Origin of the sequence: Eubacterium sp. An3, assembly GCF_002159465.1 — a bacterium.
Classification (GTDB): Bacteria; Bacillota; Clostridia; order Lachnospirales; family Lachnospiraceae; genus Anaerobutyricum; species Anaerobutyricum stercoris.
On sequence record NZ_NFIR01000002.1, the window covers coordinates 288,357 to 403,699 of the forward strand.

At 47.3% G+C, this 115,343-nt stretch carries 121 protein-coding genes and 1 other RNA gene (2 of these 122 cut by a window edge); 63 read left to right on the forward strand and 59 right to left on the reverse strand.

What is annotated here, in order from left to right:
* The 16 genes from B5F87_RS03660 to B5F87_RS03735 all read right to left on the reverse strand — a co-directional run.
* Positions 1-1,856, reverse strand: partial view of a serine/threonine-protein kinase gene (locus B5F87_RS03660; protein WP_087276922.1) — the 5' portion only. It extends 205 nt beyond the left edge of the window; the window shows 1,856 of its 2,061 coding nt (coding positions 1-1,856); it begins with the start codon at positions 1,854-1,856; its stop codon lies off the left edge, out of view.
* 46 nt (positions 1,857-1,902) lie between these two features.
* On the reverse strand, positions 1,903-2,802 hold the full coding sequence (locus B5F87_RS03665) for an FHA domain-containing protein (RefSeq protein WP_087276925.1): 900 nt from the start codon (positions 2,800-2,802) through the stop codon (positions 1,903-1,905).
* Between the two features lie 85 nt (positions 2,803-2,887).
* Positions 2,888-3,766, reverse strand: a complete 879-nt coding sequence (locus tag B5F87_RS03670; protein WP_087276928.1) for a protein phosphatase 2C domain-containing protein — start codon at positions 3,764-3,766, stop codon at positions 2,888-2,890.
* A complete protein-coding gene (locus tag B5F87_RS03675; protein ID WP_087276931.1) occupies positions 3,759-5,132 on the reverse strand; it encodes an FHA domain-containing serine/threonine-protein kinase in 1,374 nt (457 codons plus the stop codon). Before B5F87_RS03675 ends, B5F87_RS03670 begins: the two co-directional genes overlap by 8 nt.
* A 5-nt stretch (positions 5,133-5,137) precedes the next feature.
* Complete coding sequence (locus tag B5F87_RS03680) at positions 5,138-6,880, reverse strand: FHA domain-containing protein (RefSeq protein ID WP_087276934.1); 1,743 nt, start codon at positions 6,878-6,880, stop codon at positions 5,138-5,140.
* The gene (locus B5F87_RS03685; protein WP_087276937.1) at positions 6,865-7,548 is read right to left on the reverse strand and encodes an FHA domain-containing protein; all 684 of its coding nucleotides are present in this window, start codon (positions 7,546-7,548) and stop codon (positions 6,865-6,867) included. The genes B5F87_RS03680 and B5F87_RS03685 overlap by 16 nt, the downstream gene beginning before the upstream one ends.
* A gap of 9 nt (positions 7,549-7,557) precedes the next feature.
* Positions 7,558-8,289: a protein phosphatase 2C domain-containing protein gene (locus B5F87_RS03690; protein ID WP_158096939.1), complete on the reverse strand. Its 732-nt coding sequence runs from the start codon at positions 8,287-8,289 to the stop codon at positions 7,558-7,560.
* 24 nt (positions 8,290-8,313) lie between these two features.
* Complete coding sequence (locus tag B5F87_RS03695) at positions 8,314-10,650, reverse strand: FHA domain-containing protein (protein WP_087276943.1); 2,337 nt, start codon at positions 10,648-10,650, stop codon at positions 8,314-8,316.
* Positions 10,651-10,724: 74 nt separating this feature from the next.
* A complete protein-coding gene (locus tag B5F87_RS03700) occupies positions 10,725-11,918 on the reverse strand; it encodes an FHA domain-containing protein (RefSeq protein ID WP_087276946.1) in 1,194 nt (397 codons plus the stop codon).
* A 15-nt stretch (positions 11,919-11,933) separates the two neighbouring features.
* The gene (locus B5F87_RS03705; protein ID WP_087276949.1) at positions 11,934-13,961 is read right to left on the reverse strand and encodes a serine/threonine-protein kinase; all 2,028 of its coding nucleotides are present in this window, start codon (positions 13,959-13,961) and stop codon (positions 11,934-11,936) included.
* An 18-nt stretch (positions 13,962-13,979) separates the two neighbouring features.
* Positions 13,980-15,038 carry a DUF4234 domain-containing protein gene (locus B5F87_RS03710; RefSeq protein WP_087276952.1) on the reverse strand — a complete coding sequence of 353 codons (1,059 nt, stop codon included), beginning with the start codon at positions 15,036-15,038 and terminating at the stop codon, positions 13,980-13,982.
* 66 nt (positions 15,039-15,104) lie between these two features.
* The gene (locus B5F87_RS03715) at positions 15,105-17,168 is read right to left on the reverse strand and encodes a leucine-rich repeat domain-containing protein (protein ID WP_158096940.1); all 2,064 of its coding nucleotides are present in this window, start codon (positions 17,166-17,168) and stop codon (positions 15,105-15,107) included.
* A gap of 22 nt (positions 17,169-17,190) precedes the next feature.
* On the reverse strand, positions 17,191-19,545 hold the full coding sequence (locus tag B5F87_RS03720; protein ID WP_087276958.1) for a PASTA domain-containing protein: 2,355 nt from the start codon (positions 19,543-19,545) through the stop codon (positions 17,191-17,193).
* Positions 19,546-19,566: 21 nt separating this feature from the next.
* On the reverse strand, positions 19,567-21,837 hold the full coding sequence (locus B5F87_RS03725; RefSeq protein ID WP_087276961.1) for an InlB B-repeat-containing protein: 2,271 nt from the start codon (positions 21,835-21,837) through the stop codon (positions 19,567-19,569).
* Between the two features lie 19 nt (positions 21,838-21,856).
* Positions 21,857-24,067: a Stk1 family PASTA domain-containing Ser/Thr kinase gene (locus tag B5F87_RS03730; RefSeq protein WP_087276964.1), complete on the reverse strand. Its 2,211-nt coding sequence runs from the start codon at positions 24,065-24,067 to the stop codon at positions 21,857-21,859.
* 40 nt (positions 24,068-24,107) lie between these two features.
* The gene (locus B5F87_RS03735; protein ID WP_158096941.1) at positions 24,108-26,054 is read right to left on the reverse strand and encodes a WG repeat-containing protein; all 1,947 of its coding nucleotides are present in this window, start codon (positions 26,052-26,054) and stop codon (positions 24,108-24,110) included.
* Positions 26,055-26,372: 318 nt separating this feature from the next.
* On the opposite strand from B5F87_RS03735, the gene B5F87_RS03740 reads away from it, so the two are divergent.
* Complete coding sequence (locus B5F87_RS03740; protein WP_343215724.1) at positions 26,373-26,579, forward strand: helix-turn-helix transcriptional regulator; 207 nt, start codon at positions 26,373-26,375, stop codon at positions 26,577-26,579.
* A gap of 38 nt (positions 26,580-26,617) precedes the next feature.
* Here the strand turns inward: B5F87_RS03740 and B5F87_RS03745 are convergent, their stop codons facing one another.
* From B5F87_RS03745 to B5F87_RS03815, 16 genes are all read right to left on the reverse strand, one after another.
* Entirely contained in the window at positions 26,618-26,845 is a 228-nt protein-coding gene (locus tag B5F87_RS03745; protein ID WP_087276970.1) for a hypothetical protein, read from the reverse strand.
* 187 nt (positions 26,846-27,032) lie between these two features.
* Entirely contained in the window at positions 27,033-27,653 is a 621-nt protein-coding gene (locus tag B5F87_RS03750) for a hypothetical protein (protein WP_143405185.1), read from the reverse strand.
* 230 nt (positions 27,654-27,883) lie between these two features.
* Positions 27,884-28,324 (reverse strand): FHA domain-containing protein, encoded by a 441-nt coding sequence (locus tag B5F87_RS03755; RefSeq protein ID WP_087276976.1) that lies wholly within the window; start codon positions 28,322-28,324, stop codon positions 27,884-27,886.
* Between the two features lie 431 nt (positions 28,325-28,755).
* Positions 28,756-29,766, reverse strand: coding sequence for a GGGtGRT protein (locus tag B5F87_RS03760; protein WP_087276979.1), 1,011 nt, complete (start codon positions 29,764-29,766; stop codon positions 28,756-28,758).
* Positions 29,767-29,783: 17 nt separating this feature from the next.
* Positions 29,784-30,488: a hypothetical protein gene (locus B5F87_RS03765; RefSeq protein ID WP_087276982.1), complete on the reverse strand. Its 705-nt coding sequence runs from the start codon at positions 30,486-30,488 to the stop codon at positions 29,784-29,786.
* A 331-nt stretch (positions 30,489-30,819) separates the two neighbouring features.
* Positions 30,820-31,860: a hypothetical protein gene (locus B5F87_RS03770; RefSeq protein WP_087276985.1), complete on the reverse strand. Its 1,041-nt coding sequence runs from the start codon at positions 31,858-31,860 to the stop codon at positions 30,820-30,822.
* Positions 31,861-31,940: 80 nt separating this feature from the next.
* The gene (locus B5F87_RS03775; protein WP_087276988.1) at positions 31,941-32,615 is read right to left on the reverse strand and encodes a UDP-N-acetylglucosamine pyrophosphorylase; all 675 of its coding nucleotides are present in this window, start codon (positions 32,613-32,615) and stop codon (positions 31,941-31,943) included.
* 80 nt (positions 32,616-32,695) lie between these two features.
* Positions 32,696-34,975, reverse strand: a complete 2,280-nt coding sequence (locus tag B5F87_RS03780; RefSeq protein ID WP_087276991.1) for a type IA DNA topoisomerase — start codon at positions 34,973-34,975, stop codon at positions 32,696-32,698.
* Between the two features lie 129 nt (positions 34,976-35,104).
* Positions 35,105-36,508 (reverse strand): APC family permease, encoded by a 1,404-nt coding sequence (locus tag B5F87_RS03785; protein ID WP_087276994.1) that lies wholly within the window; start codon positions 36,506-36,508, stop codon positions 35,105-35,107.
* Between the two features lie 81 nt (positions 36,509-36,589).
* On the reverse strand, positions 36,590-36,940 hold the full coding sequence (locus tag B5F87_RS03790) for a P-II family nitrogen regulator (RefSeq protein ID WP_087276997.1): 351 nt from the start codon (positions 36,938-36,940) through the stop codon (positions 36,590-36,592).
* An 85-nt stretch (positions 36,941-37,025) separates the two neighbouring features.
* Positions 37,026-37,802, reverse strand: coding sequence for a helix-turn-helix domain-containing protein (locus tag B5F87_RS03795; RefSeq protein WP_158096942.1), 777 nt, complete (start codon positions 37,800-37,802; stop codon positions 37,026-37,028).
* Between the two features lie 86 nt (positions 37,803-37,888).
* Positions 37,889-39,007 (reverse strand): tyramine oxidase subunit B, encoded by a 1,119-nt coding sequence (locus tag B5F87_RS03800; RefSeq protein WP_087277003.1) that lies wholly within the window; start codon positions 39,005-39,007, stop codon positions 37,889-37,891.
* 126 nt (positions 39,008-39,133) lie between these two features.
* The gene (locus B5F87_RS03805) at positions 39,134-40,261 is read right to left on the reverse strand and encodes an FAD-binding oxidoreductase (RefSeq protein WP_087277006.1); all 1,128 of its coding nucleotides are present in this window, start codon (positions 40,259-40,261) and stop codon (positions 39,134-39,136) included.
* Positions 40,254-40,577: a (2Fe-2S)-binding protein gene (locus B5F87_RS21140; protein WP_204246042.1), complete on the reverse strand. Its 324-nt coding sequence runs from the start codon at positions 40,575-40,577 to the stop codon at positions 40,254-40,256. Before B5F87_RS21140 ends, B5F87_RS03805 begins: the two co-directional genes overlap by 8 nt.
* A 3-nt stretch (positions 40,578-40,580) precedes the next feature.
* Positions 40,581-42,161 (reverse strand): FAD-dependent oxidoreductase, encoded by a 1,581-nt coding sequence (locus tag B5F87_RS03810; RefSeq protein WP_204246043.1) that lies wholly within the window; start codon positions 42,159-42,161, stop codon positions 40,581-40,583.
* A gap of 4 nt (positions 42,162-42,165) precedes the next feature.
* Positions 42,166-42,498 carry a (2Fe-2S)-binding protein gene (locus B5F87_RS03815; RefSeq protein ID WP_087277009.1) on the reverse strand — a complete coding sequence of 111 codons (333 nt, stop codon included), beginning with the start codon at positions 42,496-42,498 and terminating at the stop codon, positions 42,166-42,168.
* A 286-nt stretch (positions 42,499-42,784) separates the two neighbouring features.
* On the opposite strand from B5F87_RS03815, the gene B5F87_RS03820 reads away from it, so the two are divergent.
* The gene (locus tag B5F87_RS03820; RefSeq protein ID WP_087277012.1) at positions 42,785-43,426 is read left to right on the forward strand and encodes a lactate utilization protein; all 642 of its coding nucleotides are present in this window, start codon (positions 42,785-42,787) and stop codon (positions 43,424-43,426) included.
* Between the two features lie 30 nt (positions 43,427-43,456).
* Entirely contained in the window at positions 43,457-44,320 is an 864-nt protein-coding gene (locus B5F87_RS03825; RefSeq protein ID WP_087277015.1) for a serine hydrolase, read from the forward strand.
* A gap of 139 nt (positions 44,321-44,459) precedes the next feature.
* Here the strand turns inward: B5F87_RS03825 and glyA are convergent, their stop codons facing one another.
* From glyA to B5F87_RS21115, 12 genes are all read right to left on the reverse strand, one after another.
* Complete coding sequence (gene glyA / locus B5F87_RS03830) at positions 44,460-45,704, reverse strand: serine hydroxymethyltransferase (RefSeq protein ID WP_087277017.1); 1,245 nt, start codon at positions 45,702-45,704, stop codon at positions 44,460-44,462.
* A gap of 164 nt (positions 45,705-45,868) precedes the next feature.
* Positions 45,869-47,236, reverse strand: a complete 1,368-nt coding sequence (radA, locus tag B5F87_RS03835; protein ID WP_087277020.1) for a DNA repair protein RadA — start codon at positions 47,234-47,236, stop codon at positions 45,869-45,871.
* Positions 47,237-47,376: 140 nt separating this feature from the next.
* Positions 47,377-47,790, reverse strand: a complete 414-nt coding sequence (locus tag B5F87_RS03840; protein ID WP_087277023.1) for an endosialidase — start codon at positions 47,788-47,790, stop codon at positions 47,377-47,379.
* A 195-nt stretch (positions 47,791-47,985) separates the two neighbouring features.
* On the reverse strand, positions 47,986-50,430 hold the full coding sequence (locus B5F87_RS03845; RefSeq protein WP_087277026.1) for an ATP-dependent Clp protease ATP-binding subunit: 2,445 nt from the start codon (positions 50,428-50,430) through the stop codon (positions 47,986-47,988).
* 17 nt (positions 50,431-50,447) lie between these two features.
* Complete coding sequence (locus B5F87_RS03850; protein ID WP_087277029.1) at positions 50,448-50,825, reverse strand: GntR family transcriptional regulator; 378 nt, start codon at positions 50,823-50,825, stop codon at positions 50,448-50,450.
* A gap of 168 nt (positions 50,826-50,993) precedes the next feature.
* Complete coding sequence (locus tag B5F87_RS03855) at positions 50,994-51,497, reverse strand: CinA family protein (RefSeq protein WP_087277032.1); 504 nt, start codon at positions 51,495-51,497, stop codon at positions 50,994-50,996.
* Between the two features lie 2 nt (positions 51,498-51,499).
* A complete protein-coding gene (pgsA, locus tag B5F87_RS03860) occupies positions 51,500-52,063 on the reverse strand; it encodes a CDP-diacylglycerol--glycerol-3-phosphate 3-phosphatidyltransferase (RefSeq protein WP_087277339.1) in 564 nt (187 codons plus the stop codon).
* Positions 52,047-53,429, reverse strand: a complete 1,383-nt coding sequence (gene rimO / locus B5F87_RS03865) for a 30S ribosomal protein S12 methylthiotransferase RimO (protein ID WP_087277035.1) — start codon at positions 53,427-53,429, stop codon at positions 52,047-52,049. Before rimO ends, pgsA begins: the two co-directional genes overlap by 17 nt.
* Complete coding sequence (gene folD / locus B5F87_RS03870) at positions 53,430-54,278, reverse strand: bifunctional methylenetetrahydrofolate dehydrogenase/methenyltetrahydrofolate cyclohydrolase FolD (protein ID WP_087277038.1); 849 nt, start codon at positions 54,276-54,278, stop codon at positions 53,430-53,432.
* 147 nt (positions 54,279-54,425) lie between these two features.
* Positions 54,426-57,158 carry a DNA translocase FtsK gene (locus B5F87_RS03875; RefSeq protein ID WP_242964243.1) on the reverse strand — a complete coding sequence of 911 codons (2,733 nt, stop codon included), beginning with the start codon at positions 57,156-57,158 and terminating at the stop codon, positions 54,426-54,428.
* Between the two features lie 328 nt (positions 57,159-57,486).
* Positions 57,487-58,170 (reverse strand): ATP-dependent Clp protease proteolytic subunit, encoded by a 684-nt coding sequence (locus tag B5F87_RS03880; RefSeq protein WP_171900512.1) that lies wholly within the window; start codon positions 58,168-58,170, stop codon positions 57,487-57,489.
* Positions 58,163-58,351, reverse strand: a complete 189-nt coding sequence (locus B5F87_RS21115) for a hypothetical protein (RefSeq protein ID WP_162609369.1) — start codon at positions 58,349-58,351, stop codon at positions 58,163-58,165. Before B5F87_RS21115 ends, B5F87_RS03880 begins: the two co-directional genes overlap by 8 nt.
* 97 nt (positions 58,352-58,448) lie before the next feature.
* Between B5F87_RS21115 and B5F87_RS03885 the strand changes: the two genes are divergently transcribed.
* Positions 58,449-59,270, forward strand: coding sequence for a Cof-type HAD-IIB family hydrolase (locus B5F87_RS03885; protein WP_087277047.1), 822 nt, complete (start codon positions 58,449-58,451; stop codon positions 59,268-59,270).
* On the opposite strand, the gene B5F87_RS03890 is transcribed toward B5F87_RS03885, so the two are convergent.
* The 3 genes from B5F87_RS03890 to B5F87_RS03900 form a co-directional block, all read right to left on the reverse strand.
* Entirely contained in the window at positions 59,271-60,068 is a 798-nt protein-coding gene (locus B5F87_RS03890; protein ID WP_087277050.1) for a transporter substrate-binding domain-containing protein, read from the reverse strand.
* Positions 60,069-60,129: 61 nt separating this feature from the next.
* Positions 60,130-61,497 carry an N-6 DNA methylase gene (locus B5F87_RS03895; RefSeq protein WP_087277053.1) on the reverse strand — a complete coding sequence of 456 codons (1,368 nt, stop codon included), beginning with the start codon at positions 61,495-61,497 and terminating at the stop codon, positions 60,130-60,132.
* 13 nt (positions 61,498-61,510) lie between these two features.
* Positions 61,511-62,104 (reverse strand): hypothetical protein, encoded by a 594-nt coding sequence (locus B5F87_RS03900; RefSeq protein ID WP_087277056.1) that lies wholly within the window; start codon positions 62,102-62,104, stop codon positions 61,511-61,513.
* Positions 62,105-62,348: 244 nt separating this feature from the next.
* On the opposite strand from B5F87_RS03900, the gene B5F87_RS03905 reads away from it, so the two are divergent.
* Positions 62,349-63,143: an EFR1 family ferrodoxin gene (locus B5F87_RS03905; RefSeq protein WP_158096943.1), complete on the forward strand. Its 795-nt coding sequence runs from the start codon at positions 62,349-62,351 to the stop codon at positions 63,141-63,143.
* A gap of 163 nt (positions 63,144-63,306) precedes the next feature.
* Here the strand turns inward: B5F87_RS03905 and B5F87_RS03910 are convergent, their stop codons facing one another.
* The 3 genes from B5F87_RS03910 to B5F87_RS03920 are packed head-to-tail and all read right to left on the reverse strand — an operon-like array spanning position 63,307 to position 65,898.
* Positions 63,307-63,501: a PspC domain-containing protein gene (locus B5F87_RS03910; RefSeq protein WP_087277061.1), complete on the reverse strand. Its 195-nt coding sequence runs from the start codon at positions 63,499-63,501 to the stop codon at positions 63,307-63,309.
* A gap of 5 nt (positions 63,502-63,506) precedes the next feature.
* A complete protein-coding gene (locus B5F87_RS03915) occupies positions 63,507-65,054 on the reverse strand; it encodes a serine hydrolase (RefSeq protein ID WP_087277064.1) in 1,548 nt (515 codons plus the stop codon).
* A gap of 43 nt (positions 65,055-65,097) precedes the next feature.
* Complete coding sequence (locus tag B5F87_RS03920) at positions 65,098-65,898, reverse strand: zinc dependent phospholipase C family protein (RefSeq protein WP_158096944.1); 801 nt, start codon at positions 65,896-65,898, stop codon at positions 65,098-65,100.
* A gap of 188 nt (positions 65,899-66,086) precedes the next feature.
* Here B5F87_RS03920 and B5F87_RS03925 point away from each other — a divergent pair, with 188 nt between their 5' ends.
* Positions 66,087-67,328 (forward strand): 6-phosphofructokinase, encoded by a 1,242-nt coding sequence (locus tag B5F87_RS03925; protein ID WP_087277070.1) that lies wholly within the window; start codon positions 66,087-66,089, stop codon positions 67,326-67,328.
* A gap of 102 nt (positions 67,329-67,430) precedes the next feature.
* On the opposite strand, the gene B5F87_RS03930 is transcribed toward B5F87_RS03925, so the two are convergent.
* The 6 genes from B5F87_RS03930 to B5F87_RS21350 all read right to left on the reverse strand — a co-directional run bounded on the left by B5F87_RS03930 (position 67,431) and on the right by B5F87_RS21350 (position 75,213).
* Positions 67,431-68,756 (reverse strand): DUF1015 domain-containing protein, encoded by a 1,326-nt coding sequence (locus tag B5F87_RS03930; protein ID WP_087277073.1) that lies wholly within the window; start codon positions 68,754-68,756, stop codon positions 67,431-67,433.
* 52 nt (positions 68,757-68,808) lie between these two features.
* Positions 68,809-69,504, reverse strand: a complete 696-nt coding sequence (locus B5F87_RS03935; protein ID WP_087277076.1) for a DUF1638 domain-containing protein — start codon at positions 69,502-69,504, stop codon at positions 68,809-68,811.
* Positions 69,505-69,576: 72 nt separating this feature from the next.
* Positions 69,577-71,424, reverse strand: coding sequence for an ABC-F family ATP-binding cassette domain-containing protein (locus B5F87_RS03940; RefSeq protein WP_087277079.1), 1,848 nt, complete (start codon positions 71,422-71,424; stop codon positions 69,577-69,579).
* 204 nt (positions 71,425-71,628) lie between these two features.
* A complete protein-coding gene (locus B5F87_RS03945) occupies positions 71,629-73,275 on the reverse strand; it encodes a recombinase family protein (protein ID WP_158096945.1) in 1,647 nt (548 codons plus the stop codon).
* 125 nt (positions 73,276-73,400) lie between these two features.
* Entirely contained in the window at positions 73,401-74,447 is a 1,047-nt protein-coding gene (locus tag B5F87_RS03950) for a hypothetical protein (RefSeq protein ID WP_087277085.1), read from the reverse strand.
* 100 nt (positions 74,448-74,547) lie between these two features.
* A complete protein-coding gene (locus tag B5F87_RS21350; RefSeq protein WP_087277089.1) occupies positions 74,548-75,213 on the reverse strand; it encodes an Ltp family lipoprotein in 666 nt (221 codons plus the stop codon).
* 181 nt (positions 75,214-75,394) lie between these two features.
* On the opposite strand from B5F87_RS21350, the gene B5F87_RS03960 reads away from it, so the two are divergent.
* The gene (locus B5F87_RS03960; protein WP_087277093.1) at positions 75,395-75,592 is read left to right on the forward strand and encodes a helix-turn-helix transcriptional regulator; all 198 of its coding nucleotides are present in this window, start codon (positions 75,395-75,397) and stop codon (positions 75,590-75,592) included.
* A gap of 327 nt (positions 75,593-75,919) precedes the next feature.
* On the opposite strand, the gene B5F87_RS03965 is transcribed toward B5F87_RS03960, so the two are convergent.
* A complete protein-coding gene (locus B5F87_RS03965) occupies positions 75,920-76,342 on the reverse strand; it encodes a helix-turn-helix transcriptional regulator (protein WP_242964246.1) in 423 nt (140 codons plus the stop codon).
* Positions 76,343-76,528: 186 nt separating this feature from the next.
* Here B5F87_RS03965 and B5F87_RS03970 point away from each other — a divergent pair, with 186 nt between their 5' ends.
* From B5F87_RS03970 to B5F87_RS20910, 3 genes are all read left to right on the forward strand, one after another.
* Positions 76,529-76,735, forward strand: a complete 207-nt coding sequence (locus B5F87_RS03970; protein ID WP_087277096.1) for a hypothetical protein — start codon at positions 76,529-76,531, stop codon at positions 76,733-76,735.
* 40 nt (positions 76,736-76,775) lie between these two features.
* Positions 76,776-76,843: hammerhead ribozyme type II (locus B5F87_RS03975), an RNA gene on the forward strand.
* A gap of 33 nt (positions 76,844-76,876) precedes the next feature.
* On the forward strand, positions 76,877-77,041 hold the full coding sequence (locus tag B5F87_RS20910) for a hypothetical protein (RefSeq protein ID WP_158096946.1): 165 nt from the start codon (positions 76,877-76,879) through the stop codon (positions 77,039-77,041).
* Between the two features lie 289 nt (positions 77,042-77,330).
* Here the strand turns inward: B5F87_RS20910 and B5F87_RS03980 are convergent, their stop codons facing one another.
* On the reverse strand, positions 77,331-78,047 hold the full coding sequence (locus B5F87_RS03980) for a hypothetical protein (RefSeq protein WP_087277099.1): 717 nt from the start codon (positions 78,045-78,047) through the stop codon (positions 77,331-77,333).
* Between the two features lie 120 nt (positions 78,048-78,167).
* Between B5F87_RS03980 and B5F87_RS03985 the strand changes: the two genes are divergently transcribed.
* Positions 78,168-78,422 (forward strand): helix-turn-helix transcriptional regulator, encoded by a 255-nt coding sequence (locus B5F87_RS03985; protein ID WP_087277101.1) that lies wholly within the window; start codon positions 78,168-78,170, stop codon positions 78,420-78,422.
* The gene (locus tag B5F87_RS03990) at positions 78,419-78,598 is read left to right on the forward strand and encodes a hypothetical protein (protein WP_087277104.1); all 180 of its coding nucleotides are present in this window, start codon (positions 78,419-78,421) and stop codon (positions 78,596-78,598) included. The genes B5F87_RS03985 and B5F87_RS03990 overlap by 4 nt, the downstream gene beginning before the upstream one ends.
* A 4-nt stretch (positions 78,599-78,602) precedes the next feature.
* Here the strand turns inward: B5F87_RS03990 and B5F87_RS03995 are convergent, their stop codons facing one another.
* Positions 78,603-78,809 carry a hypothetical protein gene (locus tag B5F87_RS03995; protein ID WP_087277107.1) on the reverse strand — a complete coding sequence of 69 codons (207 nt, stop codon included), beginning with the start codon at positions 78,807-78,809 and terminating at the stop codon, positions 78,603-78,605.
* A gap of 109 nt (positions 78,810-78,918) precedes the next feature.
* Between B5F87_RS03995 and B5F87_RS04000 the strand changes: the two genes are divergently transcribed.
* The 51 genes from B5F87_RS04000 to B5F87_RS04245 all read left to right on the forward strand — a co-directional run.
* Positions 78,919-79,098 (forward strand): hypothetical protein, encoded by a 180-nt coding sequence (locus tag B5F87_RS04000; protein ID WP_087277110.1) that lies wholly within the window; start codon positions 78,919-78,921, stop codon positions 79,096-79,098.
* 4 nt (positions 79,099-79,102) lie between these two features.
* Positions 79,103-79,273 (forward strand): hypothetical protein, encoded by a 171-nt coding sequence (locus B5F87_RS20915; RefSeq protein WP_158096947.1) that lies wholly within the window; start codon positions 79,103-79,105, stop codon positions 79,271-79,273.
* A 132-nt stretch (positions 79,274-79,405) separates the two neighbouring features.
* Positions 79,406-80,473, forward strand: a complete 1,068-nt coding sequence (locus B5F87_RS04005) for an SUMF1/EgtB/PvdO family nonheme iron enzyme (protein WP_242964250.1) — start codon at positions 79,406-79,408, stop codon at positions 80,471-80,473.
* Positions 80,474-81,241 (forward strand): hypothetical protein, encoded by a 768-nt coding sequence (locus B5F87_RS04010; protein WP_087277113.1) that lies wholly within the window; start codon positions 80,474-80,476, stop codon positions 81,239-81,241.
* The gene (locus tag B5F87_RS04015; protein ID WP_087277116.1) at positions 81,234-81,554 is read left to right on the forward strand and encodes a single-stranded DNA-binding protein; all 321 of its coding nucleotides are present in this window, start codon (positions 81,234-81,236) and stop codon (positions 81,552-81,554) included. The genes B5F87_RS04010 and B5F87_RS04015 overlap by 8 nt, the downstream gene beginning before the upstream one ends.
* Before the next feature lie 115 nt (positions 81,555-81,669).
* Positions 81,670-82,695, forward strand: a complete 1,026-nt coding sequence (locus tag B5F87_RS04020; RefSeq protein WP_087277119.1) for a hypothetical protein — start codon at positions 81,670-81,672, stop codon at positions 82,693-82,695.
* Between the two features lie 159 nt (positions 82,696-82,854).
* Positions 82,855-83,313 (forward strand): hypothetical protein, encoded by a 459-nt coding sequence (locus B5F87_RS04025; protein ID WP_143405187.1) that lies wholly within the window; start codon positions 82,855-82,857, stop codon positions 83,311-83,313.
* The gene (locus B5F87_RS04030; RefSeq protein ID WP_087277124.1) at positions 83,310-84,218 is read left to right on the forward strand and encodes a radical SAM protein; all 909 of its coding nucleotides are present in this window, start codon (positions 83,310-83,312) and stop codon (positions 84,216-84,218) included. The genes B5F87_RS04025 and B5F87_RS04030 overlap by 4 nt, the downstream gene beginning before the upstream one ends.
* Positions 84,219-84,239: 21 nt before the next feature.
* Entirely contained in the window at positions 84,240-84,701 is a 462-nt protein-coding gene (locus tag B5F87_RS04035) for a hypothetical protein (protein WP_087277127.1), read from the forward strand.
* Between the two features lie 93 nt (positions 84,702-84,794).
* Positions 84,795-85,079, forward strand: coding sequence for a hypothetical protein (locus tag B5F87_RS04040; RefSeq protein WP_087277130.1), 285 nt, complete (start codon positions 84,795-84,797; stop codon positions 85,077-85,079).
* Positions 85,076-85,678, forward strand: coding sequence for a Holliday junction resolvase RecU (locus tag B5F87_RS04045; protein WP_087277133.1), 603 nt, complete (start codon positions 85,076-85,078; stop codon positions 85,676-85,678). Before B5F87_RS04040 ends, B5F87_RS04045 begins: the two co-directional genes overlap by 4 nt.
* The gene (locus tag B5F87_RS04050) at positions 85,675-85,917 is read left to right on the forward strand and encodes a hypothetical protein (protein WP_087277136.1); all 243 of its coding nucleotides are present in this window, start codon (positions 85,675-85,677) and stop codon (positions 85,915-85,917) included. Before B5F87_RS04045 ends, B5F87_RS04050 begins: the two co-directional genes overlap by 4 nt.
* On the forward strand, positions 85,917-86,699 hold the full coding sequence (locus tag B5F87_RS04055; RefSeq protein WP_087277139.1) for an HNH endonuclease signature motif containing protein: 783 nt from the start codon (positions 85,917-85,919) through the stop codon (positions 86,697-86,699). Before B5F87_RS04050 ends, B5F87_RS04055 begins: the two co-directional genes overlap by 1 nt.
* Positions 86,699-86,986 (forward strand): hypothetical protein, encoded by a 288-nt coding sequence (locus B5F87_RS04060; RefSeq protein ID WP_087277142.1) that lies wholly within the window; start codon positions 86,699-86,701, stop codon positions 86,984-86,986. Before B5F87_RS04055 ends, B5F87_RS04060 begins: the two co-directional genes overlap by 1 nt.
* Positions 86,987-87,208: a hypothetical protein gene (locus B5F87_RS04065; RefSeq protein WP_087277145.1), complete on the forward strand. Its 222-nt coding sequence runs from the start codon at positions 86,987-86,989 to the stop codon at positions 87,206-87,208. It abuts the gene before it with no gap.
* Positions 87,205-88,536 (forward strand): DNA methyltransferase, encoded by a 1,332-nt coding sequence (locus B5F87_RS04070; protein WP_087277148.1) that lies wholly within the window; start codon positions 87,205-87,207, stop codon positions 88,534-88,536. The genes B5F87_RS04065 and B5F87_RS04070 overlap by 4 nt, the downstream gene beginning before the upstream one ends.
* Before the next feature lie 26 nt (positions 88,537-88,562).
* On the forward strand, positions 88,563-89,051 hold the full coding sequence (locus B5F87_RS04075) for a DUF1492 domain-containing protein (RefSeq protein ID WP_087277152.1): 489 nt from the start codon (positions 88,563-88,565) through the stop codon (positions 89,049-89,051).
* A 183-nt stretch (positions 89,052-89,234) separates the two neighbouring features.
* Complete coding sequence (locus B5F87_RS04080) at positions 89,235-89,927, forward strand: hypothetical protein (RefSeq protein ID WP_087277155.1); 693 nt, start codon at positions 89,235-89,237, stop codon at positions 89,925-89,927.
* 154 nt (positions 89,928-90,081) lie between these two features.
* Entirely contained in the window at positions 90,082-90,654 is a 573-nt protein-coding gene (locus B5F87_RS04085) for a protoporphyrinogen oxidase (RefSeq protein WP_087277158.1), read from the forward strand.
* Positions 90,635-92,560, forward strand: a complete 1,926-nt coding sequence (locus tag B5F87_RS04090; protein ID WP_087277161.1) for a phage terminase large subunit family protein — start codon at positions 90,635-90,637, stop codon at positions 92,558-92,560. The genes B5F87_RS04085 and B5F87_RS04090 overlap by 20 nt, the downstream gene beginning before the upstream one ends.
* Before the next feature lie 9 nt (positions 92,561-92,569).
* Positions 92,570-92,839: a hypothetical protein gene (locus B5F87_RS04095; RefSeq protein ID WP_087277164.1), complete on the forward strand. Its 270-nt coding sequence runs from the start codon at positions 92,570-92,572 to the stop codon at positions 92,837-92,839.
* A 20-nt stretch (positions 92,840-92,859) separates the two neighbouring features.
* Positions 92,860-94,590, forward strand: coding sequence for a phage portal protein (locus tag B5F87_RS04100; protein WP_087277167.1), 1,731 nt, complete (start codon positions 92,860-92,862; stop codon positions 94,588-94,590).
* On the forward strand, positions 94,583-95,833 hold the full coding sequence (locus tag B5F87_RS04105; protein WP_087277170.1) for a head maturation protease, ClpP-related: 1,251 nt from the start codon (positions 94,583-94,585) through the stop codon (positions 95,831-95,833). Before B5F87_RS04100 ends, B5F87_RS04105 begins: the two co-directional genes overlap by 8 nt.
* Positions 95,830-96,237, forward strand: a complete 408-nt coding sequence (locus B5F87_RS04110) for a head decoration protein (RefSeq protein WP_087277173.1) — start codon at positions 95,830-95,832, stop codon at positions 96,235-96,237. The genes B5F87_RS04105 and B5F87_RS04110 overlap by 4 nt, the downstream gene beginning before the upstream one ends.
* A gap of 15 nt (positions 96,238-96,252) precedes the next feature.
* Positions 96,253-97,332 (forward strand): major capsid protein, encoded by a 1,080-nt coding sequence (locus B5F87_RS04115; RefSeq protein ID WP_087277176.1) that lies wholly within the window; start codon positions 96,253-96,255, stop codon positions 97,330-97,332.
* A gap of 22 nt (positions 97,333-97,354) precedes the next feature.
* Positions 97,355-97,780 (forward strand): hypothetical protein, encoded by a 426-nt coding sequence (locus tag B5F87_RS04120; RefSeq protein WP_087277179.1) that lies wholly within the window; start codon positions 97,355-97,357, stop codon positions 97,778-97,780.
* A gap of 23 nt (positions 97,781-97,803) precedes the next feature.
* Entirely contained in the window at positions 97,804-98,082 is a 279-nt protein-coding gene (locus B5F87_RS04125) for a response regulator receiver protein (RefSeq protein ID WP_242964261.1), read from the forward strand.
* Entirely contained in the window at positions 98,082-98,399 is a 318-nt protein-coding gene (locus tag B5F87_RS04130; RefSeq protein ID WP_087277184.1) for a hypothetical protein, read from the forward strand. Before B5F87_RS04125 ends, B5F87_RS04130 begins: the two co-directional genes overlap by 1 nt.
* Before the next feature lie 10 nt (positions 98,400-98,409).
* Positions 98,410-99,039, forward strand: a complete 630-nt coding sequence (locus B5F87_RS04135; protein ID WP_087277187.1) for a hypothetical protein — start codon at positions 98,410-98,412, stop codon at positions 99,037-99,039.
* A gap of 23 nt (positions 99,040-99,062) precedes the next feature.
* Positions 99,063-100,535, forward strand: a complete 1,473-nt coding sequence (locus tag B5F87_RS04140) for a phage tail sheath protein (protein WP_087277190.1) — start codon at positions 99,063-99,065, stop codon at positions 100,533-100,535.
* Between the two features lie 12 nt (positions 100,536-100,547).
* On the forward strand, positions 100,548-101,057 hold the full coding sequence (locus B5F87_RS04145; protein ID WP_087277192.1) for a phage major tail tube protein: 510 nt from the start codon (positions 100,548-100,550) through the stop codon (positions 101,055-101,057).
* Positions 101,058-101,118: 61 nt separating this feature from the next.
* Positions 101,119-101,547, forward strand: coding sequence for a hypothetical protein (locus B5F87_RS04150; RefSeq protein ID WP_242964251.1), 429 nt, complete (start codon positions 101,119-101,121; stop codon positions 101,545-101,547).
* Between the two features lie 117 nt (positions 101,548-101,664).
* Positions 101,665-104,589, forward strand: coding sequence for a phage tail tape measure protein (locus B5F87_RS04155; RefSeq protein ID WP_087277195.1), 2,925 nt, complete (start codon positions 101,665-101,667; stop codon positions 104,587-104,589).
* Complete coding sequence (locus B5F87_RS04160; RefSeq protein WP_087277198.1) at positions 104,582-104,821, forward strand: tail protein X; 240 nt, start codon at positions 104,582-104,584, stop codon at positions 104,819-104,821. The genes B5F87_RS04155 and B5F87_RS04160 overlap by 8 nt, the downstream gene beginning before the upstream one ends.
* Positions 104,818-105,786 carry a hypothetical protein gene (locus B5F87_RS04165; protein ID WP_087277201.1) on the forward strand — a complete coding sequence of 323 codons (969 nt, stop codon included), beginning with the start codon at positions 104,818-104,820 and terminating at the stop codon, positions 105,784-105,786. The genes B5F87_RS04160 and B5F87_RS04165 overlap by 4 nt, the downstream gene beginning before the upstream one ends.
* A complete protein-coding gene (locus tag B5F87_RS04170) occupies positions 105,787-105,996 on the forward strand; it encodes a hypothetical protein (RefSeq protein ID WP_087277206.1) in 210 nt (69 codons plus the stop codon).
* A 33-nt stretch (positions 105,997-106,029) separates the two neighbouring features.
* A complete protein-coding gene (locus B5F87_RS21355) occupies positions 106,030-106,206 on the forward strand; it encodes a hypothetical protein (RefSeq protein WP_242964252.1) in 177 nt (58 codons plus the stop codon).
* Positions 106,196-106,654: a hypothetical protein gene (locus B5F87_RS04175; RefSeq protein WP_242964254.1), complete on the forward strand. Its 459-nt coding sequence runs from the start codon at positions 106,196-106,198 to the stop codon at positions 106,652-106,654. The genes B5F87_RS21355 and B5F87_RS04175 overlap by 11 nt, the downstream gene beginning before the upstream one ends.
* 7 nt (positions 106,655-106,661) lie before the next feature.
* Complete coding sequence (locus B5F87_RS04180; RefSeq protein ID WP_242964255.1) at positions 106,662-106,979, forward strand: early E1A protein; 318 nt, start codon at positions 106,662-106,664, stop codon at positions 106,977-106,979.
* On the forward strand, positions 106,972-108,318 hold the full coding sequence (locus B5F87_RS04185; protein WP_087277209.1) for a baseplate J/gp47 family protein: 1,347 nt from the start codon (positions 106,972-106,974) through the stop codon (positions 108,316-108,318). Before B5F87_RS04180 ends, B5F87_RS04185 begins: the two co-directional genes overlap by 8 nt.
* Positions 108,319-108,330: 12 nt before the next feature.
* Positions 108,331-109,137 (forward strand): phage tail protein I, encoded by an 807-nt coding sequence (locus B5F87_RS04190; RefSeq protein ID WP_087277213.1) that lies wholly within the window; start codon positions 108,331-108,333, stop codon positions 109,135-109,137.
* A gap of 26 nt (positions 109,138-109,163) precedes the next feature.
* Positions 109,164-109,475, forward strand: a complete 312-nt coding sequence (locus B5F87_RS04195) for a hypothetical protein (protein WP_087277216.1) — start codon at positions 109,164-109,166, stop codon at positions 109,473-109,475.
* A gap of 19 nt (positions 109,476-109,494) precedes the next feature.
* The gene (locus tag B5F87_RS04200; protein WP_087277219.1) at positions 109,495-109,920 is read left to right on the forward strand and encodes a hypothetical protein; all 426 of its coding nucleotides are present in this window, start codon (positions 109,495-109,497) and stop codon (positions 109,918-109,920) included.
* Positions 109,921-109,923: 3 nt separating this feature from the next.
* The gene (locus B5F87_RS04205; RefSeq protein WP_087277222.1) at positions 109,924-110,307 is read left to right on the forward strand and encodes a hypothetical protein; all 384 of its coding nucleotides are present in this window, start codon (positions 109,924-109,926) and stop codon (positions 110,305-110,307) included.
* Between the two features lie 20 nt (positions 110,308-110,327).
* Complete coding sequence (locus B5F87_RS04210; protein WP_087277225.1) at positions 110,328-111,467, forward strand: SUMF1/EgtB/PvdO family nonheme iron enzyme; 1,140 nt, start codon at positions 110,328-110,330, stop codon at positions 111,465-111,467.
* 73 nt (positions 111,468-111,540) lie between these two features.
* Positions 111,541-111,885 carry a diversity-generating retroelement protein Avd gene (gene avd / locus B5F87_RS04215; RefSeq protein ID WP_087277228.1) on the forward strand — a complete coding sequence of 115 codons (345 nt, stop codon included), beginning with the start codon at positions 111,541-111,543 and terminating at the stop codon, positions 111,883-111,885.
* A 386-nt stretch (positions 111,886-112,271) separates the two neighbouring features.
* Positions 112,272-113,390 (forward strand): reverse transcriptase/maturase family protein, encoded by a 1,119-nt coding sequence (locus B5F87_RS04225; RefSeq protein ID WP_242964257.1) that lies wholly within the window; start codon positions 112,272-112,274, stop codon positions 113,388-113,390.
* A 5-nt stretch (positions 113,391-113,395) separates the two neighbouring features.
* Positions 113,396-113,950 (forward strand): hypothetical protein, encoded by a 555-nt coding sequence (locus tag B5F87_RS04230; protein WP_143405190.1) that lies wholly within the window; start codon positions 113,396-113,398, stop codon positions 113,948-113,950.
* A 47-nt stretch (positions 113,951-113,997) separates the two neighbouring features.
* A complete protein-coding gene (locus B5F87_RS04235) occupies positions 113,998-114,309 on the forward strand; it encodes an aminopeptidase (RefSeq protein ID WP_087277237.1) in 312 nt (103 codons plus the stop codon).
* Positions 114,310-114,364: 55 nt separating this feature from the next.
* Entirely contained in the window at positions 114,365-114,925 is a 561-nt protein-coding gene (locus tag B5F87_RS04240; RefSeq protein ID WP_087277240.1) for a hypothetical protein, read from the forward strand.
* A protein-coding gene (locus B5F87_RS04245) for an MW1434 family type I TA system toxin (protein ID WP_087277243.1) crosses the window boundary here: on the forward strand, positions 114,922-115,343 show its 5' portion. Its footprint extends 79 nt past the window's final position; 422 of the gene's 501 nt are visible here — the first part of the coding sequence; it begins with the start codon at positions 114,922-114,924; its stop codon lies off the right edge, out of view. Before B5F87_RS04240 ends, B5F87_RS04245 begins: the two co-directional genes overlap by 4 nt.

A 115,343-nucleotide genomic window follows, 5' to 3' on the forward strand; every position in this document is an offset into this window, starting at 1 on the left:
AGATAATTGATATCATCATAGTCATTATTGATATCCGGGTCGTAAAAACGGAATTCCATAATATATTCCTGCTCTCCGTTATTGGCTACCAGAATATATTCGGCATTCATCGGAGTAATATCGCTGCGGGAACCGGCGATAATGGAGCGAACAAAACCATTCTCATCCACCTTATCAGATATCAGATTATAGTTTACTTCGTCCATGCGATCAGAATAGATCTCGTAGTCCAGCTCGGCATTACGGATGGGATCGGTATATTCCAGATAGGAATCTTTGGAAAACTCCAGCTCCATCTGCGTATTCCCGCTACTGTCCACAAAGGAAAACGAGTACTCATTATATACATCATTGGCATAAGATGTATTAAATGTATATTTAGGATAACGAAAGCTATAACTGCCGTCCCCACTCACTGCTTCCGCATAAGCGGCAGTATTAAGACAGGAAGCAATATCCATCTGCGCATTATCCAGATACGGCATGGAGTTATATATGCCCTGACTTTCATCCCAGGCAGGATCATCTTCCGGCTCTGTCGCCGGTTCCGCTTCCGTGGTGGAAGCTGTAACCGCCGACTTTCCCTTCGTTGTGGCCGGTGGCGTTTCCTCCGTTGTGACCGATGACTCTTCTTCTGTTGTGACCGGTGGATTCTCTGACGTTGTATCACTCACCGATAAATTCTCATGTTCAGAAATGTCCTGCCCTGCATCAGAGTCCATTTGTACCTCATTGGTTTGTGTACGCATATTGTCGGCCGTAGTGTTATTGCTGCCCACAAGTGTCACAACCAAAACCAGCATGGCTGCCACCAGAAGACATCCTGATGCTGCCAGTATAGCGATTACACCAGTATTTTTTTGCTCTTTCGGCGGATTGGAATTCCCGGCGCCCGTATTGGAATGTGCTGGTATTGTCACTATAGTTTTATCGTTTCCTCCACCGAAATCATCTTTGCCGGAATTTCCGTTTCCGCAATTTCTGTACAGATTCCTCTGTAAATCACTCACCTTCTGATAACGGTCTTTCTGGAACACACTCAGTCCTTTCATCAGAGCATATTCCGTCTGAGGATCAATATCAGCGCCAAGCTCCGACGGTTTTTTTAATGTATCGCCCACCAGACGCTGTATAGCTTCCACCGGGGTAACGCCGGTGATACATTTATAGATGGTGGCGCACAGAGCATAGATATCTGTCCACGGTCCCTGCATACCATGGCTCCTGTATTGTTCCTCCGGCGCATACCCATATTTGAGGAGAATGGACATGCTTTTTTCTCCAAAAGCAGTATAGTCTCTCGCCGCTCCGAAATCCATCAGCTTCACCCTGTTATTCTGGAGGAGCATAATGTTGTCCGGACTGATATCCCGGTGAATCAGGCCGTTGGCATGAATGACTGCCAGAGCGTCCATGACCGGGCGCAATAATCCCAGAATATCTTCTGTAAGAAAAGTTCCATTTTGTTTCAGATAATCTTTCAAAGTGATACCATCCAGATATTCCATGACGATATATGCCGTATTATTCATCTCAAAGAAATCCATGACCCGGACAATTCCTTCTTCATCCTGAAACTTTGCCAGCATACGCGCTTCTTTGAGAAAGTCAGATTTTCCCCGCTGAAAAAAATCTGTATATTTTGTATGAAGTACCGTCAGCGTCGCATCATAGGCCGTATTTCTGGTGACAAAATTCTGCGGATAGTATTCCTTGATGGCCACTGACATCGCCAGCAGCTCATCGTATCCTAAATATGTAATTCCAAATCCGCCTTCACCAATCAGGCCCTGAATGACGTACCGGTCTTTCAGCCGTCTGCCTGGCTGTAACACGTGAACATACTCTGTCCCCAACTTTTTTCCCCTTTTCTCTAAGTTATTTCTTTATATTATTTCTCTGTTATTTCTCTTCTTCCTCTTTCTTGTTCTTCTCGATCTGGTCTTCCCAGTTGAACTGTTCACAGCAGCACGGCACAAACATCAGATCTGTATTCCCAATGGTCAGAATCTGATACGGCGCGATTTCTTCTACGCCCAGCACCACCTTGTCATTGAGGTAGAACAATTCTCTGGATGTTCCCGGCTGCACAAGAAACATTTTGCTCTTCGGGTCGTAAAGAATCACTGCATGACACTGCCTTGAGATACTCTTATCACCCGGGATAGATACGTCCATGGAAGAATCCCGGCCAATGAAATTCCTGCCGCTTTTTAAATTAAAGCTCCTGCCGAAGTCTTTTCCCCGGACGCAGACCAGCCAGCCCACCACCGGTTCCACAGCAATCTTTGGATTATTCAGATGAAAGAATCCCACAGTTTTCTCATCCATGTCCAGTCCCACGGTCGTTACCTGTGGATCAATCGGTCTCCTCTCAATATTGACCGGGCTCGTTGACTGATAACTCTGTCCGCCTCCTGCGCCTCGACCGCCATAATTTACCTGTCCCATGCCTTCCTGCGCACCGGTCAGCGGCTGCGTCTCCGCCGTATCGCTGGTATAATCTTCCGGAAATCTTCCGTGAATATCTCCATTTCGATGTCCTCCCACAGGATCGGCAAACACCGGCTCTGTGGCGTCGGACCTGCCGCCGCCCTGCGGCATATAAAAATCATTTTTTCCACCCAACGGCGCAGTGACGTCACCGCCGCCGCATTCCGCCATAGTTCCCTCTCCCATACCGGTCAACGGGACGGTGGATCCGGATTCTCCTCCGCCCATCCCGGCGCTGGCGCAATGCGGGCAGTGATCAAACTTATCTTTGTCGTAAAAATGTCCGTTGTTACATCTTGTCAGATTCATAATAAAAGTCCTCCTTTTGGTCTCTTAACTTTTCAGATATCTTTCCCGGTTTTTATACCGGCATATCCGTCTTGATTTTTGCTATTTATTTTCTTCTATAGGATAACAGGACGATGGACGTGTTATCCTGCGCTGTCGGAGAAGATACTCTGGCTTCCTCCTGCAGCTCCTGCAGAGTTTTCTCCAGATTAATGGGATTTTTTCGGATAATGGCCGCTATCTGTTCTTCACTGAGAGATTTGTAGAGACCATCGCTGCACAGGATAATAATATCCCCATCTATCAGTGGTATAGGAATGGGATTTGCATCCATGATACTGATATTTCCCATACCCAGGTAACTGATCAACGCTTCTCCTCTGGCTCCTTCCCGTAAGTAATCGCCCTGAGTGATTTCTCCCCTTCTGTACTGCTCATCCAGTATCAGATAATAATTATGTTCTCTGTTCATGGTCCTTAACTGGCCGTTTCGCAGAACATAGATTTTACTGTCGCCTACCGAGATAAACTGCATATATCCATCCACAACAGACACCGCGACCAGAGTCGTTCCCGCTGACATGGTCTCCCCCTGCGCGTTGGTCAATCCGGCAACAATCTCATCAATTTTGATAACCTCTTCGCAGAAGAAATTATAATAATCTTTCTGTCCGTAGCGAACCGCTTCAAAATCCTCCACAAAGGTCTGAAGCGCTGTCCGGCTGGCCATTTCCCCGCCTTCCAGACCGCCCATACCATCACAGACGATTCCCAATGCGCTGCCATCCGGTTCCACCGAGACATAACAGGAATCCTGCTGATTTTTCCTCGTTCCCACCACAGTGCTTAAACTTCCGGATACCATATATTCCAGCCCATTCGGATACTCCAGCCCCCGCAATAGCTGGGTGCTCTCTTCTTCTGTCAGCTGCTGTGTAATCTCCGTCGCAGCGTTTTCCCTGTTGTCTTCCAAATAATTATTCATATATTACTCCTAACTGAAATACACAGGCGTTAGCCACAGACACTATGCTTCCCGGCTGTACCGGAATGATTGCCGACGGCATACACCGCTTTCCATCAACATAAGTTCCGTTTACCGAATGATTATCCATCATATAAAACATTTGATTATAAGTATCATAAAAAATTTCCAAATGTTTTCTTCCCACCACCCGGGACGATATGACAATACTGTTGGAAGGCAATCTCCCTATACTTATCATAGTATTCACCGGAACAAAATACCGGTAGCCCTTCATGGAACCGGCCAAACCGTCCAGATACGGGCGAATCTTCTGTTCCAAAGTGTTTCCCGTTTTCTCCGGAGGGACAGACGGATCGTCCGGATCTATTGGCGTCGTTCTCAGATGTTCCCGGCACCGCTCTATATCAGCCATGAAATCTTTCATGGTCTGTGTCCTTTCGTTTACCTTAATGGCCAGCGCCCTCTCCAAAACCACGGATAATTCCTCATATTCCGTACCCAGAATATTTTCCAGCGGTTCAATGACCGCATTGCCGCCCAGACGATCCGGCGCGGCGGGCACTTTTTTGCCGGTGAGAACAAAATAAAAAGTAGCGGCCAGTGCATATACATCCGTATATTCTCCCTGTTTTCCTGCGCTGGAGTATTGTTCCGGAGGCGCATATCCCGGTTTCAGAATAACGGACAAATTCTGACTTTTCTGTCCGTGAATGTATTTTGCAGTGCCAAAATCAATAAGCTTTACATGATCATCTTTACTGATCATGATATTTTCCGGACTGATATCCCGATGAAATATATTGGCTTTCGTATGCACCTCATGGAGGCAAAACGCAATCTGATGAATAATCCCGTACGCGGTTTCAAAAGGCAAACGGCCGTTTTCCGACTGTGCCCGCAGACGTCCCAGTGTGATACCGTCAATATATTCCATAACAAAATAGGCGGTTCCGTTTTCCAGAAAACTGTCAAAAATATTTACTACCGAAGGAATGTGGTCCAAATTCCGGAGCAGATTGGCTTCCGCCATAAACTTATTTTTTCCGTATTCATAAATTTCTTCTTTTTCCCGGTTGGTGGATGTAAGGGTAATACCGTCATTACTTCGGACTGAATAGCCCAGAGGCACATATTCTTTAACGGCACATAGTTTTCTCCGTTTTCTATCCATCGCCTTATAGGTGATACCAAAACCTCCGCTTCCAAGAATGACTCCCGTCATATATCTGCCCCGGAGTAGTGCATTCACGGGAAGAGAAAGCAGATTATGCCTTTCGAATTCATCACAACCACAGTACGGACATACGGTTTCCCCATGTATTTTGGCAAAGCAATTGGGACAATATTCATAATCCATGGTCATACTTTTCACCACCTTATTGTCATAGCGACACTCCCTGCCTCAATGACGCCGCCATTCTGCACCGGCGTGCGTCCGGAAATCTTTTTGCCATTGATAAAGGTGCCGTTTTTGGACTCCAGGTCTGTCACATATACATTTCCCTTCTCCACTTCCAGGGCGAAATGTTGTTTGGACATGCTCAGATCGTCAAAATAAATATCACAGATGCTGGAACGTCCCACAATGGCGCTACCATTGATTCTTGCCTGCATCTGACGGCTTTCTGACGCAATACCGCTTATCAACAAAAGAATATCCTTTGTGGAAGATTCATCATTTTTCACATGCTGCTTCTGTTCGAGATTGGAGCCCAGCACCATCTTATTTTCCATAACCATGATGCCATTATGTCTTTTGATAATAAAATAAATCACTCCGATAATCACAAGCACCACTGCCGCCAGAATAACTGCCCAGAATCTGCCCAGTTTCCCGTAAATAGCCATCAGCAGCCCCTGCCCCTCCAGATTGCCCGTCCAGACATCAGACAGCGAATTCTCCTCATTGGTGTTATCCGTGATATTTATTGTACTGATCTCATATTTTCCTTTGACAAGATTGTCATTTAAGATCAGAGTCGCCTGATATTCTCCGTTGTCCACCGTATAGGCCGCCTCAGAAACGGTATAAACCTGCCTGCCTTCCCGCAGAATTGAATAATTTCCTTTATTATCCGCATTCCGCACATCCTCACTGAAATGAATCACCAGTGTTCTGGCATTCTCTCCCTTTTGCTCCACTTCCAGAATCTCCGGGCTGTCCGTATCTTCGACCGCCTTCGACAGATATACATTTTCTTTTTTGACAGTCTGTTCCCCAACCGTTACTTCCAGCACTTTGCTCTCATCATACATTTTGTTGGAAGAAGATTGAAAAAACACCACCGTCTCATCCAGGAGTTTCTCTGAAAGCGGCAGCAATATCTGTCCGCTTTCTTTCTCATTTAATATCCGGAACTCGCCTCCGGTTTTGCGCAGGAACACTCCCATATCGTCCTGCACTGTATCCTTCACCGTATCCGGGCAATAGCCATACAATGGGATTCCTTCTTCCTGCAGCGCCAGCAGAGATTCTTCTTCCGAAGTGCTACCGCCCACATTCTTGATTTCCTGCCAGTCTGTGAGAATAATTCCCACATGCCGCATCCTCATCTCAGCGCTCCGATTCTCAGAAACTTCCTGCTCTCTGTCTTCCTGCGCCTGAGAGGCCAGGTAACTGATCCCTTCGTACAAATGTGTTTTCTTTTCCTGGGTTAATCCATTGATTTTCTCCTGGACAACATTGCTGCTTTCTCCTCCCTGGAGAATCGCCTTTACTTTTTGCCCAAAGGTAATGACCTCCATGCTGTCCTGTTCCCGAAGATTCTCCGACAGACCAATGACTGCTTCTTTCATCGCTCTGAACTGTTCATCAGAAATGGAAGTGGAGATATCAAGCAGCACATAGTAGCGGATCCCCTGTCCGCACTCAGACATCTTCTGCACTTTTTTTACAGATAAGGTGGTATCTGTCCCGTCAATTTTACCTGCCACAGAAGAGGCATCCGGCGTCTCTGTTCCCTCCATTCGGAGATACGCTGTAAATTCCGGCAGATATGCATCCGTCTGCGTGACAGTCGCTGTATTTTCTCTGCCGTATCCTGTCTCCGGAAGAATCATCATCAAACAAAACAATAGGATTTTTGCCCATTTCTTTATTTTTCTTCCCATGTGCGTTCTCCTTCACAAAAACCTATGAATACAAACTTGTTTTCTCCTATGTCTATCTCGTCTCCGGAGCACAGCTGTTTTGCCTCCCGCACCATTTCCCCTTTAAAGTAAGTGAGCGTCCCGTTTCCCGGCGTCACAAAGGTCTGATTGGATTTTTTATCATAAACGATGGAACAGTGGTTGTCCCTTGATACACTCAAATCTCCCTCCAGAACCACATCCATGGACGGATTTCTTCCTATTCTGTTAAATCCGGCCTTCAACCGGTAATCTTTTCCACGGTTTTTGCCAATGACGCACACCAGCCAGCCCACCACCGGCTCCAGACCGCTTTCCGGCAGCTGATACCGCACAGTAAGTTGATCATCATCCTTTGATTGCTGTCTTCTGGCCATCTTCTGTACCTGCCGCATTTCCGGTGTAATTTCTTTTTCCAGATGCTCTTTGGGCGGTTTTGCTATATTTCCGGATACATCCGGAGTCTTTCGGAAACGTTTACTCCCGCCAAAAAGATATTTAGCAACAGTGACCATGGTGTCCAGATCTTCAACTTTGGAACTATTTTTGGCTTTCTTCTCTTCCTGCCCGGCCACTTTACAATGGGGACAGGACGCAAACTTATCCGCATCATAAAAATGTCCGTTTTCACATTTGATAATTTTGCTCATATTCTCCCCTTATTTCCGAATCCAGACTGCCACCGCAGAGTAGTTATCCATGTTCGTTCCTTTTCCGTTGGCAGAAACAATACGCTCCATCCGGCGCAGCCAATCCCTCACATCCGAAGCTTTCTTTAAACACGCTTCCATCTGATTCTCCGTGATATTCTCCCAGAATCCATCGGAGCAGAGTAAAAAAGACTGCCTTTCTCCCACCGGAATCTTCGATGAAAGCTGATACTGAGGACTGTCCCATTCCATGCCCATGACGCGGAGCAGCCGGTTTCTGTCCGGATGATGCCGGATTTCTTTCTCTCTGATCTCACCGGCATTGACCAGCATCTGCGGTACGCTGTGGTCCAGAGTCCTTTCTGCCATGCGGTTATTCTCAAAATAGTACAAGCGGGAATCTCCAACATGCCCCCACCGGATTACCCCGCCGCAGACGGACAACAGCACAAGAGTGCTCTTTAAATCTTCTTTGGCATTTTCCGTCTGCTGTTTCTCCATCAGCCTCTCCTGACTGATTTCAAAACAGCGCATCAGACAGTCCTTTTCCCGATAGCCGCTGCGGAAAACTTCCTCTGACACTTCTTTGATAAGCGCTGACGCATCTTCTCCTCTTCCGTGTCCTCCCAGACCATCCGCCAGAATAAAAAGCCCGGTTTCCGGTCCGATGTTGACAAACCCCACACTATCTTCATTAATCTGTCTTTCGCCCACTTCGGATATTTGTGCAAATGTAATCATAACCATAACCTCCTGCTTATCTTCTTACCGGTCCTTCGATACGCTGCGCAGACTGATCACGCTGCAAATTCCCAGCACAACCACAAAGGCAGCCATTATCAACCATGTCCGGGCCAGATGATCCCATCCATATTCAAACAGCGGGTCCGCATTGAAATGAATCTGTTGATACACATGTTTAAGATTATTCAGATTCACTACATTACCAAGACTTTCCACCGACCAGCGGCTCACCGTAAAGTAAGAAATTATCTGGGAAGCTCCGTCAAGGCTGAACAAAATTCCTGAAAACAGAAGCTGGATAATCAGTAAAAACGGGCTCACCGCCATGGCACGGTCTCCGTTTTTCATCACCGAAGAGACGAGCAGTCCCATGGCCGAAGAAGCGTAGATGGTCAGCCACATGGTGATAAATATCTCCACAGCTCCCGGAAGCACCACGCCTTCTGACGGTACATTTCCCATCAGGAGTAGAAAAAGTCCCACAAAAATAACCGTCTGCAAAAATGAAACTAAAAACTGCATCACATACTTTGACAATACATAAGCAGAAAGACGCAGGTTGGACATATATTCTCTCTTTAGAATCGCCCTCTCCTTACATATTTCCTGAATGGTATTAAATATGCCAATCCAGATACCGGAACAGCTGAACGTAAACAAAATCTGCTTTGTCGGCTCAAACACCTCAAATACATCATCGTCAGATACCAATCTGATAAGGATAGCGATAAGCACCGGTTGAAGCAAAAGGAGCATCAACCTTGGCACATCATTTCTTATCAATTCTCCATATCTCTTTGTCAGCACAGAGAGCTGACGGAAAAACGATTTTCTCTTCGTTTTTCGGATACCTTCCTCCTGCTCTTCCGGCAGCGGCGCCGGCTCATTAAACCTTTTAAACTGCTCCGCCCAGGAATCCGTATCTTCTTCCAGAATATTATATATTTCTATAAGACTGTCTGTCCCAAAGAACATCTTCGCTTCCTCCGGCGTTCCCATGAAAGCCAGCGTTCCGTTTTTTCCCATGAAAATGATTTTGTCACAGAGATCCAGACTCTGAGTCGTATGGGTGACCATGACAATCGTCTTGCCCTGGGTCTTTGAGAGCCGGTTTAATACCCGCATCAATTTCTGTTCTGTACCCGGATCCAGTCCCGACGTCGGTTCATCCAGGAAAAACATGCCCGGATCCGCCAACAGCTCCACAGCGATACTGGCCCTTTTCTTCTGACCGCCGCTTAAATCCCGAATCATCGTATTCTGATGTTCTGTCAGTTCCACCAGATGAAGGACTTCCCCAATGCGGTCAGATATTTCTTTCCGTGACGTCCCGTCAGGCATTTTCATCTTTGCTGTGTAATAAAGCATCTTTTTTAAAGACAGATTTTCAAAGACAATATCCTCCTGGGGCACATAGCCGATAATATTTTTCAGCACATTATAGTTTCTTTTCAGGGAGATGCCGTTATAATATACATCTCCTTCATACTCTTTATCATAACCGCCCAAAGTTTTCAGCAGGGTGGATTTACCTGCTCCTGATCCTCCCACAATCGCCACAAATTCATTTTTCTCAATACTACAACTCACATGAGAAAGAATCTGTTTCTTTCCGTGATTGACCTTTTTGACCAGATCCCGCATGGTAAGCTGGATACCGTCAGTCTCCGTCTGACATATGAGCGTATCACAGGAATAGATGATCATATTTCCCGCAATCTGTATCACATCTTTTTCCCGAATCTCACTGACTCCATTTACCGGAATCCCATTGACAAAAACACCGTTGACGCTGTTTAAATCCTCTACAAAACAGCCCCCTCCTTCTCTGTATACACGGGCGTGCCGTTTGGATACCGCCGGATGATTCAACACAATATCACAATCTTTGCTTCGCCCGATGATATACTGTTCCTGAAAAACAGGAAACTTTTTATATTTCTGGTCGTTCTGCTTATCTACAAATATAAGAAGAACCGCCTCTTTATTTTTTTCTGTTTTTCTTCCGTCCCCGCCCATCAGAAACATCGCGCCTTCTTTCAGCGGACCGAAATATTTGTTGACCTTTATCCTGACAAAACCGCCATGGTACATTACGCAGGTTCCGTTGGTGCTGCCGATGTCAGCCAGATACACCTTTCCGTTTTCTATTTTTATCTTGCCATGGACGGCTGAAACCAGAGGAGACTGAACGGTGATATCTGCTTTCTCCGGATTTCTGCCGATAAACAGACGGCTTTTTTCATATTGATACAGGGGAACTTCCCTCACCCCTTCCGAGGGACTCAAAATCAGCAGAGCCGGATTCTTTACCCTGCTTTGCACATACTGTCCCACATCCATATATTCTGTTTCCATATGTTCTTCCTGATTTTCTCCTTCTCACATTCTGTGCCGCATCTATGCATCTTTTCTGAGCACATGATTTTTTCTCATAAAAGTCTGAATTCATCTTCTTTGTCTACCCGGAAAATCGTTCCGTGGGGCAGATGATATCGTTTTCCCTGCTCCAGCAGCTGCCCTCCGGAAAGGAAAGTACCATTCAGAGAACAATTCACTATCACGTATTTATCCTCCACTGCATCGTAATATATCTCACAGTGCTTCCGGCTGACCTTTGGATTACTGAGAATCAGATTAGATTTCTCCCGGCTGCGGCCTAAAACTATTTTTTCTCCGTTCATCATAACGATTTCCGCTCCGGCATATTCACCCCGAAGACCAATCAGTCTTCCTTTTCTTTGTCCGGTTCTCTGGGTCGGATCATCCATCATCCCGTTGCGCGGACGATTGGGAGCCGCCCATCCCGGTTCTTTTTCAAAAACTGTAGAGTCGCTCCATGTCTGTATAATTCTTTCTGGTTTTTCCGTATTCTCTTTCCCTGATTTCAGGACTTCTTCTTTGTAGACCGCATCCGGCACTATGTTCTCCGGTAAATCAGCTTTTCCGCCTCCTGATACCGGAATAATCCGTTTTTCTGTCTTTTCTTTCCATAACTTCGACAGAATAATATCTTCCGCCAGGAGAATTAAGATCACAACAAGCAATATATAGTAGCCGACACTGCCGGAAATTCTTATTTCCACAGTGTTTTGGAGAATATCATTGATTGTATCCCCATAAAAAGATGAGACGTCCATATAAACCGCAGATGGTCCCCGGCCAATCTCTGCCAGAATCTGCCCGGATATTTCCTCCACAAAGTCATTTATCACACCCTGCACTGCCCGGCTTACACCATACCATCCGCCTCCCATACTGATAATGGACAGTAACGGGAAAGCAATCTGCCACCATGGCATCTTCCCTTTCCGCAAATGAAGCAAATGCAGGATTCCCGATGCCACCAGCAAAAGAATCGGCACACAAAGTGCAAACACCGCCAAAATACAAAAATATTTCTTCAGATCAGTAAAGAGCGGCAAAAGCTCATCAATCTTCATATATTCTGCAGGATCAGTAAAAAATGCAGCCAAGAGCCTGATGCCATTGAAAGAAATCACATCCAGAGTCTGATTCAAGGCCGGAATGGAAAGTTCATACTTGATAAACGGCAGAAAAAAAACAACAAAAGATAAAATAGCCAGCACACTGTATTGTACGGCAATGATTTTCTTTGGTTTCATAACAGCAATCCCCTCCTATTTCTCCGGCGTACATTGATCCAGATACTGTGTAAATTGTGTTTTTCCATCCTCTTCACTGACAGAAGAAGCCAGACTCAGCACCCATATATTGGTGAAAGATTCCACTGCGTCTCTGTTGACCGGAAGCACATCTTCCTGGAAAGAAGATAAGTAAGCGGCCTGACTGTTGATAATGTACTGGGCAAAATCTTCCGCAATCATCCGGGCCTGAATATGGGCATCCTCGGAGATACTGAGGTAATTGCACATTTTTGCTGTCATCTGCACTTTTTCCGCCGGATACAGGATATCCGTCTCCACATTGGAAGTATTGGTTACCAACGCCTTATAATCTGCCCAGTCCGTAATGTAATATCCAAGGGTATTGTCAGTCATCTGCTGTATGCCCGTTTCACTGTCCACCGTCTGCGATGCATCCACTGACAACGCTTCCGCCTGTGCCGCCACGCTGTCCTTTATCTTATAAACGGCTGCATTGCCCTTTTTCTTCCGCTTCGGTTTTAAATCTAAATCCCCGGCGCTCTGGACCGGACCGCTCATCTTAACTCCGACTTTGGTATTCTCCACAATCAGCGGTACGGAAAAATTCAGCGGCAGACATTTCTGGTTGGCTTCCGTCTTATAAAATTCGGAGAGATAATAAAAATTGTGTTCCAGATCCCCCAGCTTTTCGACAACCGGTTTCTGAAGATTCTCCGCCATTCCCATCTCTTCTTCTGAAAATGTATCACTGAAAAAGAGAACTGCTCCCTCTTCTTTTCCTGCATCGGCCAGTACTTCTTCTTTATAAGAATCATCCGGCACCGCCACAATGGTGATATCCTCCCCATCATTATCCATCTCAAAATCCTGCTCAATGGTTTTGTAGTAGTCCACCTGGCTCTCCGGCACATAGAAATTCACATTGCCTTTGTAATTGCTGACTCTGAGCAGTCTGGTATGATTGACAACTCCATAATAAAGCCCCCCTGCGATCGCCGCGACACCCACAAAGGCGACAACGGCCGCAATTCTGCTTAACCGACGGCGCTTTTTGATCTCTACCTGATAGGAAGTGACAGTTTTTTTGCCTTCCAGCGCATCTTTCATATCCCTTATTGTCTGAAAACGATACTCCGGAGACAGGGCCATGGCTTTTAAAATGATCGTATTGACATCATCCGGCAGATCCGGCTCCAGCTCTTTTGGCTCTTTTAGCGTATCTTCCATCATGCGGTTCAACGATTCCTCCGGCATCGCCCCTGTCACGGCCCGATACATGCAGGCTCCCACCGCATACACATCGGTAAATGGGCCCTGCCTGCTCTTTCCCCGGTACTGCTCCGGCGGCGCGTATCCCGGTTTCAATACAATGGAACGGGTCTCTTCTTTTTTGGAATCAGAAAATCTTGCAGCGCCAAAGTCTATCAGTTTCATCCGGTTACCCGTACAGAGGAAAATATTATCCGGGCTCACATCACGATGGATAATATTGTGTTTGTGCATTTCCTCCAGCGCATCCATGATGGGAAGCATCACTTCCAACATTTCTTCACAACTCAATTTTCCTTCATTTTGGAGAAGATAAGTTTTCAGAGAAATGCCATCCAACAATTCCATAACGATATAAGCCGTATTATTTTCTTCAAAGAAATCAAAAAGGCTCACGATGTTAGGATGGGAAAAAGCCGCCATATTCCTTGCTTCCAGCAGATATCTCTCCAGTCCCGCTTCAAAAATCTCCTGACTTTTTCCGGAATATACGATAACGTCCCGTTGTCCCGGCGTCCGGTTTACAAGACCGCTGGGAAAATATTCCTTGATGGCGACCGCCTGTTCCATGTGGGCGTCCCACACCCGGTAGATAATGCCAAAGCCGCCATATCCAACTACAGTTCCTACAATATATTTTCCATGAAGTATCTCTCCCGGGTGCAGGTGATACAATTCCTTCGGCGGCGTTCCCTCCACGAAACCACAGTGGGGACATACCTCGTAAACAGCATCGTACTCTTTAAAACAATTCAAACAACGTTTTTGCATATGTATTCTCTCTTCCTCTCACAGAAGCTGAATGGATTCTGTTGACTGACCCAGGGTCAGCACCGCACCCACCGGCTGTTTTACTTCCTGTTCCTTTGGCAGTTTTCCTGTTTTGGAGCTTATGGTTCCGTTGGTGGACATATCTTTCACAAAATATTCACCTTTTCCGCCTACTGCCCGATAGGCAATCGAAAGGTGTACTCTGGATACTTTTTCCGATGAACAGATCAAATCGCACTTACTTGGCTCTCTTCCAATCACAATATTCTCCCCCGGCTTTAAACGGATTTCGCTACCAGCGTACTGCCCGCTCAACATACGCACCTTACCGTCCATCGGTTTCACCTGTTTAAGATCACCATTTCCATTACCACCTTTCAGTTTGTCCCGGTGCCTGTCACATACGATGAATGTTCCGTTATAGGTTTCCCGGTTAAAAGCAGCGCTTAAGATATTGATATCATGGTAAAATAGATAATAACCGGCTGCATCCAATACTATTCCCGCCAAAATAAATAAGAGAGCAAAAATACGCAGAGCGATCTCACCGCCGCTTTCTCCCCGCAGGGCAAACACCAGGAAATTGTCGGCAACAGCACCAAGATAGGCAATAAAGAAAATAACTCCCACGATTTTACATGCTAGGCCCGCTATAATAAAAATAAATGCTTTCTTGGTTTCACTTTCAAATTGGTTGCTGATTTTATAGCTTCTGCCAATTTCAATCATTCTGGCTTCCTGACGATACACCCAGTACAGCCCATAGATTCCCAGTGTAACTGACGTCAGCAAATCCACAATGACAAAATTCTGAGATTTATTTGATCTGTCCCCATTCTCTTTCAGACCACAGGCCATATTCAGATTATGGATAGCCTCACATCTTAAATATTTCAAATAGATTGACGCTACAATCATGGCTATCACATATATCCAGGAAATCGCAGTTAAAGCCATAGTGGCCCCCAAACTGTTTACCAATCCAAGAATCAACGTCATAATAAACATAAATGCCGTAGAACCCACCACGAGACCTGCATAGGCCAGGTAATTCAACTTTTCATTTAACTTTCCCATTTTTTCTCCCTTTTGTATGACGCGGTATTGTTATCAGGCAATGGCCGCGACATATATGATGTGATTTTATTTTCTTTTTATCTTTATGCCTTCCGCATTCGCTTTTTTTACAAACTTGCAATTATTTGCCTTTTTGCTGGCACATCGGATCACAGCTTTCTTGCCAGCAGAATAAAACATATATTTTCCTGCCTTTTTTATGTTGCCGTTTACCTTCACAGTTTTCAGCTTCTTACAGCCATAAAAGCAATAATCGCCCATTTCCTTCACGGTTGATGGAAGATTGATACTTTTCAATTTTTTACAGCCATAGAATGCAGATTTTCCAATGCTGGTCACTCCTTTCCGGAGCGTCAGTTTCTTCAGTGATTTACAATTTCCAAAGGCGAAAAAGTTGATTTCCTTCACATTTTTCATGGAAACTTTTTTCAGCTTCCCACACCCGGCAAAAGCATACTGTCCCACGGACAACTTTGCTTTTTTGCCGCCTTTAATCTGTACTGATTCCAGATTCTTAAAATAAGCAAAGGCTCCTCTTCCAATACGGGTAACGCCGCTCTCAATGACAATCTTTTTCGTCTTTTCCGCATAGGCGTCCATACCGCCATAGCTGCTCTTACGTCCCGCCGAGGCGTCTTCCTCCAGAGTTTTCGTATTCTGACAGGATAAGTCCGTCATGGCTCCCTTCCCGGATATTGTCAATACGCCGTCTTTGTAGCGGTATGTAACATCGTCGCCGCATTTCCCTTCACTGGCAGTAGACGGGGTTTCCGGAACCGGCGTGGACGGAGCCGGGACAGATGGCTTTGGCGTCTCCACCGTCGGATCACCCGGCGTTGGTTTGGAGAGACCTGTTACCGGGGCGGATGGGATAGATGGTTTTGCAGTCACTTCAATTTTTATCGGTATCGGATTATAATTAATTGCATTGTTATCCGCGTAATTGACGTAAAATGTATATGGCCCACCTGCAGCACCCACTGGAGTATTCAAATTATCAACAAAAGTAAATCCTGTTACAAGCTGATCTTTCACATCCTCCAGCGTACTTCCTTCCTGTACTTTCAAGATTTTTTCTCTTTCTTCCGTCGGGTAAGCGTCTTCTGAAATATTTGTCGGGATTACCTTCACATTAATATAAAATGGCAGTTCCTTATAATAAGTAACTTGCTGCTCTACTTCTGTCCTCTTTGGCTTGTACGTAAAATCTTTATATTTATAATAATCATTTTGGACATTCCAAATATTAACCACATCACTAAACATATAACCATAATTTGACAAGCAAAAATCATCCTTGATAAAGGCTTCGATAATACCTTTTGGAGTTATCCCTTCTTCACAATATTCACAGGAAACAAAATCCTTCCACCCTTCTCCAAGATAGATGGCACATAAAAATCCGGTGTCATCTGATTGCCCCATAATATCTTCCTCGGGCACCATGGTTTCATTAACAATAACAGGTAATTTATCCGCATCATCCGTTTCTTTTTCATCTGCATCTGTCTCACCTATCGATGCGTTTGGTCGCAATTCATATTCTTCTGACACCAACAGAGAAGTTTCCGATGATAGATTCAAACGCACCAATCCGTAATTCTCTATAATTTTAGTCACATTTGAATTCGTTTCAGTTTCATCCGTTCCAATCCGCACAGTTCCACTGATAATGTTTATCTGTGCTCCGTTTGCGATGGACACCACCTTGACCTCTAATTTCTGTCCTTCTTCCTGTGTCCCTTCACCCATCTTTTTATTGAACTTTCCATTTACATCGACATTTTCATCTGCATTATTGTCTGTCCCTTCATCGTTTTCGTCGTCAATTTCCCCTTTAATCGTAACATCACAGTATATGTTCAACACAGCGCCTTCTTCTAGTGTGAGCGTTCCATTGATGGTTACTGGGTTACCCTCTTCGATAATAGCCTTCACACCTGTTGCAATTGTCAAGTCTTGATATCCATTCTCCACATTTGGAATGACCCCGTCTTCTTCAACTCTCTTGACGTTTTCAGCCATATCGGTCGGCGTACCGTTTTCCGCCGCTTCCACTTCTTCCTGTCCCAGGCCGGAAAACAAAATTCCGACCACAAGAAGCAGAAAAAACATACATACTTTTCTCATCTTTCTCATCTCCTTTGTTGTTTTACTCGTTTGTTGCGTCATTCTCTATCTCTCTCTTTTGTTCAGATGAAGGCTTTTTACCGCCGTTGGAAGATGTTCCTCCGGAACTCCTCGAGGAATCACTTCCGGAACTTCCGGAAGAACTGCTGCCAGAACTTCCTCCAGAGTGTGAACCTCCTGTCGCCGGTGTGGTCGGTGTTGGCGCTTCTGTAGTTGGACGCGATCCATCACTGACAATGATCCTGACGGTATCGCCCCAATGCAAATTCCCATCCAGTCCCCAACCTGTATGCTTGCACGAAACCTTTTCTATTTTCATCACGGTTCCTGCCGGATAATTTTTTTCATATGCATCGTTATAGGCATCTGTTCTCTCTACTTTTAACCGGTAGTCCCCATCTTTATCTTCCAGGTCAGCTTTTACTTCGTCCGCATCTTCCCCTAAAAAAGAAGAATTCAGAGTCACTGCCTTCGGTCCTTCGCTGAGAGTCAACAGAATATTAGCGCCCTTCGTCAGTTTTTTACCGGCTTCCACAACTTTGCCCTCAGTGGCATCCGCTGTTTCCAGTAAGCTCATATGACTGATCAATCCCGGCCGTTCCATAGAGTATTCTGTCTCATCGGCCAGACCAATATAGAATCCATTTTTCTCCGCCTCGCTATATGCCTCGTCGAAACTCTTCCCTGCCAGTTTTGGCAGTTTAATAGTCTGTGAGCTATCCAGTCCCTCCATTCCTTTTGAAGTAGTTACTGTGAGCGCACAGCCGTCGGGCAGTTCTGTGTTGGTCTGGACTTCCGCAGATTCTTCATTGTCTGTCGCAACCATTTCCTCTGCGCTGCCGTCATTTCCGGTATCTGTATCACCTTCGGAAGTCATACTGGTGGTATCCGATTTCCTGATGGACAGAATATATCCCGGAATAATATAGCTTTCGCTGGAATCGGAACCGGAGAGGATAAAACCGTTCTCCTCCAATACCTTCTCCTTATTATATCCTTTCGTAGCCACAGCAATATTTCCGTTGACATCTGCATTTTTGTCAAAACTTTCCGGTCGCTCTTGGAAAATTCCCTTTTCGGCTAGGGTAACCGGATCCTTGCCAGCGCTCAGGATAACCGACACCTGTTTGCTCTCAGGAACTTTCTCTCCCCATTCCGGTGTCTGCTTTAATATGTCGCCTTGCGGTACCGTCTCATTAATCCAGGTATCTGTCACAACCAACTCAATACCATTGTTGCTTAACATGTTTGCCGCATCTTCCTTACTGCTTTTCTCCAGATTTGGAACCACTGCGGCGGCCTGCTCTGTTTTCCTGGCCACGGTTGCCGGCGCATCGCTGCGCATTTTCATAAATCCAAAGACTCCTGCCGCTGCCACAACCACCAAAAGTCCCACGATCAGCGGCGCCTTACCGAATGCTTTTTTTCCTGTATCTTCATAGGTGACACTTCCGCCGGTTTTCTGCAGTGGCGCAGAAGCCGCCGACGGTTCCGGTAAGTCTGCCCGCTCCACTTCCCAGATGGAAGTCAGCTGCTCAATGAGCCTGCCCATAACCCGGGTACGCATATCCACATCCGAGATCATCCCATTGATAATCGCGTTATTTCTCGAATCCGCAGCCGCTTTTTTCTCGCTGTTCAACAGAACTTCCACATTTTTCCGGTCGGCTCCTTTGACTGGTATCTCCCCTGTGATCATCCGGTACAATATGGCACATACACTGTAAATATCCGCTGCACCGCCCTCATTTTCTGAACCATCTTTCAGCTCCGGCGCCATGTAAAACACTTCATCGGCAGGCGCATTTTTCTTTCTGTGACGTCCAATGACCGACTGATACACTCCTGGCGCCATCACCATGATTTCACCGGAATCTGTAAGAAAAATATTATTGGGATTTACCTTCAGATGATAAAGCCTTTTTCTGTGAAGCATTTCCAGAATCTCCATGACCGGCATCATATAACTGAGTGCCTCATCCAGCGACATCTGCTCCTCCGACAAAAGCTTTGCTTCCAGCGTCTCTCCGGACACATATTCCGTCACAACATACTTCCGTCTTCTTTCCACAAACACATCCAGCACAGTTACTATGCCCGGCACATCAATCTTTCGGAAAGATAGAATATCATTGGGAATCGTCTCATATTCATTGACAATCACCCTTTTTAAATCAATCAGGTCATAGCCGATATAGGTTGTACTGATATCGTCCGTATCCAGAGACAGTCCGACCATGTATCTTTGCTTGATAATCGTCTCCGGTTTCAGGCCGGAACCGCCATCAGTCATGACGTTCTGCCTTGTACCGCACCGGGGGCATACGTCAAAATAGGAATCGTATTCCTCCATGCATCCCATACATCTTATTTTCATTACTTTTCCTCCGTAGGAAGTTTATTTTATCTTTTTTAATGATTTATTAGTTGTTTGCGTAAAATAAGTTGTCCCATTTATTTCTCTGTACCCAATTATTTTCACAAATTTAATTTGCTTCAACTTTCTTTTCAGTTGTTTCGCTTTTTTAGGCGTTAATAAATAACTTCCCTTTTTCTTTCCTACTCTTTTCATCAATGCATTGTCAAAATCTCTATTATTAGAAATGAAAATATAATAGCCATCTAAACCTTTTTTCTTTTTCCATTTGATTTCTATTGTTTTCTGGATTTTGCCTTTGTATTTTACTTTTATATTCCGGGCTTTTGTGATTTTCACCGTAGGTAATCTTTGCATGTTTTCCCATTCTGCTTCAAAAAAGACATTTCCTTCCAACTTCATCTTATCGCCTGGTTTATATAAAACAGATTTATTACCATATACATTTCTCCATCCCACAAAACGATATCCAAAACGTTGCGGTACTTCATTTGGAATTAATATTGTATCTCCTTTATTCAACAATCCTTCATATGTTGTTCCCCTGGATAATCCACTGAAATTATATTCTACAGAATATTTTTGGTCGACCTTTGATTGTGGCAAAATATTTTCTGAATCTCCATGATTTGATGTATCTGACTCCGTAATATTTTGTTTTTCCCAAACTGCATATAACGTTATATCAGCATTTTCTGTATAACTTCCTCCCGGCTGATAACTTGCGCTGGTCGAACTGCTACTGGTTCCCCAGCCCACAAAATCATATCCGGTTCGGGTTGGCTTTGTACTGCTCAAAGTCAACGTTTTCCCGTAATATTTGGTCTGTGATGACGGTGCTCCGCTCCCTCCATTCGTGTCGTAGTTTACATAAAATATTTTTGGCTTCCATACTGCATACAACGTCCTGCTTGAATTCGACGTATAACTTCCTCCCGGCTGATAACTTGCGCTGGTCGAGCTGCTGCTTATCCCCCAGCCCACAAAATCATATCCTATTCGGGTTGGCTTCGTACTGCTCAAAGTCAACGTTTTCCCGTAATATTTGGTCTGTGATGACGGACCGCCGCTCCCTCCATTCATATTGTAGCTTATGGTATATTCCTTTAATTTCCATACTGCATACAACGTTCTGCTTGAATTCGATGTATAAGTTCCTCCCGACTGGTAACTTGCGCTGGTCGAACTGCTGCTCAATCCCCAGCCCACAAAATCATATCCGGTTCGGGTTGGCTTCGTACTGCTCAAAGTCAACGTTTTCCCGTAATATTTGGTCTGTGATGACGGTGCTCCGCTTCCTCCATTCGCGTTGTAACTTATGGTATATTCTTTTAATTTCCATACTGCATACAATGTCCTGCTTGAATTCGACGTATAACTTCCTCCCGGCTGGTAACTTGCGCTGGTCGAACTGCTGCTGGTTCCCCAGCCCACAAAATCATATCCGGTTCGGGTTGGCTTTATACTGCTCAAAGTCAACGTTTTCCCGTAATATTTGGTCTGTGATGACGGTGCTCCGCTCCCTCCATTCGCGTTGTAACTTATAGTATATTGCGGGCCTACCGTCACTGTGACTGTTTTGGTTGCCAGCGTTGTATCTGTCGTTCCTTCTTTATAAGCAATCGCTATAGTTCCTTTTCCGCCTCCTTCCGCAGTTATCTCCAATTTAGCTGATTCATTTATCCCATCTCCTGTCGTATCATGCCAGGAATCTGTTTGCCATTCATATGATAAATTAGAACTTGCAGATGTGATTGTAAATCCATGGTTTGCTGGCACCGGACCGGTTCCTGTCACCGTTAACATATAAGTTTTGGTTCCCGTCATGCTGAGTGATATATTTGAGCTTGATACTTTCAGTCCTGCTCCACAATCTTCCAACGCCTGCAAATTTAGTGTGGCATCATCCCATGTCAAAGTATCTCCGGAAGAAGTAGTAGCGCTTCTCTCCACCGTATATGATCCTTTTTCATCCAGAGAAAGCAAAATACTTCCATAATTATTCGAAACATTTGCACTTTTACTCACAACAGTCGTTCCATTTTTCTTGATAGTAACACTGATCGTTTTCAAACCAAGGTTCCCATTTGGATTCCAGAAATTAATAAAAAAAGCGCATTTTTCATATACAGCCTGAGCATTACATCCATCGGCTGATGAACATTTTATATTCGACCAGTTACTCCAACATGCGTCAGGTTTATCTTCCTGTGCCTGGAGATAAACAGGGCAACAAAAGAACATTATCGTAATAAATAATGTAAATATGAACAATGTTCCATTTTTTTTCATCTTATCCCTCCTCGTCTTTTTATTCTGGAGCGGTTACCCAATCCCCTGTATCAAATTTTTTCTTCTTCTTCGTTGTCGTATTCTTTTTCTTACTTTCGCCTCCTGAACTTCCGCCTGAACTGCTGCCGGAGCTGCTTCCCGAACTGGAACTGCCTCCGCCAGAGCTTCTTCCTGAAGATGATGGCGCTGAGGTGGTCGCTTCCGGCTCTGCGCCGCGGCTTACGGTCAACGTGATTTCTGTTCCCTCATCTACCGTGGTTCCGCCTTTTACGCTCTGGGCCATGACATCTCCTTCACCATACTGGCTGCCGTAAACATCGTTATATTCTTCCGTCGTCGTCACTTTCAGTTTCTGTGCTTCCATGGCTTTGGTAGCCTCGGCCAGAGTCTGCCCGATGACGTCCGGCACCTTCATCTGTTCCGGTCCGTCGCTGATGGTCACCAAAACTTCCGTTCCTCCGGCGGCATCCGTCTTGGCAGCGACTGTCTGCGCACAAATCGTCCCCTTTTTTGTCTCCACACTATATTGATGCGTCTGTATGCCTATCAAAAAGCCATATTTTTCTGCCAGCTTTAATGCCTTATCAAAAGTTTTCCCCGATAATGACGGCATTTTAAAAGTATTTTCTCCATCCGCATCTCCTCCGGCGGAAACTGTCTGTCCGGAAGACACCGTGACCTCCAGTACAGAATCCTTCGCAATCTTTTCTCCCGGCTGAGAGTCCTGCGCCAATACGTAGCCCGGCAGAACATTACCTGCTTCTTCCTGTTTTTCCACAAGGGAAATATTATTTTCTTCCGCCATTTTCTGCGCCTCTTCCAGCGTATATCCCCGATAATCCTGAACCTGACTCTGCTTAGTACCGACGCTGATGACCACACGGATGGTTCCGTTACATTCTTCCAGGGAAGAACCCGCCTCCGGCGTCTGGCTGAGAATCTTTCCGATGGTATCGTCAGAGAGACTGTCGCCGTTGGCATCATTGGCGGTATTGACCACTTCCAGATTGATGCCGTTGGCCTTAGCGTCATCTTTTACATCATCGTAAAAGAAACCTTTATAATTTCCCACCAGGCCGCTGCTGTAATCAATCTTCTGCTCAATGGCGCTGCCGCCCGGGCGGACGACGCCCGTGCCAAAAAGACCCGCCGCTGCAATACACAAAACAGCTGCCGTGGCAGCCCCGATACGGGCAATCTTTTTTCTGGTCATCTTCTGCCCGCCCCGTCGCTCATCCTTCTGCCTCACCACGGTCTTTAATGACAGAAACTGCTCTTTGAATTCTCCCAGCGTCTTTGTCCGGCTCTCCACAGAGGTATTCAGGGCGTTCAGCAAAGCTGTCTCCTGATTCTTTAAAAGCTTTGCCCCCAACCTGGAAGGAGGGAGCAGATGGTCATCTGCCATTCTCTCCAGCGCCTCTTCCGGTACAACGCCGGTGAGCATCCGGTACATGGTAGCGGCCAGACTGTAGACATCCGTCCAGCTGCCCTGATTACCTTTGGACTGATACTGTTCCGGCGGCGCGTATCCCGCCTTGATGATAACGCTGAGGCTTTTACTCTGAGCCAGCGCCACAAACCGTGCAGAACCAAAATCCAGCAGTTTCACCATGCCTTCATCAGTGATAAAAATGTTGTCCGGGGCAATATCCCGGTGAATAACACCTGTCTCATGGATTTTCTGCAGGTCATCGATGATTGGAAGTATGATCTGTATCGTCTCGTCCACATCCAGCCGTTTCTTTTCTTCCAGCAGTTTCTGCAATGTCCTGCCTTCCAGATATTCCATGATAAGGTAGGCGGTGCCGTTGGCCTCAAAACAGTCATAGACATTGACGATGGCCGGATAATTTTGAAACTGCATCAATTTACGGGCTTCCTCCATAAAAGCGTTAATCCCTTTCTGGAACTGTTTTTCTTTTTCCCCCTCAAACACTGTGATATTCTCATCGCCGGGAATTCTGGTGGCGCACTCTCCCGGCAGATATTCTTTGATAGCTACTTTTCGAAGCAGTTTCTCGTCCCAGCCAATATATGTAACGCCAAAACCTCCAAAACCGATGACTTTTCCGACGAGATACCGTCCGTCCAGCATCGTTCCCGGATAAAGATGATACATTTCTTCCGGCGGAGAGTCGTTGACATAACCACAATGGGGGCAGATATTGTCAAAGGATGTATACATTTTCATACACCCGAGACATCGGCGCTGTTCTCTTTTCTCATTCATTGTTCTCCCTCTCTTTTATCCCCTGATTATTTGTTCTGTTTTATTTCAATTCAAAAGATAACTGTTCATTTCCAAGGAAAATAACAGTGCCCGCCGGCAGCGGCACATCCACATTCTTCGGAAGTCGGGTTCCCTGTGCCAGATAAACTCCATTGGAAGACAGATCTTTTACAAAATATCCCTTTTGATCCTCACTATAAGTAACAATGCAATGCCGACGACTGGCTTTGATGCTGCTGACCACCAGATCATTATCCCCATGGCTTCTTCCGATGCGAATCTTTTGACCCGGTCGAATCGGGATTTCCCTGCCTGCATAATCGCCCCGGAGTCCCCGGATGATTCCTGAGGACTGAAACGCCGGCCTCGTCTGCCGGCCTTCACTTTTGTCCATGACGTAGTCTGCTCTGTCACTGTGAATGATCCGCACATTTTCCCGCCCATAGATTGGACTCCGGTTCTGCTGATTTTGTCTCTTCCGCCTTTCCGCTTCCTGTCTGGCCTGCTCTCTTCGTTCCTGCTCCATCCTTTCTTCTTCTTTTCTTCTGTGTGTCCTCCGCATCAGAAGCACAACCAGAGCAATAACCAGGACAACGGCGACAACTATGACTATCACCACCGCAATGGGAACATGAAATGTACTCTCTTTCTCTTCCAGGACTGATTCATAGAAATGAATGATCTTATTACTGGTTGAAGTATCTGTGATACAGACGCTATTATCAGAATAGAAACCGGCTTCCAAAACTTCTTTTCCATACTCTCCAAATGGGATTACCATATTCCCATCCCGGTTCATGACGCCATATTTCCCATCTTCATTTCCAACAATCACATATTGATGCTCTTTAAAAATAACTTCCTCATAGGTTTCCGGCAGAGCCTGACCTGTCTTCAGACTGAATAGTTTCCAGTCAGTATTCTCTCCTTTTTTCTTAAATAAAATATACGCTTTATCGCCAGATTCATCATATTTTCTGGAATAACCGTCGATATTTAAAGATTCATCGTTAATCGTTTTTCCGCTCTCATCAATAATCTGCAAATCTTTATTTTTATCCAACGCAAAGGCTTTCCCATCAATAAACGTACCGATGTCTCTGTATTTCTCACTATAGGTTGCTTTCTCTATATCATAAATGCGATAAGAATCTTTCTCACCGCTTATCTGAACTCTCACCTTCAGAGAATGATCAGATATCACATCCTCAAGACTTGCTGCCGCCGTCAAATTCTCCGTCTGTTCATCATCATCGGCCCAGGATTCTTCCGGCTTCACATCCGCATACCCACTACCGTCTCTGTCAAATATCTTCACATAGCGACTGATGCTCATATCTCCTGCGCTCTCTTTGTCTTCTGCGCCTTCCGATACATAATAATCCGCCGCAATGTATTTTCCTATTTTCAGACAGTGGGCCTTTCCTGCATCTTCTCCATTTCCATCGTCCGGACTCAACAGATTATTCTCAGCAAATGTAAAAATCTGTTTATCTTTATCATTTTTTAAATCTGCATCGCTTTTAAAGAAGTAATCGGACACTACCTCATACTGTCCTTCCAGCCTACCTGCTTCTTTGCCTTTTTCGTCATAAAGATATGTCCAGACGCCGTCTCTTCCCGCCGCCACCGTATTACCGTCAACGTAGGGTGTGATGCTGTCATACCGCACGGCCACCAATTCTTTTCCCTCATAGTCAAGAATTCCCTGTTTGTCTCCCTTTTGAACGATCACATAATCATACTCTTCCGTATCTTCCGGAAAAGACATATTATCGTATTCGCAGGCAATGACTTCTTCTCCGTCCTGATCAATCAGACCATACTTTCCAGCAGTATCCTGCACGATCACGTGAGCGTCTGCAGCGTCTACCACCGTATTTTTCGTCTGTACCTGATAATCATCTGAAGCGAAAACTGTATCAGATATCATTAAAATACCTACTAACACAGCAGCCACTACCCTTTTTACTCCTGCTTTTCTCATACTTTCCTCCATCTTCTCTATTATATCTGGTTCCTTTTATTGTTATCTTTCCATACCCGTTTTGCTGCATAATAAAAAAAATACCCTTTTTAAAATTTATTTTCATTTTACAGCGCATAATATCTAATATCCCTATTCATATTTTAGAGTTTATAACTCTATTTGTCAATTCTTATCTATTTTCTAATTTATACTGTATATGGAAAGTTTTTTCTATTTGCACAGAGCATTTGATTTATTTTTAGAAGTGCAAAAATATAGTTTTATGAACTCTATAATAAAAATCAGGAGGTAATCATTATCAAATATAACGAACGAATCAGAGAAATCAGGGAAGATAATTTTTTAACACAACAGAAAATCGCAGATCTTCTTCATATAGGTCAACGAACATACTCTGATTACGAAAGCGGAAAAACGAGAATTCCCATTGACAATCTTATTATTCTTGCAAAATTCTATAATGTATCTATGGACTACATTACAGGAGTAAGCAATATCAAAAGGGAGTATCCAAAAAAATAAGCAGTATTTTTCAATTTAATGAAAGATACTGCTTATTTCTACCCTTTTTTCCTGGTTGCAAGAAATTCATCTAAAGTGTTTATACTTTTTCTCATATTTCCATTTACATATTCTAAATATATATTTATCACATACAGTATATCCTCCTCATTTTGTTTTTCCTGACTTTTATAATTCTCTATTATTATTGATGTAACAGTTTTTAAAGCATTCAACTCCGCTTCTACTATTAATAATTCCTCCATAATTGAGTATAATTTTTTCATTTTGTATCTTCCTCACATTTCTCTCAAAATTCCATCTATATATTTTAATGTATTTATTATTATATAAATTCTGATTTTATTTTACAAAAACTCAGCTATCTTTTGTAAAAAATACTTGCATGTGGATATTTGATTATCCACAATGCAAGTACCATATTCATATCCGCTCAGCTACCACTGAGTTTTATTACAAACTACATCCCAAACGAAATCTTACTGTCCCTGTCATGTGATATTGTCCTATGTACTTGCTTCTTAATCTGCCTTTTTTCAAAACAACACGATACAGAGAATAGTCTCCTGTCCAACTGGCGTTATTCATCATCAGAATCCCTTTATGTTTTGGATATGCATAGAAATTACAATGAATTGCTTCTACTGATCCTAAACTTACCACCTTCCCTTTTTTATATCGATAAACATGCAGTCTCACATCGCCATAACAAGTTCCTTTTGTTAAAAAAAGTTCTGCCTTATTATCATTATCAATATCCGAATAAAAATAATCCCATAAATATGTCACACCCATACCAGGTATTCCTGTCTTCGGTAGCTTGTTGAGCACTTTTTGATAAGCATTTCTCATTTTAAGCGACATATTATTTACACATTCCTCATTTGCCGTCACACTGAGTCGGTCACTATACTTTTGAGCTTTTGTCATATTTCCTTTCTTAAAATTTTTGATAACTTTTGTCATATTTTTCCCGTCCGATTTTTCTGTTGCTGCATTTACTGAAATCGATAAAGAAAACATACACATTGTCATTACTATTGTTATGATGATTTTTTTCATAATAATTAACACACTTCTTCCCTAAATGAATTGTTTCTGACTGTTTTTAATCTCATTATTTAATATTTCCAAAATAAACCCGTTTGTTTCTATTTATACAATACTAACCCTCCCCCTTTATTCAATTATACATTTGTTTTACTCTCTTTGACCCATAATTTCAATATTGATAACATAAAATGCCATAAAAATGTAATGAAAAGCCCCCCTTCTTTCTGCATTAATCAAAATATACTATATTATTATTCTTTTTCCCCTACTTGGAAGGATTGATTTCTATTTCCTAAATAAATAACACTTCCTGGAATTATCCTGGTAAACTGGTTATATTTTATTCTTTGCCCTGAACTTAAATATGTTCCTTTTTCTGACAAGTCCTTTACATAATATTGATTCTCTTTTCCGTCATAAAAAAGGATACAATGTTTATTACTTATATCATCATTTTGAATAATTAGATCATTGTTACGCTTATCTCTCCCTATACGTATTTCATCTCCCGAATGTATAGAAAACTCTTTTTTACTATATGTTCCTGCAATCCCGCACAAATATCCTAATTTTAAAACTTCATTCTGATTTTTATCAATTAACGCTTTATTCCTTTTTCCTTTTTGTATAATAAAAATGCTCATTAAGAAAACAAATAACACAATCATCAAAAATATGTTCCATATAATCATTATATTTTTTCTCCATCTACTATTAACGAACTCTTTTACATTTTAGAGTTTATAACACTATTTGTCAATTTTTCTTCTTTTATGCCTGTGCAATTCGTCACATTTCCGTAAGTTTTCTTCAGATAATCGTTATTCTTCGCTCACATGCTGTTCACAAACCTGCTGTAAAATAAAACCATCAAATAACACAGAAGCTATTATTTGATAGATTTTTTTCATACTTTTCTCTCTTTTTATAAAAGCCGGTCCGAGGGGCCGGTTTTTTTATTGTTATGAACACTTTGCTGACATTTCCACCAATATGTTAATATATCGAAAAAATTTTCTGTATCAAAAAAACCGCATTGGCCACCGGGACCAATGCGGTTATCTTTCGTACTAAATATTTATCTGCCATCTCAGCTGACAGTTTGTCTGACTTATGCGGTTTCTTAGAACTTACCAGCCTTTGCTGCTTCCTCTACGGAAACGGCAACTGCAACTGTAGCACCAACCATAGGGTTGTTACCCATTCCGATTAAGCCCATCATCTCAACGTGAGCCGGTACGGAAGAGGATCCTGCGAACTGTGCGTCGGAGTGCATACGTCCCATAGTATCTGTCATACCGTAGGAAGCAGGGCCTGCTGCCATGTTGTCCGGATGAAGGGTACGTCCTGTACCGCCGCCGGATGCAACGGAGAAGTATTTCTTGCCGGCTTCCAGTCTTTCTTTCTTGTATGTACCTGCTACCGGATGCTGGAAACGTGTAGGATTGGTGGAGTTACCTGTGATGGAAACGTCAACGTTCTCTTTCCACATGATAGCAACACCTTCGCAAACGTCGTTAGCGCCGTAGCAGTTAACTTTCGCACGTAAACCTTCGGAGTAAGATTTGCGGAATACTTCTTTTACAGTGTTTGTGTATGGATCGTACTCTGTCTCAACAAATGTGAAACCGTTGATACGGGAGATGATCTGAGCAGCGTCTTTTCCGAGACCGTTTAAGATAACACGGAGCGGTTTCTGACGTACTTTGTTGGCTTTCTCAGCGATACCGATAGCGCCCTCTGCAGCTGCGAAGGACTCGTGACCAGCCAGGAATGCGAAACACTCTGTGTCTTCTTCCAGAAGCATCTTGCCCAGGTTACCATGTCCAAGACCAACTTTTCTGTTCTCTGCAACGGAGCCAGGGATACAGAAAGCCTGAAGGCCTTCGCCGATGGCTGCTGCTGCTTCAGAAGCCTTTCTTGCACCTTTTTTGATTGCGATGGCAGCGCCTACTGTGTAAGCCCAGCATGCGTTTTCAAAACAGATTGGCTGAATGCCTTTTACCATGCCGTACACGTCAAGACCTGCATCTTTTGTAATCTTCTCTGCTTCTTCCAGGGAAGCAATGCCGTAGCTGTTTAATACAGAATTAATTTTATCAATTCTTCTCTCATATGATTCAAATAATGCCATTATTCCTTACCTCCTGCTTAACCAATTACTTCGTCTGTTCTAGGGTCAATAATCTTGGCAGCATCGGCAACACGGCCATACTGTCCGGAAGCCTTCTCCCATGCTGTGTTAGGGTCGTCCCCTTTCTTGATGAAGTCAGTCATCTTTCCAAGGCTTACGAACTTGTAACCGATAATCAGATCGTCTTCGTCTAATGCGATTCCTGTTACATAACCTTCTGCCATCTCAAGGTAACGAGGTCCTTTCTGAAGGGTTCCGTACATAGTACCAACCTGGGAACGAAGGCCTTTTCCAAGGTCCTCAAGACCAGCGCCAACCTGAAGTCCGTCTTCGGAGAATGCAGACTGAGAACGGCCGTAAACAATCTGTAAGAATAATTCACGCATCGCTGTGTTAATTGCATCACAAACCAGGTCTGTATTCAGAGCTTCCATAACGGTAAGACCCGGCAGAATCTCAGAAGCCATAGCTGCGGAATGAGTCATACCGGAGCAGCCGATAGTCTCAACCAGAGCTTCCTGGATGATACCTTCTTTGACATTCAGAGTTAATTTGCAGGCACCCTGCTGAGGAGCACACCAGCCAATACCGTGCGTAAAACCGGAAATGTCTTTAACTTCTTTGGCTTTCACCCATTTTGCTTCTTCTGGAATAGGAGCAGCTCCGTGATGTACGCCCTGAGCTACTGGACACATATTTTCGACTTCTTGTGAAATAATCATGTTATTACTCCTTTCGGTTTAAATTGATTTGTTTTTGTGATCGACTTACGTATGTAATCCCTAAGTCAAGACAAACGTCCTCACATGTAGTTTATTTTCTCATAAATTATTCAATTCGTCCATACTTTTTTTTAATTTGGATGAGATTTTTGACTGACAGGCATATGGCGTTCTGCCACAATCGGGGAAACAAGCGCGCAGCACCGGATAAGCTGCTCTTGCAGCGAGTTTCCAAGATGTCATGGCTAAACTGTATATCATTCTGTCAAAAAAACCGGCTGCAGGACCTTGCCCCGCGCCGGTTCTCTCATTTCTTTATCATTCTTCTTTTTTATTCTTCTTCATCCAGGCTGCTCACATCGCTTTCTTCTTCAATCTCGCTGGAATGGGACGGTTCTTCCTCCGTCTCCTCTTCCTGGCTGTTCTGACTGCCTTCATTGATCTCTTCCTGCATCTGTGCGGACGCCTGGGTAAAGAGGTCCTTAAGCTGATTTACGTCTTCCTCGGCCGCCCGGTACCAGGTTCTTTTTCCGTCCATATTCTCAATGCAATAAAAACTGTCAAACATGGTCAGCACCATGGTATTGCCATGATGATAGAAGGTATAGGTCACAGGCTTCGGCCGTCCTGTACCTGATTCTTCCCGCTCCTCCTGCCGCCAGGTTCTCCTTGCCTCCCTGCGGCTGGAGCGTTCTTTCTCCATCTGGTCGATGCTGTTGGCCGCCGCAAAGGCTGTCTCGTTCTCGTAGAACATCCCCGCCTCGTCGATGATGAGGGCGGAGTCCGCCAGGCGATGAAGCAGACTGGAGTTCGGATAGCCGTTCCGGTAATGAAGAAATGCGTCGCCAAGGGCGGAAGCATTGTATACATAATATACATTGTTAGGCAAATCCGTGAAAACAACGTAATTGCCGCCGTACACATACACTTCGTAGACCGCGTTATCTTCGTCATATAAAATGTACTCATACCCCGGACCGTACATTTCTTCCACCTCTTCCGGGGTGTACTTCTGCGTCAGATCCGCCCGCTTTGCAAGTAAAGTCGCAAAGGTAAAAGCCGCCTCATTGTCCACAAACTCGCTGCCATCCATGTTGTCGGCGTAGCCGACTTCCAGACGCACAAGATTATCTCTCGCAATCTTGTCAAGGTAATCCACTGCGCGCTCTTCATCCACAGTAGGGCTGTTATCGGCAGCCTCCTCCTGTAATTTCTCCACCTGTTTTTCCAGCTTCTGATTCTCCTGCTGCAGCTCCTTATAATAAGAAGAGGAGAGCACTTTCCGCTCCGACGGCTCGCAGCCGGTGAGCAGGCAGAGAGATGAGACACAGAAAACTGCCAACAGTACTGTTTTTCTGAAAGAAATTCTCATGTCTGTCTCCTGTTATGTCTTATTTACCGATAAATCGATTTATAATGCAAATGTATCAAAATATATAATCAATCTGCATATTAATATTCATCTTTCGGCACAATCTCGTTACGTTTCTTATAAATAGAATGGGCGTCCACATAGCCCCGCACGCTGGAGAGCGGATAAATGTTCGTATGCCGTCCGACGATGGAACCAGGGTTCAGAATGGAACCGCAGCCCACCTCCACATAATCACCGAGCATAGCTCCTACTTTTTTCATGCGGGTTTCGATTTTATAATCGCCGATACGGATCTCCACCAGCTTTTTGTCTGACTTCACATTGGAAGTGATGGAGCCGGCTCCCATGTGGGACTTGTAACCAAGGATGGAATCTCCCACATAATTATAGTGAGGTACCTGCACCCGGTCAAAGAGGATTACATTTTTTAACTCTGTGGAGTTCCCCACCACAGCCTTCTCACCGACAATGGCATTGCCCCGGATGAAAGCACAATGACGAATCTCCGCTTCCGGACCGATGATGGCCGGACCGTTGATGAAGGCCGTCGGCGCAACTGTGGCGGACTTTGCCACCCACACATGCTCCTTCACCTCGTCGTACTCCTCTTTGGAAAGAAGCATTCCCACCTCAAGAATGAAATCATGAATCTTTGGCAGGACCTCCCACGGATAGGTGTTCTCCTCGAATAATACGGAAGCAATGGTTTTATCTAAATGTTGAAATAACGCCTGATTAGTTACTCTCTGCATACTTTTTCCCGACTGTGACCAGTCTCTCCTTTCCCACATAATACTTGACATTTCTATTCTAACAAAGGTTGTGGCGGGAATCAATCAATAAATTCCAGCCTCCACCGGTATCTTCCTGTCTTTTCATCCTTTTCGTAAAAGAAATAAGCGGAAAACTTATTTCCTTTCTTGCTGACACATCCCCGGAATCCGACCTTGCCATGCTCCAGAAGGATCTTCACCATCTCGTAGGACACTTTTTTGCCCAGAGAGGTGATCAGGGAGTCGTTTTTCCAGATGGCAAACTTGCAGCCCTCCCGCCAGCGGGAGCAGCCGAAGGCCTTCTCTGTCTCGATGACGTCCGCCCCGCATTCCGGGCATTTGCCCACCGGGCCGGTGTGAAGAGGCGCCGCGTTGGCCGCATTTCCAAAGGTCTGGTCTTTCTTTATCTCTTCCACAGAGGTCTTCACAAATTCTGTGACAAAATCAAGAAACTCCTTCTTGGTATGTTTCTTTCTCTCGATATCGGAGAGCGTTTTCTCCAGTCTTCCGGTATATTCCAGATCGAAAAGCTCCCGCACCGGGAAGGTCTCCACCAGTTTTGTTCCAAGCTCCGTGCAGGAGAGGCTCTTGCCCTTCGCCTGGATGTACCCGGCGTCTTTTAATTTCTTGATGGTCTCTGCCCGGGTCGCCGGCGTTCCGATGCTGAAACCGCTCAGGATTGCCATCATCATTTCCTGGTCGTCTTTTTCCTCGTATTTTCTGCCGCAGGTCTCCATGACCCGAAGCAGCGTCTTTTCCGTGTGAGGCTTCGGCGGTTTCCGCTCCACCTCATTGACTTCCGCCTTTACCAGACTGACCATATCTCCCTTATTTACTTCCGGGAGCAGCACCTCCTTCGCGTCGATTCCCTCCAGAAGCTTCCAGCCGGGCTCCAGCTGAATCTTGCCCTTTGCCACAAAATGTCCTTTCTGCAGCATTTCCTCCGCGCTCAGCGGCGGCTTGTCCAAGTCGCGGTTTTCGTTCTGCGCAGCGGCGGTCGCAAGATTGACCGTCATCCGCTCTGCTGCTCCGGACGATGCGAAAGCGGCGGCCGGCGGCGTCACGCCCCGCATCTCAAGCTGCAGCACCGTGTCTTCCGCCACCGCCACCGGCATGAACTGTGCCAGGAAGCGGGTGCGGACCGCCTCATAGACGATGCGTTCCGAATCGGTGAGACTTTTGGGCACCATGTAGGTGGGGATGATCGCCGAGTGGCTCTCCACTTTTTTGCTGTCAAAGATCCTCTTTGACGTGTGGAACTTCATCTGATCCTTGTACGGACTGGACTGCTGATGGATTTCCAGCACCTTTTTTGCCTTTCCGATAAGACTCTCGTCCAGAACCACGCTGGCGGTTCGGGGATAGGTGATGAGCTTCTTTTCGTACAGATCCTGTGCCGTTTTCAGGACCCGGTCGGAGGTCCATCCCTTATATTTGCTGGTGATAAATCCCTGCAGATTGGACAGGTTAAACAGATACGGAGCATATTCTTTCTTTTTTGTCACTTTTTTATCCGTGATCTCGGCAGGATGTCCCTGTATCCACTGCTGAAGTCTGCGAAGCTCTTCGGGAGAATCAAATTTTTCATTCTTGTCTACATAATATATGCCTTCAAACTTCTTTTTAGCATCGGTTTCAAAAATACCTTTCAGTTTATAATATTTTGTCACCTTAAAGTCCCGGATTTCCTTGTCTCTGTCATAAATAATCTTCAAGGTCGGCATCAGCACCCGGCCGATATTCAAGAGCCGGCTGTTCTTGCCGCTGCGGCATTTGAGTGTCGCCACCGAGGTCAGATTGATGCCGATGAGCCAGTCGGCGATCTGCCTCCCAAATCCCGCATCCTGCAGCGGCTGCATTTCCTCGTTGGGCTTCAAGCATCCGAGCCCCCGCTGCACTTCCGCCGCCGTCCATTCATTTAACAGGATACGCTCCACCGGCTTGCCGGTTTTTAAATAATTGAGAATCTCGTCGGCAATAATCTGCCCTTCCCGGTCATCGTCCGTGGCGGAAATGATACTCTCCACATCGGACCGCATGGCAAGCTCCTTAATGATATTCATCTGCCGGACCACACCGGCGTCCGGTTTATCTTTATGCTTTCCGTCAGATTTTAATTTATAGCGAAACTCCCCCGGTATGTAAGGAAACTTCTCCATTTTCCAGGATTTCATCTCCGGGTCGTAATCTTTCGCATCGTAAAGCTGCAGCAAATGCCCGAAGGCCCAGGTGATAATATAATCCTGCCCCTCAAAATAGCCGTTTTTCCGGACGGCGTCGGTGGCATCCGCAATGTTTTTTGCGACAGACGGCTTCTCTGCAAGTATTAATTTTTTCATTTACGAACCTCCTGTCATGACTTTTAAGTTATTACTATAGCACATTTTTCCGGTAAATAACAGAAAAAACCTCTCTGCCAAAACATAACGCTGTTTTGACAGAGAGGAAATGAAAGTTTTTTTGAAATTCTATTTGCAGATACCCCGTCGTTTCCGGATCTGATAATACATACTGTTTTCCATAGCCATGACTTTTGGCACCGGAACACTTTTGAACACAGGCATCCGCATCTTATATCTGATCCAGAAGGCAGAGTAAACGGCCAGGATAAGAAAAACAACGCCGGTAATAAGCCAGATGGCATTTCTTTCCGCCGGATCCGTGGAAATGTTCAAAATCATGTAGGCAGTTCCCAGAATGCCGATTACCGGAAATACAGGGCCAAACGGAACCTTAAAGGAACGGGGCGCCTTCGGCAGCCGTTTTCTCAGAATGAGCACGTCAATGTGTGCAAAAATGTACGAGACCATCCAGAAGACAGAGGCAACCAGGATGAAGAAGCTTATGGCGTCTGAAGAATCGCTGCTCAAAAAAGCAAAAAACAGAATCAGAACGCTTACAAACCATACTCCCACATACGGCACATTTTTTTTGTTGGTCTTTGCAAAACACTGAGGCATCATATTCATTTTTGCCATGCCCTGACAGATGCTTGCCAGTCCGTTAATGCCGGAATTCTGGCTGCTGATCAGCGCCAGAGCCGCCACGAAAACCATCCAGATTCTTCCCGGTCCGCCCATCAGATTCTCTCCGTAAAGCATATGCGGCGCAGCGGAATCCGCCAGTTCCGCCCACGGTGTATAGTTGTGAAATCCCAGCACAAGGATGGACTGTACGAGGCAGATGAGCCCCAGCCCCAGAAACATGCCGAGGGGGACATTTCTTTTGGCGTTTTTTACTTCCTTTGAGACCGGAATCACGTACTCCGCGCCGATAAAAAGCCAGAATGCCACTGCTGTCATGGAAACGACAGTCGGCACGTCGATAGTCATGTTCATGGGCTGGCTGACCTTTTCTCCCGTACCAAGCCCAAGGGCGCCGATGATTCCCAAAATCACCATGGACGCAACCATAAGATAGGTTACCACATCCTGCACCTTGGCAAACATGTCCACACCGTTTAAATTGGCGATCAGGAGCACCACCGTCACAATAAATGTATAGGTGATCGTAGGTATGGGAAGAGGGATCACCTCTCCCAGGGCATAGGCAAAAATGGAGGCTTCCACGCCGCAGGATAATACGTTGCAGAAAAGATATCCTCCCACCATGGATATCAAGGTGGGAAAAGGTCCCAGAGCCGCAAGAGTATACTGCGCCAGCCCGCCTGTGGTGTTAGGCATAAGTGCGTTTAATTCCGACAGAGAAGCGATCGTCGTCATATTGAGCAGACAGGCGATCACCATGGCAAGAATAAAAATAACGCCGACAGTTCCCGCGCCCTGTCCGAGGGAAACAAGACAGCTTGTGGCGATAACCAGTCCCACCGATACCGAAATGACGCTTCCCAGTCCCAGTTTTTTTTCTTCCATATGTTTCACTCCTTCCAACAGGGAGAGGCGGCGCCTTTGCAGAAATGACGCGCTTTGCGCCGCATTATCTCCGCTGATCCCTTACAGGGCGTCCACGCCCTCATCGCCGGTTCTCACCCGGATCACATTGTCAATTTTGTAAACAAAGATTTTTCCATCGCCGATATGCCCGGTATAAAGCTCCTGCTTTACAAGTTCCACAATCTCGTCCACTTTTTCTGTTTCCACCACAATGGTAATCTGTTGTTTCGGCAAAAGTTCCATCTCATAATCTTCTTCCACTTCATATTCTCTTGTCCCTTTCTCGATACCGCAGCCCAGAACCTGTGTCACTGTGATTCCCCGCACGCCGGCACGGCTTAAGGCAGCCTTTAAATTCGTAAACTTGGACATTCCTGTAATTATTTCAACTTTTGATAATCTACTGCTCATGGTAAACTCCTCCTCTTTTTGTTTTTTATTCATTGTCATCATGTAAATTGTTGTAATATCAGGCATTATTATTTGATAAATCTATTTATTCCAGCATAGCCGGCGGCGTCTTTGCGGTAATTTCCCGGTAGACCTTTGGCGTTACCCCGGCAAAACGCCTGAACTCACGTATCATATGCGCCTGATCGTAATATCCGCACTCCAGGGCGATCTCTTCGTAACTTTTATCCGCTTTATAATTAATCTGATGCAGTACGTTCTGAAAGCGAATAAATTTTTCAAAAGTTTTCGGCGCAACTCCGTGAACTCTCTCAAAACTCCTTCGTATGTAACAGGCGGAATAGCCGGTTTCTTCCACAAGGGTATCCATCGGCACATTCCCTCCGCTGGCATAGATTCTGGCGCGGACGTACCTCTCCAGCCTGCTCCATCCCTGCTCTTTTCTTTCCCCGTCCAGACGCTTCTCATAGCTTTCCAGAAAAAAACGCGCCTGTTCCTCCAGATTGTGCGCTTCCATAATCTGTTCTGCAAGATTATCTCCATAAGCGTTTCCGGATATCTCGATATCCGCATTGACCAGCTCTTTGGCTGAGAGTCCTTCGGGCAAAAAACACTGTCCCGGCAGAAAACGTACTCCAAAATACCGGCCGTCTGCTTCCAGCGGCCACTCTTTCGCCTGCAGTACCGTTCCCCCGATAAACGACCGAAGCTGATTTCCTTTTTTCTCGAACAGAAGATCCACGCTTCCGTCGGGAACTGCCTGCAGCACATCCGCAGCCTCTTTCAATGAAAATGTATAAAATTGTGCGATGCCAAGGGATTGCTGCAGTATTTTCCTGAAATTATCTGTTCGCAGCGCCATGTACGGCTGCCCCGGCCTGATTTCATATTGATTTTGCATCCTCATAAACTATACCGACGGCCGTGCTGCCTTATACATCCTCTGTCTCATGCCATATCCGGCATGTCCCAGAGTGGCAGTTCTGTGCCGATTCCTTTCTGCAATGCATTTTTGTAGACTGTCTCTCCCCAGGCGATATCTTCCACCGGCATTCCTCCCACAGAATACACAATAATATCATCTTCTGACTGCCGACCCGGATGTTTTCCGGCTATAATATCCGCGATATCTATAATGTCTTCTTTTTGTATTTTCCCTTCGTGGAGCAGATCTGTAAACTTGGATCCGATGATGCCTACCAGTTCATAACTGGGATACGGAAATTCTTCCGCCCAGGCCTCGTACAGTTTGTAATTGTCCACCACGAGTCTGCACTGTCCGGTGAGAAAGGACTCGTCGAATCGTCCGGCGGACGGCATACAGATGAAAGCGCCTTTTTTCACCCATTCTCCGTTGATATAAGGATACTCTGCTTCCTTTGTGCCGGCCGTCGTCGTCATGATGATAATGTCGCTGTCCCTCACTGCTTCCTCTATGGTATCGCAGTTCTCGATCTCTTTAACGCCGGGGCATTCCTTCTTCACATAGTCCTCAAACGCGGCCAGTGATTTTGCGCCTCTTCCTTTTACCTTCACCTTTTGTACGGAAGGACAGGCACAGACGACAGCGTTCAGCGAAGTTCTTCCCATGATTCCCGGTCCTATCACAGCCGCTGTCTTTGCGTTCTTTGGCGCCAGATATCTGGCGCCCACGCCGGGAACCGCTCCCGTCCGGTAAGCGCTCACCAGATTAGCGGACATAAGAGCCAGCGGAGCGCCGGTATCCTTATCGTTCAGCATCATCATCAGAATAGAACGAGGCAGTCCTTTCTTTTTATTTTCCACGTTGGAGCCGTACCATTTCATTCCCGCCATCTGGTATCTGCCTCCAAGATATGCCGGCATCGCCATGAATCGGCGGTCGTCAGCATTCTTTGGCATCCCTGGAAACGCCGGATGATCCGGAAACATAATCTGGGTTCCATGGGAATTATGGTTCATGCCGCCCATCACATAATCTCCTTTATTCAGTGTGAGCAGCATATCTTCCATCACATCCACACATCGTGACATGTCCTTTACGCCCGCTTTTATCATGTCAGGCTCGCTCAAATATAAAAATTTCATGTTTTTCTCCTTCCCGGAAGGACGGCGATTCTTTTATCCAAAAGAAAAATGGCGCCAGAACTTCTTCTGACACCATTGCCGTACTAACCATATCACATTATATTGTATTTGTAAAGAAATATATAGTTATATAACAGGGCGGAACCGGTCATACCGGAAAGCAGACAGGTCCAGAGATGTTTTTTCTCCCGCCGCCATCTGCGCCAGCAGATACCCTGTTACCGGCGCGATGCCGAATCCATGTCCGGTAAACGCGCAGGCTAGTATCATTCCCGGCGCCTCCTCCACCGGACTGATAACCGGCACGCCATCGATACAGACGTCCTCATATCCCGCCCAGGTCCGCACGATCTTGGCGCATGCCAGCTTCGGAATATATCTGAGGATACCCCGGCAGGTGCAGGAAGCGGTGACACTGGAGACAGCCATATGCCCGTTGTCTCTGTTTACCTGCTCAAAACCAGATTCTCCTCCGAAAACAAAAGATCCGTGTTTTGTCTGATGTCCATAAAAGTCTGCACCGGCCGTGCCGAGCATCTGCGCAAACATGGGCGGCTGCGCTTCTGTGACCAGCGCCTCGATCAAAACATTGCTCATGGGAATATCAATGCCGACTGTTGCGGCGATGTCCCGGCTCTCATAACCAGCCGCCAGAATTATCTTGTCTCCTTCATAAATATTATGTTTCGTGACAACCTGCCTTGCCTTCCCTTTTATTTTCCGAATACCCCGCACCTCTTCTCCCGTAATAAATCGGGCTCCCAGCTCCCTGGCCCGCATATAATAGCCGAGAGTAGCCTTTAAGGGATTGGCATGTCCGTCCGTCGGGCAGAAACTGGCGCCTATGACCTCGCCGGAAAGATATGGATTCATCCGGCGCACCTCTTCCCCGTCAAGCATCCGCACGTCGAGGCCGCAGGAGGAGGCTTTTTTTGTCAGGCCCTGAAGAATATTCAGATGCTCTTCTGTTTTCCCCAGCCGGAGATTACCCTCCTGGCAGTATTCCACATCCACTCCCAGTTCCTCAGACAACCCCGGCCACATGTGCTTCACCGCATACATAGCAAGAGGCAGTTCCCTTACGTCCCGTCCGGATTGACGGACGCCGCCGCCGTTTCTTCCGGAACCGCCGTTTCCAATATGGCAGCTCTTTTCCAGTACAATGACGGAAAGTCCTTTTTTTCTCAGATAATAGGCTGCGGCACAGCCGATAATCCCTCCGCCTATAATAATCACGTCAGAATAATCATGCATCCTCTTCCCCTCCTTCCCGGGCGAGCACCCACATTTCCACAGGACGCATGGGCGCTCTGGCGGTGGCAGGCTCCAGCGTGTCAGGCGGCGTCTGCAGCTCTTTTGCCACAATCTGCCGCACCATTCCGCCACAGGTCTGCCCCTGACACAGCCCCATGCCGGTCCGCAGAAAACGGCGGATTTCCGTCAGAGTAAACATTCCCGCGTGAACAGCACGGCGAATTTCTCCTTTCGTAATCTCCTCACAGCGGCAGATGATCCTGTCATCATCAGGTTCCGGAACAAACATACCCGGATCCTTTGTTCTGTCTGTCATCTCTCATACCCCCTTCCGGTAAAAGCGCACCCGCATGGCCATATCTTCCGGTATTTTCAGCGTGACAAGGTTCGTCTTATCAAAAGCCCCGGATGTTTTTACCTGTACAACCTCCGCCTCACAGAGCGGTTCCCCTCTTCTGCCAAGGCCGGTTCCTTTCTCTCCTTTTTCCGGAAGAGGAAGGAATTCATACGGTATAGTCACCGCCGCAAAACCCGGCGCGTAATTCTCCTCCAGAAGAAAGACGGCCTGCCCGGAACAGGAAGCCACACAGAGACCGCAGCCAACGCATTTCTTTGTGTCGTCCACCTGCGGAAGGGCGGTGATATCGTCTCCCACCCGAATACAATGGTGCGGACAGGCGTCCTGACAGGGATTGCATGGAATATTCTGTGTACATTCCATCACCGGATGAATGCCGACAGAGCGGCGCACTCCCGGAAATCGACCGATTTCTTCGTCGCCCACATACCCTTCCTTAAGCAAATGTTCAGACAGCGGGATGCCTTCTTCCGTTGTCATGAGCTTCCGCCCCTTATTTTGCGGCGCAAACATGCCGCGGCGCAGGCTCATGAGCGCTTTTTTCTGACAGCTGATGGCTTCCCTGCATTTTTTTTCGTCCATAAATCCCAGATACGCGGCTGCGGCAAGTCCGGCGATTCTCCCTTCGATCATTGCGGAACTGGCCTCCTCAATGCCTGACACATCGCCCACCGCATAGATACCCGGCACAGAGGTTGCGCCATTTTCGTCACACAGGGGCGTGGTGCCGTCGTGTCCCGTCCGTTCGTCTATGACACAGCCTGCCATCTTGAGAAGCTGCGCCATCGGAGACAATCCCACTGCCAGGCAGATGGTATCCACATCAAAATGTTTCTCTGTCCCCGGAACAAATGCAAAATTCTCATCAACCCGGGCGATGGTGACTCCGGTCACATGATCCGTCCCCTCCGCTTTCACAATGGTATGAGACAGATAAAATGGCACGCCGGTTCTCGCCACCTTAGCTGCGTGTACGCCGTAACCGCCCACGGTCGGCGCGGCATCTGCGAGCGCCGTCACTTCGCAGCCTGCCTGCAGAAGCTGATAACTGACGACCAGCCCCACATTTCCTGTGCCAAGCATCAGCACCTTCCTGCCCGGCCGGATCCCGTGGAGATTCATCATCGTCTGTGCTGCCCCTGCTCCAATGACTCCCGGCAGCGTCCATCCCTCAAAATGCACCATTTTTTCAGCAGCGCCCGTGGCTACGATAACAGAGTCTCCTTTAAAATGCTCCATGGCTCCGCCGATTTTGACGACGACTTCTTTTTCCATGTACAGCCCGGTTACAACAGCATTCAGTTTCACCTCGACTCCCGCCCGGCCGGCTTCTTCCAGAAGCTGCTGTCCAATACGGAATCCCCGGACTTTTGCTTTATGTTCTTTTGAGCCGAAAAATTTATGAATCTGCTTGAAAAGCTGTCCGCCCGGCTTTTCATTTTCATCAAATACAATGACGGACATTCCCTGCTCCGCCGCCTGGACAGCGGCAGATAATCCGGCGGGACCTGCGCCGATAACGATCACATCATAACGTTTCATTGTCTCACTTCCCCTCTTTCTCCGGCGGACGGGCCGATATCCCGTACTGGGTCTCTACCCTCATTCCTTCCTTCAGCGGCGTAACGCAGGTCCGGACATTGGGCACACCGTCCACCACCATCACACAGTCTGTACAACGGCCGATGGCGCAGAAAATACCACGGGGTTCGTGTTTTTTTCTGGTATACCGGTGAATCTGCACGCCGGCCGCCTTCAGCGCCATGGCGACAGGCTCTCCTTCCCGGCCTTCCATCGTCTTTCCGTCATAAGTAAATCTCACTTTTTTTGTTTCTTCTATTTCACCCAGAATAGGGTGCTCCCTGATTCTGTATTCCATTTTGTCCTCCTTTTCTGTCATAGAATGAGGAAAGGAGTCTGCACTTTTTTGTACAGACTCCTTTGCCTTACGCTTTTTTAATTTGTTCTTTCTGTCTTACACAGCCATATTTTAGCAAGAGTCATGCCATCTGTATTGTAAAAAACGATACCAATGTACTGCCCCATTCATTTTGCATCATGATCCGGAATGTAAATAACATAACAGGCTGGTTTTTTCACTCTTTTCAAATACCTTCTTTCTGCGTATAATTTAAATTATAATTATTCTTGAAGGAGGTATATTTATGACACCAAAAGAAACTGCATATACCATTCAGGCTGAACGTGTGATTGGAGAAATGAAACGAAGAAACTTTGAAGCATTTTACTGTCCGACCAAAGAGGACGCTCTCAAAAAAGCCATCTCTCTCATTGAAAAGGGTTCTGTAGTCGGCAGCGGCGGCTCCGCCACTATAAAAGAGATTGGTCTTCTTGATTATGTAATGTCTCATCCGGAAGATTATACATATGTTGACAGATCTCTGGCTAAAAACGATCAGGAAGCCAGAGAATATCATGCCAAAAATATTCTTTCCGACTATTATCTCATGAGCTCCAACGCATTTACCGCCGACGGCCAGCTCATTAATATTGACGGTAACGGCAACCGTGTCAGCTGTCTCTGTTTCGGACCAAAGCATGTGATTATTGTAGTAAGCATGAACAAAATGTGCGCCGACGTGGAGGACGCTTACCGGAGAATCCGTCAGGACGCCTGTCCGCCGAACGCCCTCCGTCTGAATCTTGATACCCCTTGCGCAAAGACCGGATACTGTGCGGAATGCACATCCACCTCTTCTATCTGTGCATCTTTTGTCACCACCCGTATGTCCCGCTATCCGGGCAGAATCAAAGTGATCCTCGTGGGAGAACCGCTGGGATTTTAAAATTATTATTACAGGAAAAGAGGAATATCATTGAACATCGAAAAATTTACCCAAATCGCCGCCCCTCTGGGAGTGCTGGGCGTAAAAATCACACAGTATGACCGGCTGATCGCCGAATGGTACAGCGAGCCGGATATCCGGCGCAACATCTATTCCGCCACCAAAAGCTTCACTTCCTGTGCCGTAGGATTTGCGGTGCAGGAAGGGCTTCTCTCCCTGGATGAGAAACTGACGGACGCCTTTCCGGCAGACCTTCCGGACATAATCAGCGATAATCTGGCAAAAGCCACCGTCCGGGATCTTCTCACTATGTCTCTGGGTGAAGAAAAGCCGCAGCTCATGGCGGAACAGCGGGTTACCTGTCAGGAAGACAACTGGATAAAAATGTCTCTGGCCTTTCCGCTGACTCATGAACCGGGAACCCATTTCCTTTACAGCAATGTGGGACCATATCTTGCCGGTATCCTTGTGCAGCGCAGAGCCGGATGCGACCTGGCTTCTTACCTCACGCCGAGACTTTTTTCACACCTTGGTATCCGAAAGCCCACCTGGGAAACCGACCCTCTCGGATATTCTTTCGGAGCCGGCGGGCTGTTCCTGAGCCTGTCTGAGCTGCATAAATTCGGCCTGTTTTATCTGAACAGGGGAAAATGGAATGGACGGCAGCTTCTCTCGACTGCATGGATCGACGAGAGTACAAGCCAGCAGGGCGCGGGCCCGTACGGCTATCTGTTCTGGCAGGGCAAGTATAATTCCTACCGGGCAGACGGAAAATACTGCCAGTATTCCATGGTGTTCCCGGAGAAAAACGCAGTCATCTCCATGCTCTCCGAATGCCGGGACAGCGAGACACTGATGAGTGCCATTTACGAACAGCTCTGTCCTCAGCTGTAAAATATCTTCGGCTGACACTGGCAATCTCCCATACTTTTCATCAAAAATAAAGCTCTGTCTGCGCAGGATACTTTCCTTGCAGAACAGAGCTTTTTTGTTTGCGCATCAGACTGGCAAAATAATAATTTTAACAGTCCTATTATTTTATGGACGGATATACCGGATATTTCTCGGTCAGTGCTTTGACGATAGCTTTTGCCTCTTCCAGTTTTCCATCGATGATAGTCAGTTTGATAGCCTCGGCAATCTGCACCATATCGTCTTCTTTGAGTCCGCGGGAGGTGACTGCCGGTGTTCCGATACGGAGTCCGCTGGTCACGAATGGAGATTTCGGATCGTTCGGAACCGTATTCTTATTACAGGTGATGTGTACGGAATCCAGTAATTTTTCCATGTCTTTTCCGGTCAGATCCATCTTACGCAGATCAAGAAGCATCAGATGGTTGTCTGTTCCGCCGGAAACAATGTCAAAACCTCTCTCCATCAGGGCATCCGCCAGTATGGAGGCGTTCTTCACGATCTGCTTCTGATATTCTTTGAATTCCGGAGACAGCGCTTCTTTGAAGCAAACAGCTTTGGCTGCGATCACATGCATAAGAGGGCCGCCCTGGATTCCCGGGAAGATTGCTTTGTTGAAGTTATATTTTTTATTTACTTCCTCGCTGGATAAAATGAGTCCGCCTCTCGGTCCGCGAAGGGTCTTATGAGTGGTGGTGGTGGTCACATGGGCATATGGAATCGGACTCTCATGAACTCCCGCTGCCACCAGACCTGCGATGTGCGCCATATCTACCATAAGCACTGCGCCCACTTCGTCGGCAATCTCGCGCATTCTCTTAAAATCAATCTTTCTTGCGTAAGCGCTGGCGCCGGCAATGATCATCTTTGGCTTGCATTCCAGAGCGATAGCTCTTACATTATCATAATCAATATATCCCTGGTCGTTGACGCCGTACGGCACGCAGTGATAGTTTTTGCCGGACATATTAACCGGGCTTCCGTGAGTCAGATGTCCGCCGTGGTCCAGATTCATTCCCATGTAAGTGTCGCCCACGTTCATGACAGCGAAAAATACCGCCATGTTGGCCTGAGCGCCGGAGTGCGGCTGTACGTTGGCATACTCGCATCCGAACAGCTCTTTCGCTCTCTCAATGGCAAGATTCTCTACCACATCCACATACTGGCATCCGCCATAATATCTCTTTGCCGGATATCCCTCTGCATATTTGTTAGTCAGATGGCTGCCCATGGCTGCCATGACCGCCTCAGATACCAGATTCTCAGAAGCAATCAGCTCCAGATTCTCTCTCTGGCGGCCAAGCTCTCCTTCCATTGCTGCTGCCACTTCCGGGTCGGCAGCTTTCACATAGTCAAAACTAAACATTTTTTTCCTCCGTATTTGTTCAATACTCGTTCTCACGGAATCAGACACAGATTCTGTCTGCGCTTTCCGGGGAGCGGCTCATTTTCACGCAATCGTCTTCAAGTATAGCATAGGGCGCGCACAGGCGCAAGGGCGCGTTTGTCATATATCCCGCAGATCAGCATTTATAATATTTCTATCACTTCCCGCACATTGGAAACCCCGTGGATCTGAATCCGGTTCCGAAGGCTGCCCTCCAGCGATTCCTCGTTGGTCTTCGGGATGATGCATCGGGTAAATCCCATCTTGATGGCCTCCGTGAGCCGCTGCTCCACAAAGCTTACGCCGCGGACCTCGCCGGTGAGGCCCACCTCGCCGAAGATCAGCGTGCCCGGGTGCACCGGGAGATTCCTGTAGCTGGAAATCACCGCGCAGATGATACCCAGGTCGATGGCAGGCTCTCCCAGGCGCATTCCTCCCGCCAGGTTCACATAGGCGTCGCAGCCGCCAAGCTGCATGCCTGCCTTTTTCTCAAGCACGGCCAGCAGCAGGTTCATTCTGTTGTAATCAATGCCCACGGAAGTCCGCCGTGGCATATTAAAGCTGGTAGGGGAAACCAACGCCTGAATCTCGATGAGCAGCGGCCGGGTGCCCTCCATGGAGCAGACCACCACAGAGCCGGACGCGTCCAGCGGCCTGCCGTCCAGCATAACCTGAGAAGGATTGGACACCTCGCAGAGCCCTTTCTGTTTCATCTCGAATACTCCGATCTCGTTGGTGGAACCAAACCGGTTTTTGACGCCCCGGAGGATGCGGTACACAGCGTTTTGCTCGCCTTCAAAATACAGCACAGTATCCACCATGTGCTCCAGGGTCTTAGGGCCTGCCACCACACCCTCTTTTGTCACATGTCCCACGATAAACACGGCGATGCCCTCTTCTTTAGCAAGCTGCATAAGAACAGAAGTCACCTCCCGTACCTGGCTGACGCTTCCTGCCGCCGAGGTCACCTCCTCGCTGGACATGGTCTGCACGGAGTCCACCACCACCATATCCGGCTTTCTCTCTCTTAAAAGCTCTGCCGCCACATTGATATCCGTCTCACAAAGAAGAGAAACCTCTTTTTCAAATCCTCCCAGCCGGTCGGCCCTCATTTTAATCTGCTTTAATGACTCCTCACCGGAAACGTACACCACATCTTTTCCTGCGTTGGCCAGATTACGGCAGATCTGCAAAAGCAGCGTGGACTTTCCGATTCCCGGGTCGCCGCCCACCAGAATCAGCGATCCCCTTACAATGCCCCCTCCGAGTACCCGGTTCAGTTCGGGGATCCCGGAATCCATCCGCTCTTCTTCTTCCATGGAAACTTCAAAAAGACCCGTCAGCTTCTGCGCGCGGGCAGTTCCCGCTTTCTTCCCCCTGGACGGAGCCGCCGTCCGCTCTTCCACCAGAGTATTCCACTGGCGGCAGCCCGGGCACTGCCCCATCCATTTGGCAGATTCATATCCGCATTCCTTACAAAAGAAAACCGTCTTTGTTTTTGACTTTGCCATAAAACTTACTCTCCACTTTACATTTTATCCAAAATACAAGGAAAGAATCCCGGCACGAAATATTCTTCCGCAGCAGGATTCTTTCCCATTATCGTTTCATCTCAAAACAGAGCGCCGACATCATGATAAATCGGTCACCCTTATAATTTAATTACGTCGACCTTTACAGTCTCGCCTTCGTTCATCTCGATGCTGAAATCAATCTTTCCTCCGAGGCTGGACTTCATCTTACCGATGTTCGTGTCGTCGATGAACACCTTGTATTCCTTCTCCGGCTCCAGCTCCAGGGTGATATGTATATCGTCCGCTGCCTCCACCTGGAAAACAAGCTGGCGCTCCGTCTCCCTGAAATCATGCACTGCAGAACCCGGAACGGATTCATAAACCACTCCGCCATTCTTCTCCAGGCGGGTAATCTCCTTAAATGTCTTCACCTTGTATACAGAATCCTGGAACTTGAAATCTGCCAGCTTGGTCTTAGCCTCCAGACTGTAGTCACCAAAACTAATACTGCCGTTCGCTTCTGTTCTCAGTAATTCTTTTACGTTAGCCATAATTATCCTCCTACCTGCGACGAAAGGGAAACGCGATCTCTTTTGCATCTCCCCTCGTCTCATTTATCTAACAGCTTACAGTTATCTTTATTATACAGGAAATATACACTTTTGCAAAGATTCATTTTCACAAGAATGTCAGTATTCTGCAAATCTAATGTCCTCTTGCAGGTCCGGACACTCCCGCTTCGGGTATCACTCCTCGATGACCACTTTGCCGTCCTTAATTCCCAGTGTGATCTGGCTGCCGGTCTTGATATGTCCGAGCAGGAACTCATCCGCCAGATAATCCTCCAGCTCATTCTGGATGGTCCGGCGGAGCGGACGGGCGCCGTACTGCGGATTGTAGCCCTTCTCAAGAATGTAATCTTCCACTTCTTCCGTCACAGACAGATGGAATCCCGGTGCTTTCTCCACCCGGTCAGACAGTTCCTTGATGAGCAGGCGGACAATCTTCTTCTGCTGTTCTTTTTCCAGGGTGTGGAAGACCACGATGCCGTCGATACGGTTCAGGAATTCCGGCTTGAAGATCTGTTTGACCTCTTCCATCACCCGGTTTTTCATGCGTTCATGATCCTGGGCCGCGTCGGTCTTCGTGGTGAATCCCAGATTCTTCGGCGCCATGATCCGCTGCGCGCCTGCATTGGAAGTCATGATGATGACCGTGTTCTTAAAGTCCACTCTCCGTCCGTTGGAATCGGTGATCTGTCCGTCGTCAAGCACCTGCAGCAGGATATTGAACACATCGCCGTGGGCCTTCTCGATCTCATCGAAGAGCAGGACAGAATACGGGTGCCTGCGCACCTGCTCGCTGAGCTGTCCGCCCTCCTCATATCCCACATATCCAGGAGGGGAACCAATGAGCTTGGAGACGCTATGCTTCTCCATATATTCGGACATATCGACCCGGATCATGGCGTTCTCATCACCAAAGAGGGCTTCCGCCAGCGCCTTGGAAAGCTCGGTCTTGCCCACGCCGGTCGGTCCCAGGAACAGGAAGGAACCAATCGGCCGTTTCGGATCCTTCATGCCGACCCGTCCTCTCTTGATGGCTTTGGCAAGGATTGTCACCGCCTCATCCTGACCGATGACACGTTTCTTCAGTTCCGATTCCAGAGACAACAGTCTCTGGGACTCGGTCTGTCCGATCTTCGTCACCGGAATCTTTGTCCAGGCAGATACAACGCCGGCCACATCATTTTCCGAAACAGTGATATTTTTGGACTCTTTCTCTTTATCCCACTGCTCCTTCAGTTCTTTTGCCTGCGCCTGCGCCTTCTGCTGCTTGGTATTATTGAGCTTCGCCTTGCGGATATTGCCCTCCATAAGAGCCTCTTCCTTCCGCAGGCTGAACTTCTTCGCCTCTTCCTCTGCCTTTTTAAGCGCATCCGGCATGGTAAACAGGCCGACCTTCTTTCTGGAGGCCGCCTCATCCATCACGTCGATGGCCTTGTCCGGCAGGAAACGGTCGCTGATATATCTCTGGGACAGAGCCGCCGCCGCCTCAAGAGCCGCGGAAGTATAGCGCACATGATGGTGCTTCTCAAACTTCTCCTTCAGTCCCTTCAGAATGGCAACAGTCTCCTCCACCGTCGGCTCCTCCACGGTAACCGGCTGGAATCTCCGCTCGAAAGCGGCGTCCTTCTCGATATATTTGCGATATTCCTCGCTGGTGGTGGCTCCGATCAGCTGAAGCTCCCCTCTGGCCAGGAACGGCTTTACTATATTGGAAGCATCGATGGCTCCCTCTGCGCCGCCGGCGCCGATCATCGTATGAATCTCATCCACAAACAATAAAATGTCTCCCCGGTCCATCACTTCCTGCAGAAGACCTTTGATTCTCTCCTCGAACTCGCCCCGGTACTTGGAGCCGGCGATCAGTCCCGGCAGATCGAGAGTCATCACTTTCTTGCCCTTAAGCATCTCCGGCACTTCTTCCCGGACAATCCACTGAGCCAGTCCTTCCACAATAGCGGTCTTGCCGACGCCCGGCTCTCCCACCAGACACGGGCTGTTCTTTGTTCTCCGGCTGAGAATCTGAATCACCCGCTGCAATTCTTCCTTACGGCCGATGATCGGATCCAGTCTGCCATCACGCGCCTTCTCTGTCAGATCCTCACAGAAAGCCTCGGTCATGGAGGACTGTCTGCGGTTCTTTCGCTGTCCGGTCACTGTCTGATATTCCTTCTGCGCCCTTGACGCATCCACCCCTAATGTCACCAGGATATCCACGTAAATACGCTTGAGATTCACATTGAGACCCTTTAAGAGACGGATAGCAATGCAGTCAGTCTCCTTCAAAATGGCAAGAAGAATATGCTCCGTGCCGATCTTCTCCGCGCGGAATCTTCCGGCTTCCAGGGCGCTGCCTTCCAGAATCTCCTCCGCCTTCGGACTGTATCCGATGAACGCGGTCTTTTCATTATCTCCAAGGGCTGCCGACTGGCCGAGCACCGCATCAAAAAATGTCTCATAACTGACGCCGTTTTCTGTCAAAATTCTTCCCGCAAGGGAATCCTCCTGGGAAAGCAGCCCCAGCACAAGATGCTCTGTCCCGACATATTTCTGCCGGCAGGACTTCGCGTCTTCCTGTGCCCTCTCCAGAGCACGGGACGCATAAATGTTATATTCTCTATTCATAAAAACCTCACTTTATCTCACAATAAATGAAATGTATCATACATTTCTCCTACAATCTGCTTCATTTCTTCTTTGGTAATCTCCTTGCATATGGCCTGGGCGACGATCATCTGCATGTAACTGTTAATCTTTTCAAGTTCGGCCTCCTTACGGTTTCTCTCCACAGATACAATAGCGCCTTTCCTGCGGTCAAGCTTCAGATACCCCTCCTCCCGGAGGATCGCATATGCCTTATTAACGGTGTGCATGTTCACTCCAAGGTCCTTTGCCAGGCTTCTCACCGATGGCAGCGAATCTCCGTCATGGAGTCTGTCCTGCGCAATCTCCATCACAATCTGATTGCGAAGCTGTATATATATGGCCTCCGGACTGTTAAAATCTATCTCTATCAGCATGCTTTCACCCTTTCATTTGTAAACTGTCTGTGTTATATAGACTATATCAATTAGCGCAAAAAATCAAGAAAAAAACGCATAGAAGACAGCTTTTTGTTTTTACAAAACCAGTTGTTCCAATGCGTTTCTTTTTCCTCGTTTTCTCCATATATTGTTTGACTGCCTGTCTTATTCTGATGACAGAATCTGACAGTACAGAATATCCAGCGCTTCCTTTGCGGCAGCCTGACGGATCGCCGTCCGGTCTCCTCCGTAAAAACACCTTTTCACGATAGTTTTTCCTTCTACGGTGCAGCCGATGTAGACAAGCCCCACCGGTTTTTCTTCTGTACCGCCGTCTGGTCCGGCAATACCGGTCACTGCGATCGCGGCATCCGCTCCCGCTGCTTTTGCCGCTCCTTCCGCCATCTCAATGGCGGTTTGCCGCGATACCGCGCCGTACTGACGAAGAGTTTCTTCTTTCACCCCGAGCAGTTTCACCTTCGCCTCGTTGGAATAGGTAATATAGCCTTCTTTATACACTTCCGAGATGCCTGCGGCGTTGACCAGCGTTCCTGCGATCAGTCCTCCTGTACAGGATTCTGCCGTGGTGACAGTGAGCTTTCTGTTCTTTAAAATACGTTCTATCTTTTTTTCCACCGGTATCTCGACGATTCTTCGGCCTGAGCTCATAACTATTCCTCTCCTCCCTCTTTCAGGACATCAATATTTTTAGCCAGGTAGTCCACCAGAGATACAATAGTCAGAATCAGAGCAATATAGACGAGAATCTGCTCAATGACAAATACCACCGGGCCGCCAAAATCAGCGATCAGCAGAATGATGGCAAACATCTGAAAGTTCGTTTTGAACTTACCCCAGTAGCTGGCCGCAATAACGACTCCCTTATCGCTGGCCACCAGGCGGAAACCGCTGATGACGAACTCTCTGGCAATAATAATGATGACAATCCATGCCGGCATACTTTCCGGCCGTGTTACAATAAGACAGATAAACGCAGAACAGGTCAGTATTTTATCTGCCAAAGGATCCATAAACTTTCCGAAATTTGTCACGAGATTATTCTTTCTGGCGATCTGACCGTCCAGAAAATCCGTGATGCTCGCCACACAAAACAACACCAGCGCGATCCATTTTGCATATTCATATGGCACAATGGAGGGATCCACCAGCATGAAAAATACAAAAAACGGAACCAGAATCATTCTGAGTATCGTCAGCTTATTCGGTAAATTCATCTTCATAAATAACATCTCCCATCAAATCATATTCGCTTGCACCCGTAATGCGCACCGGCACGATATCTCCGGAAATCATCTCCTCCTCAGAACGGACAAATACATTTCCGTCCACCTTCGGCGCATCCATATAGGTCCTTCCCACATAAATATCTTCTTCGTATAAATATCCCTCTATCAAAACGGACATTTCTCTGCCCACCATGGCAGAAGCCGCCGCAGCGCTGATATCCTGCTGCAGTTCCATGATGTGGTCACGGCGTGCTTCCTTGACCTCCTCGTCAATCTGGTCTTCCATGACGGCTGCCTTCGTTCCCTCCTCCGGCGAATAAGTAAACACGCCCAGACGGTCAAACTGCATTTCTTCCACAAATGCAGCCATCTGTGCAAAATCTTCTTCCGTCTCGCCCGGGAATCCGGTGATCAGCGTCGTGCGCAGTATGATGTCCGGAATTTCTTTCCGAAGCTTCTCAATAAGAGCGGTCAGTTCCGCCCGGTTTGTCCTCCGACCCATCCGCTTTAAGATGGCGTCCTCGCTGTGCTGGATCGGAATATCCAGATAATGACAAACCTTCTTTTCTTCCTTCATCACCTGAATCAGTTCATCGGTGATCTCCTCCGGATAGCAATAGAGAATCCGTATCCAGTCAAGGCCCTCGAGCCTGCAGAGCTTTCTTAGCAGTTCAGGTAGCATCTTCCTGCCATAAAGATCGACGCCATATACTGTAGTCTCCTGAGCTATGAGGATCAACTCCCTTGCTCCTCCTACCACCAGTCTTTCAGCTTCTTTCAGCAGATCTTCCACAGGAAAACTCCGGTATCTGCCCCGGATATAAGGAATAACGCAGTAGGTGCATCTTTTGTTGCAGCCTTCCGCAATCTTAAGGTATGCGGTATAAGCTCCCGTTGTCACCATACGTTTGTCCGGCAGCGACGGAGGCAGAAGGTCAATGGACGGACAATACACAAGGGGACATTCTCCGTCAGTCTGTGCCTCTTCTGTGCCGGACACCTTAAGCAGCTTATCAAGCACCGGCACGATCTCCGTGTATCCGCTTGTTCCGATGACCGCGTCCACTTCCGGAAGCTCCGCGGCGATCTCATCTTTGTATCTCTGAGCCAGACATCCTGTGATGACCAGCGCCTGAAGTCTTCCCTTCTCTTTCCAGGAAGCCATCTCCAGAATAGTCTCAATGCTTTCCTCCTTGGCGTCGTGTATGAAGCAGCAGGTATTAATGACGATGGCGTCTGCTTCCGCCTCATCCTCCACGATGGTATACCCTCTCTCCGACAACAGTCCCAGCATCTTCTCGCTGTCCACCAGGTTCTTGTCACAGCCCAGGGAAATAAATAATACGTTTTTCATCTACTCATTCATCCTCAATGCCGCTTCCACGCAGTTGTGCATCAGCATGGCGATGGTCATCGGGCCTACGCCGCCCGGCACCGGGGTGATCGCGCTGACCTTATCAATTACGCTGTCATAATCCACATCTCCGCAAAGCTTATTATTTTCATTTCTGTGAATACCCACATCAATGACTACCGCGCCGTCCTTCACATAAGACGCATCAAAAAACTTCGGTTTTCCAATGGCGGCCACCAAAATATCCGCTCTCCGGCACACTTCCTTCAGATTCCGGGTGCGGGAATGACAGATAGTCACTGTTCCGTTTTCTCTGAGAAGAAGCATAGCCATCGGTTTGCCAACGATATTGCTCCGTCCCACAACGACACATTCCTTTCCCTCAATCTCAATGCCGGAACGTTTTAAAAGCTGGATAATGCCCGCCGGCGTACAGGATACAAATCCCGGTTCTCCGATGGAAAGCGCTCCCACACTCTGAGGATGGAAACCGTCCACATCCTTCTTCGGAGAGATAGCCTCGATAACCTTTTTTTCATCCATATGATCCGGTATCGGCAGCTGTACCAGAATACCGTTGACGCTGTCATCCTTATTCAACTGATCGATCAAATCGAGCAGTTCTTCCTCCGTAGTCTCTTCCGGAAGCTCATAGGCTCTCGACTCTATGCCGATATAGGCGCAGGCTTTCTTTTTATTGCCCACATAAACTGTGGAGGCCGGGTCATTTCCCACCTGAATCACCGCCAGACAGACGGAGATACCCTTCTCCTTCAGTCCGGCGACCTGCTCCTTCAGCTCGTCTTTGATGTCCGCGGAAATCTTTTTTCCGTCAATTCTCATTGCCATTTTCTTCACTCTTTCTATCTTTCATTTGCCGTATTTTCACAGGCAAGATATTTTATGATACAACACTTTTCCTCATTCGTAAAGGAATTTCCTGTAAGTTCTCCCGGGATCCCCGGTACATTTCTCATCCATGTTCCGGCATTTTTCCTATAAGTTCTCCTCAAAAAAGGCGTCCAGCTGTTCCGGACTCATGAGGATCTTGCGGGGCTTGGTACCCTCCTCCGGACCCACGATACCGGCGTCAGCCAGCTGATCGATGATCCGCGCCGCCCGGTTAAAACCGATCTTGAACATCCTCTGCAGCATACCGATGGTCGCCTTATCTTTTTCCATGATAAAACGTGCCGCCGCCTCAAAATATTCATCTCTCTCGCTGGAAATACTGCCGTTTTTGATCTTATTTTCTATTTTTTCCGATACTTCCGTATCATAAACAGCCACGTCCTCATTTTCCTTCAGGAATTCCACCACCTGACTGACTTCCGCATCAGAAACAAACGCGCCCTGCACGCGCACCGGCTTCTGGTATCCGGATGGATAGAAGAGCATATCTCCTTTTCCGAGGAGCTTCTCCGCTCCGTTCATGTCGATGATAGTCCGGCTGTCCACACCGGAAGACACAGAAAACGCAATCCTGGACGGTACATTTGCCTTGATCAGTCCCGTGATGACATTGACCGACGGACGCTGCGTGGCGATGACCAGATGAATACCCGCCGCACGGGCCAGCTGAGACAGCCGCACGATGGCGTCCTCCACCTCGCCCGGAGCCACCATCATAAGGTCTGCCAGCTCGTCAATGATGATGACGATCTGCGGCATACGGTTCATTTTCTCCTCATCCACCTGACCGGAAGCGATCAGCTCGTCAACCTTCTTGTTATAGCCTTCGATATTGCGGACTCCTGTCTCCGTAAACTTCTTGTACCTGTCGGTCATCTCCGCCACCGCCCAGTTGAGTGCTCCTGATGCTTTCTTAGGGTCTGTGACCACAGGAATGAGCAGATGAGGAATCCCGTTATATGTACTGAGCTCCACCATCTTCGGATCGATCATGATCAATTTGACCTCCGTCGGTCTCGCTTTATAAAGGATACTCATGATAAGCGTGTTGATGCAGACGGACTTACCGGAACCGGTCGCTCCGGCGATGAGCAGATGCGGCATTTTCGCCAGATCCGCCACCACGATCTTGCCGCCAATATCCTTTCCCACGGCAAAAGCCAGCCTGGACTTAAAGTTTTTAAACACCCGGTTATCAATGAGTTCCCGGAAATGTACAGTCATGTTCTGTTTGTTCGGCACCTCAATACCGATGGCCGCCTTGCCCGGAATCGGCGCTTCAATACGAATATCCGAAGCCGCCAGATTCAGCTTGATATCATCCGTCAGCGACAGAATCTTGCTGACCTTCGTTCCCTGCTCCGGAAACATCTCATAGCGGGTCACGGTCGGTCCGCAGCTGATATCGGTGATGGTCACCCGGACGCCAAAGCTCTCCAGCGTGCTCTGCAGCTTCATGGCCGTCTCTTTCAACGTCCTGTCATAATCTGCCGGGAGCTTCTGTTTTTCTGTCACCAGAAGATTCACAGGCGGGAAAATGTACTCCTCTTTCTTTGCCTGCCGGCGAAGAGGCGGATTGGAAGGAGCGGATGCAGGCTGAGCGCTCGTTGCTCCGGCATCGGAAGTGCTGTCGGCAGGTCCGGAAACCAAAGAACCAGCCTGAGCATTCTTCCCTGCATTTCCTGCCGCAGCTTTCGGAGCTTCCTGTATCGTTTCCTCTTCCAAAGCTTCCGGAGCTTTCTGTATTTTATTTTCTGATACAGTTCCCTGAACCTGCTCGTCCATATCATGCACCACAGTTTGACATTCTTCTCTCACCGGCGCTGCCGAACCTGTCATTTCCTCTGACTCCACAGGACTCGTCTCAGAAAAACCTGCTGTAAAAATATCCTGCTTTTCTCCTGCCGGTTCATCAGAAAACAGCTCCCGGGCTGTTTCCTCGTTTAATGAGAGAGAAGAGAAGTCCAGACTGCCGTTGAATGCATCTGTCTTCCCGTCTTCTTCAGTAAATGGATAGATTTCCGGATGCAGCTCTTTCAGAGAATCTTTTTTCTTCACTTCATCTTCCGGGGTGAAGAGCGGAATATGGATTCTGATATCCGGCTGTTTTCTCTTTTTCGCTGCCGCACGGCGGGCATTGCCTGACGCGCGTCTGCCGTCGGTCTGAGACTGCAGTTCTTCTCCATCCTTTGATGCAGCCTCCTTCTCCGCCTTCTTTTCTTCCATCTCTTTTATTTTTTCTTCACACTGCTTCTCCCGAAGCTTATCCTGTGCGGTCGCCCGCTCTCTGGCAGCCTGTCTCCGCTTTTCTTCCGCTTCTTTCCATGCTTTTCGGATCCGTGCGATCCCCTGGCGGAAAAATCCTACGAAAGATCGCTGGGTCAGCAGAATCAGGGCCAGCAAGAGGATACAGGAAATAATCACGATTGCTCCCGGCGTCCCAAACCAGCTTTGCAGCAGCAGGCTGATACCGCCGCCAAGAATACCTCCCGCTCCGCGGTCTGTGGCCGCCACGGTAAATAAATCATAGAACTCCCGGACATCCTGCCGGCAGATCAGCTGGGCGTAAGCAGAAACCATTGTCAGCACCACAAAACCGGCGCCGCATTTTTTCATAGCGAGCAGACTGTAGTCATTGGCCAGCAGCACTGTCACCATAAGGAAAAAAGCCACTGGCATCACATATTGCACACAGCCAAAGATTCCAAAGAAAAAACTGCTGAGCCACACGCCCACCACGCCGCATAAGCCAAAGTTGCTGAGCATCATAATCAGCATAATGCCGAAGGAAGCCACCAGCTGTATCTCATTTTTCATAGGTATTCCCTGCGAAATCTTTGTTTTGCGTGAAGACCTCCCGGAAGACTTCTTTCCGGATGTCCTTCCGGTACTCCGGGTTTTCAAAGAGGAAGTTTTTGCAGCAGCAGAAGTCCCGGCCCGTTTTCTGCCGCCGGAAGCACTACCGTTATTTTTTTTTGCATTATTTTGATTCGCCATTTTTTAACTCCCTTTTGCTCATTACTGTTATCCCCATATGCTACGGTTCGCCATATGAGGATTTTTACATATTTCCGTCATCTTATCATAGATAATACCATAAATGGCAGGAGAAAAAAAGTCGCGTTTTTTATGAAAATAACAGTTTTTATTTCCCTTTTTCTTCAAAAATTCTGCCATGCAGCCAGGCAAGCGCCTCTGAAATACCTCCCACCTGATCGGCAAGTCCTGCTTTCACCGCCTCCTCTCCCACCAGAATAGTACCCAGATCTTTTGCCATAACTCCTTTTCTCATCATCATTTCCTCCAGCTCTTCTTTTTTTGCCCGGGAATGCCCTGCGGTAAAATTAAGAATCCTGTCCTGAATCAGCTTGAAATATTCAAATGTCTGCGGCGCGCCAATGACTGTTCCGCTTAAACGGACCGGATGAATGAGCATGGTCGCCGTAGGAGCGATAATCGTATAATCTGACGCCACAGAAAGCGGCACGCCAATCGAGTGACTGTCACCTATGATCAAAGAAACAACCGGTTTTTCGATGGATGCTATCATTTCCGCCGCCGCAAGACCGCAGGAACAATCACCGCCCATTGTGTTGATCAACAGCAGCACGCCGTCGATACCGCTGTTATCCTGCGCCTTTGCCAGCAGCGGAAGGAGATGTTCATATTTCGTTGTCTTGGTACGTTCTCCCGCCAGTTCATGACCTTCTATTTCGCCGATCACTGACAAAAACAGAATGCGGTGACCGCTTCCGTGGCCTGCCAGCAATTCCTCGCCGAACTCAATGAGTCTGCTATCCTGATTTTCTCTGTTATTCCCGTTATCCATTTTTCCTCCTTCTGGCGGACGATACCACCCGGTTATCATGCGATCCGGCAATCCGGATATCACCGGACGTTTGCCTTCCCGGCAGACGATCCTCCGCCGCAATACTGTTATCAAAAATAGGATAGCCGGTTTCATGATTTTTATCACAGAGAATCTTTTTCTGGCTTTCTGACAAAATCATGCTATAATGAACCTCGGAAAAGGCTCGCTGTGACAGCGGCATATTTCCGCGGCATCACTCATTGAAACAACACACATTAGGATGACAGGAGAAAAAAATGTCTTTAGATTGCACAAAGGTACATAATACAAAAACAGACGCAAAAAAAGATATAAAGATTGCTTTTTTTGATATTGACGGTACATTGATTGATATAGGTACAAAAGTAGTTTCCCGGCGCATGCTGGACACTCTGATCGCTCTGAAGAAGAACGGCATCAAAATCTGTATTGCCACAGGCCGGGCGCCTGACCGTATTCCACATTTTGACGGCGTGGAATTTGACGCTTTCCTGGCCTTTAACGCTTCTTACTGCTTTACCGGCAAAGAAATAATCTTCAGCAATCCAATTCCTTCCGATGATGTAAAACGTATTATCCAAAATGCGTCCGAGCTCGGCCGCCCGGTCTCTGTGGCCACGGCAAAACGCAGCGCCGCCAACGGCAGAGATCAGGATCTGATTGATTATTATGCCATTTCAAAGCAGATTGTAGAAGTAGCCGATGATTTTGATATTCTTATGGGCGATACAGTATATCAGCTGATGCTTGGCAGCCGTGAAGAAGAATACGGGCAGTTATTAGAGGGAGTGACCGGAGCCAAGATCACCTCCTGGTGGCCGAGAGCTGTGGATGTGATTCCCGCCGACGGCAGCAAGGGCGTAGGTGTGGAAAAGGTTCTGGAATATTTTCATCTGAATAAAGAAAACGCCATCGCTTTCGGCGACGGCACCAACGATATTGAAATGCTCGCTACCGTGGGCACAGGAATCGCCATGGGCAATGCCACGGAAGACGTAAAAGAAATGGCAGATGACATCTGCGGCGACGTGGCCGAAGACGGCATCTACCATTATTGTAAGGCCCACGGCCTTATATAGTTACTGTACATTCAGTCCATTCTGCTGCTGAAGAGCCGTCAGCGTCCCGTCTGCGCTCAGTTCTTCCAGGGCGCTGGCAAATGCTTCCGGGATACCCTGATCTGCCGCGGCGGTAAAACAGTGTACACTGAAATATTTTCCGCTGGTGGTGAGAAGCTTAAGTCCGGCGTCCTGCTGCAGCGCCAGCGACGCATTTCCTTCGTCCAGGACCATAGCTCCTGAATATCCCTGCGATACGTCGGCAAGTACATCGGCCTCTTTCTGGAATACGATAGTTTCCGCATCATACCGGGCAGCAAGATAATCGGAAAAAACCGCTTCTTCTGTCTCTGCCCGGGCGGCGATGGTCACACCGCGCAGATGGCTGGTTTTCCGGAGGCCCTGACCTTTTGCCGCCAGAACGCAGAGTCCCGTCTCATAAACCGGTTCAGACTGCGCGTAGGTGGATGTGTCCCCCACTTCCGGTTCCAGTGTCCCCAAAAACAGATCACATGATATTCCTGAAGCATCTTCGCCGGAAGATGACTGCACTTTGGCAGCGTATTCCGAAGCGCTGACAGTCCGAAACTCATAAGTAATCCCGGCGCGTTCAGACAGTGTATTCATCAAATCCACATAATATCCCGATGCATTTCCATTTTCATCTGCCGAATAATACGGCGCATTATTTTCTTCGACACCCACATAATAGTCCGGCCGTTCCGGTTCCGGCGCTGTCTCTTGTTCCTCCGCTTTTGCGCATCCTGCCAAAAGCAGAACTGCTGTCAGAAACAATGCTCCTAATTTCCATTTTTTCATAAAATATATTCTCCATTCTCTCTGCCCTGTCCAGGATATCTGCCGTCATCCGCCTCGCCGGTTATAACTCCAGATCTCTTTTGTACATGGCAATCCTTTTTTCTATCTCTTCCAGCTCCCTGTCTATCTCTTCAATCCTCTTTTTCTTTGCTTCAATATCTATCTTTGCCAGTTTCACTTTTTTCACAATATATCGGGGCAGATTCAGATTGTAATCGTTCTTTTCCAGATCCGGCTGCTCCACACGGCTGCAAAAACCCGGAATAGTCTTTCGTTCTTTCCAGGCAATCTCTATCGTATGAAGCTGTTCCTTCCCAAAGCACTCCGTCTCAGAGCAATCAAAAAACATGACATCCTTCCGGGAACGATTCTTCTGAAGCAGTAAGAACACTTCCTTCTGTCCCGCCACCGGCAGGATATGATCCGGCAGCAGCATCACCATATCGAGTCCGTTCTGTTCCTTCACCAGAAAACGCCGAAGCTGAGACTCCCGGCCTTCCCGATAGAGGAGCGCTCCCGGCAGGATGGCCGCCAAAACGCCGTCTTCCTTCAACATAGAAAAAGCAGATAAAAGAAATGGCAGCTCTCCCTTTGAGATATTACCGATGGCATCCATGAGCTTACGGGAATCTTCATTTTCGGCCATGATGCTCCCGGCTCCGGCTCCTTCCGGCATATAAATGCCGACGGCATCAAACTTTTCCGCAGAAACACTTTCCCTCTTCCATTCTTTCCAGTCATAAATATGGAGAGAGTCCTTTGGAACACCGCTCATATACCCAAGAATCCGGAGAATCTCCCGGTAACCCTCATGACTGTCATAGCCGGAAATATCCAGTCCCGCCGAATGATCTGACATACACCGATATAAAAGTCCATACTCAAAATCAGGCACAAAAATACGCCGCACGGAGGCAACACTCCTGGAAAAAAACAGACGGTACAGCCGCAGCGCCTCATCTGAGATGATCGTCTCCTTTTTCATACCGGCAAATTCTTTTAACAAATCTTCAAAAAAAGCCGGATATTTCTCCAGCAAAAGAGCGTCATTGTCCCAGAGATTCATTTTTTTGATCAGCTTCCGCACAAACCTCGCGTAACTCTTCTGTTTTTCCGTGGACTGCATTCTTGTCAGGTTCCTGTAAAAAGAAAAGTCCGTCAGCTGAAAACGACCGCTGGCAAGATGAAGAAACGGGGAAACCGCTTCAATAAACCGAAGAAAAGACGGAAGCTGCAGTTTGCCCCGGACCGCCATACGAACCATAGCTTCAAGTTTATAGCAATCCTCCAGTTTTTGGTCATATCGCAGACACAGGTAATGATAAAATAAAAGAAAAACACAGGCGTCCCTGTACTCCTCGAAGGTCAGCCCCGGATGACTCTCTCCGGGAATTGACATGAATTCATAATGCAGTTGTTTCTCATCCATTCCTCTCACCTTCTCAAAGTTTCTTCAGATACTGCATCATCTCTTCGGAGAGCACAGACTTCTCCAGTTTCATTCTCTCCATGAGCAGCAGCCTCTTTCTCTTCTGATAATAATACAGCTTGCCGATGGACATCTGTGTGGCAAGGTCCGGACATTCAATCATAAGCTGCCGGATCATATGGATGGACAGCACCTTCACAGAGGAATTGCCCTGGATGGCGATGGCTCTCTGCAGCTTAATCTCCGGATGTTCATTAAAATACCAGGCAAAATAATAAGGGTCCATGATTCCATTATGAAACTCAATGGACACAAAATTGGACGGAATGATCTTTCCCTCATGCTGTTTTTCCAGCACCGCCGCCCGGTGAAAAGAGGTAAGTCCGATAACAATACTATGTTCCCTGGCCAGATTCAGATTGCCCACCTTTTTTTTGTCCACAAAAACAGAAGGAACCTCATAATCCGTAATACCATTCTCCTCATCCAAAAGCTGGCTGATGGATAAAATAGGATATTCGATTCCTTCACTCTGCACCTTAGGCTTTATACGGTTCAAAACCACACCATGGGTAATCTGACTGATTTGTTCCAGAAGAAGCTCCACTGTACATTTACCCCACTTTCACATGTTATTTTCCATTATAACTTCTTTTTTTAATTCAGGCAATACTAAAAATGGGGATTTGTCGAGGTGATAAGAAGCAGGAAAATTTACATAACACAGATGACATTCCTTTCCCCCGATAAATCATGAAAAACATTGAATCTCTCCGCTAATCGTTTTATAATATAAGAAATTGTGCCAATAAAATGTACATTTACAAATCAAAACGATGGGAGGATTTATTGTGAAGATATCAAAAGTATACTGCGCTTATTTCAGCCCGGGGGACACCACCAAAAAGGTGGTCACCGGTATTGGTGAGTCTTTTAACGACTATCCGGTAGAAAATATTAACCTTACTGATTATGATATGCGCCAGAATCATTTCCGGTTTACGGAAAATCAGCTGCTGATCATCGGCGTGCCGGTTTACGGCGGACGGATCCCGACTCCGGTGAGCGAGTGTTTAAGCCGGTTCCGCGGCATCAGCACTCCGGTGGTGCTGGTGGCGACTTACGGCAACAGGGCTGTCAATGACGCGCTGATGGAACTTTATAAAGAACTTGGCAGTAAGGGATTTGTTCCTGTGGCAGCCGCTTCTTTTGTCTGTCAGCACACTTATCTGAGCGATCTGGCGCACGGCCGTCCGGACGAGAAGGATATGGCTGTAGTGAAAGAATTTGGCGATAAGATCAAAGAACGCCTGCGCCTTGCCGTGATCTACGACATGAAGAAGCTTGATATTCCGGGAAGCTATCCTTATGAGAAGCCGCCGATGACTCAGTTCCCGTTCAACGTGGAGACTAACGAATACTGCATCTACTGTATGCTCTGCGCCGGCGTCTGTCCGATGAAAGCTATCAGCGACAGCAATCCGCGGGATATCAACAATGATGTCTGCGTCCGCTGCGGCGCCTGCATCCGCATCTGTCCGGCCCAGGCCAAATCCTTCACGGAAGAGCCTCTGGAAGCGCTCCGTAACCGGCTGCTGCGCCCGCTGTGCGATACAAGACAGGAGCCGTGGTATACAGTCGGATAATTCAGTAATCGCAGTACCGCCAATGAGAATAAATTAAAGCGTTACAGCAAAAACCGCCACAAACAAGGAGCTCCATCTACTGCATGTCAATGGCATGGATATCTCCGTTTGTGACGGTTTTATTTTATTCATTGCAAAATGTAATTATTATGTCATCCTGCCTCTACCGCACCGGCTCATCCGGCATCACGAAGGCCGCGATGATATAGATGAGGATTCCAGGAACGAATCCCCAGAGAGTGATGAAAACGACAATCAGGCGGACGATGGTGGAATCAATGCCGAAATAATCGGCGATTCCGCCGCACACGCCGAGAATCTTTCTGTCTGTTTCTGATTTATATAACTTTCTTCCCATAATATTCAGGCTCCTTCCTCTGCTGTCCGGATAATCTGATTAGTCAGATATTCCATCCATTTTTTATTAAATCCCGCCAGGGCGTTCATGTTTCCGTGAGACAATTCCGGATATGTTACCTGCGCTCCTTCTTCCGAAGCAGACAACTGCATGTCCCCTGTCAGAAATTCCGGATGAGACGCATAGTAGCGTACCTGATAGTCAGAAATCTTATCCGCAATGAGCAGCGCCTGCTTTCTGGTCAGAATCTGTTTTGCATTGCGGCAGGAATCGTCAGAAGACAAACCATTTTTTAAGAAAAGGGCATAGGCTTCTTTTTCTTCTTCGGACAGCTCCTCAATTCCTGAACAGCCGTTCAATGCTTCCTGCACCTCTTCCTCAGTCAGATATTCCGGGAAAAGTTCCTGTACCAGAGAAGCCAGACGGCTCACCGTCACATTTCCCCTGCTGTTGCCCTTCTCAAACACATCAAGAACCGCATTATCCGCAAGGTCGTTCACTCCCCGGAGCATCTTTGCCAGTTCTGTTCTGGTCACCGCTCTCTGCGGATGAAACAGTCCGTCTTTTGCAGACGGATAACATCCCAGATCCGCGTATTCGTCATATACATCTCTCAGATCGTCGGAGCATCTCACGTCGTAGTTTCCGGAAGTAAGCTGCAGTTTCCCGTTCTCATATTTTTTAAATGTGTAATCCAGGAGCTTTCGTATGGAAGAAAATGTACTCTCTTTGCTCACATTTCCAAAATATGCGCAGATAACCTCATGCCCTTCGTCATCCACAGCCGTGGCAATGAAAACGTCTCCCGCCGCATTGGTCGTACCGGATTTGGAACCGATGATCGTGTACTCGTCCTCATCATAGCTGGCCATTCCTCTCAAAAACCAGTTGGTCGTGTTGCAGCTGACCAGTCCGTTGCTGGTATCATAGTGGGATTTAGCCACAGCGGAACGAATCTCCGGAATCGTCATGGCATACCGGCATATTTCCGCCATCTCCGCTGCCGTGGAATAGGTTTTGTCAAAGCCTGCACCGATATCAGAACCAACCGGATTGTCAAAGCTGGTCTGGGTGAGTCCCATCTCCGCACATTTTGCGTTCATGGCCTCCACACAGGCCTCTTTGGAACCAAACACACCGGCCGCCAGGGAATCCGTCGCATCGGCGGCAGAAGCGACAAGGCACATACTCAGCAAATCTTTAAAAGTGAATTTTACCCCTGACGGCAGACCCAGGCAATAAGTGCCGTATGTGGTTCCGTTAATTATTTCTGATTTAGTTTTGATCTTTTTATTGACATTGCCATTCTCTATGCAGACAATGGCCGTCATCAGCTTCGCTGTGCTGGCAGGATAGATCATTTTGTTTTCATCCTGTCCGAAAAGAATCTCACCGGAACCGGCGTCCATCACCGCATAGGCATGGCACTGCATTTTCGGCGCGCGCACCTTTGCGTCTCCTCTGGCGGGTAAAAGCAGGCAAAGACAGAATACTGCCGCTACAAAAAAGCCTGCCCGTCTGCGCATGTTTTTATCCATCGTATAGTCTGACATTTTTCATCTCCTCCTCTTTTGTTTCCCGTAGTTTCATTCGCTCTCAGGAAAACAGCCGCTCAAATCTCCCTTTTCTGCAGAAGGAACGGTCGTCTTTCTGAAGCGCAAGATACATCTCTTCAATCATCTGCGCACATTCTGCTCTGCTGTCTTTATAAAGCCGGTATAGATGCCGGCAGGTATCTCTGTTCTGAGGATTCATCTTTTTCTTCCGGAAATAATGCTGGAAACTGAGCCGTGGCAGAAAATTCTCATTGATAAAAGCAGTTGCCGCCCGTTTCACTCCAAAATGAGAGTGGAAAAAGTGATTCAGGATCAGCTTCATATACCAGAGTCCTGTGCTGATCTTTCGGGCGGGAATCCCGTAATACGGCCCGATCACAGACGAATAGGCAAGGCCGGTCCGGATGTGTCTTGCCACCTTATAATGCAGAGGGTTCCTGTAATCCCTCTTCATCATAAGATAATCCCAGTCCGTCTCCATCTCCGCATGGCTGATGCCCGTCTCGGCCATCCTCTGCCGGATATAAGGGTGACATGTGCTGTCCAGGATATAATGTGTCATAAATCCCGCCAGATAAGCAAAAGCCGCATTTTTCCGGCGCTGTTTTTTAAACACGGTAAATGCATGTTCCAGAAAGCATCGCATCGGCTCGTCATGAACTTTTACGCCGTACTGATTCACTTCATTTTTGGAAAAAGAACGGTAATAGAATAAAATATCCGGTCCATGTACGCCGATATTATAATAATTAATATATGGAAGTATCTTTTTCTGCAATTTCGGACTAAGCATCCGAATGATCTCCTGTCCGTAAGTATAATGTGTGTATGTTGTTGGCATAAGCATCCCTCTTCTTTCGCATCTGTCTTATTTTATCATAATATTCCTGATGTTAAAAGGCTGAAAATTCTTCATAATTTCGTTTTTTCGAACAAAAACAACAAAATAATTGCGTATTTACTGTATAACTGTTATAATGATTGAAAAAAATTGTGCATTTTTTTACACAAGGAGGAGGTACATTTATTATGAAAGGAAATGTATTGGTCGGCCAGTCCGGAGGACCGACGGCTGTCATCAATTCCAGCCTGGCAGGGGTTATCCAGGCTGCTAAAAAATATGGAGCAGGCAAGGTTTACGGCATGCACTATGGCATCGAAGGCTTTCTGAAAGAAGATATCATTGATCTGGATGAGTATATCACCTGTCACGCTGATTTATCTTTGTTAAAAAGGACGCCTTCCGCTTTTCTCGGTTCCTGCCGTTATAAGCTTCCGCCGATCGAGGGCAACGAAGATGTCTATGACAGAATGTTCGAGATCATGGAAAAGTACAATATCGAATATTTTCTTTATATTGGCGGAAACGACTCCATGGATACTATTAAGATGCTGTCTGATTATGCCGCCAAAAAAGATAAGCCTCAGAAATTCATGGGCGTTCCTAAAACTATCGACAATGATCTGCCTCTTACAGATCATACCCCGGGTTATGGTTCCGCCGCCAAATATATCGCCACATCCATGAAAGAGATCATCCGGGACAACGCCAGCTTCGGAGCATCCAAACCGACCGTCTGCGTTGTTGAGATCATGGGACGCCATGCCGGCTGGCTGACAGCCGCCTCCGCACTTTCCAGAGACAGTGACTGCGAAGGACCGGATCTGATCTATCTGCCGGAGGTTCCATTCGATCTGGACAGTTTTATGGAAAAAGTGAAACATCTGGCTGAGACGAAACGCTCCGTGGTCATCGCTGTTTCTGAGGGCGTTCGCCTAGCCGACGGCCGTTTTGTCTGTGAACTTGGAAACATGTCGGACTATGTGGACGCGTTCGGACACAAACAGCTTTCCGGCTGCGCTTCTTTCCTGACCAACAAGATTACGGAAGCCACCGGTTTAAAGTCCCGTCCAATTGAATTCTCCACTCTGCAGCGCTGTGCCACCCACATGGCATCCCGCGTGGATGTGGATGAAGCCGCCGCCGTGGGATTTGTCGCCTGTCAGGCGGCAATGGAAGGGCACACCGGCATGATGATTACTATTCAGGTCACCAGCCGGGAACCGTACCTTGTTACCTACAATAAATATGACATTCATGAAATCGCAAATGTGGAGCGAAAAGTCCCGCGCGACTGGATCATCAACGACGGCACTTATGTCAGCGAAAAGTATCTGGAATACGCCCGCCCGCTGATTCTCGGCAACATTCTTCCATATTATGCCGGAGGACTTCCAAAGCACCTTACGCTTCATACAAAAGATAAATAGAATTGCTTATTATGAGCCCTGTTCCGCAGGGCTCTTTGATTTTTCCGGCAAATATCTCCGGTATTCCTTAGAAGACGTCTCCTTCCGGTCAGGATACGCCGGTCAGCGGATCTTCCGGCACTCAGTATAATACCTCTTATCCTGCGCATGTCCCATGGAAAAGGTTTTTCTCGGCAGTGCCCCGTCATCCTTCACTGATGGAAAAAGTTCCTCTTTCTTCATATCCGGCAGGAAAAATCCGATACTTCCTTCCTCTTTCGAAAGAGCAAGCACTGTATCCGCCCCATGAATGTAATCCATACTGATCGGATGTTCTTTCTGGTAACTATCCAGAAAATTCTGCAGACTTCCCACCGTCAACTTGGAAGAAGTCTTCGTGATGATCGCACTGTGACGAACGCCATCCCGGACGATCTCCATTTTCTGCAGATGTTCCGATACATTTTCTTCTTCAAAAACAAGTCCCAGTTTCTCTGTCATCTCCGCCATCATACTGTCTACATCGGCCTGACTGACAATTCGGTGAATGGCCTCAAACTCCAGCGCCGGACTGTGGAGGTTGACGATCTCCGCCAGCGCATATCTGGCTGGATGCTGTGAAAAATCTTTTTCCGGATACGCCTCCTTCAGCTGCTCATAAAATGCTTTGGCCGACGCCAGTGAATGATTGCCGTCACCCACAGCAAAGACCAGAGCCGACAGGTTATGCTGCCGTTCAGACGCTTCTGACGCAGCACAGTCTGCTGCACCGCTGATCGCCTGACCGGGTGTTTCCGTCATCTGCCCTGCTGCCAGGGCGTCAAGAGCCTCCAAAATCCTTCTCTGCTCTTTTTCTTCAAGAAGGTATCCCCGCAGATGGCCTCCCCCCTGCATCAGATCAAAGTCATAGAGGAGCTTTTCCTCTTTCCGATACATTTCGCAAGGTTCTATGACCGTCCGGTTCTTATCATCAATGAGAAGCATGATGTGCGGCAGTTCCAGCGGCGCATTCTGGCGGACACGGATTCTGGGCGGGATCCGCTCTTCCACCGTGGCTTCCGTGGCTCTCACAAGAGAATTGCTCCCTTTGTGATAGTCATACTGCGCAAGGTCAATGCACCCCATAATGCCGGCGCGCATTTTTCCGCTGCTGTCCGTTCTCTCCACATAAATCATCGCATTTTCATACCTGTCAAACAAATCGTCCGAGAGATACCGGTCCATGGAACGGTGAATCTCCTCCAGTTTTTCTTTCTCCTGCGGGCCGTCCAGATATACTTCCGGCAGAATCATCCGCAGGGTGGACGGCGCTTCGCCGACAATCCTTTCCGTCTCTTCCCAGTATTCCGGCTCGCTGGTAAACTGGTCGCAGGCGATCACAGACCACCGGGACATATCGGTTCCGTTTTTTGGCAGCAGAATATCTGCCGGATAAAATGCTTGGTTCATTTTGCTTTCTCCTCTCTTTTTTCTCCCGCACCTGCGGGAGCATTGCGGTATCCTACTTTTCCTCCTCCGATGGAATAAAATCCTGAAAACGCATTTTACTGTGAGGCGGATAAATCACCACCTTATCTTGTTTCTGCAGACCTTCTATATCCTGCAGCAGGTAATCCCGAAGCCAGCTCTGTTCTCCCTTGACAGAAAGCGGTTTCAGCCCGAAATCCTCCGCAATCTTCTTTCCTTTTTCTACAAATGCTCTGTAATCCGGACGCCCCGTATCAATGAGCGTCAGGTACTCATACCCCTGAAATATCTCGCGATAGATCGCATCGGCCATCTCCTGCCCGTACATTTCCACCGCATCCTTATATTCCTTGTGAAGATTTGCTTCTCCCTGCAGCCATCCTTCTGTCAGAAAATATCCTCGTTTTGTCTTATCAAGCTCCCGGCGTCTTTCTGCCGATCCAAGCAGCAGAGTGATACAATCGTCCGCCTTTGGCATGACTGTCTCGTAATCTCCTGTTACAAGTCCCTCTACCACATTGCCGCAGAGGCCGAAACACAGGAGGAGCCTCTCAATACCTTTTCCTTCCAGCAGCCGCATCTGTTCCCTCACCGCCTCCTGCAGGCGGGACGTGGTATTATGAAGTCCGGATGGAACATACAAAATCACGTCAATCTTTGCGGGCTCCTGCCCGAGGATATGCGAAATCTCTTTCTCCAGCGTTTTACAGGCAATTAATGCTGTTCTCATCAAATCTGCCTCCCTGCGGTCATTCCTATGGAATCTGTTTTTCCTTCTGTTATTTTCTTCCGACCGCCGTCTTCATTGTCTTCCTTTTCGCTGTTCCTCAATCCGCTCCGCCAGGTCATTGAGATAAACCCAGCGTTCCATTTTCTCATCCAGCTGCTTCTGAACAGATTCTTTTTCCTGTACCCATTCATTGAGTTTGACAAAGTTGGTGGCATTCTTTGCAATTTCCGCCTCAATGGTCTCCATCCGGCTTTCCAGTGCCTCGATATCTTCATCAATGGTGTCAAACTCTTTCTGCTCCGCAAAGGTAAACCGCAGTTTTTCGGTGGCAGGGTCACGGTAACGTTTTTTCTTTGCACTGCCGCCGGTTCCTTTTTCGCCGGAACCTGCTCTGTCTACGCTTTCCGCCGCATTCCCGTTCCATCCGCTTTCTTCTCCGTCCTCCCGCTGTTTCCTTTTCTCCATGTAATCGGTATAGCCGCCTTCGTAAATACGAATCTGCCCATACTCAAAGGATGCGATCCTGTCGGAAATCCGGTCAAGAAAATACCGGTCGTGAGAAACCACTATGACGATTCCCGGAAAATTATCAAGAAATCCTTCCAGCACCTGCAGCGTCGCAATATCAAGATCATTGGTCGGCTCATCCAATATCAGTACGTTAGGCGCTTCCATAAGCACCTTGAGAAGATACAGTCTTCTTCTCTCGCCGCCGGAAATCTTGGCGATAGGCGCATACTGCATATCCGGACTGAATAGGAATCTCTCCAGCATCCGGGACGCCGAAATGCGCCCGTCGGACGTCTGAATATATTCGGCCGCATCGCGGATATAGTCGATGACCCGCTGCTGTTCGTCCATGACCTCGCACTCCTGGGCAAAGTATCCGATTTTAATGGTCTCGCCCCAGACGATCGTTCCTGTGTCCGGCTCTTCTTTTCCTGCCAGCAGACGCATCAGCGTCGATTTACCGCAGCCGTTGACTCCCACAAAACCGATACGTTCATATCTTCGAAAAATGTAAGAAAAATCTGAAAACAGCTGCCTGCCTCCGTACCCTTTGGACACATTTTCAAGCTCTATGGTCTTTTTACCAAGTCTCGTGCCGACCACTTCCATCTCTACCTGACGGGCACTCTGAGGAGCATCCATATTTTTCAGACGCTCGAACCTTTCCAGTCTTGCCTTCTGCTTCGTGCTCCTGGCTCTGGCGCCCCGCATCACCCACTGAAGTTCTACCCGCAGGATGCTCTGACGTTTTCTCTCGGCGGCCTGGGCCATCTCCTCTTTCTCTGCCTTTCTTTCCAGATACCCGGAATAGCCGGACATGTAGCTGTAAACCTTTCCCTTATCCACTTCCCAGATCTGGTTAGTCACACGGTCAAGGAAATACCGGTCGTGGGTTACCAGCAGCAGCACGCCTTTGTAACGTGATAAATACTTTTCCAGCCAATCCGCCATAAAGTTATCCAGGTGGTTGGTCGGCTCATCCAGGATCAGCACGTCATTGCTCTGCAGCAGCACCTTGCAGAGAGCCGCCCGCTTCTTCTGACCGCCGGAAAGCTCCCGAAGCTCCTGTCCGTGATCATACAATTCCAGAGCGTTGAGCATGGACTTGGCCTCGCTCTCAAAGGCATAATCTTCTCCTGCATCCTCACATACATAAGAAAGCACACTGCCTTTCTCCGGAAAATCCGGATTCTGCGGCAGCCATCCCACAGTCAGGCCTCTGGAAAAGATAATCGTTCCGCTGTCCGGCTCCTCATCTCCTGCCAGCATGCGCAGCAGCGTTGATTTGCCCGTGCCGTTTACTCCGATGATTCCAATCTTATCGCCCGCATCCACGCTGCACGACAGATCATCAAGAACCATCCGGTCGCCGTACAGCTTGGAAATATGTTCCACATTTATTACACTCATGAAAAACCTCCGGTTTTCTCTCGTTGTTTCTCTTGTCATTTCCTCAAATCATCTCCGCACGAAAGTACGGAAAACAAAATCAGGCATAAGTATAACACAAATCCGCCTTTTTGGATACCGGATTTCCTGTCCTTCGACCGTAATCCCATAACGACACTGTGAATTTGACGTCCATTTTGCCACGTAAACGATCCGTTTCTTTTTTCATCCGCGACTCTTTCCGCTCTGGGATGTTGTGCCGCTCTTCTTTGCCTGCACAACGCCTTGTCTACTTATTTTGGCTGAAAACGGAGATTTCCGCGGAACAAAAAAAATAAGAACCACATCTCTGTGATTCTTATTCGCTAGTGCAGTCATTGGCGCAAAACCTGAACTTTTCAGTTTTGCGTCAATGGCTGATTCAACCAGTTCCAACGTTACTTTGCTATTCTCACCGCTATAATTCAATAGCAGTATCAATTTATTATTGTCATACAGATATACTGAATTAAGGAAGGTATCGACGAGAAAGACCCGGTAACTCTCATCGGTGATGTCGCCGTTCCGGAAACGTTCAAGAAAATAGACAACCTGATCCCGGTCAAGGGAAGGCTCGCTGATCAGCTGCTGCGCAATGCCTTTCTCGATCTGCGCCCGTTCCGCTTCCAGTTCTGTGAGTCTGGTCTTCGTGCTGGGCGTTATGATGCCGGCTTCGATGGCCGCCAGCATATTATTGATTGCCTTTTCATTTTCTCGCTGCCAGGTCTCCAGGGCACGAAGCGCACTGTCATCCTTTTCTTTCTCCTGGTATTCCATACACCGGTCTGCCACTTCGTTGATAAAATCGTCTGAATGCACCAGAGTGACAAGCTGCTCGATCACAACCTGCTCAATCCAGTCTTTCACTACCCGCTCTTTTTTGCATTTATGCTGCCGCCGGCCATTGCATGTGTAGTAATAATAGACCTTGCCGCTTTTGCCGGTGCCGCCGTCGCCGGTCATCGGCTCCCCGCAATGGCCGCAGAAAAGCTTTGATGTAAGAAGGAACGACGTATCTCTCTTTGCCGCCGGCGCCCGATGATGGCGCTGCAGCATAGCCTGGCATTTATCAAACAGCTCCCGGGTTACAATGGCCGGTATGCCATCTTCCACACGAATATCTTTATACTCGTAAACCCCGACATACTTTTCGTTCTGCAGGATCCGGCGGATACTATTTTTATTAAACGGATTCCCCTTAATTGTACGGTACCCCTCTTCATTGAGACGATTATATATATCTTTCGCCTTTTCCCCTGCTGCATATTCCTCAAATATCCGACGGACGACCGGAGCGGTGGCCGGATCGATTTCAAAACGGCCATCCGGACCTGTCCGAAGGCCAAGAGCTTTCCGACCAAGAGTTTTCAGCTCCATGGCGCTGTCATAATATCCACGCCGGATATTCTGACTGAGATTCTCACTGTAATACTCCGCATAACCTTCCATCACAGATTCCAGAATAATTCCTTCCGGGCCGTCCGGGATAGATTCCTTTGCGTAAAAAATCCGGACGCCGTTCTTTTTCAGTTTATATTTGTACATGGCCGAGTCGTACCGGTTCCGGGCAAACCGATCCATCTTCCAGCATATTACCGCTTTAAAAATGCCACGCTCCGAATCCCGCAGCATCCGCTGGAAATCCGGGCGTTTGTCTGTCCTGCCGGTCAGCGCTTTATCTACATACTCACCGACAACTGTCAGACCGTTCCTACCGGCAAACTCCCGACATTCCCGGAGCTGCCCCTCTATACTCTCCTCACGCTGTCCACTGCTGGAATACCGGGCATAGATAACGGCGGGAATGAGTGCATCATAGTTTTGTTTTGTCATACTATCCACCTGCCAATTCATATAAAAAGGCTCCGGGTCCAAAGAGCGCCGGAGTATATATTTAAATAATGTTTGCTCTTCAAATTACTTATCAAAGCAATTGAATATTACCATAACCAATAATATCAATCAAGCACTCTGTTATCCTTAAGAAAGGCCATTGCTGATTTGTAGATATCTGTTCCTTTACGCGGCTTTTCAAAATCGTCTGCATCACGTTTTTTTAATGAGCGAATGAGTTTCGGATCATTGATAACTGCATCAGCAAACTTATAAAAAAGAGAGATGTTAGGATTTTCAAACATATTACGGAACGGGAGGTTATTATAATTTTGGCATACAGCATAAATATATAATGCTGCTCTGTCCCTTATGTCAGAAGCATATATAACACTTTCATATAAATCTTTCGAACTTGCAAAAATGGAAAATTCTATATTTAACCTTTGCGCCAAGGAAACAAGCCATAGAGAAGGCACTCCAAAATCTTCATCAATAATCCGGCCAATAATATATGATGCATCGTCTTTTGTAAGTCCAGGAGGACAAATAAAACCATTTCTTTCTAAACATGCCAGTTGACGTTCTGTTGGCGGATCGTGTTCTATAATTTCGATTTCAAAAGGCCCGTGTAATCCTTCTTTTTCAACACGTTTGATAGCTCGCTCCTCATTTACACCTATACGAATCTTTATACGCGTTTTACCGTCTTCGTCTATTCCGCAAACTTTATATTTTTGATAATTTAGAAAGCAGCCCAAATCGCCTTTTGGCTTGCCGAAATCCAAGTCATTTAAATACGAAATTTCTGTAACACATTCATCGGCATCTGATTCGCCATTATAATTTCTGAACGTCTTTACACGGAACTCAAAACAAGCATCCTCTATATTTTCATGGGATTTGCTTTCTATGGCAACATCAGATAATTTTTTTTGAGCATTTTTCACATTTCCATCAACAACAGTATCCAACTCATTAGGAAGAACTTTCTCGCCATTATCAAAATTTCTTGATTTCTCTGAGAAATTTTGCCTTCTTTTTTGTGCCAGCGCAAGCAGTTCATCCGTATCCATACCCTCTGTAGAGATATCCGAAGACTCGGTTTGAGGAATATCAAGCTTTTCAACCAAAATATCTATCTTTCCTTTTAACTTATTAAATAATCCCATAAAACCCCTCCAAAGTTCAAAATGATAAAACGAAGACTCCGAACAATTGAGTATTGCCGGAGCCTTGCACCTTATCCAATCATATTATTTCCTTCAATTATCAATATCCCACCTGACTCACGCCATATTCAGCTTGTTCAGTTGTAAATTTCTCGTATTCCAGCTGATTAATTAACTGTTCACGAGAAAACGAACCAGTATCCAGATAACTCTGGGCCTTCTTAGCAGCCTGTTCGTTCCAGTCGGCTCCGCAATTATCTACGCCATATGTCGCCTGCTTTGTTGTAAATTTCTCGTATTCTAACTGATCAATCAGTCCCTCATAAGAAAATGAACCAGTATCCAGATAATCCTGCGCTTTTTCAAGAGCTTGTTCATTCCAGTCAGCACCACAATTTTTCACTGCATACTTCGCTTCTTCGTTGGAATAACCTTCATATTCTAATTGCTGAATCAATCCCTCTTTTGAAAAAGCCATGAAATTGAGATAGGACATAGCGGAGTCCAAAGCGTTACTTTCTCCGAGGGTAGCCGCGCTCTCTGTCGTTGTTGCAGCGGCTGTCGTTGTCTCCTGTGTATCTGATACCTGATCCGCCTCTGTTGCAGGTGTCTGTGAAACAACTTCTGTCGTCTGAGAATTATCCGCTTGCTGAGACCCATCATTGCCGCCTATCGAACCGATAATTCCCAACACGATAATAACAGCAACGACGATGACAATAATCCTTTTAGCCCCGCCCTTTTTTGGTGTTTTTTCTTTTGCCATACTTTCCTCCTGATAATAAATTTTTACATAATGAGAATAAGATGTGAATTTATTATACACCAAAAGGAATTATAGGGGTATTAAATTTTGTAGTCTTATATTGTCGTGATATATATAAATGTAATGCATAAATTGCACTAATTTGTACATCATAGATAAAAAAGGACAAAAAAATGCATTTATGAAAATATTACTTCACGAATATCTAAAAAAACATCATATTTCTTACCGAAAAGCTGCCATCCTAACCGGGATCAGCAAATCTACCTTATTTGATATCTCTTCCGGAAAAATTGATCCCAAAATGGGATCAATGGAGAAAATCGCCAAAGGTCTCAATACGAAAATATCTAATCTTTACGACTCTCCTTATAAATGACAATAATAAGCGTCCGACAGTACCGGACAGACAACACTTTACAGTTATATAGAAAAATAAGTGTGTTATATTATTTATAAGTAATACTTTTTATAAATATTATACTAAGCGTTGTTTTTCATATATTCCTTATTGAAAAATACGAACAAATGTTCTATAATGTCGATAAGGGATTTCGGATGCTGTTTTTGCGGAAAGGGGAGGTCACATGGATAACTATAAAAATGCTATCATCAGGTTGATTAATAACATTGATGATTCTGATATAAAATTTTTAAAAAAAATCTACACCTTAATCAATAATCACCAAAGAAAAAAGGGAAGGCACTAGTCTTCCCTTTCCGCGTTTTTCAGATTTTCCAATAATTTCGCTGCTGCATCCCGGATAACTTCCTGCGATTTTGGCGACAGCTCACTGTACGTATGCATCACTTCTTTAATGATGGTGTATAACGGATTATCTCCCTCGTCTTCCAACAATTCGGATACATAAAGAGCCATCTCGTCTTCTTCCAGAACTGGAAGGAACATCTCTCCTTCGCCGGTACGGAGCCACTTCTCATTTATATATTTTCCATCTATCGGTTCGACTGTTAATAATTTTATATGCTTATCTGTGACATTCCGCTGCCCGGATTCAATTGACGTTACCCCGGATCTGGATAACCCCATTATTTTAGCCCATTCCTCTTGTGTTCTCCCTGTTTTTTCCCTGAGCTCTCTTAATCTTTTATTAATATCAGGTATCAATCGATCTACCTCCTTTCAAAAGCATTTTAACATGAGAAAAAAATAAAGTAAAGCAAAAATGTCACAAACAGGACAATTTGTGCTTGACTTTAGTCTGTTTGTACCATATAATAGTCACAAACAGGACGAGCAAAGTAATTTTAAGACAATGTTAGTCAGTTAAAAAATCCAGAGAAAGGGAAAACAATGGAATTAAGAGAACTCTTATTTTTCAGGACACAGGAAGAATTCAGAACCTATTATAACATGGCAAAGTCAAAATATTACACGGACGAAGAACGGGAAAGGCAGAGAGAAAGGTTCGCTTCTGTCTTCCGGGTTATTCAGGATGCCGGACTCGAAGAAGAATATCGGGAATGGAAAAAGAAGAACATTCCGGAATTACAGGATTGAACAATATGAACACCAAAGCAATCCTTACCAGTTGCAAAATAGCCGAAACGGTCAGAAATGGCCGTCAGCCGGTGACCAACCACCCGGCTCTGACGATGGCAGGTTATTCATTTTCATACATAGAAGGAGGCGATTACAGCATTGAGCGAAGATAAGAAAAAAATGATTGCATCGACAGTAGAGACATTGAAGCAACTCGACGAAATCTCGCTCCGGATCATCCTGAGCAACTGCGAGATCTTGAAAGCCAGAGACGCCATGGACAAGCAGGATTCTGAGAGAATCTGCGAAGCAAAGACGGGATAAAGGGGGTGATGAAAAGTGAATGGTTTAATGGAAATCATTTTAAATCCTAGAAGCATATCCACAATCGTTTTGGCGATATCAATATTAATCGCTGAGACAATATGCCGCTCAAGAGGATATGAAAATGCTTCTCCTGAATTAAAGGAACTGAAAGAGATAAGGTTCAGGTTAGTTTTAATATGGCTGCTCATTTTTTGCAAATGAGAGCGAATAAAACAACCTGCAGGGAAAAACAGATGCTTTTCCCCGCAAGCCCTACGGTATTTATATCGGAAGAGTATACATGAAATCAATCAGAGTTTTCCGAAGATAAATCAGAAACGTTATCAACAGTAATAGCCTCATAAATTTTTTGTTGAATAGCCGTTTGTTTTCTTTCTTCCTCTGTTTGTTTTCGCTCTTCCTCTGTTTGTTTTCGCTCTTCCTGCATAATCTCCATGTGTTGTTGTGCATCAGATATAGCATCAATATCATGGTAATAATATACCTGCAAAAGAGGGGCGACATCCATAATAAACGCATAAATAAAACGTAATGCCTTTTTCGCAAAAAAACGTTTCATACGAACAATAGCATCAGGGCCAGAACGCTCTACTTCTATGGATTCATCAAAACTAGTAAGCAAGTCACCAACGGGTTTCGGTAATTCTATGTACTCAGAATCATCGGACTCTTCATGGTCAGACTTATTAATAGAAGTCGGTTCATTGCTTTGTGCCTGACATACAGCTTTTAATTGAACTATAGAATCAGAAAGATTTTTCATAAAATCCGGTTCGTTCACTAATGAAATAACAGCCTGAATATTCGATTGATTCAAAAGCTGTGCAATATTTCCCGACATAGCAAGAAGATCATCCTGTATTTCTTCGAACTGGGCCATCAAATTATTAAGATTTGACGAAAAAGAGGGTTCCTGGACAATCTTGACCATTTCAAGAATTGTTTTGTGGTCAATATCTGTGAAAATGTTTGAATCAATTTGTGGATAATAACTAGTTTTCATGCGAATACCTCCTTATACTTTTTTTAATATATTAATACAATATGAAGATATTTACAATATAAAAATAACAAAAAAATTATCAGGAGATAAAAAATAATTGTCTAAGAAAGGAAACAGAAAATGATTATTAACAACATCACAGAAAACATCGGGGATTATCTGCGCAGGAAGCGTATTAATCTGACCGAACTCTCCAGGAAAACTGGAATTCACTATAACACCCTGTATGCCAGCGTGTGGGATCGCAGCCGGCGTCGGGATTTGCGAGCCAATGAGCTCATGAGTATCTGTGTGGTACTGGATATTAATCCAATGGATTTTATTCAAGACGACACAAATGACTTTGTGGCAGAGGGAGGCGATACAAAGCGATGACCGAACAGGAACGCAGAAAAATCGATGAGATCTATCAGAACATTATCAACCTGTTGGCACAGGAAGGACTGACATATAGACAGGTCAGATGCATAATGGGCATGCTTGATACACATCTCAGAAAAAAAGAACAGAACTTCTTGAAAAAAGCAACGGCAAAAGAAGTCCTGTCCTAAAAACTTAAAGTTTGACGCGCTGATGCGCCTGTTGGAGCTCGATAATAATATCGTAAAGCTCACGAATCAAATGATCATAATCATTTTCCTGAGACAAGTCATTCTTTGCCGCAAGAATCTGCACGGCGAGATAACCAAGACTGTCACGAGTGACCAATTCAGGCAGCTCTAATGACTGAGAATCTTCGTAAACAAAATATTTACCAGGCATCCCTCTTCCCTCCCTTCTATTATTATTTCAACCCGCCAAGATTGATGAAATAAGTATATCAGGGAGCGGAAGCAAAGGAAAGAAAAACCACCAGAAAGGAGGTGCAGCATTGAAAAGCGTACTCACAAGAACACCGAAAACCGTACATATAGATGCCGACGCCATACCGGCCCACCAGTCCGACGCCATGTGCAGGACGCTGATCGGCTGCATCAACCGGATGTTTGAAGACCCGGCCGTGCAGGCCGACTTTGAACGGTGGAAAAAGGAACGACAGAAAAGGAGGTGACACATTGAGCAAAATGTACAGAACATGCCCACGCTGCGGGGCGCACCTGGACCACGGAGAACGCTGTGACTGCGAAAGCCGCAAATCTCCGACGAATGCGGCAGCGGAAGGAAAAAACGCAGGAAAGCTGGCAACAAAAGAACGTCGCTCTCCCGCTCTCCTGCCCGGCGCATAGAAAAACGATATGAAACCTGTATAGACTGCGGGCGGAAATGGAATATCAGCAAATACGCAGCTATTCCGTGGTACGGATATCGCTGCCCGACATACAGGAACAAACTAAAAAAGATAATGAAAGGATTCAAATATGAGAAATGAAATTATTTTTGATGCCAAAGGACGGCCAGATATTATGGTTACATTCTCTCCGGAGGAACTCGGGCTTCCGGACACTTTAAAAGGAAGAAAAGTAAAAGAATACGCGATCAGTAAATATCCAAATACTCTGATTGACGGAGTGCCATACTCTCTCCCATTTCAGGAACCGGCCGTGAATGTTGATTTCGATGAGGCGATCAAACTCTGCGAAAGCAAAGGCCCCGGCTGGCACCTTATCACCAACGACGAGTGGGCAGCACTGGCCCGCCAGAGTTGGGAGGACAACACCATGCCGACCGGGAACACTGGCAGCGGCAAAAGCCATAGCCACCCGGAACAGAAAGGTATTATATGCCAAAACAGCAACGGCAAAACACTGGCGGGTTCCGGCCCGATACAGTGGAATCATGACGGAACCGCAGCGGGGGTATCTGATATGTGCGGAAACATCTGGGAACATGTAGGCGGTGTTCGTTTTGTAGATGGGCAGGTGCAGGTGATTCCAGACAACGGGGCCGCAGCAGGAGCGGATCAGTCTCCAGACTCGAAGGAATGGAGGCCGATATATACACCGGACGGAGATCCCGTTTACTACAATGTAAAGGACAGAAACATCATGCTCCAGCCGACCGCGCCAGAAGAAAAAGATTACGATTGCGTTCCTTTCTGCGGACTCTATGAGCGTGAAGATATGGATGTCCCGGATAAGTTGATCGAGCTCGGACTCTATCCTGCGACCGGATATGAAAGTGAAGAATATTTCTTCCTGGACACCAACGGCGAGCGCTGCGTGTTTCGCGGGGGCTGCTGGAACAGCGGCACGAACGCGGGCGTGTTCTACCTCAACGGCAACTACTCCCGTTCCAGCTCCGACACGGGCATCGGCTTCCGCTCCGCTTTTGTCCGGTACTCTGGCGAATCTGATAATCTGGATCCGGCACCGAAGATTGAAACTTCATGCCCCGATCATTTACCGGAATCCCTTACGGAACTTGCCGGACACACAATCACGGTAACTACCCAAATCACCATTGGAACAAAAAAATATGGAGCGTAGATGATGACTGACGAAAAAGAAAAAATCAAAGAGCCGAAAAGAGATGAACCCAATAAAACATTGAACCTTCAGCAAAAGTTCGTAGAAATAAGGAAACACATATCCAAAAGCCAAAACACCACTTTTAAATCGTTGAATGGCATATACCGGATACTACTCCCTGCCATGTGCTCTGTCGGAATTGATTTTGAAATAATCGAGGAAGAATACATAAGGAATGAAAAAGTCAGTGAATCGGAATATTACGGAATACGCACATTAAACGATCCAGGGGAAAAACACATGATCTGGATATATGAATCTATTTTAAACATTGTATGGATCAATGCCGGAAGACCAAAAGATACCGCAGAATCCTATATACATGCTATAGGAATCAGTCGATCGGGGCCGGATGCAGCAAAAAGCCAGGCATGGGAATCATGTATGATGGATTATCTTTCCAAAAAGTTTTTTATTCAGATAACAAAATCAAATAAATCTGAGAAAACAGACACAGAAGAAAAAAGCGAACATCCGAAGAAAAAGGAAGATCCTGAAATTAACGGATCCGGGCAACGTGGAACCGCCAGGAATCCTCTCACCGATGCGCAGTTGAATAGAATGTACAGAAAAGGGGAAGACGCAGGATATCAGAAAGAATCAATAAATGAAATGATAAGAAATCAGTATGGACAAGCGGATCCTCATATGATGACCAGAACTCAATATGACAATATATGCAGATACTTAGATGAAGAAAAGAAAGGGGAACAACAAAATGTATAACCATGTCGGGCTCCTGGGTCGACTGGCCCAGAATCCAGAAATCAGATACACAGCCGACGGGGTGCCGGTTGCCCGATTTGATCTGGCGGTGCAGGCGCCGAGCAAAAATAAAGACACTCCTCCGGATTTTATTCCTGTCGTATGTTGGGATAAAGCAGCGGAGTTTTGCAGCAAATACCTTTCCAAAGGCCAACAAATCGTTGTAGAAGGAAGGATCACTGCAAGGAAATGGACCGATGAAGAAGGGAAAAACCACAAGACCGTGGAGGTAAGGGCAAATCGAACATTCTTCGCCGGCGAAGCTGATAGATAAAAACAGGGGATGCGAAAATAAAACGCATCCCCCGCGTGACTGTAGATAGTCAAAACAAAACCATTTACATTGTACTATCTGCGGAGAATAAAATCAATAGTTTTGAGGTCGTGCAATGAAAAAAATGGTGAAAACAGGAAAAACAGAGAACAATGAAGGGCTTGTAATTAATAGTAACAGTTCATCATATCTCTCCAGAAGAATAAAAAAAGGAAGGCGAACGAGGGCACGTTACATAGACTATGATTATGAGTCCTCATACACCCAAAGTCTGGAAGACTGGGATGAATATCTCATACAGCGCCTTCTGCTGGACGGGAAAGTCAAGGGGATCTACGCTACAAAAGAAATATATTCCGGAGATCAGTTGGAAATAGAAATCTACCCGGAGTTTACCCGGAAACAATCTAAAGCGATGGGGATTCAGCCTATAGACAAAAAGAAACAGCAGGAAATGCAAAAGAAGCTGAATGGAAAAAACAGCAGGAAAAAGTTCTGGAGGTTATGCGAGCATAATTTTCATAACGGAGATTTCTGGATCACCCTGACCTATACCAGGGAACCTTCCGGGATGGATGAAGCCCTCGAAAACATGCAGAAATTTATTCGAAATATAAATGGAAAGCGGCGCCGGCGGGGAATCCCAAACGCAAAATATCTGTATGTCACAGAGGAAGTCAGTGAAGACGGCGAGGTAGTGCGGATCCATCACCATTTATTCATGGACAGTCTCCTCGACCTGGAAACAGTCATGAAGACATGGAAGCATGGCGGCCGAAATGAATGCCGGCGGATCGAAAAGGATGAAGATGGAATCCAGGGCGCTGCATTCTACACCGCCAAAGAAAAAGCTGACACCCGCCGGCGGAAGTATAAGAAGCGTTGGAGTGGAAGTAAAAACCTGGAGCGGCCTCCTGAGAAGAAGCATCATCAGACAAAAGCAAGAGATATCCGGAGAATGGTACGGGACAGAGATTACATCGAACAATATGTGAATAACGCCAGACTGCGCAGCGGAATACGGCGATATGACGGATATACATACTCTCACAGCAGCGTCTACTTCAATGATTGCAACGCACAATTCTACATCCAGATCAGGATGAGGCGGACACAACCAAAAAAGGAGGGATGTGGATAAAATGTGGATAAATATGTGGATAACTAAAAAAGAATGGAGGTATCAAAATGTTTTTAAAAACGACTCAGTTCAAAAAAAATGTTGAAAGAAAAATATAATTCCGGAGGCATCGAAGTATTCTGCTCTGACTCTGACACACGCATAGCCGGGGCATATTGGATGATAGCTGTCAAGAATGGGAAAATCAACAAAGAAAACCTTGCCGCGATCATCGAATTTACCGGAGAGCTCCCGAAAGAAGGAACCGGCGCCAATATATCCAAAACAGGAAATCAGGGAAGCTTCGCTCTGAAAGACGTTGATATCCAGAATATAGACACTGATTTTGTTGGTATCAGCCGGATCACCCTCACAACGTCGCAGGATGAACGCGTAAGGCTCCTGCAGGATGATGAAAGAAATATCTATCCAATCTATGAGGATATCTTGAAGCTGATAGATCCATCCAAAATAGATAAAAATCAGGGGGAAACCCTGCCGGATGGACCATTCATCATGAAAGATGGAACGATCATGTGGAGAAACAACATCATGGCGCTGAAAGTACATCCACGAAGGGATGAGAATTATAAAGAACTGGCGGATTACCTGGAAAAGTTTCCGGGAGGGATTGTATGAAAATTGGACTGATTGATGTAGATGGACATAATTTTCTTAATCTGCCATTGATGAAATTATCTGCGTATCACAAAAGAAACGGTGATGACGTAGAGTGGTATAATCCGCTACTGGCCTGGAAATATCCATACGATAAGGTATACATGAGCAAAGTGTTTACGTTTACACCGGATTATCTGCACCCAGTAAATGCGAGCGAGATTATCCGTGGAGGAACAGGGTATTACTATCCAGATGGCGGACAGCCACTGCCTCCGGAGATTGAACACGTTTACCCGGATTATAGCCTATATCCGGAGCGTACAAAGGACACAGCTTACGGTTTTTTAAGCCGTGGCTGCCCGAGAGGTTGTGGATTTTGTATCGTGGGCAAAAAGGAGGGCCGCAGAAGCCAGAAAGTCGCTGATCTGTCGGAGTTTTGGCACGGTCAGAAAAATATTGTTCTTCTTGATCCAAACACAATAGCCTGCCCAGAATGGGAAGATATTTTGCAACAGTTGATTGATTCTAATGCTTGGGTAGATTTTTCGCAGGGCGTGGACATACGGCTCATGACGGATAAAAAAGCTGAAATGATAAAGCGCATCAAAGTTAAAAATATTCATTTCGCCTGGGACCGGTACGAGGATAAAAATAAGATTATTCCCAAATTCAGAATGTTTAAAGAACTGACCGGCTGGGATTATCGAAAAATGACGGTTTATGTACTTACCGGATATAACACCACGATAGAACAGGATTTGGAAAGAATTTATGCTTTGAGGGATTTGGGATACAGCCCGTATGTAATGATATACGACAAATATAAGAGAAAAAAGAAGGATACTCTTGTTCGGGTACAGAGATGGGTAAATAGCAGATATGCATTTATGGCATGTAAAAAATTTGAGGATTACACAGGATAATCGTTCAGAGGAGGAATGACTATGGAAAGATTAATGGTAAAGTATGAGGAAATGTTCGTGCCAAAGAAAACATGCACAATAGATCGTTTCGGAAGAGCAGATGATTGCGAACCGTGTGATAGTGTTTGCGAATCAGATTGTAAAAATTGTGTGATACAGGAATGTTTCACACGTTTAGGGGAGTACGAGGGCACTGGCCTCACTCCGGAACGGATTCGGGAGCTTGACCGCTTGTACTCAGAGAAGTACCGGGAGGTGGCCAAGCTGCGGCGGCGGGATACACCGGTAAAAGTAAAGCCGCTTGAGATATACCATCCTGTAGGATACCGAGTAGGACAGTGTTCAAAATGCGAGAACATAGTAAGGGATTATATGAAATTCTGTTTTGAATGCGGCTGTCGGCTGGAATGGGGGAGTTGGGAAGAACGGCAGAAATGGAAAGACCGAATGCTGCAGAACTTTATGAAGAAAGGAAGGCGATAAAAACGGATAATCGATGCGTGTGTTGCGGAGAGATCATTCCGGAAGGAAGACAAATATGCTGGATATGTGAAAACAAGGGAGAGGTGAAGGAAAATGAAGAAAGCATTTGTTTTGGTAAACGTAGAAAAAGAAATCAACGGCGACTGCAAAGTAAAAACAGCATCTGGATCAGAAACATGGTTAAAAGCTGATGATCTTCTGCCGTATGCAGAATTCCCGCCAGCGCCGGCGGGGACCATTGATGACTTCGGCGCAGTGAAGATCAATGGAAAGGCATACACGGCAGCGGATATAAAGCTTCTGATCCAAATCCACGAAGGAATCCTAAGACAGTATGAGGATCTGAAAACATTATATAAAACGGAGTATTTATCATGAGCTGGGAATACATACCAGGGAGAAATGGCCAGGGATACCCTGATCCGACCGCTGCTGCCGCCATCCGCAATACAATTCGCAGCCAGCGCGGCAAGCAAAGCCGCCGGGAAGGAGAATATTTTGAAAACCTTATCTCCTCCAGCTTAGCTTGGTACAAACACAAAGGACTCGCATTCGTGGAGAAAACACCGGAACCAATGCGCCCGCTGCGCGCACCAAACCGACAGGGACAGTTCCTCGCCTGCTACACAAAAGCAGGACAGCCAGACTTCAAAGGGACACTCATCGGCGGCCGCGCCGTCGTATTCGAAGCAAAGCACACAAATAAAGAGCAAATAGACTTTGAAAGGCTCACCCGGGAGCAACAAGACAGCCTGGAAGAACATGACCGGTTGGGGGCTGCCGCCTTCGTCATGGTAAATATCGGATTAGATCATTTCTTCCGGGTACCATGGAAGGTATGGAAAAACATGAAACAGCTATATGGACACAAACATATGAAACTCTGCGAGCTGGAGCCGTACCGGATACAATACCAAAACGGTATATTGAAATTATTGGAAGGCATTACCTTGGAGGCAGAAAGGAAGGAACCATGAAAAATACATTGACTGATCTTAATAATCACCTGTTTGAAGCATTAGAAAGAATCAATGATGAAGAGCTGACAGGTGAAGCGCTGGACGCAGAGATCAAGCGTTGCGCAGCCATAACAAAAATAGCGGACACAATCATCGAAAATGCAGATGTGCAGTTAAAGGCCATCAAACATATGGACGAGTACGGATACGGAAGTCAAACGGACCGCCATATACCATCTATGCTGGAAGTGAAATAATGAAAAGATATCCTGATGAAATAAAAAAATTTATAGAAAGCAATGTGAAAGGAAGGACCACACGAGAGCTTACCGCTATGTTAAATGACCGTTTCAATGATTCTGGATTTTATTTCACTGAATCAAAAGTAAAAGCCTATAAAGGAAATCATAGCATTAAAAGCGGGACAACGCCAGGGGTACGGAAAGGCACTACAACAAAATTTCCGCAGGAAATGATGGAATATGTAAAAGAAAACGCCAGAGGAGTCGGAAACCAGGAAATGGCTGACCGATGCAACGAATTATTCGGAACCTCTGTAACAGCCGTACAGATGAGAAATTTCAAAAGGAACCATAAGATAAGTTCTGGTTTAACAGGACGATTTGAAAAAGGGCACATACCTGCCACTAAAGGGAAAAAGATGCTGTCACATCCGAATAGTCAAAAAACACAGTTTAAAAAAGGACATATTCCGCACAACCATATGGAGGTTGGGACACTCAGACATACGACAGATGGGTATCTCGTAAGAAAAATCGGAGAACCGGATCAATGGGAACTGGAAGCCAGGCTCGTATACGAAAGGGAGAAAGGGAAAATTCCGGAAGGGAAAATCGTAACATACCTGGACGGCAACAAAGACAACGTATCCATTGATAATCTCGCTCTCATAACCTGCGATGTGAATCTGGAGTTGAACCGGAAAAAATATAGATTCCAAAACCCGGAACTGACACAAAGCGGGATTCTGGCTGCTCAACTGGCCGTAGACATACGAAAAAGAAAGGGGACAACATAATGGAATTATCACCTAGAAAACCTACTGACAAAGGAGGCGTTCTTTGTCTCCCGCTGGACAAAAACCTGAACGGGGACACACAGGCCAAACACCCGGACTGGACGCCGATAAGCTGCCCGAAGTGCGGACAGAAATGCTGGAAAATGCCGATTGCTGATACGCTCAAGCGGACACAAGGAGTATCGTTCCTTTGCACGGAATGTGCGATTGCCGATGATTTGCTGGCATCATACCCCACGAAACGAACACAACCGAAGAAAAATCGTGAGCAGAGAAGGAGAAAATAAATGTTCAGACCAGTACAGCAATTAAAAAATTATAAGAACGCCAAGAAATGTATAGAACGCCAGGAAGCAGCAGTTCGCTCATGGATGCCGCCGGAAGCGGCATGGAAGGCAATTGATATACTCGCTGCACAATACGGGGTAAGGCGGGAAAACGGAGCGACTGACAATCGGCTGAGAAGGCAAATCACAAAAAGAATGGTTGAGGGAGCGATACAAGAATGAATAAAACAGAATATAAAACAAATGCAGAGCCAAAAGCATATGCTGATGGAGTACCTGTATTTTGTGCCCACGATGCAATTGTAGACATAACAGCCCTGGTGCCAAACCCGAAAAATCCGAATCAGCACCCAGACACCCAAATCCAAATACTTGGCCGCATTATCCGGCAAACCGGGTGGCGGCAGCCGATTACAGTCAGCAAACGTTCCGGCTTTATTGTGAAAGGTCACGGACGCCTTTCTGCCGCCCTTCTGGAAGGCATGAAGCAGGCACCCGTAGACTACCAGAACTACACCAACGAAGCGGAGGAATACGCCGATCTGGTAGCAGACAACCGGATCGCAGAGCTGGCTGAGACAGACAATAAACTGCTGGCTGATATTTTCGCAGACATAGACACCGGAGAGATTCCCATGGAACTGACTGGATACACGGAGGGCGAGGTGCAAAGCCTCGTCGCTGCCCTGTCCGAAGCTCTTCACAATGACCTCAGTGAGCCCGACGACATACCGGAAACGCCAAAAGCAGAGACTATCATATCTCAGAAAGGCGACCTCTGGATTATCGGGCGCCACCGTGTTATGTGCGGAAGCTGTACAAATCGTGCAGACATGGATCTGCTGCTCAACGGAGCTCACCCGGAGATCCTGCTCACTGATCCGCCATACTGTTCCGGAGGATTTCAGGAGTGTGGACGAACCTCCGGGAGCATAGGAACAAAGAGAAAAGACGGAAAGGCCGTTACTATAGCAAACGACACGCTCAGTACACGTGGGTATCAGGCACTTATGCGCGAAGTGCTCCAAAATTTTGACGGACTTGTGGCCTACATCTTTACGGACTGGAGAATGTGGAACTACCTCTTTGATATTGTGGAAAGTTCCGGGCTGGGCGTCAGAAATATGATTGTATGGAATAAAAAAGCTATCGGAATGGGTAGCGGCTGGAGAACACAGCATGAACTTATCATGTTCGCACATAGAACCAAACCGAAATGGGACAATCACAAAGGCTACGGCAACGTGCTGGAGGCTACACGTTCCGGAAATGAGCTGCACCCGACGCAGAAACCCGTCGAAATACTGGAGAAATTGCTGGACAACACCCGGTGGGCTGAGGGCGTCCTCGACACCTTCGGAGGATCCGGCACAAGCCTGATTGCAGCCGAGAGCATCGGGCAGCAGGCGTTTCTCATGGAAATGGAGCCTGTATTTGTGGACACAATCGTGAAGCGTTACATAAAAACCACCGGGGAAACAACCGAGATTCGGCTTATAAGAAAAGGAGTCGAACAGCCCAGCGAGGTATTTGAAGGGATTTTTAAGTAAATGAGAATAAGAGGGAGGCGGAGCCCATGGAACACAAAAAACAGGCGAAAGAAACCGACACAATAAAACAACGGCTGCAAAATTATGCAGCCCTGCAGCGCCGGCTCGACAATAAGATAGAACGACTGGTTTATCTGGAATCAATCACAGGTTCCCCTTCTTCTCCGAATCTTTCCGGAATGCCGGGAAGCAGCGGCGATGGATGCAGTAAAACTGAACGGCAGATTGTCCAAAAAGAAGAATTGAAATCAGAAATCAAAGACATGACACGACGGGAATGTGAGGAACGCAAAGAACTGGAGCGCCTGGTCAAGGGAATGCAAGACCCAGACGAGCAAACTGTTATAGAGATGAGATATTTTGATAACGCGAAATGGCGGCCTATATGCGATGCACTCTACTCTTCCAACCCTGACTACATAGATAAAGTGGATAAATATATGAAACGTATATTCAAAATCCATGGATCAGCGCTGCAGACCCTGACGCGCATACAGAAACAGATGGAGGCATAGGCAGCGGGAGGATGCTTCTCTCCTCTTCTATCCTTCTATCGTATCCACCAGGGATAAAAAGGGACAAAAAGGGATAAAAAGGGATTGAAAGGGATAAAAGAAATGTGGTAGATTATAATAGCGATAACCGTCTGGAAGAAAAATATTCCGGGCGGTTTTTCTATTTCGGAAAGGAGGAAAAACGTGAGCGATATATTTAAAGCTGGGAAAAGAAAATATCATCGTGGAAGCCTCTCTGTATCCTTCACAATGTCTAATAGTGCTATAAAAAAATTCAACAAATTAAGTGAAGGAAGTAAAAAAGCAATCGAGAATACGGTATCAGATTATGCAAGTAGAGCTCCTGGATGGGTATCAAAAGGAATCCGAGAGCACTACGGAGTAGATACCGCAGCAATAAAGGACGCGGCCCAAAAGCCAAAGCGTGGAAAGACTTCAATTCATGTTGCTGGAATATCTGTTGACGGCGCGACGCTGGAGTATAAGGGAAGGACACTGACACCGATTCATTTTAAAATGAGCCCAAAAAATCGGCCGGATAAACAGCAAAAGAAACCGATTCGAATACCAGGGCAACTGATAGCCGACGGATCTCCTGTAGCTATGAACAGGCCGCCACGAAAGTATACCATCAAGGCAACCATAATTAAAGGACAGCGTGTAGCCATGGGCAGCGATACATTCCTGACAGCTGGGCAAGGCGGAGTTATACTTCCGTATCAGCGAACTGGAGATGGACGTTCACCTATCGAGGCAATACGCACTCTGTCCGTCCCTCAGATGATTGACGGAAGAGCTCGCGAGACGATTAATGAGACAATCAACGAAAATATAAGCAAAAGATTTAAACACCACATAGAACGAGCAATGAAGTGACAAAAAAACAGCGATAACCAAACGAAGATATGGAAAAGGTACTGTGAAAGCTGAAATAGGCCTGCGGTGCTGGCGAGCCCAAAGCACGGCTAGATTTTGAAAATTTTTTTCAGGCCTTTTCGTTTCGCAAAATAAGCAGGAAGGAGGTGGGGCGATGGATGAAAAAAAGAATCAAAATTTGCAGAGCACAGAAGTTATAGCCAAACTTTTTGATCTGGATGTACGGCGAGTGCAGCAGTTGGCAAAAGAAGGAATTATTCCCGCGGCATCGCTCCGCCCTTACCGTTTTGATTTGCTGCCGACAATCAAAGCATACATCCGGTATCTGCGGGATCGCGCCACCGGGCGGGAAAAAGCCGTGGACGTGGTGAAAGCCGAAGCCGATAAGCTGCGGGCAGAAGCCGATCTAAAACAAAGCAAGGCAAAAATTGAAAAAATGAAGCTCCGGGAACTGGAAGGAAAGATGCATCGCAGCGAAGACGTGGAAGACATGACAAATAATCTCGTCTATACGGTCCGAAGCATGATTATGGCCCTGCCCGGGCGCCTTGCCATGGATGTTACACAGGCAGGCAGCGCCGCAGAAGCGTCAGCAATCATTCGTTCCGAGTGCCACAAAATCCTCAATGAGCTTGCAGGTTATGAATATGATCCCGAATCATACCGGCGGAAAGTAAGGGACCGTGAAGGATGGGAAGATACTGCCGATGAAGAGGCAGACGAGTAGAAAATCTGTCAGCAAATTAAATGCGGCCATAAGAAAAGCCGTACAGCATTTTCAACCGCCGGAAGATTTGACAGTGGCCGAATGGGCTGACAAACATCGAAGGTTATCGCCGGAAACATCCGCAGAAGCCGGGCCGTGGAGGACTGCACGGACACCATATCTAAAAGAACCGATGGAATCATTCACGGATCCAAAAGTACGCGAAATCGTCATGGTGGCTGCGTCGCAGGTTGGAAAATCAGAACTGGAACTAAATATTATTGGATATATCATTGACCAGGACCCCGGTTCCATTCTCTTCATTCAGCCGACGCTGGATGATGCCAGAAAATTTTCAAGGCTTCGTATAGCGCCAATGATTCGCGACAGCAAGGTTCTGAAAGAAAAGGTATCCGACATTAAAACCAGAGATTCAGGAAATACAATCCTCCAAAAATCATTCCCGGGAGGCATGTTGACCATCACAGGATCCAACAGTGCATCCGCCCTGGCATCGACGCCGGCCAGATATATCATCGGAGATGAGCGAGACCGTTGGGCGATCAGCGCCGGAACTGAAGGTGATCCGTGGGCGTTGGCCAAAGCCAGACAGACCACATTCTACAATGCCAAGGCGGTAGAAGTATCGACGCCGACCATAAAGGGATTTTCCAACATCGAAAACAGTTACTACAGAGGAACACAGGAACGATGGTGCCATAAATGCCCGGAGTGCGGCGAGTATGGTGAGATTACATTTGACCGGATTCATTATCAGCATACTGTCAAAAAGGTGCGCGGGAAAAAGGTATACAGTGTAGACGGAGCTATCTCGTGGGCCTGCCCGCATTGCGGATGCGCCGTACCCGAAGAAACCATGAGGCGCCAGCCTGCTAAGTGGATTGCGGAAAATCCGGACGCCTATAACGCCGGCGTGCGTTCCTTCTGGCTCAACGCCTTCTCCTCTCCCTGGACACCATGGAAGAAAATTGTCCTTGAATTTTTGCAGGCCAAAGACGATCCGCAGAAATTAAAAGTTGTATTCAACACAATGCTTGGCGAACTGTGGGAAGACCGCGGCGATCTTGTCGACGAGGATACCATGATGGCCCGGCGGGAGGATTACGGCACCAATACCAATGGAACGCCAGTGGAACTTCCAGAAGGCGTTCTGGTCCTTACCTGCGGAGTCGATACGCAGGGCAACCGTTTAGAATACGAAGTCGTCGGACACGGACATTACGGAGAAACATGGGGCATAAAAAAAGGCTACATCATGGGAAAGCCAGACACCGACGATGTATGGCAGCAACTCGATGATGTAGTTAATCATGTTTATTATTTCAAAGACAGCAAACGGGGGCTTCGCATTTCAATCACCTGTGTAGACTCCGGAGGCGGTTATACGCAAGAAGTGTATCAGAGATGCCGGCAGCGGCAGAATCAACGGGTTTTTGCCATTAAAGGAAAAGGCGGCGATGGGATACCGTTTATTCGGCCGCCAACCAAGGTCGCTACCCGTGCAAATAAAAAAATAACCTGTTGGCTGTACGTTCTTGGCGTTGATGCCGGGAAAGAAATCATCATGTCAAATGTCAAAGTTCAGGAGCCGGGAGCAAAATACTGCCACTTCCCTCGTGGAGAATATTATGGATATGATTCCTATTATTTCAACGGACTGTTATCGGAGCGTCTCGAGATGTCACGCACCAAAAGCGGGAATAAATGGTCATGGGTGAAAATTCCCGGACACGAACGAAATGAGGCACTGGATTGCAGGAACTATGCCCTTGCTGGCTTCCGGATCCTAAACCCCGACATGGAAGCCGTCGAACGGCGATTGAAAAACCTTCCTGACAAACCAAAGCCAAAAGCTACGGTAAGAAAGCACAGCAGAAAAAAACAGAACATATTTGATGATTGGTAAGGAGGAGACATGCCAAGAAGCAAAACCATCATACAGCAGGAATTAGAAGATGCCAAAAGGCGTCTTAATTTATATCTGGACCGCGAAGCCGACATGCTTGCCAAAAACGGCGTGCAAAGCTATGGAATCGGTTCCCGGAATATTCAGTATTACAGTACGGCCCTGAAGGACATACAGGACATGATCGAGAAACTCCGCGCCCGGATCAGGGAGCTGGAGGCTGAACTGGAGGGGCGGGCGCCACGTAAAGCGCTGGGCGTCATACCTCGCGACTGGTAAAGGGAAAAATATGAAAGAAGGTGAGAAAAATCAAGTACGACAGAAAAACAGGAATGTATCTGCCTGCCAGCGCGCGCCCCCATAACAAGGGATACGGAGAGGCCGGCGCCAGCTGGAGAAAACGGGCAGTAAAAGGATTCAATGCACCGAGCGGATCTGCTCACGAGGATATTGATTTTAATAACTTTACTCTCAGGCAGCGGTCCCGGATGCTATACATGGCCGCCCCCATTGCTACATCGGCGGTAAAAACAAACCGTACAAACGTAGTCGGCGTCGGGCTGAGACTCAAAAGCCGAATTGACCGGGAAGTACTGGGACTGTCCCCGGAACAGGCAGAAAAATGGCAGAAAGACACAGAGAGGGAGTTTAATCTTTGGGCAGGGGATAAACGTGCCTGCGATGCCACAGGCATGAATAATTTTTACGGGCTCCAGCAGCTGACGCTCATATCGTGGCTGCTGTCAGGAGATTGTATAGGAATCATCAAACAGTACTCTCCTACTCTCCTGCTACCCTATTCGCTGCGGATACATTTGATCGAATCCGACAGAATTGCAACTCCCGTAGCCAACGGAACCGGCACAGCGATCACATATACCACCGGAAAGAATCCGGAGAATGGAAATCTTATTTATGACGGCGTGGAAGTTGACAGCAGCGGTATGATAGTCGCCTACCACATACGGAGCAACTATCCGTTCGAGATCGGCGCGCCCGTGACAGAATGGACACGGGTTTTGGCATACCAGGAACACACCGGCCTTCCGAATATTATTCATGTGATGGATTCAGAACGGCCGGATCAGTACCGTGGAGTAAGTTATCTGGCGCAGGTTATTGAACCACTGCTGCAGATGCGAAGGTATACAGAATCGGAGCTCATGGCAGCGGTCATTGAATCATTTTTCACCGCATTCATAAAGACAGCTGCGCCTACAGACGAGAATCCGTTCAACGAAACGGGACCGGCGGGGCCGGACGTACCGGAGGAACCACGTGGGCCAAACGACTATAGCATGGGGCCTGGGCAGGTAAACATCATGGAACCTGGCGAAGACGTAGAGTTTGCAAATCCAACGCACCCAAATAGCGGTTTTGATGCCTTCATGGACGCTATCAGCGCCCAGGTTGGCGCAGCCCTGGAAATACCGGCCGATCTCCTCCTGAAACAATTTAATAGCTCATACTCTGCAAGCCGCGCCGCCCTTTTGGAAGCGTGGAAAGCGTTCCGGATGCGCCGGGAATGGCTGGCAGATGATTTCTGCAGGCCCATCTATGAAATATGGATGAGCGAAGCAGTCGCCCGAGGACGAATTTACGCCCCGGGTTTTTTTGATAATCCAACAATTCGGGCAGCGTACCTCGGCAGCGAATGGCTGGGGCCGTCACAGGGGCAGCTGGATCCGGTGAAAGAAATCACTGCCGAAATACTTGCCTGCAGCGAAGGATATTCCACCCATGAGCAAAGCACGATCCGCCTCAATGGCGGACAGTGGGATGCCAACGTTGAACAGCTCCAGCGTGAAAATGAAAAGCTCAACGGACAATCTCCGGATCCGCACCAGTCAGGAAGCGGCACAGAACCGGCGCAGACGCAGGAAGGTGCCAAAACCGGAGAAGAAGACAACAATCCACACAACCCAGACAATGCAAGGAGAAAAGGAATACAGGCATTCAGGAGCATGGTCATAAATGAAGCTATAAAAGAATCCATAAAATCCATGCAGGAAGGAGAAAAAAATGAGTAAAACCCACACGCTTTATATGGGGCCGGCGCCGGCAGCGGACCCTACAGTCGCAGCGACAAAATTCTGGAATGTGGCAAGCATCAGCGAAGACGAGGGAGAGATTACACTCTACGGCGACGTTATGAGCCAGCAGCCGATTGACTGGTGGTCAGGGGAACCGGAACCGGGACTTTATATCACACCGGAAGGATTCATGGAAGACCTGGCGGCCGTCAAAGATAAAGCCCACATCACCGTAAAACTTAATAGCTGCGGAGGTGACCTGTATACCGGAATTGCAATCCACAACGCACTGAAAGCGCTCAGCGGCGACGTGAATGTTATCGTGGAAGGAATCGCTGCCAGTGCGGCCAGTGTGATTATGTGTGCCGGAAACACAGTCACCGTCTACCCTGGATCCCTCATCATGATCCACGGTGTCAGCGTAATGCTCTGGGACAGTCTGAATATCCAGGACATGAAGCAGCTCATTAAAGGGATGGATGCCAGCGAGAGAGCTGTCGCTGAAATCTATGACGAAAAGACCGGTCTTGGCGTTGATTCATTGCGCAGCATGATGACAAAAGAAACATGGATGACCGGCCGGGAAGCTCTCGACAAAGGCTTCGCGGACACCTTAAAGGAGGACGAGAAAGAACCAGACATGAGCATGAGCTCAGATCGGAAAATCCTCTATGTCAACGGTGTGAGCCACAACATTGAAGGATTGCACAATGTACCGGGATCTATACCAACCCGGAGAAGTGCTTCGCCGGCGCAGCGGCCGGCGTTAAATAAACGGCCAATCAACAAGGCCAAAACAAATACAGAAGGAGGTAAAAACCACATGACACTTGAAGAATTAAGGGCGCAGGAGCCGGATCTGGTAAACCAGATTGAACAGGAAGTCAGAAATGAAGCACAGACCCGGACAACCGACGCCGTAACTGCAGAGCGGCAGCGCCTTGCGGACATCGACTCGATCGCCGCTTCTATTCCGGACCAGCAGCTTGTCCATGACGCCAAGTACGGAGACAAGCCATGCACAGCGCAGGAGCTCTGCTTCCGTGTTATGCAGCAGAGCGCGGCGTCCGGCCAGCAGTTTCTCGCAAACTACACGGCAGACGGCGCAGCGTCCGGCACCGCCAAAGTAGGCGCAGCTCCGAACGGTGGCACACCTGCCACCAAGGAAGAACAGGACGCGGCAGACATACAGGCGGTAGTAAACGCCTATAACATGAGCAAAGGAGGTACACAGAAATGAGTAAGAGACTCGACGAAACTCTCGGCACCGTCGGCTATGATAACCTGATCAATGGTTTATATCCTCCGGCCGAACCGTTTTCTGTTGTGATCCGCAAAGGATCTGCAGAAACCACTTACAAACGCGGCACTGTGCTGGCGCTGTCTACCGGTACTGCCGGCGACGGCAAATATGTGATACTCGGAACGACAGCCGTATCAAATGAGACACTGACAGCTAACTGTGTGCTGGCTGAAGATGTTACCGTAGGAACTGCCAATGACGAAACGGCAGTGGCGTACCGCACCGGACACTTCAACAGCAATGCGTTAATTGTGGGAGGCGAAGAATATACGTTCAGCGCGGCAGATAAGGAAGCGCTGCGGAGCGTAGGGATTCTGATCTCTGACGCTGTAGAAATTTGAGAGGAGGAAAAATAAATGGCATATAATTTTTATGATACTCACACACTGCTGGCGTCAGTCCGGCAGCTTCCACCTTTGCACACATTTCTTCTGGATCGATATTTCCCGACCAATGAAGCGACTGATGTATTTGCAACCAACGACGTACTGGTGGAATACAAAAAAGGGCACAAAAAAGCGTCTCCGTTTGTAGCGCCGAGAAAAGGCGGAATCACAATTCTGCGGGACGGATATACCATGAGACGATTCACCCCGTCCTATATCGCACCGAAGCGCCCTCTCACCATTGATGACCTGACGAAACGTGGTTTTGGTGAAGCTCTCTACCCTACTCTCACGCCGGAGCAGCGGCAGGGAGTGATCACGCTTGGAGATCTGGACGAACTGAGAGGTATGAATGCACGGCGGAAAGAAGCCATGGCAGCACAGGTTATTTTTACAAATGCCTGTGTTATGGATGAATACGTGGATGATTTCAATAATTTTGAGGAGCGCGAAGTGCGCTATTACGACGGAAGCAGCAACCCGGCAATCTATACCCCATCCAACGACTGGACCACAACCGAAACATCCGGAAAACAGATCATCAGCGACCTGGCGGCCATGATTTCCATGCTGACCACTCGCGGGCTTCCGGCCACAGACGTGCTTGTAGCCCCTGACGTAGCCGACATTATCCTGAGCAACGAGTGGATCCTGAAGCTGCTCGACAACCGCAACTATCAGATTGGAGGCGTAGATCCTGAGATCCTTCCTGCTGGAGCCGCAAAAATCTGCCGCCTGAATATCAAAGGACACATGGTAGATGTGATCAGTTATGAGGACAACTACACCGAAGTAGACGGAACCGTGACACCTTACATCCCGGCGGGTACTATTGCGGTAGGCGCTCCGGCTGCAGGCCGCACGGTGTACGGCGCGATTACTCAGGTAGAGCAGGCAGACGGAGAGTTCCATACTTACACCGGTATCAACGTGCCGAAGTACCTCAGCGACGCTACACACGACGTCCGCGAGGTGACGCTGAAATCCGCGCCTCTGTGTATGCCAAATAATGAAAACCCGTTTATCGCAGCCAAAGTCGTGACAGAGTAAACACGGCAGAAAGGAGCGCAGCATGAAGAAAATCAGAGTAACCCGCGGAGGCTGCGGGATCTGCTACACCGACGACAACGGCGTGAATCGCCACGCACTTAAAACCCCGGAAAACGGGGCTTTTGAGTGCAGCGACGAACAGGCCGACCGCCTTGTCCGTCTGGGCGTGGCTATCTATGCCGGAACTGCCGGAAAGCCTACACAGCAGGCCGACGCCGACACAAAACAGGACGGCGAAACCGAGTCAACAATGAAAACACATCTTGACGCTGAAGAACTGGAAAGCTGGGACTATAATGAGTTGAAAAAGCTCGCGGCCGAATTAGGCGTGGAACCGGCAGGAAAGAAAAAAGCCGACTACATCGCCGCAATTGTGGCCGAAGAAGTAGAGGTAAGCGTTGACGACGATGAACTGCCGCCGGATCTGAACGTTGCTGATCCAGAGTAAAAGGAGGAACGACTGTGATAAAAATGGTGACAGGCACATATGGTCTTGAAATCAATGGAACCATAGAAGCCATGAACAAAAACTCTCCGCCTTTCTCCCTCTCTCCTGCCCGTGAATCTGAGCTGGTAGCTGCTGGCGTCGCAGAATACACTGACATTTCCGACGAAACGCTGTCCGGAATGAAAATGGAACAGCTTCGGCGCATCGCCGCAGAAAAAGGAATTGACGCCGGGAAAATTCGGAGCAAAAAAGAGATCATTGCTTTAATCAAAGAAGCTGGAAAGAACTCGGAGGGAGAATAATGAGTTTTAAAGAGCAGGTACAGGCAGACATCGAAAATGTTTTTTTGAACCTGGAAGAATTTGCCGAGACCCATCGCATCGAAGGAAAACACATTTCCGTAGTCATTGATAATGACCAACTGGTAAAACTCAAACAGGGGCAAATCCTCGGACTCGTAAAGGCCGACATGCTGCTCATGGGAAAGCAGGCAGATTTTCCGGCAGACATGGGGCCCGGCCGGCTCTTGAACGTGGACGGCCGGGAAATGATCGTAACCAACTCAGGAACCGACATGGGACTCATTGAGGCGGCTCTGCGACAGAACAGGACAGCATAAGGAGGCGTGTATGTTACTTGTTGAAAGCATTAACAATGTGGTGAAATGGCTCGCAGAAAATGTGTGCAACCAGATCCAGCTCAAACTCCCGGATGATTACCGGAACGACGCAGACTACGACGTAAAGTTTGTAAATCCGGCCGCCTTCCCGTTATATGTGCCGGGAAAAGACAGACTGCCGCCGAATGTACCGGCGCCTATCCCATCTGTATGTGTACAGCTCATGGAGGGAAACGATGATCTGATAAAGCGGCAGCGGCGCATGAACTTCCGCCTGTGCCTCGCCTGCTGGAATCCGGGAGAACACGGCGGGGAAGTATTTCAGCCAAAGCCCAACGATAAAGCCCTGGGAGGGTATTCTTATTATCGTGTTGACGGAGAAGCTGCGGAAACATACCAGCGCAACATGGAAGGATGGAGAGATTCTTTTAACTTCGCCGACCTGGTACTTCGGGAGATTGAAAATACCGAATACATCGGAGGGCATCGTCTGGTGAAAGAACAGGGAATCAAATACGGACTGTTCACCGAGGACGGGAACGTATGGGACTATTATCCGTATTGGCATAACTGGATCACATTCACACTGGAATGCGGCGTTGCTGCCAAAACGCCAAAACAATACGAAGATTTATTATAAATATCACACAAGGAGGTAGACTAATGGCTTATTTGCACGGAGTATATGGCGAGATTATGGACAGCCAGGTATCAGGTGCGACGCAGGCGGACAGCGTATATGCGTATATCGGCACAGCGCCGGTCAATCTGATACGGGGATATGCTGACCTTAACCTCGTCAACATGCCGGTAAAAATCGCAAATATGAGTGACGCACAGAGCAAAGTCGGATACTCTGGCGACTGGGCGTCATTCACTCTCTGCGAAGCATTTGCGCAGCATTTTGATAACACCATCGGGAATGTCGGGCCGATCTATGTCGTGAACGTCCTCGATCCGGACGTACACAAGGACGCGGAAAAGACCACCAAAACACTGACATTCAAAAACAACCGGACAGAATTTGAATCGTCCGATATCATCCTGGACACGTTTGCCATCGCAGATAAAGTAGAAGGAGTAGATTACTCCCTCTCCTACAACTTTGCGTCCGGAAATGTAATAGTACGGCTGCTCAAAGATATAGAGCCTGAAAGCTTGGAATGTACTTACAACACTGTGGACCCGTCGGCGGTAGATGCTGATGATATCACCGGACAGGAAACTGCGGACGGGCAATATATGGGACTGCACGCCATGTCGTTACTGTACCAGTATCATAATGCCGTACTGAATGTGCTGGCAGCGCCCGGATGGAGCCACAACCCGGAAGTATACCAGGCAATGGTAAGCACGGTACAGAAGCTCAACGGTCACTGGGACGGATTCGTCAACGCCGACATTCCTCTGGTGGACAGCCAGAGCCAGAAAATCGACACAATCGACAAAGCCCTGCAGTGGGCCGAAGAGAATGGATATAACAGCGAATACAGCAAAGTATACTGGCCTCAGATTATTGATGGCAGCGGACGGACCTTCCATCTTTCGACTGTAGGATCCGCAACCATGCTGAGGGTTGATCTGGAAAATAACAGCGTTCCATTTGAAAGCCCGTCAAACAAAGCAATCATGGCCACGGGATTATATTTCGGAGAAGGCTCACAGAATCGCGGGTTCGATCAGCAGAAAGCAAACGGTCTCAATGAAAAAGGTATCACTACAGCCTGCTTCTGGGGCGGGCAGTGGGTTCTCTGGGGGCCGCACACTGCCGCATACACCTACAACGGAAATATGGACGCCCGCGGAATATTTGATTCAAACATCCGGATGCTGGAATATATCACAAATAGTTTTCAGCTGGATCACGGGACGGAAATCGATGCCCCAATGACCCCACAGGACAAGGACACAATCCTGAACTTCGAAAAGCAGAAACTTGACACCCTCCTGGGGATTGGCGCTCTGATTGGAACGCCGACCGTGGAGTTTTTGGAAACGGAAAACCCGACCAGCAACATGATGAATGGAGATTTTGTATGGGACATCACCGCAACGCCGACTCCTCCATTCAAATCCGGAACCGTCCGGGTATGCTATACAGACGAAGGTTTTCAGTCATTCTTTGAGTCTGAATAAGGAGGTACAACAATGGGAAAATGGATGGATCTTAAAGGCCCTGTAGTGGCCGACACAGTATATTCTTCCGGAACGCTGGTAGCAAAGGACGTATCCTTCACTCTCCCGGCAATTGAAATGATGACTGCGGACATGCAGGCTTCCGGAACGTTATCTGTACCGATCATCGGACTGATGGAAAACATGGAACTCACAATCACCAAAATTGGAGTAGACATGGGGCTTGTTCGGCTGGGACGGCTGGAAAAACAGGACTTAGAATTCCGGTGGGTACAGAATGTTATGAAATCTGACGGATCCCAGGCAACCGAAGGGTGTAAGGCGTTTGTAAGAGTGATTCCTGTGTCGCTTCCGGAAATCGGAGTTGAGATTGGATCTGCTACAGAAGCAGAAGGAACTTATACGGTTACCCGGATTCAGATTTATACAAACGGCACTGAATACATTTGCGTCGACCGCCTGGCGGGAGTCCTCCGCGTAAACGGAAAAGATTACATGAGCGGAATCAACAGCTTGCTTTAATAAAGAATTAACAGCCCTCCGATTATAGACCGGCGGGCTATTTTTATGAAAGGAGAAAGAGATGGCAGTAATAGCGAATCAGATCAGAGGCACTTTACATTTAAAAAACCCGGTGATGATCAATGGAAACAGCATCACAGAGATGAATTATGATTCCAACGAAATCAATGGCACATTATTTGCGGAAGCAGAATCTAAGAGAAAAGCAGCCGCCGGCCGCAAAGATATGCAGTTGGCTCCTGCGGCTGAATTTGATTTCAGCTTGCACCTTTATCTTGGGTTCGCTTCCATTGTGGCAGTAAATCCATCTTATGATTTTTCCGATCTGGAAAGGATCAAGGGACGCGACGTGGTGGAGGTTATGCGCATCGGAAGAAATTTTATTCTTGCGTCGGAGACGGGACAACCGGAAAGCGACTCCGGCGAGCTTACCGAGACTACGCCAGAGTCTACCACACCAGCACAGCAGACCTCGAAAAAAAGCGCATAACAGAGTTTATCGTAGAATATGCCGAGGCTGCAGAAGACCTGGCAGCGGAGCAAAAACGTGCCAGGCAAAAAAGAAAACCCATGAAGTATAAACGGATGAGAAGAAGGAGGTGAGGCAGTGGCAAATACTCCATTGAAAACAACTGTTGAAATTGCCGGCGTCCTCAGTCCTTCCTTGCAAAAGTCCATTCAGGAAGCCGTTGACAGACTCGATGCAATGAGCCAGGAGACACTGGACTCTGCCGGGGCTGCTGCAAAATTGTCCGCAGAGATCAAAGCCCAGGAAGACGTGCTTCGAAACCTGCAGCGAGGATATGAGGATTTTGTCGTAAGTGGAAAAGAAAGCTCAGACGCCGCCAGACAGGTAGCGGACCAGATTCAGTCCCTGTCCGGGGATTTGACAGAGAACCGGGAAACCCTCGACGCGGCTTACAAAGCCGCGCAAAAACTCGCAGACGGCCAGCAGGATGCAAAAGACGCATACAGCCAGCTGGAAGCGCAAATATCCAAGCAGGACAGTGAACTCTCTTCTCTTCGCCGGCAGTACGCAAATGTCGCTCTCGAACAAGGAGAAAGCTCTGACGAAGCACAGCAGCTGGCCGGAAAAATCAGTTCTCTTTCCGGGAAGCTGGGACAGAACCAGCAAAAACTCCGGGATGCAAAACAGGCAGCGGAACAGTTGGGTGATTCGTTTGAAGATGCTGCCGAACAGACAGAAGGATTTTCAGACGGATATACAGTACTCAAAGATATCTTTGCGAACTTTGCCACTGACGCCATAAGCAGCGGCGCCGGCGCCATTAAAGACCTCGCCACAGAGGGAGATTCCGCCATGGGAATGCTGAGCGCCAGAACCGGCGCCACCGGGAAGGACCTCGAAGGACTGGAAGATGTCATGTACGATGTATATGGCGCCAACTACGGGGAAAGCCTCGACGATGTGCAGGAAAAACTATCCACAGTTGTTCAGATGACCGATGACCTGGACAAAGCATCCCTCACCGGTATAACCAAAAATGCCATGACGCTGGAGGATGTATTCGGATACGATGTCACGGAAAGTGTCAGAGCCGCAAATAGTATGATGGACCAGTTCGGCATAGACTCTGAGCAGGCATTCAACCTGATTGTTCAGGGAGCTCAAGCCGGACTTGATCAGAACGGCGACATGCTGGATACCATCAACGAATACTCTGTGCAATTTAAAAACGCAGGATTCTCCGCTGATGACATGATGAATATGCTGGCAAACGGAGCAGACGCCGGGACATGGAGCATCGACAAATTAGGGGATGCTGTTAAAGAATATAATATTCGTTGGAAAGACGGAACGGCCGCGGACGCCCTGGAAAAACTGGGATTTAACGCCGATGAAATGTCCGATAAATTGGAGGGCGGCGCTGAATCATCAGGAAAGGCGATGCAGCAGGTTATTGCCGCTCTGATGGGCGTGGAAGACGAGCAGGACCGGTATACATTGGGGCAAGAATTAATGGGAACCATGTGGGAAGACCTGGGCGAAAACGCTGCGGCAGCCCTGATGAACACACAAGGTCCGATCGACAGCACCATAGACGCCATGTCACAAGTGGACAGTTCCGCTTATGACACCCTGGAAAGTTCCATGTCTCAGCTGGGACGCACGGTACAGGTGGAAGTCGCCCAGCCAGTTGCCGACGTATTGACACCTACTCTTAAAAATGCCGTTGATTTTGTGAATGGCGGGGTTAAACCAGCCATAGGGTGGATCAAAGACCATCTCCCGGAAATCGGAATTGTTATTGGAACCGTAAGCGGATTGATTGCAGCCGCAAAGTGGGGAGGCATAGTCGCACAAATCGGTAAAATAAAAGGAGTCATAGGAGGAATTGCCGGAGCCTTCGGAGCCATATCCGGACCGGCGCTGGCCGTTATCGGAGTTATTGCCGCACTGGCAGCGGGATTTATGTATCTTTGGGACACAAACGAAGCATTCCGGGACACCGTTATGACCATATGGGACCAATTGCAGGGAAGCTTTGCCGGTGTCGGTGAAAGCATTATGCAAATGATAACGCAGTTTCTACCCGTCATACAAACCATAGCGACCGTACTAATGACAGTATTTACCCAGGTAATATCCGCTATACTGCCGTTTTTAATGCAATTGATCAGCGCCGTATTGCCGGTAATATTGAGCTTAATCAGCCAGCTGGCGCCGGTGATCGGGATGATTGCCACGATGCTGCAGCCGATTCTGAACCTGATTATTTCGTTGATACAGCCAATACTTAATTTGATCATGACCGCACTGACTCCTCTTCTCAATATATTTATGATGGTCATCAATACCGCATTGCGACCAATCACAACGATATTCCAAAGCCTGATTACAATACTGCAGGGACTGATCACATTCATAACCGGCGTGTTTGCAGGAAGTTGGAGCACCGCCTGGAGCGGAATTGTACAGACCTTCGGCGGATTATGGGAAGGACTCGTGGCCATTGTGAAGGCTCCGATCAATGCTGTGATTGGACTTGTAAACAAAGCCATAAGCGGATTGAACAGCATCAGCGTAACAATTCCGGAATGGGTACCTGGCGTCGGGGGACAAACCTTCGGGGTAAATATTCCTTCTGTGCCTATGCTGGCAACCGGTGGATTTACGGATGGAGTCTCTATCGCCGGCGAGGACGGCATGGAGGCTGTTATTTCCTTCAAACGGGCATATCGCAGCCAGAACCTTGCCATCTGGGAAAGAGCCGGACAGTTATTAGGAGCAATGCCAAGTCAGGAATCTTCTAGTGGAAACGGCGGATTTTTAAGCACGGCTGGGAAATTGCTTACTCTGGACGACTTCTCGCTGGGCAGTCTGGCAGAAAGTAACGAGCGTATAGAAATCTATTATGATTTTTCCGGATTCCAATGGGCTCCGCAAATCCAGACAGGAGGAACAGAGGATCCAGACGATTTCATGACAAAACTCAAAGCACACGAAGCAGAATTTTTCGACTGGCTCGAAGAATTTATATCCATACGGGAGGAGGCACAATATGCATAGGGTCGTATCCTATAAGGAATACACCACTTGCGAGGGCGATACATTTGATGCTCTCGCACTGGCAATGTACGGAGACGAGAACCTGTCTCATTACATCATTGAATTCAATCCTGACTATGCCGATGTATTGATATTCGATGCGAATTGTTCTCTCCTCCTCCCCGTTATTGAAAATATAGAGCTTGCAAACTCTCTTCCTCCGTGGAGACAATCAGAGGAGGCGGAAAATTGAATATCATATACAACGGAACTGAAATATACAATGACGTAGATTTGACCTATTGCGTATATGAAACATTTTCGGAACGCCAAGCAGACACTTTAACGCTCCGCTTTAAAGATGAAGACGGGATATGGAGTCGGTGGAATCCTCAGACCGGAGGCAAAGTACAGCTTATTGAAGAATCTTGTGATACAGGAATCATGTTTGTATACTCCACAGCCTCCGAAAATGATGCATTCACTATCCGATCCTTATCATTACCACAGTCCAAATCGTTGACAATGACACAGGCGTGGGAAGGCGTCAGATTCTTACAAATCGGAAATTTAATAGCTCAAAAACATGGGCTGACATTTAAAAATTTTGGTTGCAAGGATCAGGTTTACCCATACTTAAAACAGGAAAATGAGAATGACTTTTCGTTCTACTCTGGACTATGCACCCTGGAAGGATACCAAATGATCGTGTACAACGAACAGTTGATTGTATACGACGAAGCAGAAAAGGATTCTGGATTGCCGGAATATTCCTTGGACATTGTTGATAATAACGCATTTGCATACAACAAACGGAGCACGCAGTACGGATGCTGTGAAGTGTCTGCCGGAGGATATCGTGGAAAATACGATATCGGAGACACAGGAGGTCTGACATTGAGGCCGAACAGTATATCCGACGTAGAAGCAAGGGTACCCGGACTTGCACTCTCGAAAAACCGGGCAAATATCCAATGCTCCAGTGACGCCGAAGCCGCCAGGTTTGCAAAAGGTCTGCTGCGGTACGTAAACAAATATAGCTGTATTGGACGATTCACCACTGATCTTATGACAGGATATGCGGCTGCCAGCGTAATAAATATCACAAATACGCTGGCAAACCTGCAAAACGAAGCTGTATTCATTTACAAAATCAGACACGATTTCGTGAATGCAAAATCAACCTTCTATTTCAGAAAAGTACTGGAGGGATATTAAATGGGACATGTGAAGAAAGGAACCATAGCCGGGACAACAGGAATAACTGCCAGGATCATACCTGCGGACCCAAAAGAAACGGTGTCCATATCTATCACGATTCCAAAAAAATTAAGAGACAGCTTGGATAAAGGAATCGAGGTAATATACGCAGAATTTTCAGACCACACCGGAATTATATTATGTCGTGCCGATGGGGAGGATGAGTAAAATGGCAGCTATGGCAAAATGGGGAAACAAAAAATGGAAAATCAATTCTCAGCAAGTGGTAGGAATCCAAAATATTTCCTTCTCTTATACGCAGGTGGACAGCACAGAAAATTCGACAGACAAGAAAAACAAAAAGAAAACCTCTGCCAAAGCAAAGAAAAAAAAGAAGAAAAACAAAAGGAAACTGAATCCTTTTTCGTTGTCTTTTGAAACTCCGATACACAGCGGCCTGGGAGTTCAAAATGTATTCGCTGAAATAAAAAGCTGGAAAAAACTTGTAACAAAAGTGAACTACTTTTATCTGAATGATAAAAAAATTTTTCCGAAAAAATTGCAGTTAAAACAGCTCAGCGTATCAAATGTAAAAACAAATAATGACGGTAAAATTTTATATGCTGATTTGTCATTTACGCTGGAGGAATACGATGCTAAAACCACTAGCGTGAAAGTCAAGGACTCTGTAAAAAAATCAAAGGCAAAAGGAATCAAAAATGGAAGCTATGTAAAAATTACCGGAAACAAATATAGTGACGGATCTGCTGTGCCAAACAGCGCAAAAGACAGAAATTATAAAGTCACTAAAATCAGCGGAACAAAAGCCCTGCTGGGAAACATCAACAAGTGGATGCCGTTAAATGGATTATCCCTGATAAAGTAGAAAGACGGTGATTAACATAAAAGGAAGTGGAAACGGAAATGTGGAAACATGCGTTGAAAATCTGCTGAAAATCGTACAGGGAGAAGTGCCATACAGCCGATTAAAGGGAATAGATGGTGATTTGATCGATCAGCCAAATGCCTTCGAAGAATTGATATCCGACGCGGAGGAACTGATCGAAGAGTACGAAGAACGGGCCCGTATTGATGATATATATATTAATGCAATAATAGATTCTGGCGGCGATTTTGTGTTAACAGCTAGTATTTCAGAGACCGAAATTGAGGACAGCGAAGATGACGAGGAGGTGGGAATAATTGAGTGATATTAATTTTATAACAACGAATGCTGACGAAATATACGATACCGTCATGGATGAACTGGAAAATGGAGTAAATGAAACTCTGTATCCTGGAGATGAACGGAGAATATTCGGCGAAGCTATTGTAGCAGTGATTGTATCTGTTTATAACAGTGTAAATGATGCTTGCAGACAAAAAATGCTGCGATACGCAAGAAATGAGGTTCTGGATGCTTTAGGAGAAAACCGGGATACTCCTCGTCTCGATCCGACTTCCGCGACAACAACGCTCCGATTCGGAATTAATAAAGAAATGGCATCTAATATCATCATCCCTGCCGGCACCCGGGCTACAAATGATTTCGTACACTACTTCTTGACAGATGCTACCGCCGTATTATATGCAGGAAGTCTATATGTAGACGTACCTGCCACAGCGGAAAGTGGCGGAAATGATTACAATGATATCCCCGCCGGAGAAATATCCCAGATTGTGGACATCTCTGACATTCCGCTTATTGATTATGTGACCAACACAGCAGCCACGGAAGGTGGCGGCGACCGCGAAGACGACGAATCCTATCGGGAAAGAATCCGAGAAGCAGAAAACCGTCTCAGTGTGGCAGGCCCGGCAAAAGCCTACAAATATTGGGCCATGACGGCAAACCCACTCGTTACTGACGCGGTGGTGGAGTCTGAGACGGAAACCGTCACGCGCACGCTTCCGGTATATGACGGCCACGCCTTCCAAGGTGGCGCCAACCTCCTGCCGGAAACTTTAACCGTGTATTTGCCAAGCGGAGCGGAGGCCACACCTGAAACGGACTACACCGCCACATATAACGACGAACTGCTGACACTTGCGCTCTCCGGGGATCTGGCCGAAGAAGAAACCGTAAAGATTGAGATCACCCGGAACATGTACGGGCGCGTCAAGATCGTGCCGATATGCGCCGGTGGAGAAATCCCTGACGAGGATATACTGGCCGACGTGCTGGCGGCCTGCTCCGCAGACGACGTGAGGCCGCTCACGGATCTGGTGCAGGTGGAGGCTCCGACGACGTATCAGTACGACATTGAACTGGAATACTGGACGACCAAGGCGAACGAGTCCGAAGTCGTGGAGAATGTGGAGGGATCCGGCGGGGCAATCGACCAATATATCTACTGGCAAGGCTCCAGCCTCGACCAAGACATAAACCCGGACTATCTGAGGAAGCTGATCCTCTGCCCTCACTGGGAGGACGGGCTAACCGGAGCCACGCGGGTAAACATCATAAAACCGGTATACACCGAACTCCCAAGCACCACCGTGGCCGAGTTTTCCGGGAAGCTGACTGTTTCCCACAAAGTAAAGGACTAAGGAGGCGGGGATATGGCAGGAATGAAAATATCAGATCTTGACTTTGTGCGGCTCCTGCCCGCCTTTATGCGCGATGATGAGGCAGCGATCGCACTCAGCAAGGCCATGAACAAGCTCATACAGCCACCAGGCAGCAGGATACCGACAATCCGGACGTGGGACGAGATCGACAATCTCAACGAGCCGGAATGCGATGAGATGGCGTGGGAACTGGATATTGACTGGTACGACTCTGCCGGCATGAGTCTGGAGGAAAAAAGAGAAACAATTAAGCTCGCCCAGCAGATCAAGCGTAAGCGCGGGACAAAATGGGCCGTTGAACGGCTGATCTCTTCATACCTAGGCGAGGGATACGTTATGGAGTGGTACGAAGTATACAACTCCCCTTACACCTTCGTGGCACTGACGACGAACAACAACACGGATGCCCAGAACTTTGAAAAGTTTGTGGAGGCCGTAAAAACTGCAAAAAATGCACGCTCGCATCTTGCGGGCGTTTTCTATTTCTGGCAGCAAGGGCCGAATCCAGGCATTGAGTACCGGCTGGACACTTCGCTGCACCGGTACAACTTTGTGAAATGCGGCACCCGGCCGCAGATCGCAACCGTCGGCTTTATCGTGAAGCCGAGCATTGAAACGGATCCGGAGGAAACGCTGCTCCTCTATGGTTTCGCAAAATCGGGAACACAAAAATGCGGAACCACGCCGGGCGGCGGCACAATAGGCGCTGCCGCGACCAACAAAGCAGCTACAGCGCTGCAAATCTCCAACGCGGCGTATAGATTCGTGAAATGTGGGACGCGGTGCTGCGGCGAATAAGAATAGAATGAAAGGAGGACGCCCACATGAGCTATTTTTACGACACCTTCATGGGGTACCGGAGGAAACAGTGGCTCCGCTCGATCCACGCCATAGAAGTGCAGACCGGCGGCAGTTGGCACCGGGGAGTCATCAACAAAAAGCTCGTAGAAGGTGACACGCTTGTGATCTACGCCACCTTCCCGACACTGGACTCCGTGGCCTGCACGATCGACGCCTCGCGACTGATTGACACCCGCGGGGAAGTCGCTGCATACCAGCAGCGCACGATCAACAAGGTAGAGGGACAGGGTACCATGATTAAGCTCTCGATCCCGATCTACGAAGTAACAGCCTAAAGGAAGGAGGTAAACAGGCATGTATAACGCAACGTACTGGCTCGACAGAGTGGTGGACGAAGAAACGGAGGAAGTCATTCAGGAAGGTACAGACCAGAGCGCCGGGCACTTCAACAACATGGAGGAAGGCATTTCCGATGCACATCTGGCGACTGCTATTCTCCTGATCTCCGCTTCCTTATCAGCCGATCAGGTAGCCACCGAAGAACAGACGATCACACTCGAAAACTCCGAGAGCTTCCCGTTCAACAACTCAGTGGAAACCGTGGCCCTGAATACGGCCCGAAACTTCACAGACTACACCGTGGAGGCCGAAGTGCTGGAGCATGACGGGAATGTCGGAGACGTGAAAATTTTCAGCAGACTGCTGAACGGATTCAAAGTGGCCTATGACGGCAGCGCCAAAACTGCCACCATCAAACTGAGAATTAAAGGAGGAATGTAACCCATGGCAGATCAGAACAATGTAAAGGTTATTGAAAAGAACGCGGGCCCGAAAATCGCCTACGAGCAGACGGGCACCTGCCTGATCTTCGGAGACTATGAACTGATGATTAACGCGGCAAAGTACCAGAAAGACTGGGACGTGACCGTGGATATTTGCAAGGACAAGGCCGGAAACCTTACGATCGGCACCGAGTCCGGGCTGCGTTATGTGGCGCAGGTAATGATCCCGGCGGCTACTTACACCGAGACGCCGATCCAGACGGAGGAAGGAACCGAGCCTCTGGCAGAGGGCGGCGACGACGGCATGAATCACGACAATATCCTGAGAGAACAGAACCCGCTCGACATGGGCGACGTTACACTCGTACTCTGGAGCATTGAATAAACAAAAAGGAGGACACAACAATGGCAAACTTTGATCTTTCCAGTCTGGCACTCAAAAGCGTGTGCCCGAACAATGAAATCTTTGTGGATGACGCAGATCTGCCGTCAGTTATGGTGTATATCCCAAAATTTAAGAACAGCGACGTGCTGACCGGCGGCAACGACAGCACCCACCCGGCCTTTATCGTCAACGGGCAGGAGATCCCCGGCTTTTGGTATTCCAAGTACCAGAACGTCGTACACACCACGCAGCTGACTGACGGCAGTATCGCGGCGGCGTACAGCCTGCCGGGAGAGGATCCGGCGGCAAGTATCAACTTCGACACCGCTCGCTCCCGCTGCGAAGCCAAGGGCGCAGGCTGGCACCTCTCCACCAACGCCGAGTGGGCCGCGATCGCTCTCTGGTGCAAAAAGAACGGCTTCATGCCTTACGGCAACAATAACTACGGCAAGGACACCCGCGAGAGCAATTACAAGGCAATCCCGATGACCTTCTACGGCCCGGACAGCGATCAGCCGGAAGGAACCACCGCACATGTCGCGACCGGAACCGGCCCGCTCACATGGAGCCATGACAAGACTCTCTCCGGTATCTGGGATCTGAACGGTAACGTGTGGGAGTGGCAGGGCGGCATCCGTCTTGTGTGGGGCGAGCTCCAGATCCTTGCCAACAATGACGCAGCGGATCCGGACAACCCGCAGAATACCACGAGCGTGTGCTGGAAGGCGATCAACGCCGCCAACGGTTCTCTTGTCGAGCCTGAGTGCGAAGTGGGCGACAGCTCCGCGAAACTCTCCGGCAGCACCGTGAAGCTGGACTATGTAAGCAGCGCATGGCAGTGGACAACCACCGTCGCAAGCTCTCAGGACGCAAGCCGTAGCTGCGCCTTTGGTAAAGTTACCGCAGCGGCAGCAGTCGGAAACGCTGCCAAGATCCTGCTCCGCTCCCTTGCCCTTCTCCCGGACGAAGGGGCCGAGGAAGCCGACTACGAAGGCGACTACTTCTGGTGGAATAACGGCGTAGCCGAGCGCTGCGTGTTTCGCGGGGGCCACTGGAACTCCGGCACGGGCGCGGGCGTGTTCTACCTCCTCGGCTACTCCCGTTCCTACTCCAGCACGGACTTCGGCTTCCGCTCCGCTTTTATCCCGGAAATCGGGTAATCTGGCAATCTGAAAATCTGGCTAAGGGGCGGCCCACCAAAGCCGCCCCTTTACCATAGTAAGGAGAAACAACATGGACAACCTACAACTCCGGCAGCGTATCGTCCGATCCATGATCCGGGTGGGCGAGCGCACCAACAACATGCGAAAGCCGGAAAAATTCGAGTACCGCAAGCACATGACCGCCGCTTTTATGGACATGCTGGAGCTTTGCATTGAGGCGAACCGGGCCAGAGGCCAACGCCGAGTGGAGCTCCAGAACAAAATGGACACTAAGCTGGATGTACTGCGCTCTCTCGTAGATACCGCAGTTTCGCCGGAGGATCGCATGATCTCTCCGGGGCTCCATGAGGTATGGAGTAAGGAACTGAACGAAATCGGGCGTATGTTGGGAGGCTGGAAAAAGTCGAACGAGTAACACGTCCGTGGGGAATGTGTCGTGATAAAAGGGGACGCTGCGTGTATCGCGGGGGCAACTGGAACAACGGCACGAACGCGGGCGTGTTCTACCTCAACGGCAACAACTCCCGTTCCAACTCCAACACGAACATCGGCTTCCGCTCCGCTCTTGCCTTGTTCGCTTACGTCCTGAGAGTCACGGCTTTGCAGGAGCACAAAGGCAAAAGGGACACATTTCCCGGCCGACAAGGCCAAAGATAAACGCTCGCGCAGCTTGCCGGTAAAAGATACCGGAGGCGACGGGCAAACCGCGCAGGCTGGCCGTTCCTGCTCTATGCGGGTGAAGAGCGGTCGTAGGAAAACGGCTGCTTCAAGGAGTGTCACACGCGGCCTTTTTACAAAAACATGGAAGGAGTGACGGCTATCAAAAGAACAGAAAAGCCTTCCCTTCTGGAACGTATATACTCGTGGGAAAATCTGCTGAACGCATACCACGAAGCAGCAAGCGAGAAATGGTACCGCGGCGACGTGCTTGCATTCTCTGCGAAGCTGGAAGAAAACCTGATTGAAATACAAAACTCTCTAATCTGGCGTACTTACAAGGTGGGCCGATACCGGGAGTTTTATGTTTCGGAGCCAAAGCGCCGACTTATTATGGCGCTGAGCTTCCTGGATCGTGTCGTACAGTGGGCCGTATATCTCCAAGTCAACAAAGAGCTCGACAATGGCATGATCTACCATAGTTACGGCTGCCGAGTTGGGAAAGGCACCACAAGGGCAGCCGACCGGCTGCAATACTGGGCGACGCTCGTTGACCGCAAACCGGGGCCGAGCTGGCACTACTTAAAACTGGATATTTCAAAATATTTTTACCGGGTAGACCATGAGGTTTTACTCGGTATTTTGCGGCACAAATACCCAGATGAGGACGGTTTTCTCTGGCTTATGGAGACGATCATCAACTGCGACCACACGCCCTTCGGGCTGCCGCCGGGAAAGACGGCCGACGAGGTGCCGCCTTCGGAGCGACTCTTTGAGGTCGGTATGCCGATTGGGAACCTTACCAGCCAGCTGCTTGCGAACGTCTGCCTTAACGAACTGGATCAGTATATCAAGCACGAGCTGAAAGCTCACTTCTATATTCGATATATGGACGACATGATATTGTTGCACTCGGATACCAAAACATTGCACAGATGGAAGGAGCTAATTGAAGACTACCTTAACAATGTACTACACCTAGAACTCAACAGCAAAACAACAATCGGGCTTGTAAAACGAGGAATTACTTTCTTAGGCTGCCGGATCTTCCCAGGATACCGCAGACCGACACGGCAAAGTGTCAAAAAGATGAAGGCACGTATGCGATACATTTCCAAAGAGTACAAAGAAGGGGCAATTAATTTTGAAGAAGCAGATGCCACAATGCAAAGCTATTTTGGATTGCTCAGCCACTGTAAAACTTATGGTCTGAAAAAATGGATTGAACGTAACATTGTGTTTAAAAAGGTAGAAAGGGGGTGATGAATATGGAAAGTTTTTTGAAAGTATTTGGTGATGTTACAATCGGATGGGTTGCTTTAGCTGTAGCCGCCATTGTTTTTTTGGTAAAAGTATATAAAAAAATTGAAACATACTTTTCGGAGAAAGCAATTACGGAGAAAGAAAAAGACACCCAAATCCAGGAAGTAATTGACCAGGCAAAACAATATCCGAATTGGCATCAACAGTCAGTGGAAATTCAAAAAAAATTCACGGACGCCATCGATGGGCTGCGAGAATCACAGAAAGAAACCATTGACCGTATCCGAAGTCTGGAAGAGGAAATGCAGCGGCGAGAAAGAAATAAACTCAGAGATAGGATTTTGCAGTCATATCGGTATTATACCAGTGCAGAGAAAAATCCGACCAAAGCATGGTCAGAGATGGAAAAAGAGGCATTTTGGAAAATATTCAAGGACTATGAGGAACTGGGCGGAAACGGATATGTACACAGTGAGGTGCAGCCTGCCATGAACGCTCTGGAAATGATACCGATGAACGAGTCCGACCGGATATCTGAGTTAATGCACAGCAGGAAATAGCAATGTAAATATATAATATTTAAATTTTATCGAAAGGAGATTTGAGGATGAACATAGACACTTTTTTATTTTTGATGTTAGCGGTATCTGTATTAACCGGATTATTTACCGAGGCAATAAAAAAAGTACTTGACGGTGCAGGAAAGAAATACAGCACAAATCTTCTGACCGGAGCCGTATCTGTGGTGCTTGCCGTGGCAATTGCTGCCGGATATGTAATCATGACAGACATTATACTGAATGATAAAATGGCCGTCATGCTGATTGCACTGGTATTGCTTTCGTGGCTCTGCGCCATGGTCGGCTACGACAAGGTGATGCAGGCAGTCACTCAGGTTAAGACCAATAAATTAAAATAATAATGGCGAACGGCGGGGGCAGATGTCCTCGTCGTTTTTAATTGGAGGCGAGCTGATGAAAAAATTATTTGAAATCAAACCTGTGAAAAATAAGAAACGTAAGAAGAAGTATCCGTACAAAATTGTTTTTGCAGATGGCCATAAGGTACCTGTGCCGTCTCAGTACGATTTTGATGACAGCAGTTTTATTCGCCGCCACGGATGCATCATAGCCGCTTTTTTTATGGGCCTGCGGGTTGCTGGGGAGAAAAAATCCATGAAAAGTTGCCTGAAGTATTTGCAGGAGCATTTCTCAAAAGGAATCCATATCAATTATAATTTGCGGCAAGTTTGTACAGCCATCAATGAGCTGGCACCTGGAAGCCCTGCCGTTTTTTACAGTAAGATTTCTAAGGCGGAAATGAAGAAAGCCCTCAAGGCGGGACATATGGTCCTGTACACGGAGAAAGACCCGATTCACACTTCCGTTCTGCTATGGTCCGGAAAAAAAATTATCCGATTTTCGGATGGCAAATATAAGTCCGTGACCGTAGCCTGGGAAATCCGCAAACGCTGCGGCGATGGATGGTATGGCGGATGCGTTGTGGTCCGGAAAGGAGGAAAAGAAAAGTCATGAAATTTGAACAGGCGTTGAATCTGATGAAAAAAGGATGCAAAATGAAACTCCCATCGTGGGGTGGTTATTGGTACTGGGATAAAGAAAAAGAGACGGTCATGATGCACACGAAAGACGGAGACGTTATGGATATCCGGGGGACGCAGAAAGTAGATTATACTCTGCGGAATATTGCATCCGATGAGTGGATTCCAGCAGATGAAAACAACTGTACTGTGCTTGGCGGTACTCCGTCGTTCGGCTTTGATGCGGCGATTAAATATTTAAAGCGAGGACTTAGCCTCAGACGAGAAGCATGGCAAAACGATTTTTGTATTAAAGCTTCCGAAGTCCAGAGTTGGGAATTTTCTGATGCTTCCAGGACTGAACTTAACTGTATAAAAATCGGACTATTCGTAGCACAAACTGATGGAATAAG

Coding starts and splice junctions, on each gene's coding strand:
- B5F87_RS03665 (WP_087276925.1), bottom strand. CDS start 2,802: ATGAATCTGACAAGATGTAACAACGGACATTTTTACGACAAAGATAAG.
- B5F87_RS03670 (WP_087276928.1), bottom strand. CDS start 3,766: ATGAATAATTATTTGGAAGACAACAGGGAAAACGCTGCGACGGAGATT.
- B5F87_RS03675 (WP_087276931.1), bottom strand. CDS start 5,132: ATGACCATGGATTATGAATATTGTCCCAATTGCTTTGCCAAAATACAT.
- B5F87_RS03680 (WP_087276934.1), bottom strand. CDS start 6,880: ATGGGAAGAAAAATAAAGAAATGGGCAAAAATCCTATTGTTTTGTTTG.
- B5F87_RS03685 (WP_087276937.1), bottom strand. CDS start 7,548: ATGAGCAAAATTATCAAATGTGAAAACGGACATTTTTATGATGCGGAT.
- B5F87_RS03690 (WP_158096939.1), bottom strand. CDS start 8,289: ATGATTACATTTGCACAAATATCCGAAGTGGGCGAAAGACAGATTAAT.
- B5F87_RS03695 (WP_087276943.1), bottom strand. CDS start 10,650: ATGGAAACAGAATATATGGATGTGGGACAGTATGTGCAAAGCAGGGTA.
- B5F87_RS03700 (WP_087276946.1), bottom strand. CDS start 11,918: ATGAAACCAAAGAAAATCATTGCCGTACAATACAGTGTGCTGGCTATT.
- B5F87_RS03705 (WP_087276949.1), bottom strand. CDS start 13,961: ATGCAAAAACGTTGTTTGAATTGTTTTAAAGAGTACGATGCTGTTTAC.
- B5F87_RS03710 (WP_087276952.1), bottom strand. CDS start 15,038: ATGGGAAAGTTAAATGAAAAGTTGAATTACCTGGCCTATGCAGGTCTC.
- B5F87_RS03715 (WP_158096940.1), bottom strand. CDS start 17,168: ATGAGAAAAGTATGTATGTTTTTTCTGCTTCTTGTGGTCGGAATTTTG.
- B5F87_RS03720 (WP_087276958.1), bottom strand. CDS start 19,545: ATGAAAATAAGATGTATGGGATGCATGGAGGAATACGATTCCTATTTT.
- B5F87_RS03725 (WP_087276961.1), bottom strand. CDS start 21,837: ATGAAAAAAAATGGAACATTGTTCATATTTACATTATTTATTACGATA.
- B5F87_RS03730 (WP_087276964.1), bottom strand. CDS start 24,067: ATGAATGAGAAAAGAGAACAGCGCCGATGTCTCGGGTGTATGAAAATG.
- B5F87_RS03735 (WP_158096941.1), bottom strand. CDS start 26,054: ATGAGAAAAGCAGGAGTAAAAAGGGTAGTGGCTGCTGTGTTAGTAGGT.
- B5F87_RS03745 (WP_087276970.1), bottom strand. CDS start 26,845: ATGAAAAAATTATACTCAATTATGGAGGAATTATTAATAGTAGAAGCG.
- B5F87_RS03755 (WP_087276976.1), bottom strand. CDS start 28,324: ATGATTATATGGAACATATTTTTGATGATTGTGTTATTTGTTTTCTTA.
- B5F87_RS03760 (WP_087276979.1), bottom strand. CDS start 29,766: ATGGCATTATTTGAATCATATGAGAGAAGAATTGATAAAATTAATTCT.
- B5F87_RS03765 (WP_087276982.1), bottom strand. CDS start 30,488: ATGATTATTTCACAAGAAGTCGAAAATATGTGTCCAGTAGCTCAGGGC.
- B5F87_RS03770 (WP_087276985.1), bottom strand. CDS start 31,860: ATGAGAATTTCTTTCAGAAAAACAGTACTGTTGGCAGTTTTCTGTGTC.
- B5F87_RS03775 (WP_087276988.1), bottom strand. CDS start 32,615: ATGCAGAGAGTAACTAATCAGGCGTTATTTCAACATTTAGATAAAACC.
- B5F87_RS03780 (WP_087276991.1), bottom strand. CDS start 34,975: ATGAAAAAATTAATACTTGCAGAGAAGCCGTCTGTCGCAAAAAACATT.
- B5F87_RS03785 (WP_087276994.1), bottom strand. CDS start 36,508: ATGGAAGAAAAAAAACTGGGACTGGGAAGCGTCATTTCGGTATCGGTG.
- B5F87_RS03790 (WP_087276997.1), bottom strand. CDS start 36,940: ATGAGCAGTAGATTATCAAAAGTTGAAATAATTACAGGAATGTCCAAG.
- B5F87_RS03795 (WP_158096942.1), bottom strand. CDS start 37,802: ATGGCGCTGCGAACAGATAATTTCAGGAAAATACTGCAGCAATCCCTT.
- B5F87_RS03800 (WP_087277003.1), bottom strand. CDS start 39,007: ATGAAATTTTTATATTTGAGCGAGCCTGACATGATAAAAGCGGGCGTA.
- B5F87_RS03805 (WP_087277006.1), bottom strand. CDS start 40,261: ATGCATGATTATTCTGACGTGATTATTATAGGCGGAGGGATTATCGGC.
- B5F87_RS21140 (WP_204246042.1), bottom strand. CDS start 40,577: ATGACAGACAGAACAAAGGATCCGGGTATGTTTGTTCCGGAACCTGAT.
- B5F87_RS03810 (WP_204246043.1), bottom strand. CDS start 42,161: ATGAAACGTTATGATGTGATCGTTATCGGCGCAGGTCCCGCCGGATTA.
- B5F87_RS03815 (WP_087277009.1), bottom strand. CDS start 42,498: ATGGAATACAGAATCAGGGAGCACCCTATTCTGGGTGAAATAGAAGAA.
- B5F87_RS03820 (WP_087277012.1), top strand. CDS start 42,785: ATGACACCAAAAGAAACTGCATATACCATTCAGGCTGAACGTGTGATT.
- glyA (WP_087277017.1), bottom strand. CDS start 45,704: ATGTTTAGTTTTGACTATGTGAAAGCTGCCGACCCGGAAGTGGCAGCA.
- radA (WP_087277020.1), bottom strand. CDS start 47,236: ATGGCAAAGTCAAAAACAAAGACGGTTTTCTTTTGTAAGGAATGCGGA.
- B5F87_RS03840 (WP_087277023.1), bottom strand. CDS start 47,790: ATGGCTAACGTAAAAGAATTACTGAGAACAGAAGCGAACGGCAGTATT.
- B5F87_RS03845 (WP_087277026.1), bottom strand. CDS start 50,430: ATGAATAGAGAATATAACATTTATGCGTCCCGTGCTCTGGAGAGGGCA.
- B5F87_RS03850 (WP_087277029.1), bottom strand. CDS start 50,825: ATGCTGATAGAGATAGATTTTAACAGTCCGGAGGCCATATATATACAG.
- B5F87_RS03855 (WP_087277032.1), bottom strand. CDS start 51,497: ATGAGCTCAGGCCGAAGAATCGTCGAGATACCGGTGGAAAAAAAGATA.
- pgsA (WP_087277339.1), bottom strand. CDS start 52,063: ATGAATTTACCGAATAAGCTGACGATACTCAGAATGATTCTGGTTCCG.
- rimO (WP_087277035.1), bottom strand. CDS start 53,429: ATGAAAAACGTATTATTTATTTCCCTGGGCTGTGACAAGAACCTGGTG.
- folD (WP_087277038.1), bottom strand. CDS start 54,278: ATGGCAATGAGAATTGACGGAAAAAAGATTTCCGCGGACATCAAAGAC.
- B5F87_RS03875 (WP_242964243.1), bottom strand. CDS start 57,158: ATGAAAAATGAGATACAGCTGGTGGCTTCCTTCGGCATTATGCTGATT.
- B5F87_RS03880 (WP_171900512.1), bottom strand. CDS start 58,170: ATGGATAACGGGAATAACAGAGAAAATCAGGATAGCAGACTCATTGAG.
- B5F87_RS21115 (WP_162609369.1), bottom strand. CDS start 58,351: ATGATTTTGTCAGAAAGCCAGAAAAAGATTCTCTGTGATAAAAATCAT.
- B5F87_RS03885 (WP_087277047.1), top strand. CDS start 58,449: ATGTCTTTAGATTGCACAAAGGTACATAATACAAAAACAGACGCAAAA.
- B5F87_RS03890 (WP_087277050.1), bottom strand. CDS start 60,068: ATGAAAAAATGGAAATTAGGAGCATTGTTTCTGACAGCAGTTCTGCTT.
- B5F87_RS03895 (WP_087277053.1), bottom strand. CDS start 61,497: ATGGATGAGAAACAACTGCATTATGAATTCATGTCAATTCCCGGAGAG.
- B5F87_RS03910 (WP_087277061.1), bottom strand. CDS start 63,501: ATGGGAAGAAAGTTATATAAATCAGAAACAGACAGAAAGATTCTCGGC.
- B5F87_RS03915 (WP_087277064.1), bottom strand. CDS start 65,054: ATGTCAGACTATACGATGGATAAAAACATGCGCAGACGGGCAGGCTTT.
- B5F87_RS03920 (WP_158096944.1), bottom strand. CDS start 65,898: ATGCCAACAACATACACACATTATACTTACGGACAGGAGATCATTCGG.
- B5F87_RS03925 (WP_087277070.1), top strand. CDS start 66,087: ATGAAAGGAAATGTATTGGTCGGCCAGTCCGGAGGACCGACGGCTGTC.
- B5F87_RS03930 (WP_087277073.1), bottom strand. CDS start 68,756: ATGAACCAAGCATTTTATCCGGCAGATATTCTGCTGCCAAAAAACGGA.
- B5F87_RS03935 (WP_087277076.1), bottom strand. CDS start 69,504: ATGAGAACAGCATTAATTGCCTGTAAAACGCTGGAGAAAGAGATTTCG.
- B5F87_RS03940 (WP_087277079.1), bottom strand. CDS start 71,424: ATGAGTGTAATAAATGTGGAACATATTTCCAAGCTGTACGGCGACCGG.
- B5F87_RS03945 (WP_158096945.1), bottom strand. CDS start 73,275: ATGACAAAACAAAACTATGATGCACTCATTCCCGCCGTTATCTATGCC.
- B5F87_RS03950 (WP_087277085.1), bottom strand. CDS start 74,447: ATGGGATTATTTAATAAGTTAAAAGGAAAGATAGATATTTTGGTTGAA.
- B5F87_RS21350 (WP_087277089.1), bottom strand. CDS start 75,213: ATGGCAAAAGAAAAAACACCAAAAAAGGGCGGGGCTAAAAGGATTATT.
- B5F87_RS03960 (WP_087277093.1), top strand. CDS start 75,395: ATGAAAATATTACTTCACGAATATCTAAAAAAACATCATATTTCTTAC.
- B5F87_RS03970 (WP_087277096.1), top strand. CDS start 76,529: ATGGAATTAAGAGAACTCTTATTTTTCAGGACACAGGAAGAATTCAGA.
- B5F87_RS03980 (WP_087277099.1), bottom strand. CDS start 78,047: ATGAAAACTAGTTATTATCCACAAATTGATTCAAACATTTTCACAGAT.
- B5F87_RS03985 (WP_087277101.1), top strand. CDS start 78,168: ATGATTATTAACAACATCACAGAAAACATCGGGGATTATCTGCGCAGG.
- B5F87_RS03990 (WP_087277104.1), top strand. CDS start 78,419: ATGACCGAACAGGAACGCAGAAAAATCGATGAGATCTATCAGAACATT.
- B5F87_RS03995 (WP_087277107.1), bottom strand. CDS start 78,809: ATGCCTGGTAAATATTTTGTTTACGAAGATTCTCAGTCATTAGAGCTG.
- B5F87_RS04005 (WP_242964250.1), top strand. CDS start 79,406: ATGAGAAATGAAATTATTTTTGATGCCAAAGGACGGCCAGATATTATG.
- B5F87_RS04010 (WP_087277113.1), top strand. CDS start 80,474: ATGATGACTGACGAAAAAGAAAAAATCAAAGAGCCGAAAAGAGATGAA.
- B5F87_RS04015 (WP_087277116.1), top strand. CDS start 81,234: ATGTATAACCATGTCGGGCTCCTGGGTCGACTGGCCCAGAATCCAGAA.
- B5F87_RS04020 (WP_087277119.1), top strand. CDS start 81,670: ATGAAAAAAATGGTGAAAACAGGAAAAACAGAGAACAATGAAGGGCTT.
- B5F87_RS04025 (WP_143405187.1), top strand. CDS start 82,855: ATGATAGCTGTCAAGAATGGGAAAATCAACAAAGAAAACCTTGCCGCG.
- B5F87_RS04030 (WP_087277124.1), top strand. CDS start 83,310: ATGAAAATTGGACTGATTGATGTAGATGGACATAATTTTCTTAATCTG.
- B5F87_RS04035 (WP_087277127.1), top strand. CDS start 84,240: ATGGAAAGATTAATGGTAAAGTATGAGGAAATGTTCGTGCCAAAGAAA.
- B5F87_RS04040 (WP_087277130.1), top strand. CDS start 84,795: ATGAAGAAAGCATTTGTTTTGGTAAACGTAGAAAAAGAAATCAACGGC.
- B5F87_RS04045 (WP_087277133.1), top strand. CDS start 85,076: ATGAGCTGGGAATACATACCAGGGAGAAATGGCCAGGGATACCCTGAT.
- B5F87_RS04050 (WP_087277136.1), top strand. CDS start 85,675: ATGAAAAATACATTGACTGATCTTAATAATCACCTGTTTGAAGCATTA.
- B5F87_RS04055 (WP_087277139.1), top strand. CDS start 85,917: ATGAAAAGATATCCTGATGAAATAAAAAAATTTATAGAAAGCAATGTG.
- B5F87_RS04060 (WP_087277142.1), top strand. CDS start 86,699: ATGGAATTATCACCTAGAAAACCTACTGACAAAGGAGGCGTTCTTTGT.
- B5F87_RS04065 (WP_087277145.1), top strand. CDS start 86,987: ATGTTCAGACCAGTACAGCAATTAAAAAATTATAAGAACGCCAAGAAA.
- B5F87_RS04070 (WP_087277148.1), top strand. CDS start 87,205: ATGAATAAAACAGAATATAAAACAAATGCAGAGCCAAAAGCATATGCT.
- B5F87_RS04075 (WP_087277152.1), top strand. CDS start 88,563: ATGGAACACAAAAAACAGGCGAAAGAAACCGACACAATAAAACAACGG.
- B5F87_RS04085 (WP_087277158.1), top strand. CDS start 90,082: ATGGATGAAAAAAAGAATCAAAATTTGCAGAGCACAGAAGTTATAGCC.
- B5F87_RS04090 (WP_087277161.1), top strand. CDS start 90,635: ATGAAGAGGCAGACGAGTAGAAAATCTGTCAGCAAATTAAATGCGGCC.
- B5F87_RS04095 (WP_087277164.1), top strand. CDS start 92,570: ATGCCAAGAAGCAAAACCATCATACAGCAGGAATTAGAAGATGCCAAA.
- B5F87_RS04105 (WP_087277170.1), top strand. CDS start 94,583: ATGAGTAAAACCCACACGCTTTATATGGGGCCGGCGCCGGCAGCGGAC.
- B5F87_RS04110 (WP_087277173.1), top strand. CDS start 95,830: ATGAGTAAGAGACTCGACGAAACTCTCGGCACCGTCGGCTATGATAAC.
- B5F87_RS04115 (WP_087277176.1), top strand. CDS start 96,253: ATGGCATATAATTTTTATGATACTCACACACTGCTGGCGTCAGTCCGG.
- B5F87_RS04120 (WP_087277179.1), top strand. CDS start 97,355: ATGAAGAAAATCAGAGTAACCCGCGGAGGCTGCGGGATCTGCTACACC.
- B5F87_RS04125 (WP_242964261.1), top strand. CDS start 97,804: ATGGTGACAGGCACATATGGTCTTGAAATCAATGGAACCATAGAAGCC.
- B5F87_RS04130 (WP_087277184.1), top strand. CDS start 98,082: ATGAGTTTTAAAGAGCAGGTACAGGCAGACATCGAAAATGTTTTTTTG.
- B5F87_RS04135 (WP_087277187.1), top strand. CDS start 98,410: ATGTTACTTGTTGAAAGCATTAACAATGTGGTGAAATGGCTCGCAGAA.
- B5F87_RS04140 (WP_087277190.1), top strand. CDS start 99,063: ATGGCTTATTTGCACGGAGTATATGGCGAGATTATGGACAGCCAGGTA.
- B5F87_RS04145 (WP_087277192.1), top strand. CDS start 100,548: ATGGGAAAATGGATGGATCTTAAAGGCCCTGTAGTGGCCGACACAGTA.
- B5F87_RS04150 (WP_242964251.1), top strand. CDS start 101,119: ATGGCAGTAATAGCGAATCAGATCAGAGGCACTTTACATTTAAAAAAC.
- B5F87_RS04160 (WP_087277198.1), top strand. CDS start 104,582: ATGCATAGGGTCGTATCCTATAAGGAATACACCACTTGCGAGGGCGAT.
- B5F87_RS04170 (WP_087277206.1), top strand. CDS start 105,787: ATGGGACATGTGAAGAAAGGAACCATAGCCGGGACAACAGGAATAACT.
- B5F87_RS21355 (WP_242964252.1), top strand. CDS start 106,030: ATGGAAAATCAATTCTCAGCAAGTGGTAGGAATCCAAAATATTTCCTT.
- B5F87_RS04190 (WP_087277213.1), top strand. CDS start 108,331: ATGGCAGGAATGAAAATATCAGATCTTGACTTTGTGCGGCTCCTGCCC.
- B5F87_RS04195 (WP_087277216.1), top strand. CDS start 109,164: ATGAGCTATTTTTACGACACCTTCATGGGGTACCGGAGGAAACAGTGG.
- B5F87_RS04200 (WP_087277219.1), top strand. CDS start 109,495: ATGTATAACGCAACGTACTGGCTCGACAGAGTGGTGGACGAAGAAACG.
- B5F87_RS04205 (WP_087277222.1), top strand. CDS start 109,924: ATGGCAGATCAGAACAATGTAAAGGTTATTGAAAAGAACGCGGGCCCG.
- B5F87_RS04210 (WP_087277225.1), top strand. CDS start 110,328: ATGGCAAACTTTGATCTTTCCAGTCTGGCACTCAAAAGCGTGTGCCCG.
- avd (WP_087277228.1), top strand. CDS start 111,541: ATGGACAACCTACAACTCCGGCAGCGTATCGTCCGATCCATGATCCGG.
- B5F87_RS04225 (WP_242964257.1), top strand. CDS start 112,272: ATGGAAGGAGTGACGGCTATCAAAAGAACAGAAAAGCCTTCCCTTCTG.
- B5F87_RS04230 (WP_143405190.1), top strand. CDS start 113,396: ATGGAAAGTTTTTTGAAAGTATTTGGTGATGTTACAATCGGATGGGTT.
- B5F87_RS04235 (WP_087277237.1), top strand. CDS start 113,998: ATGAACATAGACACTTTTTTATTTTTGATGTTAGCGGTATCTGTATTA.
- B5F87_RS04240 (WP_087277240.1), top strand. CDS start 114,365: ATGAAAAAATTATTTGAAATCAAACCTGTGAAAAATAAGAAACGTAAG.